The sequence below is a fragment of the Aeromonas sp. sif2433 genome, assembly GCF_019218705.1.
GTDB lineage: Bacteria > Pseudomonadota > Gammaproteobacteria > Enterobacterales > Aeromonadaceae > Aeromonas > Aeromonas encheleia.
The window spans coordinates 278,415-391,609 of sequence record NZ_JAHUXD010000003.1 but is presented as its reverse complement, the minus strand read 5'-3'; the positions used below and the strand labels follow the sequence as shown (position 1 = coordinate 391,609).

The 113,195-nt window shown below is 63.7% G+C and carries 106 protein-coding genes, 1 pseudogene and 1 riboswitch (2 of these 108 cut by a window edge); of the genes and pseudogenes, 73 read left to right on the top strand and 34 right to left on the bottom strand.

The window, feature by feature from the left end; translation table 11 throughout:
- Positions 1 to 489 carry the 3' portion of a TRAP transporter permease gene (locus tag KW825_RS07250; RefSeq protein ID WP_218328772.1) on the top strand. The gene continues 2,061 nt to the left of window position 1, outside the view, so only the last 489 of its 2,550 coding nucleotides appear in the window; its start codon lies beyond the left edge, outside the window; its stop codon occupies positions 487 to 489.
- A 57-nt stretch (positions 490 to 546) separates the two neighbouring features.
- On the opposite strand, the gene KW825_RS07245 is transcribed toward KW825_RS07250, so the two are convergent.
- The gene (locus KW825_RS07245; protein ID WP_157433652.1) at positions 547 to 696 is read right to left on the bottom strand and encodes a hypothetical protein; all 150 of its coding nucleotides are present in this window, start codon (positions 694 to 696) and stop codon (positions 547 to 549) included.
- Positions 697 to 870: 174 nt separating this feature from the next.
- Here KW825_RS07245 and KW825_RS07240 point away from each other — a divergent pair, with 174 nt between their 5' ends.
- The gene (locus KW825_RS07240; protein ID WP_042651840.1) at positions 871 to 1,497 is read left to right on the top strand and encodes a lysoplasmalogenase; all 627 of its coding nucleotides are present in this window, start codon (positions 871 to 873) and stop codon (positions 1,495 to 1,497) included.
- Between the two features lie 99 nt (positions 1,498 to 1,596).
- On the opposite strand, the gene KW825_RS07235 is transcribed toward KW825_RS07240, so the two are convergent.
- Both KW825_RS07235 and KW825_RS07230 read right to left on the bottom strand, forming a co-directional pair.
- Positions 1,597 to 3,150, bottom strand: coding sequence for a DHA2 family efflux MFS transporter permease subunit (locus KW825_RS07235; protein WP_042651841.1), 1,554 nt, complete (start codon positions 3,148 to 3,150; stop codon positions 1,597 to 1,599).
- Between the two features lie 89 nt (positions 3,151 to 3,239).
- Positions 3,240 to 4,274 (bottom strand): annotated as a pseudogene (locus KW825_RS07230) (HlyD family secretion protein); the annotation flags it as partial.
- 97 nt (positions 4,275 to 4,371) lie between these two features.
- Here KW825_RS07230 and KW825_RS07225 point away from each other — a divergent pair.
- Positions 4,372 to 5,274, top strand: a complete 903-nt coding sequence (locus KW825_RS07225; RefSeq protein WP_042651842.1) for a LysR family transcriptional regulator — start codon at positions 4,372 to 4,374, stop codon at positions 5,272 to 5,274.
- Between the two features lie 316 nt (positions 5,275 to 5,590).
- Positions 5,591 to 5,905: a DUF2007 domain-containing protein gene (locus KW825_RS07220; RefSeq protein ID WP_042651843.1), complete on the top strand. Its 315-nt coding sequence runs from the start codon at positions 5,591 to 5,593 to the stop codon at positions 5,903 to 5,905.
- 53 nt (positions 5,906 to 5,958) lie between these two features.
- On the opposite strand, the gene KW825_RS07215 is transcribed toward KW825_RS07220, so the two are convergent.
- Positions 5,959 to 7,242: a dicarboxylate/amino acid:cation symporter gene (locus KW825_RS07215; protein WP_042651844.1), complete on the bottom strand. Its 1,284-nt coding sequence runs from the start codon at positions 7,240 to 7,242 to the stop codon at positions 5,959 to 5,961.
- A gap of 208 nt (positions 7,243 to 7,450) precedes the next feature.
- Here KW825_RS07215 and KW825_RS07210 point away from each other — a divergent pair, with 208 nt between their 5' ends.
- Together KW825_RS07210 and KW825_RS07205 are read left to right on the top strand one after the other, a co-directional pair.
- A complete protein-coding gene (locus tag KW825_RS07210) occupies positions 7,451 to 7,696 on the top strand; it encodes a YecH family metal-binding protein (RefSeq protein ID WP_042651845.1) in 246 nt (81 codons plus the stop codon).
- A 99-nt stretch (positions 7,697 to 7,795) separates the two neighbouring features.
- On the top strand, positions 7,796 to 8,395 hold the full coding sequence (locus KW825_RS07205; protein WP_042651846.1) for a YhgN family NAAT transporter: 600 nt from the start codon (positions 7,796 to 7,798) through the stop codon (positions 8,393 to 8,395).
- 14 nt (positions 8,396 to 8,409) lie between these two features.
- Here the strand turns inward: KW825_RS07205 and KW825_RS07200 are convergent, their stop codons facing one another.
- Positions 8,410 to 9,378: a LysR substrate-binding domain-containing protein gene (locus KW825_RS07200; protein WP_218292643.1), complete on the bottom strand. Its 969-nt coding sequence runs from the start codon at positions 9,376 to 9,378 to the stop codon at positions 8,410 to 8,412.
- Between the two features lie 274 nt (positions 9,379 to 9,652).
- Between KW825_RS07200 and tatA the strand changes: the two genes are divergently transcribed.
- The 3 genes from tatA (at position 9,653) to KW825_RS07185 (ending at position 11,988) form a co-directional block, all read left to right on the top strand.
- Positions 9,653 to 9,814 carry a twin-arginine translocase TatA/TatE family subunit gene (gene tatA / locus KW825_RS07195; RefSeq protein WP_042651848.1) on the top strand — a complete coding sequence of 54 codons (162 nt, stop codon included), beginning with the start codon at positions 9,653 to 9,655 and terminating at the stop codon, positions 9,812 to 9,814.
- A gap of 14 nt (positions 9,815 to 9,828) precedes the next feature.
- Positions 9,829 to 10,131, top strand: coding sequence for a YfcZ/YiiS family protein (locus KW825_RS07190; protein ID WP_042651849.1), 303 nt, complete (start codon positions 9,829 to 9,831; stop codon positions 10,129 to 10,131).
- A gap of 435 nt (positions 10,132 to 10,566) precedes the next feature.
- Positions 10,567 to 11,988, top strand: a complete 1,422-nt coding sequence (locus KW825_RS07185; RefSeq protein WP_218328783.1) for a lytic transglycosylase F — start codon at positions 10,567 to 10,569, stop codon at positions 11,986 to 11,988.
- Between the two features lie 4 nt (positions 11,989 to 11,992).
- Here KW825_RS07185 and KW825_RS07180 read toward each other — a convergent pair whose 3' ends face one another.
- Positions 11,993 to 12,148: a hypothetical protein gene (locus KW825_RS07180; protein WP_218328771.1), complete on the bottom strand. Its 156-nt coding sequence runs from the start codon at positions 12,146 to 12,148 to the stop codon at positions 11,993 to 11,995.
- Positions 12,149 to 12,222: 74 nt separating this feature from the next.
- Here KW825_RS07180 and KW825_RS07175 point away from each other — a divergent pair, with 74 nt between their 5' ends.
- Positions 12,223 to 13,476, top strand: coding sequence for a phospholipase D family protein (locus KW825_RS07175; protein WP_218328782.1), 1,254 nt, complete (start codon positions 12,223 to 12,225; stop codon positions 13,474 to 13,476).
- A gap of 479 nt (positions 13,477 to 13,955) precedes the next feature.
- Here the strand turns inward: KW825_RS07175 and KW825_RS07170 are convergent, their stop codons facing one another.
- The gene (locus KW825_RS07170; RefSeq protein ID WP_218328770.1) at positions 13,956 to 15,074 is read right to left on the bottom strand and encodes a fatty acid desaturase; all 1,119 of its coding nucleotides are present in this window, start codon (positions 15,072 to 15,074) and stop codon (positions 13,956 to 13,958) included.
- 149 nt (positions 15,075 to 15,223) lie between these two features.
- Between KW825_RS07170 and fabR the strand changes: the two genes are divergently transcribed.
- The gene (fabR, locus tag KW825_RS07165; RefSeq protein ID WP_042651851.1) at positions 15,224 to 15,844 is read left to right on the top strand and encodes an HTH-type transcriptional repressor FabR; all 621 of its coding nucleotides are present in this window, start codon (positions 15,224 to 15,226) and stop codon (positions 15,842 to 15,844) included.
- Positions 15,845 to 15,863: 19 nt separating this feature from the next.
- Positions 15,864 to 16,229 (top strand): YijD family membrane protein, encoded by a 366-nt coding sequence (locus tag KW825_RS07160; protein WP_218328769.1) that lies wholly within the window; start codon positions 15,864 to 15,866, stop codon positions 16,227 to 16,229.
- Between the two features lie 37 nt (positions 16,230 to 16,266).
- Here the strand turns inward: KW825_RS07160 and KW825_RS07155 are convergent, their stop codons facing one another.
- Entirely contained in the window at positions 16,267 to 16,581 is a 315-nt protein-coding gene (locus KW825_RS07155) for a DUF1145 domain-containing protein (RefSeq protein WP_218328768.1), read from the bottom strand.
- Positions 16,565 to 17,194 (bottom strand): 16S rRNA (guanine(966)-N(2))-methyltransferase RsmD, encoded by a 630-nt coding sequence (gene rsmD, locus KW825_RS07150; protein ID WP_218328767.1) that lies wholly within the window; start codon positions 17,192 to 17,194, stop codon positions 16,565 to 16,567. Before rsmD ends, KW825_RS07155 begins: the two co-directional genes overlap by 17 nt.
- A gap of 111 nt (positions 17,195 to 17,305) precedes the next feature.
- Between rsmD and ftsY the strand changes: the two genes are divergently transcribed.
- The 10 genes from ftsY to hutH all read left to right on the top strand — a co-directional run bounded on the left by ftsY (position 17,306) and on the right by hutH (position 29,127).
- Positions 17,306 to 19,003 (top strand): signal recognition particle-docking protein FtsY, encoded by a 1,698-nt coding sequence (ftsY, locus tag KW825_RS07145; RefSeq protein ID WP_218328766.1) that lies wholly within the window; start codon positions 17,306 to 17,308, stop codon positions 19,001 to 19,003.
- A 51-nt stretch (positions 19,004 to 19,054) separates the two neighbouring features.
- On the top strand, positions 19,055 to 19,726 hold the full coding sequence (gene ftsE / locus KW825_RS07140) for a cell division ATP-binding protein FtsE (RefSeq protein ID WP_042651856.1): 672 nt from the start codon (positions 19,055 to 19,057) through the stop codon (positions 19,724 to 19,726).
- A complete protein-coding gene (gene ftsX, locus KW825_RS07135; protein WP_042651857.1) occupies positions 19,726 to 20,679 on the top strand; it encodes a permease-like cell division protein FtsX in 954 nt (317 codons plus the stop codon). Before ftsE ends, ftsX begins: the two co-directional genes overlap by 1 nt.
- Positions 20,680 to 21,139: 460 nt before the next feature.
- A complete protein-coding gene (gene rpoH, locus KW825_RS07130) occupies positions 21,140 to 21,994 on the top strand; it encodes an RNA polymerase sigma factor RpoH (RefSeq protein WP_042651858.1) in 855 nt (284 codons plus the stop codon).
- A gap of 130 nt (positions 21,995 to 22,124) precedes the next feature.
- Positions 22,125 to 22,784, top strand: coding sequence for a carbonate dehydratase (can, locus tag KW825_RS07125; protein WP_042651859.1), 660 nt, complete (start codon positions 22,125 to 22,127; stop codon positions 22,782 to 22,784).
- Between the two features lie 11 nt (positions 22,785 to 22,795).
- Positions 22,796 to 23,500: a histidine utilization repressor gene (hutC, locus tag KW825_RS07120; RefSeq protein WP_042651860.1), complete on the top strand. Its 705-nt coding sequence runs from the start codon at positions 22,796 to 22,798 to the stop codon at positions 23,498 to 23,500.
- Positions 23,501 to 23,655: 155 nt separating this feature from the next.
- Complete coding sequence (hutI, locus tag KW825_RS07115) at positions 23,656 to 24,891, top strand: imidazolonepropionase (RefSeq protein ID WP_218328765.1); 1,236 nt, start codon at positions 23,656 to 23,658, stop codon at positions 24,889 to 24,891.
- Positions 24,884 to 25,822 carry a formimidoylglutamase gene (gene hutG / locus KW825_RS07110; RefSeq protein ID WP_218328764.1) on the top strand — a complete coding sequence of 313 codons (939 nt, stop codon included), beginning with the start codon at positions 24,884 to 24,886 and terminating at the stop codon, positions 25,820 to 25,822. The genes hutI and hutG overlap by 8 nt, the downstream gene beginning before the upstream one ends.
- Before the next feature lie 67 nt (positions 25,823 to 25,889).
- Positions 25,890 to 27,593 (top strand): urocanate hydratase, encoded by a 1,704-nt coding sequence (gene hutU, locus KW825_RS07105; protein WP_218328763.1) that lies wholly within the window; start codon positions 25,890 to 25,892, stop codon positions 27,591 to 27,593.
- Position 27,594: 1 nt separating this feature from the next.
- Complete coding sequence (gene hutH, locus KW825_RS07100; protein WP_218328761.1) at positions 27,595 to 29,127, top strand: histidine ammonia-lyase; 1,533 nt, start codon at positions 27,595 to 27,597, stop codon at positions 29,125 to 29,127.
- A gap of 280 nt (positions 29,128 to 29,407) precedes the next feature.
- On the opposite strand, the gene KW825_RS07095 is transcribed toward hutH, so the two are convergent.
- Together KW825_RS07095 and KW825_RS07090 are read right to left on the bottom strand one after the other, a co-directional pair.
- Positions 29,408 to 30,505 carry a calcium:proton antiporter gene (locus KW825_RS07095; RefSeq protein WP_218292631.1) on the bottom strand — a complete coding sequence of 366 codons (1,098 nt, stop codon included), beginning with the start codon at positions 30,503 to 30,505 and terminating at the stop codon, positions 29,408 to 29,410.
- Between the two features lie 212 nt (positions 30,506 to 30,717).
- On the bottom strand, positions 30,718 to 32,262 hold the full coding sequence (locus KW825_RS07090) for an EAL domain-containing protein (protein ID WP_218292656.1): 1,545 nt from the start codon (positions 32,260 to 32,262) through the stop codon (positions 30,718 to 30,720).
- A 483-nt stretch (positions 32,263 to 32,745) separates the two neighbouring features.
- Here KW825_RS07090 and KW825_RS07085 point away from each other — a divergent pair, with 483 nt between their 5' ends.
- On the top strand, positions 32,746 to 34,674 hold the full coding sequence (locus KW825_RS07085; RefSeq protein WP_042651867.1) for an EAL domain-containing protein: 1,929 nt from the start codon (positions 32,746 to 32,748) through the stop codon (positions 34,672 to 34,674).
- 22 nt (positions 34,675 to 34,696) lie between these two features.
- On the opposite strand, the gene KW825_RS07080 is transcribed toward KW825_RS07085, so the two are convergent.
- Positions 34,697 to 35,644, bottom strand: coding sequence for a 1-aminocyclopropane-1-carboxylate deaminase/D-cysteine desulfhydrase (locus tag KW825_RS07080; RefSeq protein ID WP_218328760.1), 948 nt, complete (start codon positions 35,642 to 35,644; stop codon positions 34,697 to 34,699).
- A 69-nt stretch (positions 35,645 to 35,713) separates the two neighbouring features.
- Here KW825_RS07080 and KW825_RS07075 point away from each other — a divergent pair, with 69 nt between their 5' ends.
- From KW825_RS07075 to tldD, 25 genes are all read left to right on the top strand, one after another.
- On the top strand, positions 35,714 to 36,577 hold the full coding sequence (locus KW825_RS07075; RefSeq protein ID WP_218328758.1) for an MSHA biogenesis protein MshI: 864 nt from the start codon (positions 35,714 to 35,716) through the stop codon (positions 36,575 to 36,577).
- A gap of 97 nt (positions 36,578 to 36,674) precedes the next feature.
- Positions 36,675 to 37,268: a PilN domain-containing protein gene (locus KW825_RS07070; protein WP_218328757.1), complete on the top strand. Its 594-nt coding sequence runs from the start codon at positions 36,675 to 36,677 to the stop codon at positions 37,266 to 37,268.
- Positions 37,268 to 37,915 carry a type 4a pilus biogenesis protein PilO gene (locus KW825_RS07065; protein WP_218328755.1) on the top strand — a complete coding sequence of 216 codons (648 nt, stop codon included), beginning with the start codon at positions 37,268 to 37,270 and terminating at the stop codon, positions 37,913 to 37,915. Before KW825_RS07070 ends, KW825_RS07065 begins: the two co-directional genes overlap by 1 nt.
- Positions 37,908 to 38,252: an MSHA biogenesis protein MshK gene (locus KW825_RS07060; RefSeq protein ID WP_269471666.1), complete on the top strand. Its 345-nt coding sequence runs from the start codon at positions 37,908 to 37,910 to the stop codon at positions 38,250 to 38,252. The genes KW825_RS07065 and KW825_RS07060 overlap by 8 nt, the downstream gene beginning before the upstream one ends.
- Before the next feature lie 70 nt (positions 38,253 to 38,322).
- A complete protein-coding gene (gene mshL, locus KW825_RS07055; RefSeq protein WP_218328754.1) occupies positions 38,323 to 40,011 on the top strand; it encodes a pilus (MSHA type) biogenesis protein MshL in 1,689 nt (562 codons plus the stop codon).
- An 82-nt stretch (positions 40,012 to 40,093) separates the two neighbouring features.
- Positions 40,094 to 40,984, top strand: a complete 891-nt coding sequence (locus KW825_RS07050) for an ExeA family protein (protein WP_218328752.1) — start codon at positions 40,094 to 40,096, stop codon at positions 40,982 to 40,984.
- Positions 40,981 to 42,075, top strand: coding sequence for a tetratricopeptide repeat protein (locus KW825_RS07045; protein ID WP_218292625.1), 1,095 nt, complete (start codon positions 40,981 to 40,983; stop codon positions 42,073 to 42,075). The genes KW825_RS07050 and KW825_RS07045 overlap by 4 nt, the downstream gene beginning before the upstream one ends.
- Before the next feature lie 92 nt (positions 42,076 to 42,167).
- Positions 42,168 to 43,880, top strand: coding sequence for an MSHA fimbrial ATPase MshE (gene mshE, locus KW825_RS07040; RefSeq protein WP_042651874.1), 1,713 nt, complete (start codon positions 42,168 to 42,170; stop codon positions 43,878 to 43,880).
- Between the two features lie 3 nt (positions 43,881 to 43,883).
- Entirely contained in the window at positions 43,884 to 45,104 is a 1,221-nt protein-coding gene (locus tag KW825_RS07035) for a type II secretion system F family protein (protein ID WP_218328750.1), read from the top strand.
- Positions 45,105 to 45,236: 132 nt separating this feature from the next.
- Positions 45,237 to 45,698 (top strand): hypothetical protein, encoded by a 462-nt coding sequence (locus KW825_RS07030; RefSeq protein WP_218292622.1) that lies wholly within the window; start codon positions 45,237 to 45,239, stop codon positions 45,696 to 45,698.
- 88 nt (positions 45,699 to 45,786) lie between these two features.
- Positions 45,787 to 46,437 (top strand): type II secretion system protein, encoded by a 651-nt coding sequence (locus KW825_RS07025; protein WP_218292621.1) that lies wholly within the window; start codon positions 45,787 to 45,789, stop codon positions 46,435 to 46,437.
- A 19-nt stretch (positions 46,438 to 46,456) separates the two neighbouring features.
- Positions 46,457 to 46,891, top strand: a complete 435-nt coding sequence (locus tag KW825_RS20665) for a prepilin-type N-terminal cleavage/methylation domain-containing protein (RefSeq protein WP_218292620.1) — start codon at positions 46,457 to 46,459, stop codon at positions 46,889 to 46,891.
- A gap of 52 nt (positions 46,892 to 46,943) precedes the next feature.
- A complete protein-coding gene (locus KW825_RS07015) occupies positions 46,944 to 47,414 on the top strand; it encodes a Tfp pilus assembly protein FimT/FimU (protein ID WP_218292619.1) in 471 nt (156 codons plus the stop codon).
- Entirely contained in the window at positions 47,401 to 47,970 is a 570-nt protein-coding gene (locus tag KW825_RS07010) for a type II secretion system protein (protein WP_218328749.1), read from the top strand. Before KW825_RS07015 ends, KW825_RS07010 begins: the two co-directional genes overlap by 14 nt.
- On the top strand, positions 47,970 to 48,746 hold the full coding sequence (locus KW825_RS07005; protein ID WP_218328748.1) for a PilW family protein: 777 nt from the start codon (positions 47,970 to 47,972) through the stop codon (positions 48,744 to 48,746). Before KW825_RS07010 ends, KW825_RS07005 begins: the two co-directional genes overlap by 1 nt.
- Before the next feature lie 43 nt (positions 48,747 to 48,789).
- Positions 48,790 to 49,200, top strand: a complete 411-nt coding sequence (locus KW825_RS07000; RefSeq protein WP_218292655.1) for an MSHA biogenesis protein MshP — start codon at positions 48,790 to 48,792, stop codon at positions 49,198 to 49,200.
- 56 nt (positions 49,201 to 49,256) lie between these two features.
- Positions 49,257 to 52,670, top strand: a complete 3,414-nt coding sequence (locus KW825_RS06995) for a DUF6701 domain-containing protein (RefSeq protein ID WP_218328747.1) — start codon at positions 49,257 to 49,259, stop codon at positions 52,668 to 52,670.
- Between the two features lie 216 nt (positions 52,671 to 52,886).
- Entirely contained in the window at positions 52,887 to 53,927 is a 1,041-nt protein-coding gene (locus KW825_RS06990; protein WP_042651882.1) for a rod shape-determining protein, read from the top strand.
- A 42-nt stretch (positions 53,928 to 53,969) separates the two neighbouring features.
- Positions 53,970 to 54,890: a rod shape-determining protein MreC gene (mreC, locus tag KW825_RS06985; protein ID WP_218328746.1), complete on the top strand. Its 921-nt coding sequence runs from the start codon at positions 53,970 to 53,972 to the stop codon at positions 54,888 to 54,890.
- Positions 54,890 to 55,375, top strand: a complete 486-nt coding sequence (gene mreD / locus KW825_RS06980) for a rod shape-determining protein MreD (protein ID WP_033131672.1) — start codon at positions 54,890 to 54,892, stop codon at positions 55,373 to 55,375. Before mreC ends, mreD begins: the two co-directional genes overlap by 1 nt.
- A 55-nt stretch (positions 55,376 to 55,430) precedes the next feature.
- Positions 55,431 to 56,018 carry a nucleoside triphosphate pyrophosphatase gene (locus KW825_RS06975; RefSeq protein WP_218328745.1) on the top strand — a complete coding sequence of 196 codons (588 nt, stop codon included), beginning with the start codon at positions 55,431 to 55,433 and terminating at the stop codon, positions 56,016 to 56,018.
- Between the two features lie 96 nt (positions 56,019 to 56,114).
- Entirely contained in the window at positions 56,115 to 57,584 is a 1,470-nt protein-coding gene (gene rng, locus KW825_RS06970; protein WP_042651885.1) for a ribonuclease G, read from the top strand.
- Positions 57,585 to 61,481 carry a YhdP family protein gene (locus KW825_RS06965; protein WP_218328744.1) on the top strand — a complete coding sequence of 1,299 codons (3,897 nt, stop codon included), beginning with the start codon at positions 57,585 to 57,587 and terminating at the stop codon, positions 61,479 to 61,481.
- 133 nt (positions 61,482 to 61,614) lie between these two features.
- Positions 61,615 to 62,421, top strand: a complete 807-nt coding sequence (locus KW825_RS06960) for a carbon-nitrogen hydrolase family protein (RefSeq protein WP_218328742.1) — start codon at positions 61,615 to 61,617, stop codon at positions 62,419 to 62,421.
- Positions 62,422 to 62,617: 196 nt separating this feature from the next.
- Complete coding sequence (gene tldD, locus KW825_RS06955; protein WP_218328740.1) at positions 62,618 to 64,066, top strand: metalloprotease TldD; 1,449 nt, start codon at positions 62,618 to 62,620, stop codon at positions 64,064 to 64,066.
- Between the two features lie 125 nt (positions 64,067 to 64,191).
- Here the strand turns inward: tldD and KW825_RS06950 are convergent, their stop codons facing one another.
- The 3 genes from KW825_RS06950 to KW825_RS06940 all read right to left on the bottom strand — a co-directional run bounded on the left by KW825_RS06950 (position 64,192) and on the right by KW825_RS06940 (position 66,680).
- Entirely contained in the window at positions 64,192 to 64,395 is a 204-nt protein-coding gene (locus KW825_RS06950; protein ID WP_042651891.1) for a hypothetical protein, read from the bottom strand.
- A gap of 117 nt (positions 64,396 to 64,512) precedes the next feature.
- Entirely contained in the window at positions 64,513 to 65,232 is a 720-nt protein-coding gene (locus tag KW825_RS06945; protein ID WP_218292611.1) for a MarC family NAAT transporter, read from the bottom strand.
- A 131-nt stretch (positions 65,233 to 65,363) separates the two neighbouring features.
- Positions 65,364 to 66,680: an MFS transporter gene (locus KW825_RS06940; protein WP_218328738.1), complete on the bottom strand. Its 1,317-nt coding sequence runs from the start codon at positions 66,678 to 66,680 to the stop codon at positions 65,364 to 65,366.
- A 250-nt stretch (positions 66,681 to 66,930) separates the two neighbouring features.
- On the opposite strand from KW825_RS06940, the gene KW825_RS06935 reads away from it, so the two are divergent.
- Entirely contained in the window at positions 66,931 to 67,608 is a 678-nt protein-coding gene (locus KW825_RS06935) for an adenine nucleotide alpha hydrolase (protein ID WP_218328737.1), read from the top strand.
- Between the two features lie 78 nt (positions 67,609 to 67,686).
- Here KW825_RS06935 and KW825_RS06930 read toward each other — a convergent pair whose 3' ends face one another.
- Both KW825_RS06930 and KW825_RS06925 read right to left on the bottom strand, forming a co-directional pair.
- Positions 67,687 to 68,541, bottom strand: a complete 855-nt coding sequence (locus KW825_RS06930; protein ID WP_218328736.1) for a neutral zinc metallopeptidase — start codon at positions 68,539 to 68,541, stop codon at positions 67,687 to 67,689.
- A gap of 72 nt (positions 68,542 to 68,613) precedes the next feature.
- Positions 68,614 to 68,877, bottom strand: coding sequence for a hypothetical protein (locus tag KW825_RS06925; RefSeq protein ID WP_218292608.1), 264 nt, complete (start codon positions 68,875 to 68,877; stop codon positions 68,614 to 68,616).
- A 192-nt stretch (positions 68,878 to 69,069) separates the two neighbouring features.
- Here KW825_RS06925 and KW825_RS06920 point away from each other — a divergent pair, with 192 nt between their 5' ends.
- Positions 69,070 to 69,591, top strand: coding sequence for a GNAT family N-acetyltransferase (locus KW825_RS06920; RefSeq protein ID WP_042651896.1), 522 nt, complete (start codon positions 69,070 to 69,072; stop codon positions 69,589 to 69,591).
- Positions 69,592 to 69,658: 67 nt separating this feature from the next.
- Here KW825_RS06920 and KW825_RS06915 read toward each other — a convergent pair whose 3' ends face one another.
- Together KW825_RS06915 and KW825_RS06910 are read right to left on the bottom strand one after the other, a co-directional pair.
- A complete protein-coding gene (locus KW825_RS06915) occupies positions 69,659 to 69,832 on the bottom strand; it encodes a hypothetical protein (RefSeq protein ID WP_218328784.1) in 174 nt (57 codons plus the stop codon).
- A 787-nt stretch (positions 69,833 to 70,619) separates the two neighbouring features.
- Positions 70,620 to 71,897, bottom strand: coding sequence for a sodium:proton antiporter (locus KW825_RS06910; protein ID WP_218291006.1), 1,278 nt, complete (start codon positions 71,895 to 71,897; stop codon positions 70,620 to 70,622).
- 204 nt (positions 71,898 to 72,101) lie between these two features.
- Here KW825_RS06910 and metH point away from each other — a divergent pair, with 204 nt between their 5' ends.
- The 3 genes from metH to rimK all read left to right on the top strand — a co-directional run bounded on the left by metH (position 72,102) and on the right by rimK (position 77,933).
- Complete coding sequence (gene metH, locus KW825_RS06905) at positions 72,102 to 75,785, top strand: methionine synthase (protein ID WP_218328735.1); 3,684 nt, start codon at positions 72,102 to 72,104, stop codon at positions 75,783 to 75,785.
- Positions 75,786 to 75,857: 72 nt separating this feature from the next.
- Entirely contained in the window at positions 75,858 to 76,922 is a 1,065-nt protein-coding gene (locus KW825_RS06900; protein ID WP_218328734.1) for a Gfo/Idh/MocA family oxidoreductase, read from the top strand.
- A gap of 114 nt (positions 76,923 to 77,036) precedes the next feature.
- Positions 77,037 to 77,933, top strand: a complete 897-nt coding sequence (gene rimK / locus KW825_RS06895) for a 30S ribosomal protein S6--L-glutamate ligase (RefSeq protein WP_033131517.1) — start codon at positions 77,037 to 77,039, stop codon at positions 77,931 to 77,933.
- Between the two features lie 63 nt (positions 77,934 to 77,996).
- Here the strand turns inward: rimK and KW825_RS06890 are convergent, their stop codons facing one another.
- Both KW825_RS06890 and KW825_RS06885 read right to left on the bottom strand, forming a co-directional pair.
- Positions 77,997 to 79,247, bottom strand: a complete 1,251-nt coding sequence (locus KW825_RS06890; protein WP_218328733.1) for a HAMP domain-containing sensor histidine kinase — start codon at positions 79,245 to 79,247, stop codon at positions 77,997 to 77,999.
- A 15-nt stretch (positions 79,248 to 79,262) separates the two neighbouring features.
- Positions 79,263 to 79,955: a response regulator transcription factor gene (locus tag KW825_RS06885; protein WP_218328732.1), complete on the bottom strand. Its 693-nt coding sequence runs from the start codon at positions 79,953 to 79,955 to the stop codon at positions 79,263 to 79,265.
- 90 nt (positions 79,956 to 80,045) lie between these two features.
- On the opposite strand from KW825_RS06885, the gene KW825_RS06880 reads away from it, so the two are divergent.
- From KW825_RS06880 to thiH, 9 genes are all read left to right on the top strand, one after another.
- Positions 80,046 to 80,462 (top strand): hypothetical protein, encoded by a 417-nt coding sequence (locus KW825_RS06880; RefSeq protein ID WP_218328731.1) that lies wholly within the window; start codon positions 80,046 to 80,048, stop codon positions 80,460 to 80,462.
- An 87-nt stretch (positions 80,463 to 80,549) separates the two neighbouring features.
- The gene (locus tag KW825_RS06875; RefSeq protein ID WP_218328730.1) at positions 80,550 to 81,029 is read left to right on the top strand and encodes a hypothetical protein; all 480 of its coding nucleotides are present in this window, start codon (positions 80,550 to 80,552) and stop codon (positions 81,027 to 81,029) included.
- A 304-nt stretch (positions 81,030 to 81,333) separates the two neighbouring features.
- A complete protein-coding gene (locus KW825_RS06870; protein ID WP_218328729.1) occupies positions 81,334 to 82,815 on the top strand; it encodes an aerolysin family beta-barrel pore-forming toxin in 1,482 nt (493 codons plus the stop codon).
- 291 nt (positions 82,816 to 83,106) lie between these two features.
- A riboswitch (TPP riboswitch) is annotated at positions 83,107 to 83,220 on the top strand.
- A gap of 279 nt (positions 83,221 to 83,499) precedes the next feature.
- On the top strand, positions 83,500 to 85,554 hold the full coding sequence (gene thiC, locus KW825_RS06865; protein WP_305730738.1) for a phosphomethylpyrimidine synthase ThiC: 2,055 nt from the start codon (positions 83,500 to 83,502) through the stop codon (positions 85,552 to 85,554).
- A complete protein-coding gene (thiE, locus tag KW825_RS06860; protein WP_218328728.1) occupies positions 85,551 to 87,137 on the top strand; it encodes a thiamine phosphate synthase in 1,587 nt (528 codons plus the stop codon). The genes thiC and thiE overlap by 4 nt, the downstream gene beginning before the upstream one ends.
- On the top strand, positions 87,127 to 87,906 hold the full coding sequence (locus KW825_RS06855; RefSeq protein WP_218328727.1) for a HesA/MoeB/ThiF family protein: 780 nt from the start codon (positions 87,127 to 87,129) through the stop codon (positions 87,904 to 87,906). The genes thiE and KW825_RS06855 overlap by 11 nt, the downstream gene beginning before the upstream one ends.
- A 2-nt stretch (positions 87,907 to 87,908) precedes the next feature.
- Complete coding sequence (gene thiS / locus KW825_RS06850; RefSeq protein ID WP_218328726.1) at positions 87,909 to 88,109, top strand: sulfur carrier protein ThiS; 201 nt, start codon at positions 87,909 to 87,911, stop codon at positions 88,107 to 88,109.
- 1 nt (position 88,110) lies between these two features.
- Entirely contained in the window at positions 88,111 to 88,878 is a 768-nt protein-coding gene (locus tag KW825_RS06845; RefSeq protein ID WP_218291018.1) for a thiazole synthase, read from the top strand.
- Entirely contained in the window at positions 88,875 to 90,143 is a 1,269-nt protein-coding gene (gene thiH / locus KW825_RS06840; protein ID WP_371315786.1) for a 2-iminoacetate synthase ThiH, read from the top strand. The genes KW825_RS06845 and thiH overlap by 4 nt, the downstream gene beginning before the upstream one ends.
- A gap of 148 nt (positions 90,144 to 90,291) precedes the next feature.
- On the opposite strand, the gene KW825_RS06835 is transcribed toward thiH, so the two are convergent.
- Positions 90,292 to 91,203: a LysR family transcriptional regulator gene (locus KW825_RS06835; RefSeq protein ID WP_218328724.1), complete on the bottom strand. Its 912-nt coding sequence runs from the start codon at positions 91,201 to 91,203 to the stop codon at positions 90,292 to 90,294.
- A gap of 218 nt (positions 91,204 to 91,421) precedes the next feature.
- Here KW825_RS06835 and KW825_RS06830 point away from each other — a divergent pair, with 218 nt between their 5' ends.
- Together KW825_RS06830 and KW825_RS06825 are read left to right on the top strand one after the other, a co-directional pair.
- Complete coding sequence (locus tag KW825_RS06830) at positions 91,422 to 92,039, top strand: LysE family transporter (protein ID WP_218328723.1); 618 nt, start codon at positions 91,422 to 91,424, stop codon at positions 92,037 to 92,039.
- A 293-nt stretch (positions 92,040 to 92,332) separates the two neighbouring features.
- A complete protein-coding gene (locus KW825_RS06825) occupies positions 92,333 to 92,920 on the top strand; it encodes a penicillin-binding protein activator LpoB (RefSeq protein WP_218328722.1) in 588 nt (195 codons plus the stop codon).
- Between the two features lie 30 nt (positions 92,921 to 92,950).
- Here KW825_RS06825 and KW825_RS06820 read toward each other — a convergent pair whose 3' ends face one another.
- Positions 92,951 to 93,364 (bottom strand): N-acetyltransferase, encoded by a 414-nt coding sequence (locus KW825_RS06820; RefSeq protein ID WP_218328721.1) that lies wholly within the window; start codon positions 93,362 to 93,364, stop codon positions 92,951 to 92,953.
- A gap of 293 nt (positions 93,365 to 93,657) precedes the next feature.
- Between KW825_RS06820 and KW825_RS06815 the strand changes: the two genes are divergently transcribed.
- On the top strand, positions 93,658 to 94,548 hold the full coding sequence (locus KW825_RS06815; protein WP_042651914.1) for a sensor domain-containing diguanylate cyclase: 891 nt from the start codon (positions 93,658 to 93,660) through the stop codon (positions 94,546 to 94,548).
- 81 nt (positions 94,549 to 94,629) lie between these two features.
- On the opposite strand, the gene KW825_RS06810 is transcribed toward KW825_RS06815, so the two are convergent.
- Positions 94,630 to 95,268, bottom strand: coding sequence for an exopolysaccharide biosynthesis protein (locus KW825_RS06810; RefSeq protein WP_042651915.1), 639 nt, complete (start codon positions 95,266 to 95,268; stop codon positions 94,630 to 94,632).
- Between the two features lie 247 nt (positions 95,269 to 95,515).
- On the opposite strand from KW825_RS06810, the gene KW825_RS06805 reads away from it, so the two are divergent.
- Both KW825_RS06805 and KW825_RS06800 read left to right on the top strand, forming a co-directional pair.
- A complete protein-coding gene (locus KW825_RS06805) occupies positions 95,516 to 96,118 on the top strand; it encodes an outer membrane beta-barrel protein (protein WP_042652180.1) in 603 nt (200 codons plus the stop codon).
- Positions 96,119 to 96,167: 49 nt separating this feature from the next.
- Complete coding sequence (locus tag KW825_RS06800) at positions 96,168 to 96,689, top strand: GNAT family N-acetyltransferase (RefSeq protein ID WP_218328780.1); 522 nt, start codon at positions 96,168 to 96,170, stop codon at positions 96,687 to 96,689.
- Here the strand turns inward: KW825_RS06800 and KW825_RS06795 are convergent.
- Complete coding sequence (locus tag KW825_RS06795) at positions 96,670 to 96,975, bottom strand: monooxygenase (RefSeq protein ID WP_218328720.1); 306 nt, start codon at positions 96,973 to 96,975, stop codon at positions 96,670 to 96,672. The genes KW825_RS06800 and KW825_RS06795 overlap by 20 nt on opposite strands.
- 122 nt (positions 96,976 to 97,097) lie before the next feature.
- Here KW825_RS06795 and KW825_RS06790 point away from each other — a divergent pair, with 122 nt between their 5' ends.
- Entirely contained in the window at positions 97,098 to 97,451 is a 354-nt protein-coding gene (locus tag KW825_RS06790; protein ID WP_218328719.1) for a helix-turn-helix domain-containing protein, read from the top strand.
- 20 nt (positions 97,452 to 97,471) lie between these two features.
- Here KW825_RS06790 and KW825_RS06785 read toward each other — a convergent pair whose 3' ends face one another.
- The 3 genes from KW825_RS06785 to KW825_RS06775 all read right to left on the bottom strand — a co-directional run bounded on the left by KW825_RS06785 (position 97,472) and on the right by KW825_RS06775 (position 101,409).
- Positions 97,472 to 98,506 carry an acyltransferase gene (locus KW825_RS06785; RefSeq protein ID WP_218328718.1) on the bottom strand — a complete coding sequence of 345 codons (1,035 nt, stop codon included), beginning with the start codon at positions 98,504 to 98,506 and terminating at the stop codon, positions 97,472 to 97,474.
- Between the two features lie 173 nt (positions 98,507 to 98,679).
- On the bottom strand, positions 98,680 to 99,348 hold the full coding sequence (locus KW825_RS06780) for a PepSY-associated TM helix domain-containing protein (RefSeq protein WP_371315785.1): 669 nt from the start codon (positions 99,346 to 99,348) through the stop codon (positions 98,680 to 98,682).
- An 18-nt stretch (positions 99,349 to 99,366) separates the two neighbouring features.
- Positions 99,367 to 101,409, bottom strand: coding sequence for a TonB-dependent siderophore receptor (locus KW825_RS06775; protein WP_218328715.1), 2,043 nt, complete (start codon positions 101,407 to 101,409; stop codon positions 99,367 to 99,369).
- A 282-nt stretch (positions 101,410 to 101,691) separates the two neighbouring features.
- On the opposite strand from KW825_RS06775, the gene KW825_RS06770 reads away from it, so the two are divergent.
- Positions 101,692 to 102,171: an N-acetyltransferase gene (locus KW825_RS06770; protein WP_218291027.1), complete on the top strand. Its 480-nt coding sequence runs from the start codon at positions 101,692 to 101,694 to the stop codon at positions 102,169 to 102,171.
- Between the two features lie 473 nt (positions 102,172 to 102,644).
- Positions 102,645 to 103,382, top strand: coding sequence for a bifunctional 2-polyprenyl-6-hydroxyphenol methylase/3-demethylubiquinol 3-O-methyltransferase UbiG (locus KW825_RS06765; RefSeq protein ID WP_218328714.1), 738 nt, complete (start codon positions 102,645 to 102,647; stop codon positions 103,380 to 103,382).
- Positions 103,383 to 103,460: 78 nt separating this feature from the next.
- Here the strand turns inward: KW825_RS06765 and KW825_RS06760 are convergent, their stop codons facing one another.
- Positions 103,461 to 104,519: a porin gene (locus tag KW825_RS06760; protein WP_218328712.1), complete on the bottom strand. Its 1,059-nt coding sequence runs from the start codon at positions 104,517 to 104,519 to the stop codon at positions 103,461 to 103,463.
- 217 nt (positions 104,520 to 104,736) lie between these two features.
- On the opposite strand from KW825_RS06760, the gene glpX reads away from it, so the two are divergent.
- Complete coding sequence (gene glpX, locus KW825_RS06755; protein ID WP_042651924.1) at positions 104,737 to 105,747, top strand: class II fructose-bisphosphatase; 1,011 nt, start codon at positions 104,737 to 104,739, stop codon at positions 105,745 to 105,747.
- 168 nt (positions 105,748 to 105,915) lie between these two features.
- On the top strand, positions 105,916 to 106,167 hold the full coding sequence (locus KW825_RS06750; protein ID WP_218328711.1) for a YkgJ family cysteine cluster protein: 252 nt from the start codon (positions 105,916 to 105,918) through the stop codon (positions 106,165 to 106,167).
- An 81-nt stretch (positions 106,168 to 106,248) separates the two neighbouring features.
- On the opposite strand, the gene KW825_RS06745 is transcribed toward KW825_RS06750, so the two are convergent.
- The 4 genes from KW825_RS06745 to hemC are packed head-to-tail and all read right to left on the bottom strand — an operon-like array spanning position 106,249 to position 110,185.
- Positions 106,249 to 107,412, bottom strand: coding sequence for a heme biosynthesis HemY N-terminal domain-containing protein (locus KW825_RS06745; protein ID WP_218328710.1), 1,164 nt, complete (start codon positions 107,410 to 107,412; stop codon positions 106,249 to 106,251).
- Positions 107,413 to 107,422: 10 nt separating this feature from the next.
- Entirely contained in the window at positions 107,423 to 108,484 is a 1,062-nt protein-coding gene (locus KW825_RS06740) for a uroporphyrinogen-III C-methyltransferase (RefSeq protein WP_218328709.1), read from the bottom strand.
- Positions 108,481 to 109,215: a uroporphyrinogen-III synthase gene (locus KW825_RS06735; protein WP_218328708.1), complete on the bottom strand. Its 735-nt coding sequence runs from the start codon at positions 109,213 to 109,215 to the stop codon at positions 108,481 to 108,483. Before KW825_RS06735 ends, KW825_RS06740 begins: the two co-directional genes overlap by 4 nt.
- Before the next feature lie 40 nt (positions 109,216 to 109,255).
- Positions 109,256 to 110,185, bottom strand: coding sequence for a hydroxymethylbilane synthase (hemC, locus tag KW825_RS06730; RefSeq protein ID WP_218328707.1), 930 nt, complete (start codon positions 110,183 to 110,185; stop codon positions 109,256 to 109,258).
- Positions 110,186 to 110,509: 324 nt separating this feature from the next.
- Between hemC and KW825_RS06725 the strand changes: the two genes are divergently transcribed.
- Positions 110,510 to 113,029 carry a class I adenylate cyclase gene (locus KW825_RS06725; protein WP_218291035.1) on the top strand — a complete coding sequence of 840 codons (2,520 nt, stop codon included), beginning with the start codon at positions 110,510 to 110,512 and terminating at the stop codon, positions 113,027 to 113,029.
- A gap of 82 nt (positions 113,030 to 113,111) precedes the next feature.
- Here KW825_RS06725 and KW825_RS06720 read toward each other — a convergent pair whose 3' ends face one another.
- Positions 113,112 to 113,195, bottom strand: the end of a protein-coding gene (locus tag KW825_RS06720) for an alpha/beta hydrolase (protein ID WP_218328705.1). It continues 570 nt past the right edge of the window; only the last 84 of its 654 coding nucleotides appear in the window; its start codon lies beyond the right edge, outside the window; the stop codon is at positions 113,112 to 113,114.

The following is a 113,195-nucleotide window of genomic DNA, read 5'->3' as shown; positions in this document are numbered from 1 at the left end:
CAGGGCTGGTTCCTGGCGCGCAGCCGCTGGTACGAGAGCGTGCTGCTGTTGCTGGTGGCCTTCACCCTGTTCCGCCCCGGCTTCTGGATGGACATGGTGCACGATCCCTACAGCGACACGGTGCCGGCCCAGTTCGCCCAGACCCTGGGGGAGGTGGAGGCGGATAGCACCCTGCGGCTGCGGATCCAGGGGGAGGATGCGGTGGGCAAGCTGCGCCAATCCACTGTGCTGCTGGCGGTGCCGGCCGGTGCGGATGGGGAGGCCCGTCTGGCCAGCCTGGGGCTGGCCCTGTATGAGCAGGACGGCAAGACGCTGATCGACAGCGTCACCTTCGGCAGCCCGGCGGCGGCGGCCGGCATGGAGTTCGATCAGGAGATCCTCTCCGTCAAGGCGCCTACCGAACGCTGGCACAAGGAGCTGATGTGGTTGCCTGGCTTCTTGCTGTTTGCGCTGGTGGTCTGGCTACAGCGACGACGGACCTTGCGTTAATCAGCACCCACAATAAAAACGGCGCCGCGAAGGCGCCGTTTTCAATCTTGGGGGGCGTTACTCTGGCTGCTGTTCTTGCAGCAGACTCAGGTTCTGCTGTTCCAGCGGGCTCAGGCCCAGCTGTTCGCAGGCTTGCTCGAAGCTGATCCCCAGATGACACATCATGATATCGATAGCGGGCAGATAGTTGGTCATAGTTTGTTCCATGGTGATCCTTCAGACCCGTTTCTTATGCCCGAGCCACGAGGGCGGGGCAATTAGACTTTAGGCGTAGACTGCTCATCTGCTGCGCACCCCTGCCACTCGGCGGGGGAATTTGTTACTCTTGCGAGCACTAAAGAGGTTGCCGTATGACAGCGAGCAACCGGTGAGGAGCAGGGCATGTTATTGAGTTTCTTGATCATCGCATCGGGCTGGTGGCATATCCGCGCAGCCTACGGCTCAGACTCCCGTCAGTTCTATATCAGCAAGCCGCTGACCATGCTGTTTATCATCGCCTTGGCGTTTGGGTACCAGAGTGACGACCATAACGGCTCCCATGCCTGGCTCCTGCTCGGCCTCTGCCTGTCGCTCGCCGGTGACGTGCTGCTGATGCTGCCAAGGGATCGCTTCATCCAGGGACTGGCGGCATTTCTTGTCGCGCACCTCTGCTACATCGTCGGCTTCGCCCAGGGGCCGCTGGTGCTGAAGCTGGTGGATGGCCTGATGTTGCTGCTGGTGGCCGGCCTGGTGTTCGGCCTGCTGTGGGGCCAGCTGGGGGAGATGAAGATCCCGGTGTTCTGCTACATGCTGGTGATCATCGGCATGGCCTGGGTGGCGGCAGGCGCCTGGCATGCCTCCCTGACGGCGGGCAGCGCCGCCGCACTGGTGGGGGCCCTGATGTTCCTGTTCTCCGACAGCATGCTGGCGCTGGACAGATTCCGCCGGCCCTTCCCCCACGCCAAGGCCTGGATCATGAGCAGCTACTTCGCCGCCCAGTTCCTGATCGCCGCCTCGCTGGCGGGATAGGGCGGGACTTCATCCCTCGCCTGCGAGCGCCCATCCGGCGGATGGGGTGAGGCATCTCCAGCCAGAAAAAAACGGGCCAGTCGGCCCGTTTTTTTATTGTCATGACTCCAGCGGCTCCCCATTGGCCGGCTTGGGGGCTGGCTGCTTGAGCAGCAGCATCAGGGCGCTGGCGATGAGCAGGAAGATCCCCATCACGTAGAACACCTGGTTGTAGGCCATGATGGCTGCCTCCCGCGAGATGGTGTTGGATAGCATGGCCTGGGCCTGCTGCTGCGCCAGCTCGGGGCCCGAGCCCTGCGCCATCATGCTCTGGGTCAGCTGCAGCAGATAGCTCTGTCCCTCGATGCTGGTGGCGGCCAGGGTGCTGCTGATCTGGCTGAAATGGATGCGGGTATCGTTGTCGATCAGGGTGGCGATGATGGCGATGCCGAAGGCGCCCCCCAGGTTGCGCAGCACGTTGAGCAGGGTCGAGGAGGAGGGGATCTCCTCCGGGCTCAGGCTGGCGGTGGCCACCAGGGAGAGCGGCACCATGACGAAGGGCTGGCCCAGCGCCCGCACGATCAGCGACTGGATCAGCTGGGGTCCGGCGTAGTCGGCGCTCATGTTCACGTTCATAAAGCAGCTCACCCCGAAGATCAGGAAGCCGAAGCTCACCAGATAGCGCGGGTCTATCCTGGTGACCAGCTTGGGCACCAGCGGCAGCACCAGCAGCTGTGGCAGCCCCATCCACATCAGCACCTCACCTATCTCCAGCGCGTTGTAGTTGTGGATCTGGGTCATGTAGAGCGGCAACACATAGATGGATCCCATCAACCCCATGCCGAGCACCAGATAGGCGAAGCAGGCCAGCGCGAACCGCGGGCTGTGCAGCAGCCGCAGGTTGACCAGCGGATGGCGCCGCAGCAACTGGCTGATGACGAAGAACACCAGCGCCACCACGGAGATGACGGTGAGCCGTACTATGAAACTGGAACCGAACCAGTCCTCTCTGTTGCCCTCCTCCAGCACCACCTCCAGCAGGCCGAGGCCCACCGCCATGGTGACGATGCCGATGAGGTCCACCCGCTTGATCACCTCCCAGTCCACCGGCTTCCGATCCAGGCCATGGGCCAGCATGGCCATCACCAGCAGGCCGGGCGGCACGTTCAGATAGAAGATGTAGTGCCAGGAGAACTGCTCCGTCAGCCAGCCGCCGAGGGTCGGCCCTATGGTGGGCGCGAAGGTGGCGCACAGGCCGAACAGCGCCATGCCGGTAGCGCGCTTGTGCAGTGGCAGCAGGCTGATGATCAGGGAGAAGGCCATGGGGATGAGGGCGCCGCCGGTGAAGCCCTGCAGGGCCCGGAAGACGATCATGCTGGTGAGGTTCCAGCTGAACGAGCAGAGCACGGAGGCGACGATGAAGGCGCCTGTGCTCCACAGCATGTAGCGGCGCACGCTCAGGCCACGGCTCAGCCAGCCGCTGAGTGGGATGGCGATCATCTCGGCCACCAGATAGGAGGTGGAGATCCAGGAGCTCTCGCTCAGGGTGGCCGACAGGGCCCCCTGAATGTCCTTCAGGGAGGCGTTGGTGATCTGGATGTCGAGGATGGCCATGAAGGCGCCGATGAGCCCCCCCATGACCGCGATCCAGTTGCGACGCGGGATGGGTTCCATCAGTGGGCGGCCACCACGGCTTTAGAGGCCTGGCTGTCCAGGTTCACCCCGCTGGCCGGGGCGGCGGGCTCAGTGCTCGCCAGCCGGTCCGGTGCGGCGGTGCGGGTATCCACTATCACCTCGGTGGAGAGGCCCGGCCGCAACTTGCCCGCCAGCGGGCCCGGCTCGGGGATGCGGATCTTGACCGGGATCCGCTGCACTATCTTGGTGAAGTTGCCGGTGGCATTTTCGGGAGGCAGCAGGGCGAACTTGGCGCCGGTGGCAGGGGCCAGGCTGTCGATGATGCCCTCGACCGGTTGATCCGGGTAGGCATCCAGGATCACCTCCACCCTCTGGCCCGGCTGCATGTGTTGCAACTGGGTCTCTTTGAAGTTCGCCTCGACCCAGACCTGCTGCAGCGGCACCAGGCTGGCGACCTGCATGCCGGACTGCACGTAGAGCCCTTCCCGCAGGCTGCGCTTGCCGATGATGCCGTCGGCCGGGGCCCGCAGCTCGGTGTAACCGAGTTCCAGTCTGGCCTGTTCCAGCTGAGCTTCACTCAGGGCCAGTCTGGCCAGATTCTGCTTGGCCTCCGCATCCAGCACCAGCAGGCGCTCACGGGCCGCCTGCAGGGCCGCCTTGGCCTCCTGCAGCAGGGCCTGGTTGACGCGCAGGCCGGCCTGCACCTCGTCCAGGTTATCCTGGGAGCTGTAGTGGCGCTGATTGAGCTGGCCGACACGATGCACCTGCTGCTGGGAGCGCACCTGCTCGGCCTCGGCCGAGGCGACCTTGGCCTCGGCCTGACGGATCAGGCTCTGCTGCTGGGTGCGGGTGGCGGCCAGGTTCTCCGCCGTCGCCTGGTTGAGGTGCAGGTCGGCCTCGGCCTCGATCACCTTGGCTTTGTATTCCCGATCGTCCAGCCGGGCGATCAGCTGACCCGCCTTCACCTCCTGGTTGTCGGTCACCAGCACCTGGCTGATGTAGCCGGGCAGCTTGGAGCCGATGCCGGTCACCTCGCTCTGCAGATAGGCGTTGTCGGTGCTCTCGAAGTAACGGGCGTGCAGATACCAGTAGCCGGCAAACAGCATGCCGAACAGGGCCAGCAGCAGGGCGGCCAGCAGGGGGATCTTCTTGTGTTGACTCATTGTGTGGGGTTTCCTGAACTGAGGCGCGCAGGCTAACATCGGCAGACTGTTTCGATTAGTATCGCTTTATGAGATATACAGTTGCACTGGTGAGACAATGGACCTAAATGCTGCCTTAATACTGGTGCGCATCGTCGACAAGGGCTCCTTCACGGCGGCGGCCCGGGAGCTGGGCATGACCAAGGCGACGGTCAGCCGCCGCATCGCCGAGCTGGAGCAGCGGCTCGGCGTGCGCCTGCTCTATCGCTCCACCCGGCAGCTCACCCTGACCGAGGCGGGGGAGCAATACTACCTGCGCTGCAGCAAGGCGGTGGAGGAGCTGACCCAGGCCGAGCTGATGCTGAGCGCCAGCCAGCAGGAGGTGACCGGCACCCTCAAGCTGGCCGTGCCCATCGAGACGGGGCAGCTGGTGGTGGGCCGGCTGGTGGCCAACTTCCTGCAGGCCTATCCTGGCCTGCGGGTGGATCTGGAGTTGACCAACAGAGTCGTGGATCCCATCAACGAAGGGCTGGATGCCATAGTGCGGATAGGTGACATGAGCGACTCCAACCTGGCGGCGCGGCGGCTGTGGAGCTCGGATCGCGTGCTCTGCGCCAGCCCGGCCTACCTGGCCAACAACCCGCCGATCACGCGGCCGGAGGATCTGCTGCTGCACGAGCGGGTGGCGGTCAGCAGCGGTTTTCTCTCCTCCCACTGGTGCTTCGAGGCAGAGGGGCGGGAGGTGTTGGTGGATCCGCGCTCCCGCTTCCAGGTCAACAACATCACCTGTGCCAGGGAGGCGGCCAAGGCCGGGCTGGGGATAGCCGCGCTGCCCGTCATGATCTGCCACGAGGAGCTGGCCAGCGGAGCCCTGGTGGCCCTGTTGCCGGGCTGGCAACAGCCCAGGGTGCCCATCTATCTGCTGTTCCCGGAGCGGCGGCTGATGCCGAGCAAGTTGCGGGTCTTCATCGACTTTCTGGTCGAGAATGGGGCCGAGTATGGCATCGACAGCCTGCGGTGAAGGCACAGGAATGCACGGCCTCCCGCTGGCGGGGTTGGTGCGTGACGACAATGATATGAAGACGAGCCGTTGTGAGGACGAGACATGGAGCAGTGGATTGACTTGTATCGGGCCTCCCATTCGCTGGAGGCCCGCGCCCTGAAATGATGGTGGCGCTGGCGCCGTCGGTGCATCGACAAGCGGTTGCGAGGAGAGGATATATGGAGCAGTGGATTAACTTGTATCGGGCCTCCCATTCGCTGGAGGCCCACGCCCTGAAATGATGGTGGCGCTGGCGCCGTCGGTGCATCGACAAGCGGTTGCGAGGAGAGGATATATGGAGCAGTGGATTAACTTGTATCGGGCCTCCCATTCGCTGGAGGCCCACGCCCTGAAAGGGGCGCTGGAGGTGGAAGGCGTGCGGGTGCGGCTCAGTGGGGAGGGTTTGTCGGGCGCGCTGGGGGAGCTGCCGGTGGATCTGCTGCAGGTCACCCTGCTGGTGCCTGCCGAGGATCGCAGCCGGGCGGGTAAGGTCATCGAGCGTTACCAGCAGCGCCAGGGCAATGGCTGGCTCTGCGGCCAGTGCGGGGAGGAGAACGGCGCCAACTTCGACATCTGCTGGCGTTGCCGCCATGATCCGCACGATCACTGATCATTCGTATTCATCAGGGCCCGCCAGCGGGCCCTGATCCTCTCTTGCCTGCCTCAGCGCAGGGTGAAGTCGATATCCTCGCCGGCATTGGGATCGTGGTAGGTCGCCAGATCCAGCTCCCCTTCGCTGCGGGCGATCAGCACGGACACCAGAATATCCCCCGAGACGTTGACCGTGGTGCGGGCCATGTCGAGCAGCCGATCGATGCCGGCGATGAGCGCCACCCCTTCCAGCGGCAAGCCCACCGCGGTCAGGGTCAGGGTCAGCAACATGAGCCCGGTGCCCGGGGTGCCCGCTGTGCCTATGCTGGCCAGGGTCGCGATGCTGATGATGGTCAGGTAATCCACCAGGTGCAGATCCACGCCAAACGCCTGCGCCACGAACAGCGCCGTCACCCCCTGATAGAGCGCGGTGCCGTCCATGTTGATGGTGGCACCTATGGGCAGCACCTTGGCGGTGATGGCGGGGGAGACCCCGAGCCGGCGCTCGGCGCAGGCCAGGCTGACGGGCAGGGTCGTGCTGCTGGAGCTGCTGGTGAAGGCGATCGCCTGGGCATCGAGGATGCTTCTGAAGTAGTGCAGCGGATTGAGGCGGGCCAGCAGGATCAGCAGGCTGCTGTAGACGCCGAGCACGTGCAGCAGGCAGCCGAGGTAGACGGCTCCGATCACCTTGAGCAGCGGCAGCAGCAGATCCAGCCCGTACTTGCCGGTCATCCAGGCCATCAGGGCGCAGACGCCGTAAGGGGCCAGGGCCATCACCATCTGGGTCAGCTTGAACATGCCCTCCGCCAGGGCGGTGAAGAAGCGGATGGCGGGACGACCACGGCGGCCGGTGGCGTTGAGGGCGAGGGCGAGGGCCACCGCGAACACTATCACCTGCAGGATCTTGCCATCCACCATGGCCTGGATCGGGTTGCGTGGCACCAGATGGCTGAGCACGCTGGCCAGGGTCGGTTGCACCACCACACCGGTCCGCTCGTAAGGCCCCATATTGGCGCCCATGCCGGGCTCCAGCAGCCAGCCCATCATCAGTCCGATGCAGATGGCGATGGCGGTCGAGCACAGGTAGAGGCCAATGGCCTTGCTGCCGATCCGATCCAGGGTCTTGCCCTTGAGCAGGGAGGTGAGGCCGGCGATGACGGAGCAGAAGATGAGGGGCACCATCAGCATCTGTATGGTGTTGACGAACAGGACGCCGATGGGCTTGAGCAGCAACGCCTGCTCGCTGAAGCCGAGCCCGAGCCCAATCCCGGTCAACATGCCGATCAGGGTCTTCAACCAGAGCGGGCGGCGGGTCCAGATCCGCCAGGGCTTGAGGGCCAATCCATGGAACAGCATGACGCCAATGTCCTTATTTTTTAACTGCGACGGCAAAAAGGGGCGCCAGTGTAGCCATCCCCTGTTCAGGTTGCCACTTTATCGACAAAGTGGCGCTCACGGCCAGCCCGGAGGTCGGGAAATCGGCACTTTATTGGCTTACATCAAGATAGGGGTGCCCGACTCGGGCTTTAATTGGCATCCTATATGATGATTACTGAGGTTTGAGATGTCTCAATCGATACACGGTCACGAAGTGATGGAGATGATGCTGGCGCAGGACGGCCAATTTACCCGGGCCAGCCTCAAGCAGGCGATCGACAGCCGCTTCGGCGCCGATGCCCGCTTTCACACCTGCAGCGCCAGCGAGATGGATGCCGAGGCGCTGATCGACTTTCTGGCCAAGCGCGGCAAGTTCATCGAATCCGGGCAGGGTTTCCAGACCCGGGCCGACAAGATCTGCCAGCACGGCTGATCCCCGCGGCGGGCACCGCCCTGGTGCTCGCCGAATCCCCTGCCCTTTGTTATATTTCGCCCTCTCTCCCCCCTGTTGAAGGCTTAGCCTGGGCGTTGTATGGATACTTTCTCCGCTGCCGTCATGTTGTTTCTGATCATGGATCCGCTGGGCAACCTGCCGGTCTTCCTCTCCATCCTGCGTCATGTCGATCCCAAGCGGCGACGCAAGGTGATGATCCGTGAGCTGCTGTTCTCCTTGGCCATCATGCTGGGCTTCCTGTTCGCCGGTCAGCAGATCCTGAGCTTCCTCAATCTGCGCCAGGAGGCGGTGAGCATAGCGGGGGGCATCATACTGTTCCTCATCGCCATCAAGATGATCTTCCCGACCCCGGGCGGGGTGACCGGGCTGGCGGCCGGGGAGGAGCCCTTCCTGGTGCCCATGGCCATCCCGATGATCGCGGGTCCCTCCATCCTGGCCTCCCTGCTGCTGCTGGCGAATCAGGAGCCGACCCGGATGGCGGACTGGTCCCTCGCCCTGTTGCTGGCCTGGGGTGCCAGCGCCGTGATCCTGATGTTCTACGAGGTGTTCAACAAGCTGCTGGGTGAGCGAGGACTCACCGCCGTGGAGCGGCTGATGGGCATGCTGCTGGTGATGATCTCGGTGCAGATGCTGCTCGACGGTGTGCACCATTATCTGGACGTGACCGGCCAGGGCTAAGCCGGAGTCTTGCCTCAGGGCTGACCAACGGCCGAGGTCTCCAGCTTGCTCAGGATGAGGGCGAGCAGGGTCTCCCGCAGCCAGCGGTGGCCCGGATCTTCCTCGTGCCGCTGATGCCAGATCAGCAGGTGGGAGATGCTGTCCAGCGCGATGGGCAGCGCCAGCGGCACCAGCGGGTAGACCTGGGTCGCATGGCGGGCATAGAGCTTGGAGAGGGTCACTATCATGTCGGAGTGCATCCCCATCCGCAGCGCCGCTTCGAACGAGGGCACGGTCGCCTCTATCCGGCGATAGAGATCCTGCTCTGCCAGCTTGTGATCCAGCATCCAGCGATCCCGCCCCTCGCAATAGGTCTGCACATGGGGATAGGCCAGGTAGCGGGCGAGATCCCATTCGCGCTCGTGCAGCGCCGGATGATCCTGCTGCACCAGGCAGGTGAGGCCATCGATGGCGAGCAGCCGCTGGCAGATGCTGCCGGGCAGGGTATCCAGCCGGTAGTCCGAGGTGATGCAGTTCTCCCGCACCGTGAAGGCGATGTCCACCTGGCCCTGGCTCATCGCGGTCAGGCTGTGCTCCGTCCACTCCTCGTAGCGCAAGCGGATGCCCGGCGCCTGGCGCTTGAGCTCGCTCAGGTAGAGGGGGGCGAACAGGGTGAAGGCGCTGTCCATGCTGGCGATGACGAACTCCCGCTCGGTGCTGGCCGGATCGAACGCCGGTGGCTGGATCAGGTTGTCCAGCGACAGCAGTATGGGTTGCAGCTGTTGTTGCAGGCCGAGGGCGCGCGGGGTGGGTTCCAGCCCATGGGCCGCACGCACGAACAGGGGGTCGTCGAAGGTTTCCCGCAGGCGGCCGAGGGCCTTGCTGACGGCCGACTGACTCAGGTGCAGTCGGCGGGCTGCCCGGCTGCCATTGCGCTCTTCCAGCAATACTTGCAGGATAATCAACAGATTAAGGTCTATGCGCCCGAGCTGTTCCAGCAGCATGATATGAATCCTCTTCAATTCTAAGATGAATTTATACCATTTGTTTTCATATCTTGGCGACCCTATGCTCGAGTCGTCTCTCGCCTTAGAGGGTGGCTGGTACAGGATGTAGCGGTTGAGGGGACAAGTAGCACAGACTCATACGGCGGCCAATGGCCGCCGTATTTTTTTGCGTGATTTATTTGCCAACTTGCACCTGCCTTGATTTTGCCCAACAATCGTTGCGCTTTCTTTTGATACAAACAATGGGTATCTATCAGTCAGGAGTATCCCGATGGGACTCGGTGGAATTCATATCTGGCATTTGTTGATCCTGCTGGTGGTCGTGGTCGTGGTGTTTGGCAGCAAACGCCTGGCCGGCGCCGGTGAGGATCTGGGCACCGCCATCAAGGACTTTCGTAAAGCCTTGCGTGACGATGAAGTAAAGCCGAAATAAGTGGGAGTTGAGTGATGTCTGTAGACGAGAAAGTCGAATTGAATGAAACCTGCGACAGCTGCGGCTGTTTCGCCGAGATTGGCACCATCATAGGTGAAGGCGACGATGTGATGGAGCTGGTGATCGAGGCCGCGGCCGAAGCCGATGCCCGCGCCAAGCTGGCGGCCTATGAGGCGCTGGCCAAGCAGGTCACCGCCGAGGCCGAGATCAGCAGCGAGCTGAGCCAGGGCGCCGATGGCGTGATCCTGAAAGCCCGCCTGCAATTCACCTGCACCGCCGAGAAGCTGATTTTCGAGATGCGTGCCCGCTCAATCTGAGCCCTCTGAGGATACGGCAGGCCTGCCTGCCGTATTGAGCCTCCAGCCACAGTTCCCCGTTCTATAGTGAGTTATCTCCAGATGACTCAGCCCGATACGAGTCGGCCAATGGCAGGCGACGGCATGATGCAGTGGCGAGGGCGCTCTGCCCTGTCCCTCCTATCCCATAACGAAGCATCCTGCCGACGAACCGCCGGGCGCGAGCCGGTCAACCTGCAGGCGACAACATGCTGACGCAGCGATGGCGCCCTGCGCTGAGCCCCGGGTTCCGGTGCGAGTTATCCTGCCAAGGCACAGCCTGCCGTGGACTGACCAACGGCAGGCGATGGCGTGATGATGCGACGATGGACCCAGCCCTGAGCCCCGGGTTTTATTGTTAATCATCCTGCCAAGAAACAGTCCGGCGCGAGTCGGCCAACGGAAGGCGACGACATGATGACGCGGCGATGGATCTGGGGCCTGCTGGCCCTCTGGTGTCTTCCCCTGCTGGCGGCCGATCTCAAGCCGCAGCTCTTGCCCCAACCCGGGGATCTCAAACACATACTGCAAAAGAAAGAACTCAGGGCCCTGGTGGTCTATGAGCGGGGCTTCTTCTTCTTCGACAAGGGCGCCCAGTACGGCATCCTGGTCAATCAGCTGCAGGGCTTCGAGCGCTGGCTGAACCAGCGTTATCTCGCCAAGGATAAGCTCAAGCTCAAGATCATCTACATCCCGGTGCGCCAGGACAAGCTGCTGGATTACCTCGCCGAGGGGCGCGGCGATCTGGTGGCGGCCACCATGACGGTGACGCCGACCCGGCGCGAGCAGGTGACCTTCTCCCGCCCGCTCATCTCGCCCATCGAGGAGTGGGTGGTGAGCCAGCGCGATCTGCCTGGCTTCAACCGCATCACCCAGCTGTCGGGCCGGCGGATCTGGGTACGTGCCAGCTCCAGCTACTATGAGAGCCTGCACCAGCTCAACTGGCTGTTCCGCGAGCTGGGGCTGCCCCCCGTCTACATAGAGACGGTGCCGGAATACCTGCAGGATGGGGATCTGCTGGAGATGGTGGCGGCCGGCATCATACCGCTGACCGTCACCGACAGCTTCAAGGGACGGATCTGGCTCGACATGATAGGGGGCCTCAAGGCCCACAAGCTGATCCCGTTGCGAGACAAGGGGCGCAGCGCCTGGGCCCTGCGCAACAACAGCCCCGAGCTGCTCAAGGCGGTGAATGCCTATATCTCGGAGTCGAGCAAACGCACCCTCTTCAGCGACATGACCCTGCGCCGCCTGCTGGCGCAGAGCGACCAGATGAGCAACATTTTGGCGCCGGATCCCATGGGCCGGCTGTCGACCATCCGCAAGGTGCTGGAGACGCAGGCGGACAAATACCAGCTGGACTGGCTGATGCTGGCGGCGCTGGCGTACAAGGAGTCGGGGCTCAATCCCAATGTCCGCTCCAATCGGGGGGCGGTCGGCATCATGCAGTTGCTGCAGAGCACCGGTGGCGAGGTGGGGATCCGCGGTGCCCGGCTCACCAGCCTGGAGGGCAACGTGGAGGCGGCCTGCCGTTACATGCGGCTGATCCTCGACACCTACTTCAACGATCCCGGAATGGATCGGCTCAACCGCCACCTGTTCGCGCTGGCGGCCTACAACGCGGGCCCCAACCGGGTGCAGGCGCTGCAGGCCAAGGCCAGGGCCAGGGGGCTGGATCCGAATGTCTGGTTCGGCAACGTGGAGCAGCTGGTGGCCAACGAGGTCGGCCAGGGGCCCATCAACTACGTCGGCACCATCTACAAATATTACGTGGCCTATCGCTTCAGCCTGCCCCAGCTGGAGGGCAAGTCCGACGCCATAGAGGCGGCCCAGCCCTGAGCGCTCAGCACCGCTCGGGGGCGTGCTCCTGGACGCAGGCGGCCTCCCAGCCCTGGTCCCGGTGCAGCATGTACCAGGGAGATGGTTGTCCGGCGGGGGTGGGATCCGGCTGGCTGGCTTGCGGCCTATGGCCGAGGGAGGGGCGGTCACAGAGTTCCATGCGCGACTCCTTGATTCGTTGCGATCAGGGCGGTTGCCTGGGTTATGCCATGGCCAGATGACAAGGAGATGACCCTGATCCCCGCCGAATTCGCCCTGCTCGACGATCCTGGTGCGGCCCTGAAGGCGCGCTGCCAGCTGATCCGCGCGGCCCGCAGCAGGATCCAGGCCCAGTACTACAGCTGGGAGGAGGACGGCAGCGGCAAGCTGTTGCTGTCCGAGTTGTTGCACGCGGCCCGGCGCGGGGTCCGGGTCCAGCTGCTCATCGACGATCTCTATGCCGGCGACAACCGCTTCCTGGAGATGGTGGCGCATCAGCCCGGCATCGAGGTGCGGCTGTTCAACCCATTCTGGCTCAGGGGCTGGCGCCGGCTGACCCTGCTGCTGGAGGGGCTGCTCAGCTTCAGACGCATCAACCACCGCATGCACAACAAGCTGCTGCTGGTGGATGGCTGCCAGATGGTGATAGGTGGCCGCAACATCGGTGATCGCTACTTCGGGCTGGGGGCGTCGCCTCACTTCGTCGATCTGGATCTGCTCTGTCGGGGCCCCCTCTGCCGGCAGGCCGCGCAGGGCTTCGGGCTGTTCTGGCACAGTCGCTGGAGCCATCCGATCCGGCGCCTGTTGCGCCGCGCCCTGCTGCCCGCCGAGATAGAGGCGGTGAACGACTTCCTGCTCACCCTGACCGATCCGGCGGTGGCCGCCGTCTACGATCTGCCCGCCAGCCTGTTTGATGAAGAGCCTGTCCCCCTGCGCTGGCATCCGGGGCAGGGGGAGTGCTGGTTCGATCGGCCCGGCAAGGGGCTGGTCTCCCGGCCGACCACGGCGCCCCTGCTGGGGCGCAAGCTGGCCGGCAACCTGGGCACCCTGCGGTTGGTGAGCCCTTACCTGATCCTGACGCGCGGGCTGCGTCGTCAGCTCAAGCGGCAACGCCAGGCGGGGATGGCGATAGAGATACTGACCAACTCCCTGGCCAGCACCGATGTGCCGCTGGTGTACGGCGCCTACCTACGCCACCGCCCCTGGCTGGTGCGGCAGGGGATAGCGCTGGCCGAGCTGGAGAGCGAGGCGCTCAGCCTGCATGCCAAGCTGATCCTGATGGGCGACGAAGAGGCGCTGCTCGGCAGCTTCAATCTGGATCCCCGCTCCCTGCTGCTCAACACCGAGCTGATGCTACATCTGCGCTGCCCCGCGCTCTGCGCCGAGCTGCAGCAGTGGCTGGCGAGGTGGCAACAGGCAGCGGTCCAGCCGGTGTCGACGCCCCCCTCGGCGCTGCGGCGCCTGCTGGCCCGGCTGAGCGACTGGCTGCCGCTGCACCCCTGGCTGTGACGGGGCCCGTTTGTGCGAGATCTCGCAAAGCCTTGTGCGCCTTCGAGGATAGCCTTTGCCATCCAACGCCGGATTTCGATTTTATCGTATTGTTTTTAATCACTTTCTATCTTGATATGAATCGAGCTGGCCCCATGCTGTTTGCATACAAGTCCGTATAAAACGGTTTTTTATTTTATTTAACTGCGTAGTATTTCAGTTGCAAGGACAAACACGGCGGCTGGTCCGTCGTGCGGGAGAGGGTGATGAGGGAATTGGTCGGCCGGATTGCTCTGGCAGACAACCACTTCGGATCGGGAGCGGAAACCCGTGAAGTGGAATCAGTACCCGTTATTGCCGGATCCCAATATGGAACATGCTATTTGCGAGGGGGTGACATGCGAATGTCGCCCCATTTTTTATGTCGAAAGGTCACCTGGCGCTCATGAAAAGACCGCCAGCGGGCGGTCTTGGGCAATCAGGTCTATTGGTCTGCCGCCTCAGGCGATGCCGGCCAGCAGGCGACTCCAGTTGCGTTTGCCGGCGAGGAAGCCATCCCGCAGGTTGCGATACTCCAGCTGCAGCTTGAATCTATCGTAGCGGGCCAGCGCCTTGCGCTTGCGCTGCTCCAGCAGCAGCTTGCGGCTGGCGTAGTAGTGCTGGAGCTGCAGGCTCAGCTTGTCGTACTCCTCTTGCAGCAGTGCCTGCCACAGCTCCCTATCCTCTTCCTTGCGCAGCTTCGCCTGGGCGCGCTTGAGCTGCATCTCCAGCCTGGCCTGTTCGATCCGCTCCTCCGGACAGGCGCGCAGATCCCTGGCCAGCCCGCACCAGGCGGCGCAGCGGATCAGCCACTTGGTCGGATCGAACTGCCACCAGTGGATGCCGTTGCGATAGTCGTTCTCGAACAGGTGATGGAAGTTGTGGTAGCCCTCGCCGAAGGTGAAGAAGGCCAGGATGCCGTTGTCCCGCGCGCTGTTGCGATCGGTGAAGGGCTGGCTGCCCCAGATGTGGGCAAGGGAGTTGATGAAGAAGGTGGTGTGGTGAGTCATCACCATGCGCAGCGCCCCCGCCAGCAGCAGCATGCCGAGCAGATCGCCGTGGATGAGGCCGAGCAGCAGCGGGATGCCGATGTTGGTACCGAGCGTCAGCGCCAGATAATGCTTGTGCTGGAAGGCGACCACAGGGTTGTTCTGCAGATCCCGCACATTGCTGTAGTCGTGGTAGGTCTCGCGCTGGTATTCCCGCAGCATCCAGCCGATGTGGGAGTACCAGAAGCCGCGGCCCGCGCTGTAGGGATCCTTCTGGTTGTCATCCACGTGGCGATGGTGGCGGCGGTGATCGGACGACCAGTGCAGCGCCGAGTTTTGCAGGGCGAGGGCGCCGCCGATGGCGAAGATCCATTGCAGGATAGGGTGTGCCTTGTAGGCCTTGTGTGACCAGAGCCGGTGATAGCCGGCGGTGATGGAGATGCCGCAATAGCAGAACAGCAGCAGGAAGCAGAGCCACTGCCAGAGGTCGTAGCCGTGGCTCAGTCCGTACCAGGGTACCGCAATCAGTGCGGTCAGCCCGGAGAGGGCGAACAGCAGGGTGTTGGTCATGATGATCGGGGGGCGGTCCATTTCACTCGGCTCCTTTCAGCGAACAGCTGTTCACTATTCTCCACTGGGCCGGAATGGGGGTCAATGGTAAAAAAGTCGGCAACAAACCTGATCCAGCCCCCGCCTTCGGGTTATCATCTGGCCTCGCTAATCTCAAGGTGACGGTTTTCGTGGGTATTCGCGCGCAACAGAAAGAAAAAACCCGGCGTACGCTGATCGAGGCGGCGTTCAGTCAACTCTGTGCCAACCGCAGCTTCTCCAACCTCAGCCTGCGGGAAGTGGCACGGGAGGCGGGCATAGCGCCGACCTCCTTCTACCGTCATTTCCGTGACATGGAGGAGCTGGGGCTGACCCTGGTGGACGAGGGTGGCCTGACTCTGCGCCAGCTGATGCGCCAGGCGCGCCAGCGCATCGCCGGTGGCGGCAGCGTCATCAGCACCTCGGTGCAGACTTTCATGGAATTCGTCGAAAACAACCCGAATATCTTCCGTCTGCTGTTGCGTGAGCGCTCCGGTACCTCGGCGGCTTTCCGCCAGGCGGTGGCGCGCGAGATCCAGCATTTCATCGCCGAGCTGACCGATTATCTGGAGGCGACCACGGAGGCGCCACGGGAGGAGGCCTACATTCAGGCCGAGGCCATGGTGACCATCGTCTTCAGCGCCGGTGCCGACGCCCTCGACATGACCACGGAAGAGTGCCGGGCGCTGTCCGATCGCACCATCAGCCAGCTGCGGATGATCGCCATGGGCGCCGAGGTCCAGAATCGCAAGCGCCGCGAACCCCTCTCTTAAGTTAAGGATGGACAGTCTCATGCGTGAACCGAACGCGATCCCGAAGCAACCCCTGCTGCTGGCCCTGCTCATCGGCATCTGCGGGGATGCCTTCCTGTCGGTGCTGACCGCATCGGCCGTGCCCTTCTCCTTCTTCCCCCTGATCGCCCTGCTGCTGGCGGCCTATCAGCTCTATCAGCTCTATCGCCACCAGCCCATGGTCGGCAACACCCCCAGCTGCATCCTGCTCTGCTTCTTCATCGGGGTGTTCGGCCACTCGGCGCTGATCAAGGTGCAGTACCCTGAGCTGGGCAGCAATTTCTTCTCGCTCATCGCCATGCTGCTGTTGCTCGCCGTGCTTTCCATCAGGCTCGGGATCAGCGTGGGGAAAAAAGTGAAGGAGTGACGAGTCACTCCTTCAGGGTCGGTTGCGGGGGGAGAGGCTAGTCTTCCCGAGGCGGCGTCCCGCCCTTCTGCCTGGCGTCTATGATGGCCTGCAGCTTGGCGCGGATCTCCATCATGCCAAACACGCCGAAGATCAACACCTGGGTGAATTCGAGGCGGCTGACCGCGAAGTAGGGCTTGCAGGCGGCCTTGATCAGGCTGGCCTGCACCCAGTGCATCAGGATCACGATCACACCGCAGACCGGCAGAAAACCATTCAGCTTGCCCGGCAGGGTGCCAAACAGGGCGAGCACTACCCCCAGCCAGAAGAACAGCAACACTCCCATCGCCAACAGATTAAACACGCGCTTCATCGCTTACCTCCCTTACATAGAGCTGATAGCAGACCTGACCGGCCTGCTTGTCCTTGAGTAGTTGCCAGTTGGCAGGCAGAGCCAGGTCGCCCATCTCCTTTTCCCGTTCAAGATAGATGAGCGCATCCGCTGCCAGCCAGCCGCGCTGCTCCAGTAGCTCGCACACCTGCGGCAGCAGTTCGCGCCGAAACGGCGGATCGAGGAACACCAGATCGAAGGGGGTCACCGGGCCTTGCAGCCAGCTGACCGCATCGGCCTGGATCACCTTGCCCTGCTGACTGCCCAGGGCGGCCAGGTTCTTCCTGAGCTGCTCGGCCGCGCCCTTGTCCATCTCGATCAGCGTCACCTGCTCGGCATAGCGCGACAGCGCCTCCAGTCCCAGGCCGCCGCTGCCGGCAAACAGATCGAGACAACGGGTGCCACGGACATGGGGCGCCAGCCAGTTGAAGATGGTCTCCTTGACGCGATCCGTGGTGGGTCTGAGTCCTTCCACATCCCTGACCGGCAATTTTCGACCCTTCCACTGGCCGCTGATGATTCTTACAAAGCCCGCTTTTCCCTGCGGAACCGGGCTTTTATGGGGGCTGCTAGGGCTGGATTTCACTCTGGGCATCGCGTTTCGTCGTCAGAAAATAAAGTGTTAGTATAAGGCGGTTCATTTTTATGCCGACCCACCGAGGGACGGCTATCTTAGCAGTCAGCCAACGAAGTGAGTATTTTTTAGATGGCAAAAGGTTTGTTTTCCTGGCTGGGTTTCGGCCGCAAGAAAGAAGAGGCTGAGGCCGTCCAATCACAGGCCCCCGCAGCCACCCCGGCTGTCGCCGAGCCCGAGGCCACTGCTGCCCCCGCTCCCGCCGCTGATATCCCCCTGACCGAGGCCCCTGCTGCACAGCACGAGGCGCTTCTGGCAACGCCCGACGAAGGCCCGCTGGTGGTGGAGGAGCCTGCCTCCGAACTCGAGCCTGTCATCGTCAATGAGGCGCTGATCGCCGAGGCTCAGGCCGAGGAAGCCGCTCGTGTTGCCGCCGAGGCTCAGGCCGCGGGAGCCGCGCGTGTTGTCGCCGAGGCGCAGGCCGCAGAAGCCGCTCGCGTTGCCGCCCAGGCTCAGGCCGCGGAAGCCGCTCGTGTTGCTGCCGAGGCGCAGGCCGCAGAAGCCGCGCGCGTTGCCGCCGAGGCTCAGGCCGCGGAAGCCGCACGTATCGCTGCCGAGGCTCAGGCCGCGGAAGTCGCTCGCATCGCCGCCGAGGCGCAGGCCGCAGAAGCCGCGCGCGTTGCCGCCGAGGCTCAGGCCGCAGAAGAGGCTCGTATCGCTGCCGAGGCTCAGGCCGCGGAAGCCGCTCGTATTGCCGCCGAGGTACAGGCTGCCGAAGCCGCCCGCGTTGCCGCCGAGGCTCAGGCCGCAGAAGCCGCGCGCATCGTTGCGGAGGCCGATGCCGCCGCCCTGGCCAGCTTGCCGCTGGCCGCCAAGGTTGACGACGACACCCAGGACAAGCCGCAGCGGGAGGGCTTCTTCGCTCGCCTCAAGCGCAGCCTGGTGCGCACCAGAGAGAACATAGGGTCCGGCTTCTTCGGCCTGTTCCGTGGCAAGAAAATCGATGATGAGCTGTTCGAGGAGCTGGAGACCCAGCTGCTGACGGCGGATCTCGGCGTAGATACCACCAGCCGCATCATCGAGGGGCTGATCCAGCACGCGGATCGCAAGCAGCTCAAGGATGCCGAGGCACTCTATGGCCTGCTCAAGCAGGACATGGGCGCCATGCTGGCCCAGGTCGAGAAGCCGCTGGTGATCGACACCAGCAAGAAGCCCTATGTGATCCTGATGATCGGCGTCAACGGGGTGGGCAAGACCACCACCATCGGCAAGCTGGCCAAGCAGTTCCAGGCCGAGGGCAAGAGCGTCATGCTGGCCGCCGGTGACACCTTCCGCGCTGCCGCGGTCGAGCAGCTGCAGGTGTGGGGCCAGCGCAACAAGATCCCGGTGATCGCCCAGCATACCGGCGCCGACTCCGCCTCCGTCATCTATGATGCCATCGAGGCCGCCCGTTCACGGGGCGCCGATGTGCTGATCGCCGATACCGCCGGCCGCCTGCAGAACAAGAGCAACCTGATGGAAGAGCTCAAGAAGGTGGTGCGGGTGATGAAGAAGCTGGATGAAGAGGCACCTCACGAGATCATGCTGACCCTGGATGCGGGCACCGGCCAGAACGCCCTGAGCCAGGCCAGGCTGTTCAGCGAGGCGGTGGGCCTGACCGGCATCACCCTGACCAAGCTCGATGGCACCGCCAAGGGCGGCGTCATCTTCGCGGTGGCCGACAAGTTCCAGATCCCGATCCGTTACATCGGGGTGGGCGAGGGGATAGACGATCTGCGTCCCTTCGTCGCCAACGACTTTATCGAGGCACTGTTCAGTCGCGATGAATAAGCGCCACTCGCCCCGACCCAGGTCGGGGCTTGTCAATGTCAGGGATCCGTTATGATTCGTTTCGATAAGGTCAGCAAGGTATACAGCGGTGGCCACCAGGCGCTGCAGAAGGTCAGCTTCCACCTGCGCAAGGGGGAGATGGCCTTCCTGACCGGCCACTCGGGGGCGGGCAAGAGTACCCTTTTGAAGCTCATCAGCGTGATGGAGCGGCCGACCGACGGCCGCGTCTTCTTCCACGGTGACGACGTCAGCCAGATCAAGCGGGGCCAGATCCCCTATGTGCGCCGCCAGATCGGCATGATCTTCCAGGATCACCGGCTGCTGATGGACAGAACCGTGTTCGACAACGTGGCGCTGCCGCTGGTGATCGATGGCTACAGCCACGGTGACATCAACAAGCGGGTCGCGGCGGCGCTGGACAAGGTGGGGCTGCTCGGCAAGGAGCGCTACCAGCCACGCATGCTGTCCGGTGGTGAACAGCAGCGGGTCGGCATCGCCCGCGCCATCGTCAACAAGCCGCCGCTGCTGCTGGCGGATGAGCCGACCGGCAACCTGGATCCCCAGCTCTCCATGGACATCATGCGGCTGTTCGAGGAGTTCAACCGCTTCGGGGTCTCGGTGCTGATCGCAACCCACGATCTCGGGCTCATCGCCCGCATGCGTTACCGCACCCTGACCCTCAAGGCGGGTCGCATGTATTCGCAAGAGCAGGAGGAGAGCTGATGGCCATCGTTCGTCATAAACAACCTTTGCTCCGGCGGCTGGGCATGTACTGGGTGGATCACGCCCGCCAGGCCTTCTCCAGCATGGGCGAGCTGTGGCGCAATCCGCTCGCCTCTCTGATGACGCTGGCGGTGCTTGGCGTCAGTCTGGCGCTGCCCTCCTGCTTCCACGTGCTGCTGAAGAACGCCGAGGTGGTGGAAGGCAGCTGGCAGACCAGCTCCCAGATCTCCCTCTATCTGCGCAAGGATCTGCCCGAGCAGAGCATCCTCGACATGAAGCAGCGGATCCTGCTCTATCCCGAGGTGGAGTCCGTCACTTATATGAGTAGGGACGAGGCGCTGAAGGAGTTTCGCGAGATCTCCGGCTTCGGCGACGCGCTCGACTACCTCGACAGCAACCCGCTGCCGCCGGTGCTGAGCGTGATCCCGGATCCCCGCTGGCAGAACCCGGAAGGGGCCGCCGAGCTGCTCGCCAAGCTGGAGAATGAGCCCGGCGTCGAGCAGGGCAAGCTGGATCTGCAGTGGTTGACCCGGCTGCAGGGCATCATGAACCTGCTGCGCCACACCATCACGGGCATAGCTGTGTTGCTGCTCTCCGCGGTGCTGCTGATCGTCGGCAACACCCTGCGCCTGAACATCCTCAACCAGCGCTCCGAAATCGAGGTGCTCAAGCTGGTGGGGGCGACAGATGCGTTTATCCATCGTCCCTTCCTGTACACCGGCATCTGGTTCGGGGTCATCGGCGGCATGCTGGCCTGGTGGCTGACCGAGGTGATGGTGATCTGGAGCGAGGGGGTGGTGAAGGAGCTGGCCGGGCTCTACAACAGCAACTTCCGGCTGGTGGGGATGGGGGCGGTCGATGGCTTCAATCTGATACTGCTCGGCGCCTTGCTGGGGCTGATTGCGTCCTGGTTTTCGGTGCACAGACACATTCGCGACATAGAACCGTCCTGATTAATTTGCCGTCACCGCAAAGCACTGGATTTTGAGAACTGGATCAAGTAAAAGAATGGCCCGTTTCTGGCACAGCTCCAGTTCAGGGAGTAATCTGAACGATACTGCTCCGCAGGCGTCGCTGGATCCTGGGAAGGATCTTGGGAACCTTCTGATTTATAAGCAGTCTATTTAATGCGACAGAATGTATACGGGTGTGGCCCCTCTGCCTTGCTCGTCTGACTTGGCAAGCATGTGAAGGTTGCGAGCTCCGCAACAATGGACTTAGCATGCTACTTTTCAGGGGTCCTTCACTGTGACCCCTTTTTTTTGACTGTTCATTTATGATTCATCCAGTCGACTTAAGATAAGCCGGGTTCACGCCGGGGTTGTTTGATGCGGCCCGCAGAACGGCATCCGGTCAGTAGACAGACCCTCTCAGGGTGTTAGACTGATTCGATTGAAAAGTAAGAGGTAGAACATGGGAACTTCATTGCAGCGCACTATGGCCCTGATTCCGCAAGGTAGTCTGGAAGGCTATATCCAGGCAGTAAACTCTATTCCGGTGCTGAGCGCAGAGGAAGAGCGTGAGCTGGCGACGCGTTTGCAGCAGGATGGCGATCTCGAGGCTGCCCGTCAGCTGGTCATGTCTCACCTGCGTTTTGTCGTTCACGTGGCCAAGAGCTACGCCGGCTATGGCCTGCCCCAGGCCGATCTGGTCCAGGAGGGCAACATCGGCCTGATGAAGGCGGTCAAGCGCTTTGACCCGAGTGTCGGGGTGCGACTGGTCTCCTTCGCCGTGCACTGGATCAAGGCCGAGATCCACGAATATGTCCTGCGCAACTGGCGCATGGTCAAGGTGGCGACCACCAAGGCGCAGCGCAAGCTGTTCTTCAACCTGCGTAAATCCAAGAAGCGTCTTGGCTGGTTCAGCCATGACGAGGTGCAGGCCGTCGCCGCCGATCTGGGGGTCTCCCCGACCGATGTGACCGAGATGGAAGCACGGATGAGCAACTACGATCAGGCCTTCGATCTGGTCGGTGATGATGAAGACGAGGGTGGCTTCGCCCCGGTGCACTATCTGGAAGACAAGTCTTCCGATCTGGCCGCCACCATCGAGAACGACAACTGGGACAGTCATGCCTCTCGCCGTCTGAGTGCGGCCCTGGCCACCCTGGACGAGCGCAGCCAGCACATCATCCGCGCCCGCTGGCTGGATGAGGAGAGCAAGACCACCCTGCAGGAGCTGGCCGATACCTATGGTGTCTCCGCCGAGCGGGTGCGTCAGCTCGAGAAGAACGCGCTCAAGAAGCTGAAAGACGCCATGGATGCCTGAGGGCATACTCCAGTAACAAGCAGGGCCTGATGGCCCTGTTTTTGTTTCGCGACGATCTGGCGTTACCCCTTGCCTCCGATACCATCGAATATGGTATGTTGCCGCCACTCACATCTAGGGAGAGCAGATAGTGAAACTGTTGAACGACCTGTTTACCAAAAACCGCGAGTGGGCGGAACGGCTCAAGGCCGAAGATCCCGAGTTCTTCGCCACCCTCTCCGCCCAGCAGGCGCCCGAATATCTCTGGATCGGCTGCTCCGACAGCCGGGTGCCCGCCAACCAGCTGATGGGCCTGCTGCCGGGGGACGTCTTCGTCCACCGCAACGTCGCCAACCTGGTGGTGCACACCGATTTCAACTGCCTCTCGGTGCTGCAATACGCGGTCGAGGTGCTCAAGGTGAAGCACATCATCGTCTGTGGCCACTATGGCTGTGGTGGCGTGCGTGCGGCCATGAAGAACGAGGAGCTGGGGCTCATCGACAACTGGCTGCGCAACATCAAGGATGTCTACTTCAAGTATCGTGACGAGCTCGATGCCATCGAAGATGAGCACGAGCGCCACGACTACCTGTGCGAGCTGAACGTGGCCGAGCAGGTAGCCAACGTCTGCCACACCACCATCATCCAGAACGCCTGGCGCAAGGGTCAGGAGCTGGCGGTGCATGGCTGGATCTACGGCATCAAGGACGGCTTGCTGCACGATCTGGATCTCTGCGTCAGCGGTCCCGAGCAGATCCCGGATGTCTACCGCGCCTGGCCGGACATGCGTCCGCCCCACCGCCGCCGCTGAGGAGCCTGCCATTGGCCCCCGCCCTCTACCTCCAGATCAAGCAGCACATCCTCGACGGGATCCGCGAACGCCATTATCAGGCGGGGGATCGGATCCCGACCGAGGCGGCCCTGTGCGACCAGTTTGCCGTGAGCCGGATGACGGTCAACAAGGCGCTGCGGGAGCTGGTGGCCGAAGGCTGGCTGGTGCGCACCGCGGGCTCCGGCAGCTTCGTGGCGGACCGGCGGGCCGAGTCGCCGCTGCTGGCGATCCGCAACATCGCCGACGAGATCCGCGAGCGCGGCAGCCAGTACAGCGCCAGGGTCATCCGCCTGCAGCGGCAGGCCGCCGACGAGAAGGTGGCGGTGCGGCTCGGGCTGCGGGTGGGGGCGCCCACCTTCCACAGCCTCATCGTCCACGAGGCCGATGGGGAGCCGCTGCAGCTGGAGGAGCGCTTCGTCGATGCCGAGCGCCTGCCGGGCTATGGCGAGCAGGACTTCACCCAACAGACGCCGAACAGCTATCTGATGGAGGTCTGCCCCCTCTCCGAGATGGAACACGTGGTGGAGGCCGTGCTGCCGAGCGCCGGTGAGGCCGGGCTGCTGCAGGTGCGGGTCGATACCCCCTGCCTGCTGCTGCATCGCCGCACCTGGTCGGACGGCTATCTGGTGTCCTACGCCAGACTGCTCTCGCCCGGCTCCCGCTACAAGCTGAGCTCCAAGACCCGCCTCATCTGATTGTATATACATATCTTGTTTGCAGAGCCCACCCTTAGGTGGGCTTTTTTGTGCCTAAACTCTAATGAAATAGCTGTTATCAAGATGTGAATTAGATCCTATCTTTCTCGCCAGAGATCGGATATAAATTATTGTATATACATTTTGAGGTCGGTATGAACAAGGAACTGTTGAACTGCGAGCGGGTCTGGCTCAACGTGACACCCGCCACCCTGCGCCCCGATCTGGCCGACTACGGTCTGCTGGAACCCCACGCCCTCGGTGTCCACGAAGGCAAGATCCACGCCCTGGTGCCCATGCAGGATCTCAAGGGGCCGCACCCCGCCCACTGGCGCGACATGAAGGGCCGGCTGGTGACACCCGGCCTCATCGATTGCCACACCCACCTCATCTTTGCCGGCAGCCGCGCCGAGGAGTTCGAACTGCGCCAGCGGGGCGTGCCTTACGCCGAGATCGCCCGCAAGGGCGGTGGCATCCTCAGTACTGTGCGCGCCACCCGCGCCACCAGCGAGGATCAGCTCTATGAACTGGCGGTGCCGAGGATCAAGTCCCTGATCCGGGAAGGGGTCACCACGGTCGAGATCAAGTCCGGCTACGGCCTCACCCTGGTGGACGAGCTCAAGATGCTGCGGGTCGCCCGCCGACTGGGGGAGGCGCTGCCTATCCGGGTCAAGACCACCCTGCTGGCCGCCCATGCGGTGCCGCCCGAATACCGGGACGATCCTGACTCCTGGGTCGAGACCATCTGCCAGGAGATCATCCCGGCCGCCGCCGAGGCGGGCCTGGCGGATGCGGTTGACGTCTTCTGCGAACACATCGGCTTCTCGCTGGCCCAGACCGAGCAGGTCTATCTGGCGGCGGATCAATACGGCCTGGCGGTGAAGGGCCACATGGATCAGCTCTCCAACCTGGGGGGCAGCACCCTGGCTGCCCATTTCGGCGCGCTCTCGGTGGATCACCTTGAGCACCTGGACGCCGCCGGGATCCAGGCCCTGGCCCACCGCGGCGTGGTTGCCACCCTGCTGCCCACCGCCTTCTACTTCCTGAAAGAGACCAAGCTGCCGCCGGTCGAGGCGTTGCGCCGCGCCGGGGTGCCCATGGCGGTCTCCTCCGACATCAATCCGGGCACGGCCCCCATCGTCTCCCTGCGCATGGCCATGAACATGGCCTGCACCCTGTTCGGCCTGACGCCGGTGGAGGCCATGGCCGGGGTGACCCGCCACGCCGCCCGCGCCCTGGGCGAGCAGGAGCGATTGGGACAACTGCGAGTGGGCATGCAGGCCGACTTCCTGATCTGGAACTGTGCCCACCCGGCCGAGCTCAGCTACCTCATCGGCGTCGATCAGCTGGTGAGCCGGGTACTGAATGGCGAGGAGACGCTCCATGGCTGAGTTGAATGGCATTGACATGACGGTCTGGCAGGGGCGCCGGGATCCGGAAGATGGCGAGCTGGCCCTGCGCTGGCACGACCGCGTCCAGCCTTGGCAAACGGATGCCGCGCCCGGCGTGGCCCTGGTGGGCTTCGCCTGCGACGAGGGGGTGCGCCGCAACAAGGGGCGAGTGGGGGCCGCGAGCGCGCCGCACGCCATTCGCAAGCTGTTGGCCAACACCGCCTGGCATCTGGGGCGGCCTGTTTATGACGGCGGTGATGTGAGCTGTGATGACGGCGATCTCGATGCCGCCCACGGCCGCCTGGCCGAGCGAGTCGCGTGCCTGCTGGCCGAGGGGCACTTCCCGCTGGTGCTCGGTGGGGGTCACGAGGTGGCCTTCGGCAGTTGGAGCGGCCTCAACCGTCATCTGGCGGGCAAGGGCCGGGTCGGCATCATCAACCTGGATGCTCACTTCGACCTGCGGATGAAGCAGGAGCAGGCGAGCTCCGGCACCCCCTTCTTCCAGATCGCCGAGCAGTGCGCCGCTCAGGGTAGCGCCTTCCACTACGCCTGCCTCGGGGTGGCCGAGACCGCCAACACCCAGGCCCTGTTCGCCCGCGCCGATGGGCTGGGGGTCTGGTACGAGCTGGACGAGGCCATGACCCAGCGCGAGCTGCCCGAGCTGCTGAACGGCCTGGATGCCTTTATCGCCCGCTGCGATCACCTCTATCTGACCATAGATCTGGACGTGCTGCCCGGCGCTGTCATGCCGGGGGTGAGCGCCCCCGCCGCCCGCGGCGTCGAGCTGGCGGTCATCGAACCCCTGATCGCCCATATCCGGGCCAGCGGCAAGCTCAGGCTCGCCGATCTGGCCGAGTACAACCCGACTCTGGATCAGGATCAGCGCAGTGCCCGCGTGGCCGCCCGCCTGATCCATCAACTCACCAAGTAGCCAGCCGACTCGCCGGGTGCCAGCAGCGCCCATGATGGCGGCGACATTGATAAAACAAGGAGTGTGTATGTCTGAGCAACACCAGGATCCCCGTCACGACCCGAGCAGGATCATCCGTGCCCCCCGTGGCACGACGCTGACCGCCAAGAGCTGGCTCACCGAGGCGCCGCTGCGGATGCTGATGAACAACCTGGATCCGGAAGTAGCCGAGCATCCCCAGTCCCTGGTGGTGTACGGCGGTATCGGCCGCGCCGCCCGCAACTGGGCCTGCTACGACAAGATCGTCGAGGTGCTGACCCGGCTCGAGGAAGACGAGACATTGCTGGTGCAATCCGGCAAGCCGGTCGGGGTGTTCCAGACCCACAAGGATGCGCCGCGGGTGCTGATCGCCAACTCCAACCTGGTGCCGCACTGGGCCAACTGGGAGCACTTCAACGAGCTCGATAAGAAGGGGCTGATGATGTACGGCCAGATGACGGCCGGCTCCTGGATCTACATCGGCACCCAGGGGATAGTGCAGGGCACCTACGAGACCTTCTTCGCGGTGGCGAACCAGCACTTCAACGGCGAGCCCAAGGGCCGCTGGATCCTGACCGGTGGTCTGGGGGGCATGGGCGGCGCCCAGCCGCTGGCCGCCACCATGGCCGGCTTCTCCATGATCGCCGTCGAGTGCGACGAGACCCGCATCGATTTCCGCCTCAAGACCCGCTACGTCGACAAGAAAGCCCACAGCCTGGATGAGGCGCTGGCCATGGTCGAGGAAGCCAAACGCAGCGGTACCGCCGTCTCCGTCGGCCTGCTCGGCAACGCCGCCGACGTGTTCGCCGAGCTGGTGGCCCGTGGCATCACCCCGGACGTGGTGACCGACCAGACCTCGGCCCACGACCCGATCCACGGCTACCTGCCCCAGGGCTGGAGCGTCGCCCAGTGGCGCGCGCTGCAAAAATCCGCCCCCCAGGAGGTGAACCAGGCGGCCCGCCACTCCATGGCCCGCCAGGTGGAGGCCATGCTGACCCTGCAGTCCCGTGGCGCCGCCACCCTGGATTACGGGAATAACATCCGCCAAGTGGCGCTGGATGAAGGGGTCAAGAACGCCTTCGACTTCCCCGGCTTCGTGCCCGCCTACATCCGTCCGCTGTTCTGCGAGGGCATTGGCCCCTTCCGCTGGGTGGCGCTGTCCGGCGACCCGGAAGACATCTACAAGACGGATCAGAAGGTGAAGGAGCTGATCCCGGACGATCCTCACCTGCACAACTGGCTCGACATGGCCCGCGAGCGCATCGCCTTCCAGGGCCTGCCGGCGCGGATCTGCTGGGTCGGGGTCAAGGATCGAGTGCGGCTCGGTCTCGCCTTCAACGAGATGGTGAAGAATGGCGAGCTCAAGGCCCCCGTGGTCATAGGCCGCGATCATCTGGATTCCGGCTCGGTGGCGAGTCCGAACCGGGAGACCGAATCCATGCTGGATGGCTCGGACGCCGTCTCCGACTGGCCGCTGCTCAACGCCCTGCTCAACACCGCCGGCGGCGCGACCTGGGTCTCCCTGCACCACGGTGGCGGGGTCGGCATGGGCTTCTCCCAGCACTCGGGGGTGGTGATCGTCTGCGACGGCAGCGATGACGCCGCCAGGCGCGTCGGCCGGGTGCTGCGCAACGATCCTGCCACCGGCGTGATGCGCCATGCGGACGCTGGCTACCCGATTGCCATCGACTGTGCCCATGAGGCGAAACTGGACTTGCCCATGCTGGCTGCTGCCGGCAAAGGAGAGAAATAAGATGTTTGAACTCAATCTGTTACCGGGCAAGCTCAGCCTTGCCACTCTGCGCCGCGTCAGCCGCGAGCAGTTGCATATCCGGCTGGATGAGTCCGCCCTGCCGGGGATCCACGCCTCCGCCGCCGTCGTCACCAAGGTGATCGAGCAGAACCGGGTGGTGTATGGCATCAACACCGGCTTCGGCCTCTTGGCCAACACCCGCATCCCGGTGGAGCAGCTCGACGAACTGCAGCGCTCCATCGTGCTCTCCCACGCCGCCGGCATTGGCACCTACATGGATGACGCCACGGTGCGGCTGATGATGGTGCTCAAGGTCAACTCCCTGGCCCGCGGCTTCTCCGGCATCCGGCTGGAGGTGCTGGAGGCGCTGATGACGCTTATCAACGCCGAAGTCTATCCGGTGGTGCCGAAGAAGGGCTCCGTCGGCGCCTCCGGCGATCTGGCGCCGCTGGCTCACATGAGCTGTCTGCTGATCGGGGAGGGCAAGGCCCGTCACAAGGGCGAGCTGATGGACGCCGCCACTGCGCTCAAGATAGCCGGTCTGGCGCCCATCTCCCTGGCACCCAAGGAGGGGCTGGCGCTGCTCAACGGCACCCAGGCCAGCACGGCCTTCGCGCTGGAAGGGCTGTTCCATGCCGAGGATCTGTTCGCCGGCGCCATCACCATAGGCGCCATGAGTGTGGAGGCGGCGCTCGGCAGCCGTCGCCCGTTCGATGCTCGCATCCATGAGGTGCGCGGCCAGCGCGGTCAGATCGACGCGGCCGCCTGCTACCGCCAGCTGCTGGTGGACGGCAGCGAGATCGGCATGTCCCATCACAACTGCGAGAAGGTGCAGGATCCTTATTCCCTGCGCTGCCAGCCCCAGGTGATGGGGGCCTGCCTGGCCCAGATCCGCCACGCCGCCGAGGTGCTGGTGTGCGAGGCCAATGCGGTCTCCGACAACCCGCTGGTGTTCGCCGAGGATGAGGAGATCCTCTCCGGCGGCAACTTCCACGCAGAACCCGTGGCCTTCGCCGCCGACAACCTGGCGCTGGCCATCGCCGAGATCGGCTCGCTGTCGGAGCGCCGGATGGCGCTGCTGATCGATTCGCGGATGTCGGGCCTGCCCGCCTTCCTGGTCAACAACGGCGGCGTCAACTCCGGCTTCATGATCGCCCAGGTCACCTCGGCGGCGCTCGCCTCCGAGAACAAGAGCCTGGCTCACCCGGCCTCGGTGGACAGCTTGCCCACCTCCGCCAACCAGGAGGATCACGTCTCCATGGCCACCTTCGCCGCGCGCCGGCTGACGGACATGGCGGAGAACACCCGCGGCATACTGGCGGTAGAGCTGCTGGCCGCCGCCCAGGGGCTGGATTTTCGGGCCCCCCTGCGCAGCACCGAGCTGATCGAACTGGCCAAGGGGCGGCTGCGCGCGCAGGTCAGCTTCTACGACAAGGACAGGTACTTCTCGCCGGACATCGAGGCCGCCGCCGCCCTGCTGGGCGCCGCCAGCTACAACGATCTGATCCCGGCCGGGGTGCTGCCCAGCCTCTAAGCCTTGGCGGTGCATCCGCGACGGCTCATAACAAAAGACCGCCCCTGTGGGCGGTCTTTGCGTTTCTGGCGTTGGCTGGATGCGGTTATTCGTGTTCGAACATCAGGAACAGATGGGCCATGAACAGCATCGGATGAGAGCTGGCGCCGTTCATTCGTGCTCAAACATCAGGAACAGATGGGCCATGAACAGCATCGGATGAGAGCTGGCGCCGTTCATTCGTGCTCGAACATCAGGAACAGATGGGCCATGAACAGCATCGGATGAGAGCTGGCGCCGTTCATTCGTGCTCGAACATCAGGAACAGATAGACCACGAACAGCACCAGGTGGGTGGCACCGTGCAGCACATTGGTGCGACCGCTGCTGAAGGTGACCTTGCACACCATCAGGGTGGTGATGAGCAGCACCATGTCGGCGGTGGAGAGGCCGAGGCGCACCTCCTGCCCCAGCAGGGCGCCGATGAACAGCACCGAGGGCACCGTCAGGGCTATGGTCGCCAGCACAGAGCCGAAGTAGAGATTCATGGCGCGCTGCAGCTGGTTGTTGAAGGCCGCCTTGATGGCGCCGACCGCTTCGGGGGCCAGCACGATACAGGCCACGATGAAGCCGCCGAGGGCGGGGGGGGCCGACATGACCTGGACACCATGGTTGATGGGGATGGCCAGCGTCTTGGCCAGCAGGATCACCACCAGCAGGAAGGCGAGCAGCAGCAGGGTGTGGTAGACGTTGCTGCGCAGTATGCCGTGGTGCTCCTCGTGATCCTCATGGTCGCCGTCGACGAAGAAGTGGCTGTGGCTGCGGGTCTGGATCAGCAGGAAGACGCCGTAGAGCAGGACCGAGATGATGATCAGCATCCAGGACATGGCGCTGGACATGCTGCCCAGGGTGCCACCCCGGGTGAAGTTCGGCAACACCAGGCAGAGCAGGGCCAGCGGTATGATGGCGACCAGATAGGATTTCACACCATCCAGATTGAAATTCTGGGTGTGATAACGCCAGCCGCCAAACAGCAGGGTAAAGCCCACCAGGCCGTTGGTCACCAGCATCACCACGGCAAACATGGTATCGCGGGCCATCACCGGATTGGGCTCGCCGGTCAGCATGACGGAGGAGATCATCACCACCTCGAGGGAGATGACCGACAGGGTCAGGATCAGGGTACCGAAGGGCTCACCCAGCTTGATGGCCAGGGCATCCGAGTGACGCACCACGGAGAAGATGGCCCAGGTGACGATGGCGAGCAGGGCCAGTGACACCGGCAGGTAGATCGCGAGCGGAGTCGCCTCTGTCAGCAGGTCGTTGCCCAGCGTCTTGAAAAACAGCAGGGTCAGCAGGCCAACGGGCAGGGCAATCTCTTGCCGGATAAATGACTTCATAGGCAGTGGTTCTCATCTCAGGGCGGCATGAGCCGACGGGGGACAGGGATCTGTGCGCATGGATCGCGACAGATGGACACATGATAAAGGCTGTTGTCCGGTTCGGGAAAAATCATTTTCAGGGCGGGGCACCGGCCGGCGGCGGGGTTGCCGCCCGGGGAGGGGCCGCAGGCGCCATGCCGCACCTGCGGGAAAAGGTCAGTAGGGTATGGCTAGCGGTGACCCTGCTGCCACTCCAGCAACTCGTGCAGTGGCATGGGGCGGGCGAACAGGTACCCCTGAATGAGGTAAACGCCATGCTGGCCGAGGTAGTCGACCTGCTCCTGGGTCTCGACCCCTTCGGCGATCATCTCCATGTCGGACTTCAGGCCGAAGGCGATGATGGCGTCCAGCAGGTTGCGCTTGGGGTCGTCGGTGCCGATGGAGTCGACGAACATCTTGTCGATCTTGATCTGGCGGATGCCGAGCTGCTGCAGGTAGGCGAAGCCGCCATAGCCGGTACCGAAATCGTCCAGCTTGAAGTGATAGCCCTTCTCCTGCAGCAGGGTGATCTCGTGGGTGGCCGCCGCTATGTCCACTATGGGCTCACGCTCGGTGAGCTCGAAGGTGAGCCGGGTCGGGGAGGGCCAGTCGTAGCGCTGCAGCTGATCGCGCAGGAGCGAGTGCTCGATGTGGGCGGCGACCAGATTGACGCTGACCCACTGCTCAGGCGCCAGTTGCGGCAGATCGGCGATCACCCTGTCCAGCAGCTGCTCCGTCATCGGCAGGATCAGCCCCTGCTCCTCCGCATAGGCGATGAAGGCGCCGGGGGAGGTGAACTCGCCCCCCCTGCGCCAGCGCAGCAGCGCCTCGAAGCCGACCACCCGCCGGGTGCGGCTGTCGACGATGGGCTGGTAGAAGGGGACGAACTCCTGGCGTGCCAGCCCGGTGTGCAGCAACCCCTTGAGGGAGCGCCGGTAGTTGCGCAGCAACCAGTAGCAGACGAGCAGCAGCCCCCCCAGCGCGGTGCCTGCCCAGAGGCCGCCCTTGAAGGCCAGGGCCAGGGCATAGTCCCGCAACGCCTGACCGGCCCACAGGGTCTGCTGCATCTTGCTGGAGGTGGGAGTAAAGCTCAGGCTCTGGCTGTCGGGCTCGTCCCTGATGGCCTGATCGCCGCGGGGGAACAGCTTGTGGCGGGAGATGCCGGGCACCAGCGGGGTGAACTCGAGGTAGAAGCAGCCGGCACAGGGTTGCTGCAGTATGGTGTGGCTCCAGCTGTTGCTCAGTACCCAGTAGGCGAGGTTACCCTGGCGCTTGAAGAACACCACCAGCTCCTGCTCGGTATCATACTCGGGCGCCGTGGCGGTCAGCCCGAAGGTGCTGTCGGCGGTCTCGGAGAGGGAGTCCGCATCGATGAGCGGCAGGTCCGGCCCCAGGCTGGAGCACCCCTTCCCCGAGGCCAGCCGCAGCCCCTGCAGGCGGATATGTCGGTTGTAGTGCTTGGGATCCCGCAGCAGGGCCATGTCCTGCTCGCCGCAGTCGAAGGCAAATTGCACCAGCTGATCGTCGATCCCCTCTTCCAGCGCCTGCTGGCGCTCCGCCATGGTGGTCTCTATCTCGGCGCGCTTCTGCTGCAGCAGGTAGTGGGCCAGCATGTCTCCCGTCAAACGACTCAGTGACAGGCAGAGCAGGATCGGGAGGACGAGCAGCAAGGGGCTGATCCAGAAGGGAGAAATCCGTTTCAAGGGGTACCTGCTCGACGAAGGTGGGTGGAGCATCCAGAGTATGTGATCGGCGCGTGTCAGCATAGTGGATTAGCTGCATCGATTTGACAGCAGCAGAAACTGCGATGCATCCCTTGGCTAACTAGATGATTAATATTGTTTTCGCAACCTGAGTGGTGAAAAATCAATCGCCGACCTGTCATATCTAACAATTGTCCAGCTTATCTGAACTGGTTTAGAGTAGCCCTGCGGTTTGACTCACCGTGTGTTCAATACTCCTGTATCTATTTTTGTCAGTAGCACAGAGTGTTAGTTTTGATATTGAGTGTTTCTTTTGGTCCCCACTGTGGGACCATTTTTCTGTCCGCGAGTCAGCCTTTCCCGCCTGTTTGCCCATCACCAGCCCCTGGCGCCCACCCGGGAGAGGCCTGCGCGCGCGTCGCTTAATTACAAAAGCGGGATCTTCATCCGTAGGCGGGTTTTGACCAAGGCTGATACCATGAGGCCATATGGATGCTGTCGGCTACGGAAAGGCACATGAAACTGACTACTCAGCTCGTCTCGTTTATTACTCTGTGCGTGATCGCGGCCATGACCATGGTGTTGCTCGGCGGGGTGTTCAGTTTTCGTCAGATGGGCATGGAGCTGCAGCAGAACCGGGTCGACTCCCTGGTGGAAATCATCGACAAGCAGCTGGGCGCGGCCGACGATCCGCAGGATCTTGCCCGCTGGCTGCCGTCGCTGCTGCGCTCTGCCCACGTGGTCGAGCTGGAGATCCGCCAGGACAAGCAGCGGGTCTACTGGTTTCGCGATGTGCAGCAGCAGACCGACGAGAGCCTGCTGATCCCCTATAGCCAAACCATTCCCCATCAGCTCGGCATGCAGGCCGATTTCAAGCTGGACCGGCCGTTCAAGGAGTTCGAGTACTCCATGCAGGCCATGTCCGGCATCTCCTTCGGGGTCTTCATCGTGGTGTTCGGGCTCTGGTACTCCATCCGCTGGCTGCGGCTGCAGCTGCGCGGCGCCGAGTTGCTGGCCGAGCGGGCCCAGCTGATCCTGGATGGCAAGCTCACCAAGCTGGCCCATGATCCGGCCGACGAGTGGCCCGCCTCCGCCAGCCAGGCGATCGATCACCTGCTGGCGGAGCTGGCCGACGCCCGCAAGGAGCGCAGCCGGTTCGACAACTTCATCCGCAGCAACGCCTTCGTCGACAAGGCGACCGGCATCGGCAACCGTCTGTTCTTCGATAACCGGCTGGAGAGCGCCATCATGGAGGCGAGCGTGATCAGCGGCGGTGTGCTGCTGATCGAGCTGGCCGGCCTGGAAGAGCTGGATCCCGAGCTGACCGGGCGCCAGAGCCAGGAGCTGCTGATGGAGGCGAGCGCTTCTATCGGCACCTTCGTGCGCAAGCACAACGGCGCCCTGCAGGCCCGCTACGCCGGCCAGGTGTTTGCCGTGCTGCTGCCCAACATGTCCGAGAGCGAGATGGTGGACGGCGCCAGCCAGCTGCTCAAGAGCCTGCAACGGCTGCACTGGCCCGAGTCGGTCAATGCCGAGACCGCCGTCTACCTCGGTGCCGTCTGCTATCAGGGGCGGGACTCGCTGCTCAAGGTGCAGGAGGAGGCCGAGCTGGCGCTCAAGAGTGCGCGGCTGCAGGGCCACACCGGCTGGTTCCTCTACGAGAAGCTGCTGGATGAGGAGCCGAGCAGCAAGGGCACGGTGCGCTGGCGCACCCTCATCAACCGCCGCATCGAGGAGCAGGGCATCTATTTCTATCTGCAGCCGGTGCAGCAGGAGCGGGATCAGGTGGTGTTGCAGCAGGAGCTGTCGATCCGGATCCGCGACGAGCAGGATCGGGAGCTGCAGGCCGGGGTCTTCATGCCGATGGCGGAGAAGGCCGGGCTGCTGCTGCCGCTGGACAAGCTGGTGGTGGCCCAGACCCTGCGCCTGCTGCGCCAGCGCCAGGAACCGAGTTGCCCCATCAGCCTGTCGCTCTGCGCCCAGAGCCTGCTCAATCGGGAGTTCCAGCGCACCCTCTTCTTCGATCTGTTCCAGCTGCCGCGCAGTATCAATGAGAATCTGGTGCTGCAGCTGTCGGAGGCCCAGGTGACCCGTCACTACGAGGCCCTCAAGCGGCCGCTGCGGGCGCTGCGCATGCTGGGTTGCCAGCTGGCCATCGATCACGCCGGGCAGGATGTGGTGAGTACCCAATACATCAAGGAGTTCGAGATCAACTTCCTCAAGCTCCATCCCAGCCTGGTGCGAGAGATCCACAGCCGTCAGGTCAATCAGATGGCGGTGCGCAGCCTGGTCGGCGGCTGCGCCAACACCCAGACCCGGGTGATCGCCGTGGGGGTGGAGAGCGGTGACGAGTGGAAGATGCTGCGCCACCTCGGGGTGCACGCCGGTCAGGGGCCCTGGTTTGCCGAGCCAACCTGGCTGGTGATGGACACGGCCGAGGCCTGATCCCGCTGTGGCAGGGCCGCCCTCAGAGGCGGCCCTGCTCTCTCAGGCCCGCCAGCCCTTGCAGGCCACCGGTATGGATGAAGACGATCTCGCTGCCACGGGGGATGTGACCGGCGGCCAGCTCCCGGAACAGGCCCCACATCGCCTTGCCGCTGTAGATGGGCTCGAGGGGCAGACCGGTCTGCGCGCTGAACGCCTGTACCCACTGCCACAGGGCCGGGCTGAACTTGGCATAGCCGCCGTCGTGGTGATCCAGCGCGATCCGCCAGCCGGCGGTGCCGGCCGCCGCGGGATGGAGACGGCAGACCTCGTCATGGATGAAGCCCCCGCCCTTCAGGACGGCGATGGCGAGGATCTGCTCTTGCGCCCGCTTGCCCGCGACCAGACCGGCCAGGGTGCCGCCGCTGGCACAGGGCAGCACCCAGAGATCCGGCGAGAAGGGCACCTCGGCCAGCAGCTCGGCGACCCCGGGAATGGCCAGCGGGCCGCTGCCGCCCTCGGGCACGAGCAGGCTGTCCGGGGCCATGAACTGGGCCAGCCAGTCGGGATCCTGGCGCCGTCTGTAGCTCTGCCGGTCCACAAACACGAGCTCCATGCCCCAGCCCCTGGCCGCGCTCAGAGTTGCGTTGCTGACGGCCTCGGGTTCACCGCGTATGATGCCGGTGGTGCGCAGCCCCGTCAGATGGCCCGCCGCCGCCAGGGCGTGGATGTGGTTGGAGTAGGCCCCCCCGAACGAGACCAGCCGGGTCTTGCCCAGCGCGTCGGCCTGTTGCAGCTGGTACTTGAGCTTGCGCCACTTGTTGCCGGAGAGGAGCGGGTGGATCAGGTCGTCCCGCTTGCACCAGAGTCGCACCCCCTGGGCGTCCAGCAGGGGATGCTGGAGCTGGTGCAGTGGCGAGGGGAGCCGGCCGGCGACCCCTTGATCGCCCTCCCGGGGCAAAGCGTTGGCCGATATGGTGTCATTTTTCATAAATATGGAGGCTAATAGCCTGTTTATGTTAAGGTTTAACCCGTTTCATGCAGTCAGGTACAGGTCTCAATGAAGTCACTGTTTCGACGTTCGCCACCCGCTCACCAGGTCGGACTCCTGCTGGCCAGCGACCGCATCCTGCTGGCGTGCGTGGGACAGCCTCCCGTCTTTACCAGCCGTGCCATCAATGGCCCCCACGAGTGGCCGCAGGCCATGGGCGAGCTGTTCAACCAGCACGGCCTGGCCAAGTCTAAGGTGCGGGTCGCCCTCGCCGCCAGCCTTTATCAACAGATCCAGATCGACAAGCCCGCCGTGCCCGACGCCGAGATGGCCGGGGCCCTGCCCTGGGCCATCAAGGATTTCGTCAACGAACCCGTGCTGCAGCTCGCCATGGACTATGTGGACCTGCCCACGCCGCCGGCCGGCCGGCCGCGCATCAACGTGATCTGCGTGCCCAAGAGCCGGGTGCAGCAGCTGGTGGAGGCGGTCAACGGGGTGGCGAGCCTGGAGGCCATCGTCAGCGACGAGCTGGCCATGACGGCCCTCTACGAGGCGGATCAGACGGTGCGCCTGCTGCTGTGGCAGCCCAGGGGACAGGATCTGCAACTGCTGGTGTTCCATCAGGGCGGGCTCTGCTTCTCGCGCCAGTTGCGTGGCTTCGGTGCCCTGACCGGCGCCCAGGAGCCCGATCGCGATCTGCTCGATGGGCTGACCCTGGAGATCCAGCGCTCCCTCGACTACCTGGCGGGCCAGCTCAAGCTGCCGGAGCCGGGCCAGATGCAGCTCGCCATCGGCTCCCCCTTCATCGGCACCCTGGTGCGTCACCTGGAGCAGGCATTCGGCTTCCCGGTGTCGGCCATGGCCAACAAGGCGATACTGGCTGGCGTTGAGTATCTCAGTGCCTATGGCGCTGCGCTGGGGGCTGAGTCATGACCCCTGCTACCAATTTCCTCCCCATGGCCAACGAGAGCGCATGGCTGGCCGGTATTGAATACCTCTGTGCCTACGGCGCCGCACTGGGGGCTGAACGATGAAGCGTCATATCAACCTCTACGGCCTCGAATTTCGTCCCCGGCGCCAGTGGGCCAGCCTCAATCAGATGGCGCTGGTCTGGGGGATCGGCCTGGTGCTGATGCTGATCGTCGGCCTCGGTTACGCCTGGCAGCAACAGGGCGTCAGCCGTGAGCTGGCTCAGGTGCGGGCGGCGCTCGATGTGCGGCGCGGCGAGGCCAAGCGGCTCGATGCCGAGCTGGCCCGTCATCAGGCCGACGGCCTGCTGCAACAGCAGCTCATCGCCAGGCAAGAGGAGCTGAGCGCCATGCAGGGGTTGATGCGCCAGCTGGGCAGCCTCTCCCTGCAAAAATCCCAGGGCTACGCCGGCGTGATGGCGGATCTGGCCCGCCTGCGCGACCCCCGCCTCTCCCTGCAGCGGATCGAGATCAGCGGCGGCCACATCAATCTCTCCGGGTTTGCCGAGCGCAGCCAGGATGTCCCCGCCTGGGTCAATCGTTTCAAGCAGACGCCCTCCCTGGCGGGCAAGCAGTTTGGCGAGCTGACCCTGAGCCGCGACAAGGAGGGCCGGCTGGCCTTCCAGCTCAGCGGCATAGCGCAGGAGAAGCCCTGATGGACATGAAAGCACAATGGCAGGCCTGGGCGCAGCAGGTCGCCGCCCTCAGCCTGCGGGAAAGGGCCATGATACTGCTGACCGGGCTGATCCTGCTCGGCGCCGCAGGCATCTACGGCTGGCTGGATGCCGCCGATACCCGCCTGAGCCAGGATCGACTGGCATTGACGGCGGCGCAGCGGGATCTGGAGATCCTGGATCTTGAGAATCAGGGCAAGCAGGCCCGCCTGGCGCGGGATCCCGACGCGCAGGTGCGGGAACAGCTTGGCCAGGTGGAAACCAGCCTCGGCAGGCTGGACGCCGAGCTCAAGGCCCAGACGGTGGATCTGATCCCGGCCCACGAGATGCCGGCCGTGCTGGAGGCGCTGCTGTCCCGCTCCGCCAACCTGCACATGCTGGCGCTCAGCTCCCTCAAGCCTGAGCCCTTGATGGCGGGGGAGCAGTCGGTCAATCTGTTCAAGCACGGCATCCGGCTCGAGCTGGAGGGCGGCTACTTCGATGTCTACCAGTACCTGAAAGCGCTGGAGTCACTGCCTCGCCACTTCTACTGGCAGGGCTTCGACTACCGGGTGATCGCCCATCCCAAGGCGGCGGTGGCGATGGAAATTTACACCCTCAGCACCAGCAAGGAGTTTATCCGTGGCTAAGTGGCTGACAACATACGGGGCCGGATTTATCTGGCTGGCGCTGTGGGCCTGCCTGCTGAGCCCGCAGGCCCGGGCCGAGGTGCTGCAGGATCCCACGGCGCCGCTGGCCGGCATGAGCACGGGCGCCGCCCCGGACAAGGGGGCCGGCCTGCCCCGATTGCAGAGCATCATCTTGGGCAATGGGCCGGCGCTGGCGGTGCTCAATGGTCAGAGTTATCGGGTCGGTCAACTGATCGAGGGCTATCGGCTGCTCTCCATCAGCGCCGATGCCGTGGTGCTGGAGAAGGCGGGCAAACGCCAGGCGCTGACCCTGTTCGGCAGCAAGATCAGGATGTGAAGTCGGTGCCGTGCAGAAGGTCACGGGCCGGTTTTGTCGAGTTTAATTGCGAGTCAGGTGCACTAACTACATGAAAAAACACCATTTATGCCTGCTTCCCCTCGCGTTGGCGGTGGCGGGTTGTACTACCTACAAGCATCCGGATCCGGTGCAGGCCAAGGATGCCCTCAAGCAGGCCATGACCGAGCAGAACCAGACTTCGCCCCTGACCACCCTGCCCCCCTCGGTGCAAAGCGAACTGCTGCAGCTGGATCGGATCCCGCAGCCGGTGGCGGTGCCGGAGAAGCGGCTGCGCATCGCGGCCCATGATGTCGATGCGGTCGAGTTCTTCGGCTCCCTGTTCAAGGGCTCCCGCTACAGCGTGGCGGTGCACCCCGGGGTGGCGGGTTCCGTCTCGGTGGAGTTGAAGGATGTGACCCTGCAGGAAGCGCTGGCGGTGGTGGGCGACATGTATGGCTTCGACGTGCAGCGCAAGGGCAACGTCTTCCATGTCTACCCGGCCGGCCTGCGTACCGAGACCATACCGGTCAACTACCTGATGATGTCCCGTCGCGGCCTCTCCCGCACCTCGGTCAGCACCGGCGGCGTCACCGCCAATGACAGCAACGATAACGGCAATAACAACAACTTCGACAGCGGCAACAATAACAGCAGCAGCAACAACAATAACAACGGCAGCAACAACGGCTCCTCCTCCAACGGCAACAGCGACAACAGCAATGGCACCCGCATCGAGACGGACAGCAACAACGACTACTGGACCGATCTGCGCGAGGCCTTGCAGACGCTGATCGGCACGGGTGAGGGACGGGCCGTCATCACCAGCCCGCAGGCGGGCCTGGTCACAGTGCGCGCCTATCCCGGCGAGCTCAAGGCGGTGCGCGACTTCCTGGAGCAGTCCGGCGAACACCTCAAGCGCCAGGTGGTGCTGGAGGCGCGGATCCTGGAGGTCGCCCTCAACGAAGGCTATGAGCAGGGGGTGGACTGGAATGGCCTCTCCGCCACCTGGGACGGCAACAAGGGGATCATCGGCGGTGGCAGCCTGGGCGGTAGCCAGGTCGGTGCCAGCAATCCCATCTTCAATACCATAGGGGGCGGTGCCGGCTTCAAGATCACGGATGGTAACTTCGTGGTGGCCGTTGACCTGCTCAAGACCCAGGGCGACGTGAACACCCTCTCCAGCCCGAGAGTCACCGCGACCAACAACCAGAAGGCGGTGATCAAGGTGGGCACGGACGAGTATTTCGTCACCAATGCCTCGACCACCACCACCACCTCGGGCAACTCGGCGCCCATCGTCACCCCCAACGTGGAGCTGACCCCCTTCTTCTCCGGCATAGCGCTGGACGTGACGCCACAAATCGATGAGGCAGGCCGGGTGCTGCTGCACATTCACCCCTCCGTCATCGACACCGAGGAGCAGAGCAAGACCATCAACGTCGGCACGGCGGATCCCCTGGTGCTGCCGCTCGCCAAGAGCTCCATCCGCGAGTCGGATACCGTGGTGCAGGCCAACAATGGCGACATCATCGTCATCGGCGGCCTCATGAAGACCGACAAGCAGGAGATCGTCAGCAAGGTGCCGCTGCTGGGTGACATCCCCTGGGTCGGTGAGGCCTTCACCAACCGCAGCGAGAGCACCAAGAAGGTCGAGCTGGTGATCCTGCTCAAGCCGACCGTGGTGGAGAAGGATACCTGGCAGAAGGAGCTGCAACGCTCCTCCGAGCTGCTCGACAAATGGTATCCGCCCGAGGACTAAGCATGACTCGCGCCCCGCTCGTACCCGCTCGTCGGCTCTCGGCCGCCGCTCACCTGCCCGCTGACGCGCCGGGGGAGAGCCCATGTATTTGAGCCACTTCGGCCTGCGGGAGGCGCCGTTCGGCCTGACCCCGAATACCGGCTTCTACTACGGCCTGCCGCCCCATGAGGAGGCGCTGCAGGTGCTGAACTGGGCGCTGGCGCAGGGGGAGGGCTTCATCAAGGTGACCGGCGAGGTGGGCACCGGCAAGACCCTGCTCTGCCGCAAGCTGCTGGGGGAACTCGGCTCGGAGGCGCGCCCGGTGCGCCTGGCCTGGCTGCCCAATCCCCATCTCACGCCGGGCGAGCTGCGTGCCGCCCTGGCGCTGGAGCTGGGCCTGTCGATGCGGGATCAGGGCGAGCTGGATCTGACCGATCGCATCCATCGCCACCTGATCGCCCTGCATCAGCAGGGTCAGCGGGTGGTGGTGCTGATCGACGAGGCGCAGGCCCTGCCGGATGAGACGCTCGAGGCGATCCGGCTGTTCGGCAACCTGGAGACGGAGTCGAGCAAGCTGCTGCAGATAGTGCTGTTCGGTCAACCCGAGCTGGATGCGCGGCTGGCCAGGCCCCACCTGCGCCAGCTGCGCCAGCGCATCGGCTTCTCCTACTGCCTGCGCGCCCTGCGCATCGATGAGACCCGCGCCTATGTGGATCATCGGCTGCAGGTCTCCGGCTATCGCGGTGCACCGCTGTTTGAGGGCCGTGCCCTGCGCCTGCTGTGGCGGGCGTCCCGCGGGGTGCCGCGGCTCATCAACGTGCTGGCCCAGAAGTGCCTGATGCTGGCCTACGGCCGTGGGATGCGCCGGATCGGCCCCCGTCTGGTGCGCCTCGCCATCCGCGATACCGAGGACGCCAGCCGCGGCTCCTTAGTGCGCTGGTGGCCGCTGCTGTTGCTGCTGGGCGCTGCCCTGGCCTACGGAGTCTGGCCATGAGCGTGATCAATCAGATGCTCAAGGATCTGGAGCAGCGCCAGCAGGGCGAGGGCACCGCCATCTATGTGGCACCGGTGCGCCAGCAAGGCTGGTGGATGCTGGTGCTGACCCTGCTGTGCGGGCTGGCCCTCGGCATCCTGGGCTGGCGTTCCTGGATCTACTGGCAGCAGAGCCAACGGGTCGATCCCCCGGTCACCCAGCTCGATGCACCGCTCGCGCCTGATGCCATAGTCCAGGCCGCGTCTGTGGCATCGATGACGCAGGAGCCGGCGGCGGTCGCTGTGGCCTTGCCGGTCCCGCAGGGGATGCCGGACGAGCCGGTGCAGTCGACCTCTGCGCCAATCGCCGAGGCCCCGGCGCCGCAGGAACTACCGGATCAGGAGGGCGATTACCTTATCCCGAGCGACGAGGAGCTGCAGCCGGATCTGCAGGCCGAGCTGGCGGCGGAGCAGGAGGCAGTCATGGCCCCGCCGCCGCGCAAGCCCGGGATATTGAAGATCGAGACGGTGGAGCTCTCCGCGCCCGAGCTGGCGGCCCTGGCCGAGCGCAAGGCCACCACCGCCATGGCCAAGGGCCAGCTGCGGGAGGCGCAGGACAATTACTACCAGGTGCTGGCCCATGATCCCCACAATCAGGGGGCGCGCGAGCAACTGGCGGCCCTGCTCTATGGCGAGGGTCGGCTGACCGAGGCCGGGCAGGTGCTGGAAGAGGGGCTCAGTCTGGCGCCTCAGCAGGCCGATTTCCGGCTGCTGCTGGCGCGGGTGGCCATAGGCGCGGGGGACAGGCCCAAGGCCCTCGGCTGGTTGAGTGGCCTCCAGCCGGAGATCGCCAACAACCTGGATTATTACGCCACCTGGGCCGGGCTGGCCCAGGAGCTGGGTCAGAATGCCGAGGCGGCAGACCTCTACGTCAAGCTGCTGCGCCAGCAGCCGGACCAGGGCCGCTGGTGGCTCGGGCTCGGCGTGGCCGAGGATGGCCAGGGTCACGGCCAGCGCGCTCTGGATGCCTATCGCAACGCCCAGCTGCACGGCAACCTCGGCGAGGCATCGGCCCGCTGGCTGGAACAACGCATCGCCCAGTTGGCCCCATAGGTACCGGTTCGTAGGTTCGATTCGGGTCGCGTAATCGGACGCGGTGTCATCACGGTAATCGGCGTAATCAGAATTAGGAATTTGGAGTAGCAATGGCACAACCCAGACTGAAAATGCGGCTCGGCGATCTGCTGGTGCAGGAGCAGATCATCTCCGATGATCAGCTGCAGCTCGCCCTGCAGCAGCAGCGTCAGACCGGCCGCAAGCTGGGGACCACCCTGATCGATCTCGGCTTCATCAGCGAGGTGCAGCTGCTGCAGTTCCTCGCCCGTCAGCTGGACGTGCCCTTCTTCGATCTCAACAACCTCACCATAGACGCCGCGGCCGTGGCGTTGTTGCCGGAGGTGCAGGCCCGTCGCTATCGTGCGCTGGCGGTCAACCTCAGCGACGACAAGGTGACGGTGGCCATGTCGGATCCCGCCGATCTGAGCGCCCTGGATGCCATCGCCGCCCTGCTCAGCCCGCGCGAGCTGGTGCTGGCGGTGGCACGGGAAGGCCAACTGCTTGAGTATTTCGACAGGCTCTATCGCCGCACCCGCGAGATCGAGAGCTTCGCCGTGCAACTGCACGAGGAGCATCAGGAGACCGGGTTCGAGCTCGGCAGCAGCAACCTCAATACCGGGGCCGACGAGGGGGAGGCGACGGTGGCCAAGCTGCTGCGCTCCCTGTTCGAGGACGCGGTGCAGGTGGGGGCCTCGGATATCCACATCGAGCCGGACGAGAAGGTGCTGCGCATCCGCCAGCGCATCGACGGCGTGCTGCACGAGAACATCCTCAGCGAGGTGCGCATCGCCCAGGCGCTGGTGCTGCGCCTCAAGCTGGTGGCCGGGCTCGACATCTCCGAGAAGCGGTTGCCTCAGGATGGCCGCTTCGCCATGAAGGTGCGCGGTCGCGACGTGGACGTGCGGATGTCGACCATGCCGGTGCAGTATGGGGAATCCGTGGTGATGCGACTGCTGGATCAATCCTCCGGCATCTTGTCGCTGGCCGAGACCGGCATGCCGCCGGCGATCCTGGCGCGTTTTCGCCGCCAGCTCAAACGCCCCCACGGCATGATCCTGGTGACCGGACCGACCGGTAGCGGCAAGACCACCACCCTCTACGGCGCGCTCTCCGAGCTCAACCAGGCCAGCCACAAGATCATCACGGTGGAAGATCCGGTGGAGTACCGGCTGCCGCGGGTCAACCAGGTGCAGGTCAATCCCAAGATCGGCCTCACCTTCTCCCAGGTGCTGCGCTCCACCCTGCGCCAGGATCCGGACATCCTGCTGGTGGGGGAGATGCGGGACAACGAGACGGTGGAGATAGGCCTGCGTGGCGCCATCACCGGCCACCTGGTGCTGACCACCCTGCACACCAACGATGCGGTGACCAGCGCCCTGCGCCTGATCGACATGGGCGCCCCCGGCTACCTGGTGGCGAGCGCGCTGCGGGCCGTGGTGGCCCAGCGCCTGGTGCGGCGGGTATGCGAGCACTGCGTCGAGGAGCAGGCGCCGGACGAGGGCCAGGCCACCTGGCTCGGCGTGCTCTCCGGCGAGGTGCCGGGTCAGCATGCCTACCACAAGGGGCGCGGCTGCCAGAGCTGCAACTTCACCGGCTATAGCGGCCGGATCGGGGTCTACGAGCTGCTGGAGCTGGATCAGCCCATGATGGATGCCCTGCGCCGCAATGATGCGGAAGGTTTCGCCCGGGCGGCGCGCGATCATGAACACTACAGACCCCTGGCCCTGACCGCGCTGGACTACGCCCGCCAGGGCATCACCTCGGTGGACGAGGTGCTCAGGCTGGCCGAGGATCTGGGCTAAGCCATGGGCAGCTTCAACTACAAGGGCCGCGACAGTCAGGGCAATGCCGTCAGCGGGGTGGTGGATGCCGCCAGCGAGATGGCGGCCGCCGAGCAGCTGATGCGGCGCGGCGTGTTGCCGACCGAGCTCAAACCGGGCAAGGCGAAAGCGGCCAGCATCGACTGGTCGCTGCTGCTGGAAGGGGGCGTCAAGCTGGACGAGCTGGTGGTGTTCAGCCGCCAGATGTATGCCCTGACCCGGGCGGGCATCCCCATACTGCGCGCCATCGCCGGGCTGGAGGAGAGCGCCCACAGCAAGCCGCTCAAGCGGGCGCTGCATGCGCTGGGGGAGGATCTCGGCAACGGTCGTCCCCTGTCCAGCGCCATGCAGTCCCATCCCAGGGTGTTCAGCAACCTGTTCGTCGCCATCATCCATGTCGGCGAGAACACCGGTCAGCTGGAGGAAGCCTTCCTGCAGCTCGCCAACTATTTCGATCTGGAGCTGGAGACCCGCAAGCGGATCAAGACCGCCATGCGCTATCCCAGCTTCGTGATGATTGCCATCGGCATCGCCATGGTGATCCTCAACATCATGGTGATCCCGGTGTTCGCCGGCATGTTTGCCAAGTTCGGGGTCGAGTTGCCGCTGGCGACCCGGATCCTGCTCGCCACCTCCCACTTCTTCGTCCACTACTGGTGGCTGCTGCTCGCCATCCTGGTGGGCGCCGTCGTCGGTTGGCGGCGCTGGGTCGCGACCCCCGGGGGCAAGCTGGCATGGCACAGATGGCAGCTCAGGCTGCCCATCGTCGGCACCATCATAGAACGTTCCCTGCTGGCGCGCTTCGCCCGCAGCTTCTCAATGATGCTCAAGGCCGGGGTGCCCCTCAACCAGGCGCTGACCCTGGTGGCCGATGCGGTGGACAACGCTTATATGGCCGGCCAGATCCGCGACATGCGAGCGGGCATAGAGCGCGGCGAGAGCCTGCTGCGCACCGCCGGTGGCAGCGGCCTGTTTACCCCGCTGGTGATGCAGATGATCGCTGTGGGAGAGGAGACCGGCCAGGTGGATGAGCTGCTGCATGAGGCGGCCGAATACTACGAGCGGGAGGTGGACTATGACCTCAAGAGCCTCACCGCCCGCATCGAGCCCATCCTGATCGGCATAGTGGCGGTCATGGTGCTGATCCTGGCGCTGGGCATCTTCACACCCATGTGGGACATGATGCGCGCGGTCAGAGGAAAATAAGACGGCATCTTCACCCTCCTGATGGGGGGCATGGTGTGTGCCGTGCGCGGCAAGTGATGAGGCATCTTCAGGTTCCTGACGGGGAACATGATGTGTGCCGTACGGGACAACTAGGCGCCGGGAGGGCAATGGGTGAGCAGACAGTCCGAGCAGGATGATCGCTGGCTGGGGGGATACAGGCGTTTGCTGGCCGTTATCTTGCTGCTGGTCATAGTCGCCAGTCTGGCCCTGGGCTATCGCAGCCAGCGGGAGCAGGCACTGGCGGTCAGCCTGGAGCTACTCGGGGGCCAGTTTGCCGAGCGCGCGCAGCGCTTGCACGGGCTCTGGCTCGATCAGCGCAGGCCCGAGGTGCTGCATGGGCAAGGAGTGGCCTGGCAGTTCGATGAACGGGGCTGGCCGCTGGCCGTGCTGCCGTTGCGGTCGCCCTCCGACAACTGCCGCCAGCTGTGGCAGCAACTGATCGGCCCGCAGGCGCAGGAGCTGCCGTCACTGCAGGTGCTGGCCAGCCGGGATGGCGGAGGCTGTGAATTTGGCTGGGAGGCTAACTGGCTGATTTATCGCTTCTCTGATGGCCGGGTGGTGTTCAGATCCTGAATGGCGATTGAACGGATCCAGTCTGGACTCTGGGTTACATGATTTTTTTCTATCTGCATGAAATAATGCGGGTTACTACGGAGGCAGCATGGCAGCAAAGAGAGTGACACCCGGCCGCACTATGGGCGGTTTTTCCCTGATCGAGCTGGTGATCGTCATCGTGATTCTGGGGATACTGGCGGTCACCGCCTTGCCCCGTTTTCTCGACGTGACCGACGAGGCGAAGAAGGCCAGTGTGGAAGGGGTATCGGGCGGCTTTGCCACCGCGGTCTCTCTGGTGCGGGCCCAGTGGGAGGCGGAGGGGCGTGCCAAGCAGGACAGCCTCAACACAGTGCTGTATGACGGCTCGCGCTTCTATCTCACCACGCCGACCGAGAGCCAGGTCAACAATGGCGAGCTCTCCCCCGGTTATCCCATGGATACTTCGGCGAGCGGCTCTCCCGATGTGGATCCGGCCAATCTGACGGCCACGCGCTGTCTCAATATTTGGGAGGGGTTGTTGCAAAATCCTCCCAAGGCTACTGCCAACTTTGACGAGGTAAGCGGTAGCGGCAATGACCTGAAGTTCTATGCCACGGTGAGCAACAATGGACTGGATTCGGTCTGCCGTTACTATCTGGTCAACAGCCTGAGCAAGGGAAGTGATGGACGGTATCAGGACCCGCAAGGGAGCACGGATGCCTATATGAGTTTCAGTTACCGCCCGGCCTCCGGCCAGGTCACCACCAATATCAATTGATAAACAGAGGAATAATGTAATGAAAAAGCAGGCGGGTTTTACCCTGATCGAACTGGTGATCGTGATCATCATCCTGGGCATTCTGGCGGTCACCGCCGCGCCCAAGTTCCTGAATCTGCAGGATGATGCCAATAAGGCTGCTGCACAGGGCGTTGCCGCCGCCGTGCAGAGTGGGGCTCAACTGGTCTATAGCCGTTCGGCTATCGATGGCACAGAGAAGCTGGACTCCTCTTCTGTTGCCGTAGGCACCAGCTCAGCCACTACAACCTGGGGTTATCCGACAGCGGATCAGGCTGGGATTGGCCAGGTAGTCACTCTGGATGGCGGCTGGGCCGTGGATAACAGCGGTGTATTTACCTCGGATCAAGCCAATAGCTGTGAGGTGATTTACAACGCACCGGCGGATGAAGGTGAGACCTTCTCTGTGCAACTGAGCGGCGCCAACTGCTCGTAATGCTGTGTTAGGCGAGGCGTATGCCTCGCCTTTTCTATTTGGAATCAACAGAATGCGAAAGGGGTTCACCCTGGTTGAACTAGTAATCGTGATCCTGTTACTCGGGATTCTGGCCGCCTTTGCCGTGCCCAAGTGGCTGGGCAAAGGCGGCTTTGAAACCCATACCCTGCGCGATGAGCTGGTGGCCCGGCTGCGACTGGTGCAGACCATGAATATGAACGAGGGGGGGGATCGCTGCACCCAGCTGGTGCTGGAGGCTAACCGCTTCGGTCACCTGACGCAGACGGGTAGCTGCAGTGCCAAACCCATCTCGAGCTGGAGTGCGGACGAGCAGAGCCGTGGTCGGGTGGTGAGCACCTCTGGCGACGTTGTCCTGTCCCCCCCGGCGAGGTTCTCCTTCGATAAACACAGTGGCCGCCCCCTGGGCTCTTGCGCCGCTGGTTGCGATCTGGCTGTCACTGAGGGCGCCGAACGTACCCGGTTACGTATCGAGTCCGAAGGCTATATCTATGCCCTCCCTTAACGCCTCCCGCGGTTTTACCCTGGTCGAGCTTGTCGTCGGCATAGTGCTGCTGACCATAGCGCTGACCGGGATCCTGGGCTTGCTTGTCAATCAGGCACCCCAGGCTGTGGATCCGGTGCAGCAGGTGCGCGCCGCCCAACTGGCTCAACGCATCTTGAACGAGGTGCTGCAAAAATCCTTCGACGAACATTCGGACCATAACGGCGGTCGCTATCGCTGCGGCGAGACGGCCGGTACGCCTCCTGTGACCTATCCCACCTGCACTGCCAGCACCGACTACGGCCCTGATGGTGAGCCCGCCTCTTATGCCTTTAACGATGTTGATGACTTCGATACCGCAGGCAACTGGGTGGACGCCAATCGCTTTACCCAGACGTCGGTTGGCGTCAACAACGAGGAGTATCGCAACTATCAGGTCAGGATCAGCGTCACGCCTGACTCCCTGTTTGGGAGCCCGGGCAAGAGCGCAGAGTCCGTTGGCAAGCGCATCGATCTGCAGGTGCGGCTGCCGGATAGCAGTGAAGTCGATTTTGCTGTCTACCGGGGTAACTACTGATGGCTCGTCGTCTGGCTCGGGGTTTTACGCTGGTCGAGCTGGTGATGGTGATCCTGCTGCTCGGCATCATGGCCACCTTCTCCAGCCAGTTTATCGGCATCGGCACCCAGATCTATGGCGATGCGAGTAGCCGCGAGCAGTTGATGAGCGATGCCCGCTTCGCGCTGGAGCGGCTCAATCGCGATCTGCGCGATGCGGTGCCGGGCTCGGTACGGGTGGAGGACAGCCTTGGAAATGTGGTGGAGCAGGGCAACTGCCTGCGCTTCTGGCCCATTGCCACCGCCAGCCGCTATCTGAGCCCCAATGGGAGCGGCGGGCTGACTATCATCACCCCGGTTCGCCTCCCCGAGGTGGGTGAGCTGGCCATCGTCTACCCCCTTGCCAGCCCGGATCTCACCTTGGACCAGGGTTGTCTCTATGGCAACTGCGTCGCCAGGGTGACCTCAGTGGGTAGCCCCGTCTCGGGGGCGCTGCCGCTGGTGGTCGACAATGTCTTCACCAAGGATTCTCCGAGCTGGCGCATCTATTTCGCCAACCAGCAGGTGCGCTACTGCGTGACTGATTCAGTGTTGAACCGGAGCAGTGCCGCCATAGGCGTGAATATTGGCACTAGCACTCCCGCCCCGATGGCCGAGCATATCCGCCCGATCTCCTCTTACTTCTACCGGGATCCGGCGGCCTTCAGCCCGAGCGAGGTCGGGCTGAGGCTGATACTCGAGCAGCGCGGCGAGAGCGTCACCTTCAACCATCGGCTGGAGCCATTCAATGTCCCCTAGCGCCTGCCCCCCCGCCATGACGGCCCAACGGGGCAGCGCCATCATGATCGCGCTTTTTGTCATCGTCATCATGGCCCTGCTGGCGGCGGCCATGGGCCGTTTTCTGGTGGATAGCGGCGAGAAGAACACGGTGGAGGTGCGGGGTGTGCGGGCCCTGATGGCGGCCCAGAGCGGGTTGGAAATAGCCCTCTATCGGCTCTACCCCAACGATCACTGGACCGCCCAGCGGTGTGATGCTCTGACCAGGACCTCCTTCTCTATCCCCGGGTTGGTGGATTGTCAGGTCAGCGTGACCTGTCAGCCCATCACCGCGAGTACGAACGGGATGACCCAGACCAGCTACCGGTTTCGCAGCGAAGGGCGCTGTGGTAACACGGATCTGAATAGCCCCAACCCCGATTTTGCCGTCAGTCGGACCTTGGTGGCGGAAGCCTTCGATGGAGATGCACCATGACAGACAACCTAAGCTCCTGGGGCTGGCTCTGCGCTTTTCCTCGTCGATGCGGGTTCATGTTGTGCCTGGTCGCTTGGTCGCTGTTGAGCCTGGTCAGTTCGGGTGCGGATGCGTTTGGCGTCATTGATACCGGCCGCTATTTTCCGGCCGTGGTACAAGGGCACCATGGGGAGCAAGCCAGCGCCTGTGCCGGGACACTCATCCCCCAGCTGAGTGAGGTCAACAATCCCAGGATCAACGGCACTGGCGGGAACAAACTGTCCTTCTGCTCCATTACTGCCAACCAGAACAACACCAGGAACTGTGACGATGGCCTGGGGGGCTACAAGGTTTGCGCCATCACGGGACAGGATATTGGCGGCCTCAGCCTGACGGGGGGTAACGCTTTCCCCACGAATGGCTCCACCACAGATCTAAACTGCAACAACAATGGCAGTGCGGTGCTGGATCAGAAGGCTTACCGCAACGTAGGTAGCAGCGGCTGCCAACTGGTGTTGACCGCCCAGCCGGGCTATCAGATAGCCAGCTTGAATATGAGCAATGGTGGCACCCTGATCCTGGGGCCGGGCGATCATTTCTTCGAGACACTTTCCCTGGATAGCACCATCGTCAAGTTACAGAGTAAGGATCAGGCGCTGACCCGGATCTTCGTCAAGAACACACCGACGTTGCGTAACAATCCATTGATCAATGCCGGTGGCAAGCAGAACCTGGTCTGGGTCAGTTATAACGACTTCAATATCAGTGATAGCGCCAGGTTTGTCGGCTATCTCTATGCCGGTGGCACTGTGATTATGGGCAACCAGGCGACCCTGACCGGTCGGATCACGGCGCGTACCCTGGTGGTGAAAGACAATAGCGTTATCAACAAGGGGGACGCAGTGGTGCCGCCCCCGTTGCCCAACTGCAGTGATATCTTCACTGACCCACCGACGGAAGGTGCCATCATGGAGCCACCCGCGGGTATGCTTGAACCGCCCTTGACGGATCTGTCATGCAGCAGCCACAAGGGAGTGACTACCTGCAGCGGTCACGCCGGGAACAGCTTCGCGCCAGGGGATCATGATTTCAACAACGGTTCCATCGGCAATGACGCCGAGATCGTCGCCAGTGGGGTGACGGCGCGGCTGTACTTCAACAACCTCGATCTGAACAACGCCAAGCTCAACCTAACCAACCCACCAGAGAACCTCTTCATTTATGTAAAGGGCGATCTCTCGATTAAGGGTCAGAACCAGATCAACGGCATCGTCTATGTCATGGGAGACGTCAATATGTCTGGCAATGCCAGCATTGATGGGGCGCTGGCGGCGGGTGGGAGCATCGATATGGGTGGCAACGGCGAGGTCGATTTTTCTCAGGACGCGGTCGACAATGCTGATCTGGGTGGTCTGTGCCAGCAAGGCGGTGGCGGCGGTAGTCAGGTTGACCATTTCGAGCTGGATCACAGCGGCCAGGCGTTGACCTGCAACCCTGAGCCCATCACCATTCGCGCCTGTGCCAATGCCGCCTGCAGCAGTCTGATTACAACCACGGTCTCTCTTACCCTGGCTCCGGCGACGGGCTGGGAAGGTGGCAACCAGCTCAGCCTGACGGGAGGAAGTGCCGTCAAACAACTTCGCCATACCACTGCGGGCGCTGTGACCCTGGGGGTTAGTGCATCGAATCCGGTCGCGAGCACTGCCACCCTGTGCCGGGCCGGGGGCGGTGCACTCAGCGCCGCCGCCTGTACCCTCAGCTTTGCCGACAGCGGTTTCCTGTTCGATGTGCTGGACACTTACGCCAACAGGCCGCAACAGGTGCAGCTGAAGGCGGTGAGGAAAGACAGCGCGAGCCAGAAGTGCGTGCCCGGCTTTGCCGGCGTCAGCAAGCCGGTCAGCTTCTGGAGCGATTATGTCAGTCCGAACGGCAACGGCTTTGGCAGCAAGGTGACGGTCAATGGCAACGCCATCGCGACGACCCAGGGGGCGGCCACCGCCAGCAACCTGAGCTTCGACGCCCAGGGGGAGGCGACCCTGACGGTCAATTATCCGGATGCGGGTCAGATGCAGCTCAATGCCCGCCACCAGGGCAGCGGCGACAGCGCCGGTCTGGTGATGACGGGGGGCGATCAGTTTGTCAGTCGCCCGGTCGGGCTCTGCATCACGGCCCCGCAAGGGGTCTGCGTGGCAGGGGATATCAGCTGCCCGGTATTCAAGAAGACCGGGGAAGCCTTCCCGCTCAACCTTGGGGCCGTGGCCTGGCAGTCCGATAACGACACCGATCTCTGCCGCGGCAATCTGGCGACCCCCAACTTTGCGCTGACCGGGATAGCGCTCGCTAGCCAGCTGGTGGCCCCCCAACCCGGGGTGGAGGCGGTCGTCGGTACGGCTAGCTACGACCATGCCATCACGACCGCCAGCAACCTCAACGTGGTCGGGCAGTCGGTCAACGAGGTCGGGGTGTTCCGGATGCTGGCGACCCCGCCAGCTGGCGGCTACTTCGGCTATACCATAACCCCCGCGCTCAGCGCGCCGCTGGGGCGCTTTATCCCGCTGGACTTCAACCTGGTCAGCGGCGACATAGCGCCGGCCTGTGGCGCCTTCAGCTATATGGGGCAGCCCTTCCTGGCGGAGTTGAATATCCAGGCCCGCAACCAGCTCGGACGGGTCACTCAGAACTATAGAGAGAGCTTCGCCAAGGGCGATGCCTACTTGAGCACGGCCAACAACAGAGATGGGATAGCACTCTCTGCCCGGCTGCGCAGCCTGGGACCGCTGCCATGGGTGGCGGGGGCGGCTGATTTCAGCGGGCCGACCGAGTTTGCCCGCCTCTCCGATAGCCAGCCTGACGGCCCCTACCGCGAGCTGCTGTTTGGTCTCTATATGCAGGACAACGATGGCGGGCAGACGCTGATCGCGGATCCCGATTTCAATGCCCAACAGGTTGGGACATGCAGCGGCTCGGGTTGCAACGCCAAGCAGATCGATGCCAGCCCCATGGAGGCCTATTTCGGGCGGGTGCTGGCCGGCACGGCGCAGGGGGTGGCGTCGGCGCCGCTGACGGTGCCGCTGCAACTGCAATATCACGAGGCAGGCAGCTGGCACCGGCAGTGGGCGGACCAATGTACCCGGCTCTCCCTGCTGGATGGAGGGTTCGAGTTTACCGATAGCAGTCAGAGCTTCGATGCAGGGAGCGGCGAGCTGACTCTGGACGAGAACACCAAGATCCGGCTCGGGCTTGGTCCGGTCGCGCCCGGCGCCATGACGGCGACGGTGCAGGATGGGATCATCGCCTTGCAGCTGGCGGCCCCGGACCAGACGGTGCGCATCCCCTTCCGGATCGATCTGAGCAAGCAACCCGAGTCGGCGCTGCAACCAGGAAGGCGGCCGTTCTGGCTTTCGGACCCCCAGAGTCTGGATGGCATGGCGATTTTTGGCATCGGTCGCGGCAATGACAGAATTATTTATCGGCGTGAGGTGATGCCCTGAAATTGATCTGTCGATGAGGATCGGGACCGTTTGGCTTGAGCTTGAGACTTATCTCCTTGTTTCGTAGAGTTTGTCTGCCTGAGCGGGTGAGTGATGACTCGCATTTTTGTCGCGCTTGATTGATTGGCGACAGTTTGAGCGCTTGCCCATTGAGGTGGGCATTGGTAAAGTTAGCCGGTTTTATGCACCTCCAAATTCTTAGGATTTCCCGTAGCCATGTTCAAAAAGCTCAGAGGCGTCTTTTCCAACGATCTGTCGATCGACTTGGGAACTGCCAACACCCTGATCTACGTAAAAGATCAAGGGATCGTCCTTAACGAACCCTCAGTTGTCGCCATTCGCCAAGAGCGCGGGAACGCCAAATCGGTCGCTGCCGTCGGTCATGCCGCCAAGCAGATGCTGGGTCGTACCCCAGGCAACATCTCCGCCATCCGTCCGATGAAAGACGGCGTCATCGCCGACTTCTACGTGACCGAGAAGATGCTGCAGCACTTCATCAAGCAGGTTCACGACAACAACTATTTCCGCCCCAGCCCCCGTGTGCTGGTGTGCGTGCCGTGCGGCTCCACCCAGGTCGAGCGCCGTGCCATCAAGGAATCCGCGCTGGGCGCCGGTGCCCGTGAGGTCTACCTGATCGATGAACCCATGGCTGCCGCCATCGGTGCCGGCCTGCCGGTCTCTGAAGCGACCGGCTCCATGGTGGTGGACATCGGTGGTGGTACCACCGAGGTGGCCATCATCTCCCTGAACGGCGTGGTCTACTCCCAGTCCGTGCGCATCGGTGGCGACAAGTTTGACGAAGCCATCATCAGCTACGTGCGTCGCAACTATGGCAGCCTGATCGGGGAAGCCACCGCCGAGCGCATCAAGCACTCGATCGGCTCCGCCTATCCGGGCGAAGAGGTACGCGAGATCGAGGTGCGTGGTCGCAACCTGGCCGAAGGGGTGCCGCGCAGCTTCACCCTGAACTCCAACGAGATCCTGGAAGCGCTGCAAGAGCCGCTGTCCGGTATCGTCGCCGCCGTCATGGTCGCCCTGGAACAGTCCCCGCCCGAGCTGGCGTCCGACATCTCCGAGCGCGGCATGGTGCTGACCGGTGGTGGTGCCCTGCTCAAGGACATCGACCGCCTGCTGATGGAAGAGACCGGCATCCCGGTCGTCGTGGCCGAAGATCCGCTCACCTGTGTCGCCCGCGGTGGCGGCAAGGCGCTGGAGCTGATCGATATGCACGGTGGCGATCTGTTCCACTACGAATAAGACCCAAAGCCGGCCAGCGTGCCGGCTCTTTTTTGACGACTCATGAAACCCATTTTTGGTAGAGGCCCTTCGCTTCAGTTACGGTTGTTTCTCGCCGTCATCATCTCTGTTGCTGCCATCGTCGCGGACTCCCGCTTCGGTGTGTTTACCCATGTCCGCGTTTATCTGAGCTCGCTGGTCAGCCCGCTGCAATACATCGCCAACGCACCCGGCACCCTGCTCGATACCATGTCGACCCAGGTGCAGACCCGCTCCAGCCTCATCGAACAGACCAAGCAGCAGGAACAACAGCTGTTCACCCTGCGCTCGCGCCTGCTCAAGCTGGATCAGCTGGAGCACGAGAACCAGCGGCTGCGTGAGCTGCTCGGTTCGCCGGTGCACAAGGAGTCCCGCAAGATGGTGGCCGAGCTGCTGTCGGTGGATTCCGACCCCTTCAGCCATCAGGTGCTGATCAACAAGGGGGCGCTGGACGGCGTCTATAACGGCCAGCCGGTGATCAACGATCAGGGGGTGATAGGTCAGGTGCTGCACGTGGGTTCCACCACCAGCCGGGTCCTGCTGGTCACCGACTCCAGCCACGGCATCCCGGTACGGGTGCTGCGCAACGATCTGCGCGCCATCGCCTCCGGCAGTGGTGAACTCGACAAGCTCGAGCTGCGCAACCTGCCGCGCAACACCGATGTGCAGGTCGGCGATCTGCTGGTGACCTCGGGTCTCGGCGGTCGTTTCCCGGAAGGCTACCCGGTGGCGACCGTGACCCGCTCCGACTATGTGGAGGGCAAACCCTTCGCCCAGGTCGAAGCCAAGCCGCTGGTGGAGCTGGACCGATTGCGCTACCTGCTGCTGCTGTGGACCGACAAGAAGCCGGAAGTGCACGACAATGATGCCCTGGCGCCGGCACCGGCCCCAGCTCCGGCGGCGTCTGCGGCGACGGCCACCTCGGCGGCGGGGGCGACGCGCTGATGCTGCAACCCGCCAGTGGCAGGATCTGGATCTGGGTCTCGATCCTGCTGGCTCTGTGCCTGTCGATCCTGCCGCTCCCCTTTCAATTCGAACCCTTCCGGCCGGACTGGCTCGCCATGGTGCTCATCTACTGGGCGCTGGCGTTGCCGCACCGGGCCAACGTCGGCACCGCCTGGGTGGCGGGCCTGCTGCTGGACGTGCTGCTCGGCAGCACGCTCGGGGTGCGGGCCATGGCCATGGCCATCACCACCTATCTGGCGGCCTTCCAGTTCCAGAAGATCCGCAACTTCTCCCTCTGGCAGCAGGCACTGATCATCGGCCTGCTCTCGCTGGTGGGCAAGATCACCGTATTCTGGGCCGAGCACCTGTTCAGCCGTGCCAGCCTCAATTTCGCCTATTTTTGGTCGACCCTGACGACGATGCTAATATGGCCCTGGATCTTTATGGTCTTGCGCAAGGTGCGCCGTCACTTCAATATTAAGTAAGTGAACATGAGCAAAAACAACGGATTGTAACTGCGTCTCATCTCATTGAGTGAATATGAACAAGCACAACGAACTGCAACTCTATCTCGCCTCGGGCTCCCCCCGCCGGCACGAATTATTGACCCGCCTGGGCTACCGCTTCGAGGTGCTCAGGCTGGATGTTCCCGAGCAACGGGAAACGGGCGAGAAGCCCCAGGATTATGTCTGCCGGCTCGCCCGTGACAAGGCGATGGCCGGGGTGGCTGCCGCCCCGACCGCGCTGCCGGTGCTGGGCGCCGACACCATAGTGGTGTTGGGGGATCGGGTGCTGGAGAAGCCCTCCGATCTGCTCGACGCCAAAGACATGCTGGAGGCGCTCTCCGGCAAGGTACATCAGGTGATGACGGCGGTGGCGTTGGCCACCCCGGATCGCTGCGACGTGCGGCTGGTTACCACCAACGTGGCGTTTCGCAAGCTGGACGAGGCCGAGATCGAGGCCTACTGGCGCACCGGTGAGCCCTGCGACAAGGCCGGCGCCTATGCCATTCAGGGCCTCGCCGGCAAGTTTGTCAGCCGGCTCGAGGGGAGCTACAGCGCCGTGGTCGGCCTGCCCCTGCTGGAAACGGATCTGCTGATCCGCCAGCAGCTCGAACAGAGCCGATAACCCGCCCCAGCGGTCTCCTGCTGCGTTACCACCTGCGTTGCGCGTGCCCTGCCGGACTGGCAGTCAGAATTCAAAACTAGAAAGGCAAGGTAACTTATGTCAGTCGAACTGCTGGTGAACGTCACCCCCTCCGAAACCCGGGTCGCCCTGGTCGAGAACGGCCTGCTGCAGGAAGTGCATGTAGAGCGTCAGGCCAAGCGCGGCATAGTGGGCAACATCTACAAGGGCAAGATCAGCCGGGTGCTGCCCGGTATGCAGGCCGCCTTCGTCGACATCGGCATGGACAAGGCTGCCTTCCTGCACGCCTCCGACATAGTGCCGCACACCGAGTGCGTGGCGGTGAAGGAGAAGGAGCAGTTCCAGGCCGGCAACATCGCCGAGCTGGTGCGCCAGGGCCAGGACATCATGGTGCAGGTGGTCAAGGATCCGCTGGGTACCAAGGGTGCCCGCCTCACCACCGACATCACACTGCCCTCCCGCTATCTGGTGTTTATGCCGGGCAGCGCTCACGTCGGCGTCTCCCAACGCATCGAGTCGGAAGCGGAGCGCGAGCGCCTCAAGCGTACCGTAGCGGGCTACGTGGATGATCTCGGTGGTTACATCATCCGCACCGCCGCCGAAGGGGTGGGGGAGCAGGAGCTGGAGCAGGATGCCGCCTTCCTCAAGCGACTGTGGCGCAAGATCCTGGAGCGCAAGCAGAAGTACCCGCCCTGCAAGATCCTCTACGAGGATCCCAGCCTGGCCTTCCGGGTGGTGCGTGACTTCGTCGGCGCCGAGCTCGACAAGATCCGGGTCGACTCGCGCCAGAGCTTCGAGCTGCTCTCGCATTTCACCGGGGAGTATGTGCCCGAGCTCGCGAACAAGCTGGAGTACTACTCCGGCGAGTCGCCCATCTTCGATCTCTACGACGTGGAGAACGAGATCCAGCGCGCCCTTGAGCGCAAGGTGGAGCTGAAATCCGGCGGCTACCTCATCATCGACCAGACCGAAGCCATGACCACGGTGGACATCAACACCGGCGCCTTCGTCGGCCATCGCAATCTGGAAGAGACCATCTTCAACACCAACGTCGAGGCGACCGCCGCCATCGCCCGCCACCTGCGGCTGCGCAACCTCGGTGGCATCATCATCATCGACTTCATCGACATGCAGTCGGAGGATCACCGCCGCCGGGTGCTGCACAGCCTGGAGCTGGCGCTGGCCAAGGACAGGGCCAAGACCAACGTCAACGGCTTCTCCCAGCTCGGGCTGGTGGAGATGACCCGCAAGCGCACCCGCGAGAGCCTGGAGCATGTGCTCTGCTCCGAGTGCCCGGAGTGCAAGGGCCGTGGCCGGGTCAAGACGGTGGAGTCGGTCTGCTTCGAGATCCTGCGGGAGATCATCCGGGTCAACCGTGCCTACGATGCGGATCAGTTCACCGTCTACGCGGCCCCCTCGGTGGCCGACTACCTGCGGGGCGAGGAGTCACACAGTCTGGCCGAGCTGGAAGTCTTCATCGGCAAACAGGTCAGGGTGGTGACTGAACCGCTCTGTGGGCAGGAACAATTCGATGTGGTGATGATGTAATTGGTCTACCGCTGGCTGAGTCGGGGCTGGTTAGCCCTCGGGGTCTTCTTCGTGCTGCTGGCCATCCTGGTCAGCCTGGTACGCCTTGGCGGCCCCCTGCTCAACCAGCACCGCCAGGCGCTGATCGCCAGCCTGCTCGGCGACAGCCAGCTGGAGGTCAGCGTCGAGCACATCGGCCTGGACTGGACCCAGCGCGGACCGGCCCTCGAGCTGCAAGGACTCGCCATCGCACCCGATTCGGGGCGTTTCTCCCTGCGCCTCGGCAAGGTGTGGGCCCACCTCGACTTCTGGCGCTCCCTCAACGAGTGGAAGCCGGTGTTCGGCCAACTGCTGCTGAGCGACGGCGACATAGCGCTGGATCTGGCCCAGCCGGCAGAGCCGGCGGGCGAGAAGAATCCGAACCAGCAGGCAGCCCTGCTGCGCTTCCTGCTGACCCAGCTCTCCACCTTCGACATTCATGACACCCGCCTGAGCGTGACCACGGCGCTGGGTGAGGTGCGCGCCCTCAACATCGCCCAGCTGCGCTGGCAGAACCGCGGCCAGCGTCACCAGGGCGTGGGCAAGGCCTATCTCATCAACGGGGTGGGCGAGAGCGCCATCGATCTCATCCTGGACGTAGACGCCCCCGCGACGCGGTTCGGCAGCCTCAGTGGCCAGCTCTATCTGGGGGCCAGCGAGCTCGACATCAGCCCCATGCTGGCCAGGATCCACAGCGGCGAGCCCAAGGTGACGGGCCAGCTCGACTTCCAGCTGTGGAGCAACTTTGCCAACGGTCAGCTGGGGGACTCGCTGCTGGCCTTTGGCAACAACCATCTGATCTGGAAGGACGAGGTCAAGGGAGAGCCGCACCGGCTCGATCTGCGCGGCGGCAAGATCCAGCTGCGGCGGTCGGGGGAGGAGTGGCAGCTCGCCAGCCATGATGTGATCTTCAAGCTCGATGGGGCGACCTGGCTGCACAGCCGGCTGCAGCTCGAGCGGGTGGGCGAACGCATCCAGGGCTATGTGCCCGCCATCGACATCAGCCAGATCGCCAGCCTGAGCCAGCTGGTCTCGGGTCTCTATCCCCGCCTGACCGAGACCCTCAAGCGCACCCAGCCCAAGGGCAAGTTGCAGGATCTGATCCTGCAGGCGGATGCGAACTGGCAGGGGCTCTCCCTCGCCGGACGGCTCGCGGGCTTCGAGATGAAGGCCTGGCGGGATGTGCCTGGCCTGCAGAACCTGGACGGCGAATTCTGGCTGACCCCGGCGGGCGGCGGCGCCCGCCTGGGCCTCGGCAAGGGCAAGGTGGATCCGGCGCGCCACTTCAAGGAGCCGATCCCGGTCGACAGCCTGACGGCGCGGCTGGATTGGTGGCAGACGCCGGCAGGCTGGGTGCTCTATGGTCAGGACATCGCCCTGGACAACCCGGATCTGCGCCTCGCCAGCCGCTTCCGGCTCGATCTGTTCGAGCACCCCTTCCTCGCCCTGACCGGCCGCATCGACGTCAAGAACGCGGGCCATGCCTATCGCTATTACCCGCTGGCCGTGATGAGTGACGGCCTGGTGAACTACCTGAGCGGGGCCATCAAGGGGGGCCAGGCCAAGGGCGCCGACCTGCTCTGGTACGGCGAGTTCAGGGACTTCCCCTACGATCAGGGCGCCGGCGTCTTCCAGGTGGCGGTGCCGCTCGAGAAGGCGACCTTCCAGTTCTTCCCCGGTTGGCAACCGCTCACCGACCTGCAGATCGATCTGCTGTTCCAGAACGCCAGCCTCGACATGAACAGCCGCTCCACCCGGCTCGGCAAAGCCGGCTCCGACTCGGTGCATGCCTGGATCCCGACGCTGGCCCCGGGCGCCCATCTCTACGTGGACGCCAGGGTCGCCGGCGAGGGCAAGGCCATCAGCGACTATCTGCAGGATTCGCCGATGGGCAACTCCGTCGGCCAGGCGCTGCGGGAGATCGAGATCCGCGGGCCCATGAAGGGCACGGTCAAGCTGGATATTCCGCTCGGCGGCAAGGGCGAGGTCAAGGCCAGCGGAGATGCCTTGTTCCACAACAACAAGGTCAGGATCGCCGCCCTCGACATGCCGCTGGAGCGGGTCGATGGCCGACTGCTGTATGACAACGAACACACCCGCTTCAGCAATCTCAAGGCCAGCCTGTGGGATCAGCCGCTGACCCTGGATTACCAGGGCAAGCAGTTGCCGAACCGCTACCAGGTCGATCTCAAGTTCAAGGGGCAGTGGGACAGCAGTCGCCAACGCCGCGACATCCCCGCCCTCGAGCTGCTCAAGGGGCGCAGCAACTGGACTGGCGCCCTGGGGCTGACGCTGCCCAATGACAAGCCGTTCAGCTTCCAGCTGGCGCTGGACTCCAACCTGCAGGGGATGGGGCTGGATCTGCCGTTCCCCCTCGCCAAGACGGCCGACAGCCAGCTCCCGCTCAAGGTCACGGTGCGAGGCCGCGACGGCGCCGCCGATATTCGCGGCGTGCTGGGGAACGATGTGGACATGCAGAGCCGGCTGGTTTACGGCGAGGGCACGCCCTACCTCAGCCGGGTGCGGGTCGACGTCGGCCAGCCGGGGGCCAGGGTGTTGCAGGACAAGCCCATGCTGCTGGTCATCAACCAGCCGCATGCGGACGTGGGTGGCTGGCTGGCGCGGCTCAAGCGGTGGCTGCCGAGCCAGGCCGAGAGCGGCAATGCGGTGGTCGGCCCCTCCTTCCTGCCCCAGGAGTGGTGGGTGGATGGCCAGCTGGCCAGGGCCGATATCGGCAGCGCCAACATCAAGGCGGTGCGCTTCACCGTGGGCCCGGTCCGCCAGGCCACCGAGGTGATGATCGACAGCCCGGATGTGATGGGGGTGGTGCGCATCCCCGTCGCCGGCCAACAGCCCATCGACGCCAAATTCGCCAGGATCTACTGGTCCGGCAAGGGATCGGATCTCAGCCCGGAGCCGGATGCCCGGCAGGACAAGGCCATCATGGACGCCATCCCCTGGCTCAACTTCAGCTGTGTGGACTGCCGCTTCGGCACCCTGCCGCTGGGGGAGCTGAAAGGCGAACTGGTGCCCGGCGTCAACCAGCTGGCCCTCAAGGGGCTGGAGATGAAGCTCGCCGGCAGCACCCTGAGCGGGAACGCCGAATGGCTGGCGCTACCCGGCCAGATGCAGACCCGGGCCCGGCTCAAGCTCAACACCCAGAACAGCGAACTGCTGCTGCAGCGACTCGGCTTCACCTCGCCCATCGGCGATGCGCCGGGCAAGCTGGCGCTGGACCTGAACTGGCGTGACGTTCCCTACCGGCTGGATCTGCCGACCCTGGGAGGCACCGCCGACTATCAGCTGGAAGGCGGCACCCTGCGGGAGGTCAACGACAAGGGGGCCCGCCTGCTCTCCCTGCTCAGCCTGGATTCGTTGCTGCGCAAGTTGCGGCTCGATTTCCGCGATGTGTTCGACAAGGGCTTCTACTTCGAATCCATGTCCGCCTCCGCCAAGATCAAGCAGGGGGTGGTGGACAACAACGACTTCTACATGAAGGGGGCGGCGGGCAACCTGCGCGGTGAGGGCATCGCCGATCTGGTGCGCTGGCGACTCGATTACGATCTGAGCTTCTCCCCGAACCTGGGGGGCACCCTGCCGGTGGTGGCCGCCTTCTCGCTGACCCCGATCACCGGGCTCTATGTGCTGGCGCTCTCCAAGCTGCTGGAGCCGGTGGTGGACGTGGTGACCCGCATCGACTTCCGGGTCTCGGGCCCGCTGGATGATCCCAAGCTGATCGAGGCGGGGCGGGACAAGGCGCGCATCAAGCTCAACCAGCAGCAGAAGCAGGCGGTGGATGCGGTGGCTCCCAGTCTGCCCGCCGAGGAGGTCACCCCCTTCCTGCTGACCCCCAAGCATACCGGACCCGGTCAGCGCTAAAGGGGCTCATCTGCGGGGTGTGCGGTGCAAGAGCCCTTTCGCCCGGCGCCGGAACCTAGCATAGTGCTGGTTACCCCCCGCAAGCCGGGATGCTATCCGCATCGAACGGCTTGCCCACGACAAGGAGTGAGTCATGTGGTTAGCCGCAATACAGCTGGTGTCCGGTCGGCACTGGCAGGATAACCGGGAGCAGATCGCCGCCGAGCTGGCGGCCCTGCCCAAAGCGCGCCCCTTGCTGGTGCTGCTGCCGGAAAACTTCGCCCTGTTTGGCGAACGCCAGGGCTATCTGGACAACGCCGAAGCGATCGGTGAGGGGCCCATCCAGCAACAGCTGGCCCTGTGGGCCCGGGACCACGGGATCTGGCTGGTGGCTGGCGCCATGCCCACCCGCATTCCCGGCTCCAGCCATATCCACACCAGCTCGCTGGTGTTCGATCCCAGCGGGGATCTCAAGGGCCACTACCACAAAATCCATCTATTCGACGTGGACGTGGCCGACAACCAGGGCCGCTACCGGGAATCGGAGACCTTCAGCCCCGGCCAGGATCCCGTGCTGGTAGACTCCCCCTTTGGTCCCCTCGGCCTCTCTATCTGTTATGATCTGCGCTTCCCCGAGCTCTATCGTCGGCTGAGCCGCGCCGGTGCCCGGGTACTGCTGGTGCCGGCGGCCTTCACCGCCGTGACCGGCGAGGCGCACTGGGAGCCGCTGCTGCGGGCCCGCGCCATCGAGAACCAGTGCTATGTGGTGGCCGCCAATCAGGGCGGCAGCCACGAGACGGGGCGCCAGACCTGGGGCCACAGCATGGTGATCGATCCCTGGGGCCGGGTGCTGGCCTGTCAGCCATCGGGCCGTGCGACCGTGCTGGCGAAGATGGATCCCGCCCTCGGCGAGGAACTGGCGCGGACCATGCCGGTGCTGCAACACGCCCGATTGCTGTAGGTCTGCATGGGTTCGATTAGCCGCATGGCGGCGCAATCGGACTAGCGCGAAACGGCATCATCGAGAGTTCGTGAATACCCTTGCATATGGCACACATGACGTTCGATTGCGCGTCGCGAATCGAACCTACTTTGCCCTTTCTCGTTGAGACAGGGGATTTTATTACGACATCTCCCAGCGAGAATGGAGAACAAGATTGAGTCTATTGAGCCAGGTTAGTGCCTCATTGTTGGCCCCGAACGACCTCGATGAAGGACGGCTGCAGCAGCTGCTCGGCAGCCTGATGAGCCATCAGGTGGAGTTTGGCGACCTCTATTTCCAGCGCAGCTGGCACGAGTCCTGGATGCTGGAAGATGGCATCGTCAAGGATGGCAGCTACAACATCGACCAGGGGGTCGGGGTGCGCGCCGTCAGCGGCGAGAAGACCGGCTTCGCCTACTCCGACGAGCTGAGCCTGCTGGCGCTGCAACAGTCGGTCACCGCCGCCCGTGGTATCGCCGCTGCCGGCGCCCAGGGCAAGGTGAAGGCCTGGGCTCGCACCGAAGCGAACCTGCTCTATCCGGCGATGGATCCGCTGCAGACCCTCGACAAGTACCAGAAGATCGCGCTGCTTGAGCAGATGGACAAGTTTGCCCGCAGCCTGGATCCCGCCATCAATCAGGTGATGGCCTCCATCAGCGGTGTCTATGAAGAGATACTGGTGGCCGCCACCGATGGCACGCTCGCCGCCGACGTGCGCCCGCTGGTGCGGCTGTCGGTGACCGTCATCGCCGAGAAGGGGGATCGCCGTGAGCGCGGCAGCGCCGGCGGCGGTGGCCGCTGCGGTTATGACCATTTCCTGGAGCTGGACGGGCTGGAGAGCCGGGCCTTCGGCTATGTGCGCGAGGCGGTGCGTCAGGCGCTGGTCAACCTCGAGGCCATAGATGCCCCGGCCGGCACCATGCCGGTGGTGCTCGGCGCCGGCTGGCCCGGTGTGCTGCTGCACGAGGCGGTGGGGCACGGCCTGGAGGGGGACTTCAACCGCAAGGGCTCGTCCGCCTTCGCCGGCCGCATCGGCGAGCAGGTTGCCTCCCAGCACTGCACCATAGTCGATGACGGTACCCTGGTGGGCCGACGCGGCTCCGTCAGCATCGATGACGAGGGCACGCCGGGCGGTTACAACGTGCTGATCGAGAACGGTATTCTCAAGGGCTACCTGCAGGACAAGCAGAACGCCCGGCTGATGGGGGTACCGCTCACCGGCAACGGTCGTCGCGAATCCTATGCCGCCCTGCCGATGCCGCGGATGACCAACACCTACATGCTGGCGGGTCAGTACGATCCGGCGGAGATCATCGCCTCGGTGAAGAAGGGCATCTATGCCCCCAACTTCGGCGGCGGTCAGGTGGACATCACCTCCGGCAAGTTCGTCTTCTCCGCCTCCGAGGCCTACCTCATCGAGGACGGCAAGATCACCGCCCCCATCAAGGGCGCCACGCTCATCGGCAACGGCCCAGAGGCCATGAGCCAGGTCTCCATGGTGGGCCACGATCTGGCATTGGATCGCGGGGTCGGGGTCTGTGGCAAGGAGGGCCAGAGCGTCCCGGTCGGGGTCGGCCAGCCGACCCTCAAGCTGGATCAGCTGACCGTGGGCGGTACCCAGTAACGGGTCACCCAGTCCATATCCGATCAAAAAAGACCCCGGCCAGTGCCGGGGTTTTTTATTGGCGCTGGCGGCCGGGCGCAACAAAAAGCCCCGGACAGGGCCGGGGCTGGGGGAGGCAGGGCGGGTCAGTTGACCGAGATGGCCCTGGCGTCGATGTAGTAGTGCGGCCTGCCCTGGGGATCGATCCGGATCTGGGCCACCAGGCGGTTGGACTCCCGGTGTTCCCATCCCTTGGCCTGCCGGCTGGGGGACGGGCTGGTGACACCGACCACGGTCAGGTACTCATGAAACAGGCTGTAACTGCGGATCTCGGTCAGCATCTTTTCCATTGCATCTCTCCTGAGGGGGTGGATAGGGTGGTATCACCTTAGTCCTCATTAGCTGAATGCTGGCTGTACAAAAAATGACCACAACGGACCGTTCCGCTGACCCTTATTCCAATCCGCTCAGGATCCGCGTGCCTCCAGTGTCAGCTTGACGGCCTCCTCACCCGGCCCCGCGGTCTTGTGCTGTACCTGGGCGGCGGGCGCGCCGTGGAACACGGGATCCTGCGCCACTTCCTTGATGCCGTTGATGCAGAACTGCATGCCCATGCACACCAGCAGGAAGCCCATGATGCGGGTCATTGCGTCGATGCCGGTGGCCCCCAGGATCTTGCAGACCGGATCCGCCAGCTTGAGCACGCCCCAGCTGAGCAGGCTCATCAGGGCGAAGGCGGTGACCACGGCGGCATAGATGACGAAGCGGTTGTAGTCGGTCGGCAGCTCGGCTATCTGGGCGGCGCCGCTGATCACCAGCGCCATGGTGCCTGGCCCGCACATGCTGGGCATGGTGAGCGGCACGAAGGCGATGCTCTGGTTGATGTCGACCCCGGCGGCCTGGCTGGGGGCGGGGAACAGCATGCGAAAGCCGATGAAGGCGATGATCAGGCCACCGGCCAGTCGCAAGCCGGGAATGGAGATCCCGAAAAGATCCAGGATGGAGGATCCGATGAAGAAGCTGACGCAGAGGGTGGCGAACAGATAGATGGCGGCCAGATTGATCTGGCGGCGCACGTGTTCACGGGACATGCCCTTACTCAGTCCGAGCAGCAGGGTGGCCGTGGTGGGGGGATTGACCATGGGCAGCAAGGCCAGCAAGGCAATGAATACGACCTGGAAAAACATCTTTCACCTCGGGGTGGTTGGCAAACAACAGGGCCAGACGGTGGTCTGGCCTTAAGGGGGGGCTACTCTACGGGAGCCTGGCTGAATATAGCCGGAACAAAGGGGCCCCGAAAGTCTGGGGCCCGCACCGGTCATGCCGCCTGTGGCGCGACCTGACGCTGACCGCGCTGCCGCAGCCAGAACAGCAGGCCGAGGACGAAGCCCAGCCCGGCCAGGCTGACCACATAGTGGGAGGGGGCCAGCACGTCGTTCTTCATCCAGAGGGTGACCAGCATAGGGGTCAGACCGCCGAAGATGGCGTAGGCCACGTTGTAGGAGAACGACAGCCCGGAGAAACGCACCACGGCCGGGAAGGCGTTGACCATGACGTAGGGCACGGCCCCGACGATGCCGACGGAGAAGCCCGCCAGCATGTAGAGCGGGATCAGCTGATCCATGCCGGCCGCCAGGCCGTGGTAGAAGGCATAGCAGGAGCCGGCCAGCAGCAGGGAGCCAAACACGAAGGTGGGGCCGCTGCCGAGGCTGTCGATCAGGCGGCCATAGAAGATGCAGCCCAGGGTGAGCGCGACTATGGCCAGAGAGTTGGCGGTCAGCGCATCGGCCGGGCTGATGCCGTGCACCTTCTGCAGATAGGTCGGGGTCATCAGGATCACCACCACTATGCCGGCGGAGAGCAGCCAGGTCAGCAGCATGGAGACGATGACGCTGCCCTTGTGCTCACGCAGCACCGTCTTGAGCGGCAGCTCCTCGGCCAGCGTCTTGTTGGCCTGCATCTCGGCAAACACCGGGGTCTCGTGCAGCCAGCGGCGCAGGTACATGGCGACTATGCCGAAGATGCCGCCGAGGATGAAGGCCAGACGCCAGCCCCACTCGCTCACCTCGACCGGGCTCATGCCGCGGTTGATAGCGGTGGCGACCAGGGAGCCAAGCAGGATGCCGGCCGTCAGACCTGCCGTGAGAGTGCCGCAGGCGAGCCCGATCCGGCGGGCGGGCACATGCTCCGCCACGAACACCCAGGCGCCGGGGACTTCACCGCCGATGGCGGCCCCTTGCAGGATCCGCAACAGCAGCAACAGCAGCGGGGCGGCGATGCCGAGGGCGGCATAGGTGGGCAGCAGGCCGATCAGCAGGGTGGGCAGCGCCATCATGAGGATGCTGAGGGTGAACATGCGCTTGCGGCCGATGAGATCGCCGAAGTGCGCCATGATGATACCCCCGAGCGGGCGGGCCAGGTAACCGGCGGCGAAGATGCCGAAGGTCTGGAACTGGCGCAGCCATTCGGGAATGTCGGCCGGGAAGAACAGCTCGCCGATCACCACGGCGAAGAAGACGAAGATGATAAAGTCGTAGAATTCGAGGGCGCCGCCGAGGGCGGCCAGACTCAGGGTCTTGTAATCCTGCCGGTTGAGGGGGCGGCCGTGATCATTACGTTGCGTGACTGTGGTCATATCCTTATGTTTCCCATCGTTTTTTTAGTTATTGTTCCCCATCCTTTGCGGGGACACGCTCACCAACGAGGGTATGCTTTTGTATCCCGGAATGTAAATCGCACAATTCGCAACACAGTCTTGCAGCTTCTTGGTGCAAGCGGAGTGGAGACATGATGATGAAGAAGAAGGTACTGCTCTCCTGGGCCAATGACAAAGACGGCGCCAGGGCTTGGTTTAATCTCTTTGGCACGGCAGGGTTGGACAGACGATGACGAAGAAGAAGGTACTGCTCTCCTGGAGCAGCGGTAAAGACAGTGCCTGGGCACTGCATCAGTTGCAGCAGGATCCGGCCATCGAGGTGGTGGGGTTGTTCAGCACCCTGAACCAGGAATTTGAGCGGGTCGCCATCCACGGGGTGCGCAAGCAACTGCTGATGCAGCAGGCCGAGTGCCTTGGCCTGCCGCTGCGCACCCTGGATCTGCCCTGGCCCTGCAGCAACGAGGATTACGCCCGCATCATGGCCGATTTCGTGGCCGAGGTGGTGGCCAGCGGGATCTGGCATATGGCGTTTGGAGATCTGTTCCTCGAGGATGTGCGGGCCTACCGCGAGCGGCAACTGGAGGGCACCGGCATAGAGCCGTTGTTCCCGCTCTGGGGCAGCGACACGACCGAGCTGGCACAGAGGATGATCGCCGCCGGCTTGAAGGCGCACATCAGCACCCTGGACCCCAGCAAACTGGCCGCCAGCCTGGGGGGCCATGCATTCGATCAGGCCCTGCTGGCTGCCCTGCCCGCCGGGGTGGATCCCTGCGGTGAAAACGGCGAGTTCCACACCCTGGCCGTGGACGGCCCCATGTTCTTGCGGCCCCTGGCCATCGAAGCGGGGGAGACGATAGTGCGCGATGGCTTCGTCTACACGGATCTGCTGCCGAAAACGTCGGCCTGATCTGGCCGGCTCTTCACGCGGTCGCTGAATGCAACAAGGCCGGATCCCCAGGGATCCGGCCTTGTTGTCGGGCCCGCTTCAGCGGGCGGCGAAGGTGTCGCAACTGGCTGGCTTGCCGCTGTCGAAGCCGCGCTTGAACCAGGCGAGGCGCTGGGCCGAGCTGCCGTGGGTGAAGCTGTCCGGCACGACCCGGCCCTGGCCCCGCTGCTGCAGGCGGTCGTCGCCGATGGCCTGGGCGGCGTTGAGTGCCTCCTCCAGATCGCCGTGCTCCAGCACCTGCTCCCGCTCCATGTAATTGCCCCAGACGCCGGCGAAGCAGTCGGCCTGCAGCTCCAGCTTGACCGACAGCTTGTTCTGCGCGGCCTGACTCAGCCCCTGCTGTTGCTGGCGCACCTTGGCCGAGATGCCGAGCAGGGTCTGCACGTGATGGCCCACCTCGTGGGCGACCACGTAGCCTTGGGCGAAGTCGCCATCGGCCCCCAGCTTGTCGCGCATGTCCTGATAGAAGGAGAGATCGATGTAGACGGAGCTGTCCGTCGGGCAGTAGAAGGGGCCCATCACCGCCTGACCCTGGCCGCAGCCGGTGCGGGTGGCGCCGCGATAGAGCACCAGCTTGGGCGGTTGGTAACGGCTGCCGCTTTGGGAGAAGATCTCGCCCCAGGCATCCTCGGTGGAGGCGAGCATCACGGAGGTAAACTTGGCCAGGGGATCGCTGGCCGGCTGAGACGGGTTCTGACGCTGAGCCTGGCTCTGCTGGGCCGGCGCGTCGAGCAGAGGGCTCAGATCTACACCGTAGTAGCCGGCCACCAGCACCACGACTACCAGGATGAGGCGCCCCTTGCCGCCGATGGGCAAGCCACCGCCCCCGTTGCCACCGCCCTGTTGGCGCCTGTCTTCCACATTGCTGCTCTCACGGCGATCTTGCCAGCGCATACCCGCACACTCCCCTTCTTGGCTGTGGCAGTAATGATAATGGCTGGCGCTGCGCCCTGCCTAATGAGGGCGTTACTCGGCCCAGGGCATCTCGGGCAGGCTGTCGAGGAACTCGGCGTAGCGGGTCAGGTTGAAGGGACCCTGCTCGGCCTCCATCGCCATCAGTTCGGCGCCGAGGGCGCAGGCGATGTATTGCAGCGCCTCTTCCCGCGGGGTGCCCTTCATCACCAGCCGCATCAGGGTGGCCTTCACCTGCGGGGGGTGACCGTCGGTGAGCTGGTTATCGACCATCTCCAGCAGTGCCTGTTCGTCGAAGAATTCGGTGTCGTCCGTCATGGTGTCTGTCCTGCTTGTTTGAAGAGGGGGCATTATAGCCGGAACCGGTCCGCGGCTCGCGCCTGAGGGGGATAAATAGCTGGTGGGGGGCGGCCAGTATCGGCACATGCTCGCTTTTGCACGCGAGATCTTGCCAAGGCGGCGACGCGGGGGCAGTCTTGATGGCCTGTTTTTCCGACAAGAGTCTTGATCATGATCCTCTCCGAGCGCCTCGTCTTGCGCGAACTGACCGCTGTGGACGCCCCCTTCATCCTCGAGCTGCTCAACGACGGCGACTTCCATCGCTACATCGGCGATCGCGGCGTGCGCACCTTAGGCGATGCCGAAGACTATATCCAGCAGGGGCCGGCGGTCAGCTACGCCCGCCACGGGCATGGCCTCTATCTGGTGATGCGACGGGAGGATGAGGCCAGGCTCGGCATCTGCGGCCTGATCAAGCGTGACACCCTGCCGTGCGAAGACATCGGCTATGCCTTCCTGCCCGCCTATCGTGGCCAGGGTTACGGCATAGAGGCGGCGCGGGCGGCGCTGCAGGACGGGCGGGAGCGGCTCGGCATCGAGCGGGTGATCGCCATCGTCACGCCGGGCAATGAGCGCTCGGTCGGGCTCTTGGCCAAACTGGGGCTGAGTCAGGGTCGGCTGGTCAAGCTGGGTGAGAGCGAAGAAGAGTGTCTGCTGCTGGAGGTGCCGGGGCGAGAGAGCTGTCCGGTCTAGGGCTTGCTGGCAAAGGGGCCGCCGTGAGTTGCGGCCGGTCTGCGTCGGTGCTGCCGTTGGGCAGGGATCAGTTGAGATCTTCGATGGAGAACTCGCCAGCGGTGCCATCACAGGAGATGGCGAAGCCACCGCTGAAACGGGTACTGAACTGGATCAGGAAGGAATCGTCATCCTGCTCTTGCGGGGGCAGGTTGATGGGTTTGCTACGACGCAGGGGTTTGTGTGTTTGTATGGTTTTCATCATGGTATTTCTCTATATAAATTAAGTAATTGCTCCTTGTTTTGGCAAATGTAGGTCGATGGGCGCGGTCAGCTCATGTGGCAAACAAGCACGCAGGAATACCCAGCCCGGTCAAGGGCGTCTGCACTATCAAGGAATATGCGGATGCATAGTTCAAATTGGGTGGGCAGATCGGGTCTGCACCGTGAGAGCCGGGCAACGCAGGCAGACAGCCTGACGGTTCTCAAGGCGAGTAAATCAGAGGGAGGTTATGCGGGTACTGGCTGGATTCATCCGAAGGTGAAGCATTGCAGGGGTAACATAAACAGGGCTGATCAACTAGCCGGGGCGCATTCTCGCCTCACGATGGATAAAAAGCAACCTGTATTTGGCAGAAATTTAGCCACAGGCCCTGATGTTCTGGCCAGCGCAAGAAAAAAGGGCTCCCGGTGGGAGCCCTTTTCGTTGATACATGGGATGTACTGCAGTGGATCAGTAGCTGCCGCTGGCCTGCTTGGCCGCGGTGATCCACTGGCGTGATGGTCATGTTCCTGCCATGACTTTGCCGCTTGGCCTCGCGGGCATTCGATATGAAAAAGGGCTCCTGTTAGGAGCCCTTTTCGTTGATACATGGGATGTATCGCCGTGGATCAGTAGCTGCCGCCGGCCTGCTTGGCCGCGGTGATCCACTGGCGTGATGGTCATGTTCCTGCCATGACTTTGCCGCTTGGCCTCGCGGGCATTTGATATGAAAAAGGGCTCCTGTTAGGAGCCCTTTTCGTTGATGCATGGGATGTATCGCCGTGGATCAGTAGCTACCGCTGGCCTTCTTGGCCGCGGTGATCATCGGGGTGATGGTCATGCCCTGTACCACGATGGAGAACATCACCACCGAGTAGGTCATCACCAGGATCACCTCCCGCAGATCGACACCCTGCTCCGGCAGCACCATGACGCCGGAGGGCAGCGCCAGCGCCATGGCCATGGCCAGGCCACCGCGCAGGCCGCCCCAGGTCAGGATACGGATGGAGAAGGTGTTGTAGCTGCGGAAACGGCGGAAGGCGACGTAGGGCAGGGACACGCTGATGAAGCGGGCGGCCAGGCAGAGCGGCACCGCGATGACCAGCAGGATCCAGTCTTGCCAGGCGAGATCCAGCAGCACCAGTGCCAGGCCGATCAGCAGGAACAGCAGGGCGTTGAGGAACTGATCCATCAACTCCCAGAAGTGATCCAGATGGTGGCGGCTCTGCTCGGAGAAGCCGGACTGGCGGGTCCAGTTGCCGATCATGATGCCGGTGACCACCATGGCCAGGGCGCCGGAGACGCCGATCATGTTGGCGAAGGCGAAGCCCGCGGTCGGGATGCAGAGGGTCAGCAGCAGCTCGAGGGAGCCGTCGTCGGTGGCACTGATCATCACGTGGGCGATGAGGCCCAGCACGGCGCCGAACAGGATGCCGCCGAGGGCCTCATGCAGGAACAGACCGGCCACGCTGCTGAAGGTCGGCTCGACCCCGCCAAAGGCCACGGCAAACACGGTGGCGAAGATCACCAGGCCGACGCCGTCGTTGAACAGGGATTCCCCCTCGATCTGGATGGCGATCTGGGGTGGCGCCTTCATCTTCTTGACGATGGCCAGCACGGCGATGGGGTCGGTGGGGGAGATCAAGGCACCGAACAGCATGCAGTAGACCAGCGGCAGCTCCCAGCCCAGCAGCTTGGCGATGAACCAGAAGCCATAGCCGATGATGAAGGTGGAGAGCAGGGTCGCCACTATGGAGAGAATGGTGATCTCCCACTTCTGGCTACGCAATGCCTTCAGATTGATGCCGAGGCCGCCGGCGAACAGCAGGAAGCCCAGGATCCCCTTCAGCAGGAAATTCTGGAAATCGATGCTCTCCATGGTCTCGATGGCCAGAGGTTCCAGATTGAACCAACCCAACTTACCAAACAGCACCATCAGCGCGGAGATCAGCATGGATCCTGCGGTAATGGCGATGGTGGTCTGGATCTTCACAACATACTGGTTGGCAAAGGCGATGAAGATCGCCAGCGCTGCCAAGAAACAGAGTGTGTAGTAGACGCTCATAGTTATTTTTCTCTTTAGTAAACAGCAAGCACGTGTCCGAATTAAGGACGGGCATAGGGTACTCCCGGCTCAGGGTGCACTCATTACCTATTTATGGTTATATTTAATCATCGCTACGGACAGATAGACGGCTAGATTTCCATTTAATTTGTTTGCTGCTAGGATGGGCAACGCGCAGTTGCATGGATGTAAGAGGATCGAGCGGTGTCGAGCATAAAGTCGGACATAAAGAAGAAACTGGAAGCCTGTCTCAGGGAGCGGATCCTGATCATCGACGGTGCCATGGGCACCATGATCCAGGGCTACAAGCTGGGTGAGGCGGACTATCGCGGTGCGCGTTTTGCCGATTGGCATACCGACATCAAGGGCAACAACGATCTGCTGGTGCTGACCCGACCCGGGGTGATCCGCGAGATCCACGATCAATATTGCGCCGCCGGGGCCGACATCCTCGAGACCAACACCTTCAACGCCACCCGTATCGCCATGGCCGATTACGAGATGGAAGCCTTCTCCGCCGAGATCAACCGCGAGGCCGCCCGTCTCGCCCGCGCCGTCGCCGACGACTGGACCGCCAAAGAGCCCCACAAGCCGCGCTTCGTGGCCGGGGTGCTGGGCCCCACCAACCGCACCGCCTCCATCTCGCCGGACGTCAACGATCCGGGCAAGCGCAACGTCACCTATGACCAGCTGGTGGCCGCCTACACGGAATCGACCCATGCCCTGATCGAGGGCGGCGCCGACCTCATACTGATCGAGACCATCTTCGATACCCTCAACGCCAAGGCCGCCGCCTTCGCGGTGGAAGGGGTGTTCGAAGAGCTGGGTTATGCGCTGCCGGTGATGATCTCCGGCACCATCACCGATGCCTCGGGTCGCACCCTCTCCGGCCAGACCACGGAAGCCTTCTACCATTCCCTGCGCCACGTCAAACCGCTGTCGTTCGGCCTCAACTGTGCGCTCGGCCCGGATGAGCTGCGCCAGTACGTGGAGGAGCTGTCGCGCATCAGCGAGAGCCATGTCAGCGCCCACCCCAACGCCGGTCTGCCCAACGCCTTCGGCGAGTACGATCTGGATGCGGGAGAGATGGCGGAGCACATCCGCGAGTGGGCCCAGAGTGGCTTCCTGAACCTGGTGGGGGGCTGCTGCGGCACCACCCCGACCCACATTCGCGCCATGAGCGATGCCGTGGCGGGTATCCGACCGCGCGCCCTGCCCGAGCTGCCGGTGGCCTGCCGGCTGTCAGGGTTGGAACCGCTGATCATCACCGCGGAGTCCATGTTCGTGAACGTGGGGGAGCGCACCAACGTCACCGGCTCGGCCAAGTTCAAGCGGCTGATCAAGGAGGGGCTCTACGACGAGGCCCTGGACGTGGCCAAGCAGCAGGTCGAGAGCGGCGCCCAGATCATCGACATCAACATGGACGAGGGGATGCTGGACGCCGAGGCGGCCATGGTGCGCTTCCTCAACCTGATCGCCGGCGAGCCGGACATCGCCCGGGTGCCTGTGATGATCGACTCCTCCAAGTGGGAGGTGCTGGAGGCGGGCCTCAAGTGCGTGCAGGGCAAGCCGGTGGTCAACTCCATCTCCATGAAGGAGGGGGAGGAGAAGTTCATCCAGCAGGCCAAACTGCTGCGTCGCTACGGCGCCGCAGTCATCGTGATGGCGTTCGACGAGGTGGGCCAGGCCGATACCCGCGCCCGCAAGTTCGAGATCTGCCAGCGCGCCTACCGCATCCTGGTGGACAGGGTGGGCTTCCCGCCGGAAGACATCATCTTCGATCCCAACATCTTCGCCGTCGCCACCGGCATCGACGAGCACAACAACTACGCGGTGGACTTCATCGAGGCGGTGAAGGACATCAAGGACAACCTGCCCCACGCCATGATCTCCGGCGGCGTCTCCAACGTCTCCTTTTCCTTCCGTGGCAACGAGCCGGTGCGCGAGGCCATTCACGCCGTCTTCCTCTACCACGCCATCCAGAACGGCATGGACATGGGCATAGTCAACGCCGGTCAGCTCGCCATCTATGAAGACATCCCGGCGGAGTTGAAAGAGAAAGTCATCGCCGTGGTGCTCAACCTCAACGACAACGCCACCGAGGATCTGCTGGCCATCGCCGAGAAGTATCGCGGCGCCGGTGCCCAGGCCGAGGATCCGCGGGATCAGGAGTGGCGCAGTTGGCCGGTGGGCAAGCGGCTGGAGCATGCCCTGGTCAAGGGCATCACCGACTTCATCGAAGAGGATACCGAAGAGGCGCGGGCCGGGGCCGAGAAGCCGCTGCACGTCATCGAGGGGCCGCTGATGGACGGCATGAACGTGGTCGGCGATCTGTTCGGCGCGGGCAAGATGTTCCTGCCCCAGGTGGTGAAGTCGGCGCGGGTGATGAAGCGCGCGGTGGCCTACCTGCAGCCCTATATCGAGCAGGAGAAGGAGGGGGGCTCCAGCAACGGCAAGATAGTGATGGCCACGGTGAAGGGAGACGTGCACGACATCGGCAAGAACATCGTCGGCGTGGTGTTGCAGTGCAACAACTACGAAATCGTCGATCTCGGGGTCATGGTCTCCTGCGAGAAGATCCTCAAGACCGCCCGTGAGGTGAATGCCGACATGATCGGATTGTCCGGCCTGATCACCCCTTCCCTCGACGAGATGGTGCACGTGGCCAAGGAGATGGAGCGTCAGGGGTTTACACTGCCGCTGCTGATCGGTGGTGCTACCACCTCCAAGGCGCACACCGCGGTCAAGATAGAGCAGAACTACCGTGAACCCGTGGTCTATGTGTCGAACGCATCGCGGGCGGTCGGGGTGGCCCAGAGCCTGCTCAATCCCGAGCTCAAGCCCGCCTTCGTGGCCCGCATCGACAAGGAGTACGAGATAGCCCGGGAGCAGCATGCCCGCAAGCAACCGAGATCCAAGCCGGTCAGCCTGGCCCATGCCCGCGCCAACCGCCAGCAGTTGGACTGGGTCGGCTATCAGCCGCCAGCCCCCCGCGAGCCGGGCGTGCAGACCTTCGAAAACGTGCCCATCTCGGTGTTGCGCCCCTACATCGACTGGACGCCCTTCTTCCTGAGCTGGGAGCTGGCGGGCAAGTATCCGCGCATCCTGGAGGACGACGTCGTCGGTGAGGAGGCGACCAAGCTGTTTGCCGATGCCAACGCCATGCTGGATCAGCTCGAGCGGGATGGCAGCGTGCGCTGCGCCGGTATCATAGGCCTGTTCCCGGCCAACGGCGTCGGCGACAGCATCGAGGTCTATACCGACGAATCGCGCACCGAGGTGCGCAAGGTGTTGCACCACCTGCGCCAACAGAGCGAGAAGCAGGGCTTCCCCAACTACTGCCTGGCGGACTATGTGGCGCCGAAAGAGAGCGGCAAGCCGGACTGGATCGGCGCCTTCGCCGTGACCGGCGGCATCGGCGAAGAGACCATCGCCAACGCCTACAAGGCCCAGCATGATGATTTCAATGCCATTCTGGTGCAGGCGGTGTGCGACCGCCTGGCGGAAGCCTTCGCCGAGTACCTGCACGAGCAGGTGCGAAAGCGGCACTGGGGTTATGCCCAGGATGAGGCCCTCAGCAACGAGGAGCTCATTCGCGAGAACTATCAGGGCATACGCCCGGCCCCCGGCTACCCGGCCTGCCCTGAGCATACCGAGAAGGGCAGCATCTGGGAGCTGCTGGGGGTGGAGGACGCCATCGGCATGCAGCTGACCGAATCCTACGCCATGTGGCCGGGGGCGGCGGTGTCCGGCTGGTACTTCTCCCACCCCGACAGCAAGTACTTTGCGGTGGCGCAGATCCAGCAGGATCAGGTCGAAGACTACGCCCAGCGCAAGGGCATGAGCCTGGCCGAGGCCGAGCGCTGGCTGGGGCCTAACCTGAGTTGAACAGGGTGCGCCCTGGTGGCGCACCTCCTGCAGAGCAGGATTGGCCGAGGCCAAACCTGAATTGAGGTCGTTATGAAGATTGGATTTGTCGGCCTGGGGGCCGTGGTGGAGACCGCCTATCTGCCGGCGCTGCATACCCTGGCGCCCGATGTCGCCTTGTGGGGATTCGATCCCGCACGCTCCCTGCCCGGGGTGACCCCGGTACCTAGCCTGGAGGCGCTGCTGGCGCTGCCGCTCGATCGACTGGTCATCGCCACCCCCTCCCTGCTGCATCTACCCGTGCTGGAGCTGGCGCTGACTAGTGAAGTGCCGATCATCCTGGTGGAGAAGCCCGTGGTGGCCAGCCTGAGCCAGCACGACAGCCTGCAGGCGCGGCTGGCCGATCCCGCGCAGGCGAGCCGGGTGCTGGCGCTGGATCACTGGATGGCCCGCGCCGCGGTGCAACGGCTGCTGAGCGGCACGCTGGGGGCCGATTGGCAGTTGCTGACGGGGGACGAGGCCAGAATCACCCCGGCGACCATAGATGATGTCAGCGCGGTGGAAGGCTTTCTGCTGGAACCCTGCGGGATCGATGCGCAGGGGCGGCCCTTCGCCCTCAACTTCGCGACGGGGGAGCCGGATCAGCGGGAGTTTCGCCATCCGGACGGGGTCATCCTCGACATAGGCACCCATGTGCTGGCCATGATCCGCGAGCTGCTGGTGGCCCTCGGCGGGGACGACAGCCTGCAACTGGTCGCCTCCGAGGTCTGCGATCGGCTGGGTCAGCCCATCCTGCGGGGGGATCTGCACAGCGCCGAAGGGCGCGCCTGTCTGCGGGGGGAGGCGGCGGGGGTGCCGCTGACGCTCTGGCTCGACAAGTACGCCGGCCCCGGCATAGAGCGCAAGGGGCTCTGCCTGCATCTCAAGGATGGCTGCCGCATCGAACTGTTTCGCAGCGGTAACCAGGAGTGGCTGCACCATCACGACCAGGGCATGGTGCATCGCTGGCAGCACTTGGGGCCGCTCTATCGCGACTGCATCGCCGAGACCCTGCTGGCGCCTCTTCCTGCCAATGGATGGCAGGGGACCACGGCCCGCCGCCTGCAGGAGGTGGGCTTGCTGCTCGAGCTGCAACAGCTGCTGCGCGGTCCGCATTGAATCTGTTTTAGGGCGATCTTGCAGAAAGACACATGGTGAGGGGAAAGGATTGGCGTTGCCAGACGTTCATGGCACCTTATACTCTCCAGTCCGATTATCAGGTCTGCCATTTCCATGAATATTGCCATTTTATCCCGCGAGCCCAACAACTACTCCACCCGCCGCCTGGTCGAGGTGGCACGGGCCCGTGGTCATCAGGTCGAGGTGCTCGACACCCTGCGCTGCTACATGAATATCGCCTCCCATAGCCCCTCCATTCATTACGAAGGACGGGAGCTGGAGAGCTATGACGCCGTGATCCCGCGCATCGGCGCCAGCATCACCTTCTACGGCACCGCCGTGCTGCGTCAGTTCGAGATGATGAACACCATGGCCCTCAACAGCTCGGTGGCCATCTCCCGCTCCCGCGACAAGCTGCGCGCCATGCAACTGCTCTCCCGCCACGGCATAGGCCTGCCCATCACCGGCTATGCCCACAGCACCCACGATGTGCCGGATCTCATCACCATGGTGGGCGGGGCGCCGCTGGTGGTGAAGCTGCTGGAGGGGACCCAGGGAATAGGGGTGGTACTGTGCGAGACCCAGAAGGCCGCCGAGAGCGTGATCGAGGCCTTCATCCAGACCAACAACAACATCCTGGTGCAGGAGTATATCCGCGAGGCGAACGGTGCCGACATCCGCTGCCTGGTGGTTAACGGCAAGGTGGTCGCGGCCATGCGTCGTCAGGCCCAGCCGGGGGAGTTTCGCTCCAACCTGCACCGTGGCGGCACCGCCGAGGCGATCAAGATAAGCCCCGAAGAGCGGGCGACTGCGGTGCAGGCCGCCAAGATCATGGGACTGGATGTGGCCGGGGTGGACATTCTGCGCAGCGCCCGCGGCCCGCTGGTGCTGGAGGTGAACTCCTCGCCGGGCCTGCAGGGGGTGGAGGCGGCCTCCGGCAAGGACGTGGCGGGCAAGATCATCGACTTCCTGGAGCTCAAGGCGAGTCGCAAGCACAAGCCGGCCGAGTGACGACGGTGACCAGGGATGATTGGAACAGACAAGGCGCCTTCGGGCGCCTTGTCGTTTCTAGCCTTAGCCGCCCGGGGAGGAGGGGTTGGGGAGCGGGGATGGGGTGGCCAGCATCTCCAGCCTGGCGCTGAAGAGGCCCCCCTCCAGCCGGGTGGCGATCCGCCAGCCCAGCTTCTCGCAGATGCGCTGGATGATGGTCAGGCCGCAGCCGTAGCCGAGGATCTGATCCGGCGCCGCCGCGGTGGGATTGCTGATGGTGATGATCTGCCCTGCCAGCACTATCTCGATGTGGCCGTCGGCGTAGCTGAGGGCATTCTTGAGCAGGTTGCCGAGGGCGATGGCCAGCAGGGAGAGCGGGGCCTGCACCTCGCTCTGCTCGTCGAGGCTGAGGTGGATGTCCAGGTTCTCGCGCTGCAACAGGGGGGCGAGCCGCGCCAGCTCCCGCCGGATCAGCGGCGCCACCCGTTGCGGGGGACGCTCGACCGCCTCCTTGCGCCCCAGCAGCAGGAAGGTCTCGGTGAGCAGCGCCATCTCGTCGCTGGCGGCGCGGATGCGGCTGGCCGCCCGAGCGGCGGGGGCGGGCAAGTCCGTCACCTTGCCGAGCAGGGCGGCGGAACCCTGGATCACCATGTTGGGGGTTCGCAGCTCGTGGCTGGCGAAGCGGCTGAACTCCTGCTCGCGGGCGAACACCGCAGCCACCTCCTGCTTGCCTGCCAGCAGCGCCAGCTCGATCTCCCGCAGCTCCTGCCAGGGGGCATCCGGCACGAAGTCCGCCTGATCCGGGGTGAGGTGGGCGACCCGTTGGCGCAGCCGCTCCAGTGGCCGGGTGATGTGGCGCACCAGCCAGATGCCGAACGCGATGCAGCCCAGCAGCAGGGCCAGGCCGATCAAGCGGGTGACCAGATGCAGCTTGTCTTCGTAAGGGTCCAGATAGTCGTCGGCGTCATCGTTGAACACCAGATAGAGCAGGCCCTGGCCCGAGGGGTGGGGCCGCACCAGGAAGTGCTTGTCCTCCTTGCCGAGCTGGTGCTCGAAGAAGCCCGGGCTCTGGTAGGCCTTGAGCCAGGCGGGCAGGCGGCCGTGCTCGGTCCAGTAGCTGGAGAATTGACGCGGGCTGGGTGCCGGGGCCGCGGTGCCGAGCCGCAGCCAGTCGTCGTTGTAGCGGGTCACCTCCGCCTCCAGCCAGTGGCGCAGGCTCAGCTCCTCCATCTTGTCCTCGGCCACCACCATCAGCAGGCTGAGGATCACCAGCAGCAGCAGCCCGGCCCCGCCCAGCGCCAGGATCAGGCGGCGACGCAGACTGGGCAGGCTCATGGCGCCACCTGCGCGTCAGCTGTCATTGGCATGCTCGCTCCCAGGCTTCACCAGTCGGTAACCCTGACCGTGCAGGGTCTCCAGCATGGGGGTGGGGAAGGGCTTGTCCAGCGTGTTGCGCAGGGCATAGATGTGACTGCGCAGGGCATCGGAGTCGGGCTCCTCATCCCCCCAGACGGTGTCCAGCACCTCCTGGCGGCTGACCAGGGCCGGGGCCCGGCGGGTGAGCAGGGTCAGGATCCGGAACGGGATCTTGCCGAGTTTCAACTCGACGCCGGAGCGGCTGGCGCGGCCACTGGCGGGATCCACCTCCAGCTCGCCGAAGCGAAGCGCCCCCAGATCGGTGCGGGGGCCGCGCAGGGCCAGCGCCTGCAGCCTGACCTCCAGCTCCTCCATGGCGAACGGCTTGACCAGATAGTCATCGCCGCCGGCGCGAAAGCCGGCCAGCTTGTCGTCCAGCCCGTCGCGGGCGGTGAGAAACAGCACGGGGGTCGCAATGCCATCGGCCCGCAGCCGCTCGACGGTGCGCAGGCCATCGAGGCGCGGCATCATCACATCCATGATGATGACGTCGAAGCGCTGCTCCGCCAGCAACTGCAGGGCGGCCTGGCCGTGATAGGCGCAGTCCAGTCGGTGCCCTGCCAGCTCCAGATAATCCATGATGGTTTCCGCGACCTGGGGATTGTCTTCCACCACCAGTATTTTCATGTTCTGATCTCCTGGTCTCGACCGATATTTCACGGTTATTTCACAGCGGATACGCCATCCTGTGTGCCAGTGTAACCCCGAGGATCCCCGATGAAGAAGCCTCTCTGTGCTCTCCTGCTGCTCATCTTGCTGCCATTTGGCACTGTGCAGTCGGCCGAGTTCAAGCTGACCGGCCGCACCAGCTGGCAACTGGGCCAGCTGATGGTCAACGGCATCCCCTTCGCGATCGACGGCCAGACCCGCTTCAAGGATGGGCTGAGTGAAGACGATCTCGGGGGCAGCTGGGTCGATCTGGAAGGGGTGGTGCAGGGGGAGCAGCGGCTGATCCGCGAGGTGGAGACGCTGGAAGAAAAAGACCAGATGGAGCTGGAAGGACCTGTGGCCCAGGGGCGGATCTGGGGCTATGTCACCTCGGACGACAGCCTGGCGCCGTTCGAAGGGCGCTGGCTGGAGCTGGAGTGCCGATTCGATGGCATGCGTCTGAGCCGCTGCCGTGAAGATGATTGAGGCGCCCACAGCAGCGCCGACCGGAAAAAGTGCCCATCCAGGCCCATAGTTAAACCTCATCGCCGGTTGACCATGGGCCTGTTTGCTATGACCAGAACCGCATTGCTGCTGTGGGTGTTACCGTTTTGCACCCTGGCCACCGAGGCCGAACTCTGGCTGGTGGAGCTGGAGCACAACGACGGCATCCATCTGCAGTTTCAGGGTGCCGAACTGGAGCTGGGCAGTGCCGCGTTGACCGGGGTGAGCCAACCCGACGATCTCAGGCCCGGCATGCGGCTCGCCATCCTGAGCCGGTACGGCGTTGCCCAGCAGATCCGGGTACTCGCCACGGCGCCGGATCTGGCGCAGAGCAGCCAGTGGCTGCGGGCAGAGGACAGTCTGGTCGCCACCGCAGGGGAGACCTTGCTGTTGCAGGAGCTGGGAGTGCTGGTGTTCGATGCCGGCACCCGCTGGCTCAACGGCAGCCCCGCCGACCTGCAACCGGGCCTCAGGCTGGTGCTGAGCCGCGATGAGGATGGACGCTTGACCGAGGTGCTGATCCCCAATCCGGAAGAGGATCCCGAATAAATAGCCAGAATATGGCTCAGTCACTTGGCGGATATGTAATCTGGCCGAGTATCGCTGACGTTTACATTCAATAATTAAAAACTTTAACACCACAAAAGTTATAAATTTAATAATAAAGCAATGACTCTGATATTTGTTTTATCATTAATTAATAACCTGCCTGTTAATTGTGTTTACACCATTCATGAATAATTAAAGTGTGGATCCGATCGCATTCGTAGGCTTGTGTGGCTGATATTGTCCCCCTGGCATGCAGCAAGATAAATAGCATTTGCATGTCTATGCCTACAATATTGGGGGAGCTATGGATAAACTAAAAATAACGGGTTTGGCGTTGACCATTTCGACGCTGTTGATGAGCCAGGCCCATGGGGCCGAGCCCGTCTATCCTGACCAACTGCGTCTCTTCTCGCTCGGGAAAGAGGTCTGTGGTACCAACTATCGTCCGATCAATCGGGAAGAAGCGCAGAGTGTCCGCAATAATATTGTGGGCATGATGGGCCAGTGGCAAATAAGTGGTTTGGCCAATAACTGGGTGATCATGGGATCGGGTTACAACGGTGAAATAAAACCCGGATCGGCCTCGGATACCTGGTGTTATCCGACCAATCCGGTCACCAGTGAAATACCCGTATTGCCTGCGCTGAATATTCCAGATGGGGATGAAGTGGACGTGCAATGGCGGCTGGTGCATGACAGTGCCAATTTCATCAAGCCGGCCAGCTACCTTGCCCATTATCTCGGCTATGCCTGGGTCGGTGGCGACCACAGCCCCTACGTGGGTGAGGACATGGACGTGACTCAGGACGGCGGAGGCTGGCTGATCCGTGGCAACAACGGCGGCGGCTGCGACGGCTATCGCTGCGGCGAGAAGAGCAGCATCCGGGTCAGCAACTTCGCCTACACCCTGGATCCCGAGAGCTTCAGTCACGGTGAGGTGACCCAGTCCGATCGCGTCCTGATCAAGACGGTGGTGGGCTGGGCCGTCAACGACAGCGACACGCCCCAGTCCGGCTATGACGTGACCCTGCGCTACGACACGGCCACCAACTGGTCCAAGACCAACACCTATGGCCTGAGCGAGAAGGTCTCCACCAAGAACAAGTTCAAGTGGCCGCTGGTGGGTGAGACCGAACTCTCCATCGAGATCGCCGCGAGCCAGTCCTGGGCTCAGCAGAACGGTGGGGCGACTACCACCTCGCTCTCCCAGTCGGCGCGCCCGACCGTGCCCGCCCACTCGAAGATCCCGGTGAAGATCGAGCTCTACAAGGCAAACATCTCCTACCCCTACGAGTTCAAGGCGGACGTCAGCTACGATCTCGCCCTGAACGGTTTCCTGCGCTGGGGCGGCAACGCCTGGCACACCCATCCGGACAACCGGCCGACCTGGAACCACAGTTTCACCATAGGCCCGTTCAAGGACAAGGCGAGCAGCATCCGTTACCAGTGGGACAAGCGTTACATCCCGGGTGAGGTGAAGTGGTGGGACTGGAACTGGACCATACAACAGAACGGTGCCGACACCATGAAGAACGCCCTGGCCAGGGTGTTGCGCCCGGTGCGCGCCAGCATCACGGGGGACTTCCACGCCGAGAGCCAGTTCGCCGGCAACATCGAGATAGGTGCGCCCGTGCCCATCGGCGGCGACAGCAAGGCGCGTCGTGCTCGCAGCGTCGACGGCCCGGCGACGGGCCTGCGCCTGGAGATCCCGCTCGATGCCAGCGAACTCTCCGGACTGGGCTTTGACAACGTCCAGATCACGCTGGAACCCGCTACCGACAAGTAACTCTGTGGCAGTGAAACCATGATGTGAAACCGGGCTTTGTCCCGGTTTTTATTTGCTGGCATTCATATTTTTAGTGCCTTGTGCTGGCATGCCGTCTGTCCTGCGCAAGGGTCGCTGACTAGGCGAGGGTGAGCGGGTTGACCCTCAGTGCCCGCCATAGAGGGCGCCCTATGCTGACTGACGATCGTCCCCATGATCCGCACTCGGGTTCCGAGCCACAGCAGCTTGCCCAATCCCCACTGGTCTGCGGTGTTAATGCCTTGTACTTTGTAAAACCCCATTTATACTGGCGCCATCTTGTCGGAGTGCCGACCGTCGAACGACGCGAAGCTGAGACCGTTAATTCGGGATCCGTGGAACCTGATCAGGCTAGAACCTGCGAAGGGAAACAAGGGTAACCAGTGGGTTGCCGCGCGGGGAGAGGGACAAGCCTCTCCCGCTCATCGAAGGGGTCAATCCCGCGATGAGTCAGGGCGCACGAGAGGGAGTCTGTCCCGTCCGGTCTGTCCATAGAGGCGCCGCACGGCCCGCCCGAACAGGGGGGATCCAGACAGCAGAGCAGGGAAGCACAGATCCTGGGCTCGCTCCCTCTTGAAGCACATCTCACCCACAGGTTCATCACTTCTCCTCGAACTCCAGACAAGCAAACACCCATAACTTCAACCAGTTAATGTGAGTTTTGCTATGTCTACCCCAGTACAGTCCGCTCCAGAAGCACAGTCCGTTTCAGAAAACGCCGTATCTGAACAGATCAAGCCAGCCGTCGCCAGCCGTCGCCAGCAGCGTGCCAGCGCCCAGCGCTTTATCGATAACCTCAAGGGCATGGCCCATCCCAACTCCAGACGCATCTTCATCCAGGGCTCGCGCCCCGACATCCGGGTCGGGCTGCGGGAGATCTCCCTGGCCGACACCTTCGTCGGTGGCAGCGAGGAGCACCCCAAGTTCGAGGCCAATGAGTCGGTGCCGGTCTACGACACCTCGGGCGCCTACGGCGACGAGCAGGCCGAGATCGACGTGCGCCGCGGCCTGCCGCGCCTGCGGGAAGCCTGGGTGCTGGAGCGGGGCGACACCGAGTCCCTCGATGGCCTGAGCTCCGCCTTCACCCAGGAGCGTCTCGCCGACGAGGGGCTGGATCACCTGCGCTTCGATAACTTGCCCAAGCCGCTGCGTGCCAAGCCGGGTCGCCGGGTGACCCAGCTGCACTATGCCCGCCAGGGTATCGTCACCCCCGAGATGGAGTTCATCGCCATTCGCGAGAACATGGGCCGCGAGCGGGTGCGCTCCGAACTGCTGCTGCGCCAACATCCGGGTCAGGGCTTCGGCGCCCGCCTGCCGGGCAACATCACCCCCGAATTCGTGCGCGATGAGGTGGCCGCCGGCCGTGCCATCATCCCCAGCAACATCAACCACCCGGAAGCCGAGCCGATGATCATCGGCCGCAACTTCCTGGTGAAGATCAACGCCAACATCGGCAACTCGGCGGTGACCTCCAGCATCGAGGAGGAGGTCGAGAAGCTGGTCTGGTCCACCCGCTGGGGCGCCGACACCGTCATGGATCTCTCCACCGGCCGCTACATCCACGAGACCCGTGAGTGGATCCTGCGCAACAGCCCTGTGCCCATCGGCACCGTGCCCATCTATCAGGCGCTGGAGAAGACCAACGGCATCGCCGAGGATCTGACCTGGGAGCTGTTCCGCGACACCCTGCTGGAGCAGGCCGAGCAGGGGGTGGACTACTTCACCATCCACGCCGGCGTCCTGCTGCGCTACGTGCCCATGACAGCCAAGCGCCTCACCGGCATCGTCTCCCGTGGCGGCAGCATCATGGCCAAATGGTGCCTCTCCCACCACCAGGAGAATTTCCTCTACCAGCATTTTCGCGAGATCTGCGAGATCTGCGCCGCCTATGACGTGGCGCTCTCTCTGGGGGATGGCCTGCGTCCCGGCTCCGTCTATGACGCCAACGACGAGGCCCAGTTCGCCGAGCTGCACACCCTGGGCGAGCTCACCAAGATCGCCTGGGAGTACGACGTCCAGGTGATGATCGAGGGGCCGGGTCATGTGCCCATGCACATGATTGAGCGCAACATGACGGAGCAGCTGGAGCATTGCCACGAGGCGCCCTTCTACACCCTGGGCCCGCTCACCACCGACATAGCCCCCGGCTACGATCACTTCACCTCCGGCATAGGTGCCGCCATGATCGGCTGGTACGGCTGCGCCATGCTCTGCTACGTCACCCCCAAGGAGCACCTGGGGCTGCCGAACAAGGAAGACGTCAAGCAGGGGCTCATCACCTACAAGATCGCCGCCCACGCCGCCGATCTCGCCAAGGGTCACCCCGGCGCCCAGATCCGCGACAACGCCATGTCCAAGGCGCGCTTCGAGTTCCGCTGGGAGGATCAGTTCAACCTGGCGCTGGATCCCGAGACAGCCCGTGCCTACCACGACGAGACCCTGCCCCAGGAGTCCGGCAAGGTGGCCCACTTCTGCTCCATGTGCGGCCCCAAGTTCTGCTCCATGAAGATCACCCAGGACGTACGTGACTACGCCGCCAAGCTCGATGCCGCCAAGCTGGAGACCATAGAGGTGAAGCTGGTGGGCATGGATGGCCAGCAACAGCGGGTGCAGGCCGAGGTGGAGAGCGGCATGGCCAAGATGGCGGAAACTTTCAAGGAGAAGGGGGGCGAGCTCTACCATCAGGCGGCGGCCCTCAAGCAGGAGCGGGAAGAATCATGACTCCAATGGTTTCGCCGCAGGCGCCCAAACCCATCGTCTGGACCATAGCCGGTTCCGACTCGGGGGGCGGCGCCGGCATTCAGGCCGATCTGCACAGCATGCACAGCCTCGGCGTGCACGGCTGCTCCGTCATCTCCGCCATCACCGCCCAGAACTCGGTGGCGGTGAAGATGGTGGATCCCGTGCTGATGCAGAGCTTCTGCGCCCAGATCGACGCCCTCGGCGTCGATCTGCCGCCGGCCGCCATCAAGATAGGCCTGCTGCCGACCCGGCTCCATGTGGAGGTGCTGGCACGCCGGTTGGAGGTGATCGCCGCCCCCTTCGTGGTCTATGACCCGGTGGCCATCGCCAGCAGCGGCACCCCCATGGCCGAGCCGAACATGCTGGCGGCGGTGCGCGAGCACCTGCTGCCAAGGCTGTCTCTCATCACCCCCAACGGCCCCGAGCTGGAGGCACTGACCGGCATCCCGGCGACCAGCCCTGCGCTGGTGCGGGCGGGGGCCGCCCGGCTGCGCGAACTCGGCGCCCGCGCCGTGCTGGTCAAGGGGGGGCATCTGGCGTGGAGTGGCGAGCTCTGCCTCGACTACTACCAGGATGAGCACAGGGAGTTCTGGTTGGCGGCGCCACGGCTCGATACCCGCCACGGCCACGGCACCGGCTGCTGTTACGCCAGCGCCATCGCCGCGGTCCAGGCGCTGGATTACCCGGTGGAAGACGCCATCACCCTGGCGCGCGCCTACCTGCAGCAAGGGTTGGCGGCCGCGCAGGGGGTAGGGGCCGGCCCCGGCCCCATCGCCCACCTCGGCTGGCCCGGGGATCTCGCTCACTTCCCCCGCGCCCTGCTGGCGGGCTCTGCGCTGGATCACCGCTTCGGCCTCTATCCCGCCAGCGAGGCCCGTCTACCGGAGGGACCCTTTGCCCCGACCGAACACGATCTCGGCCTCTATCCGGTGGTGGATTCGGTGCCGTGGCTCGAGCGGCTGTTGAAAGCCGGGGTCAAGACACTGCAACTGCGCATCAAGGACTTGCCCGCCGACGCCGTGATGCCCGCCATCGCCGAGGCGGTGGCGCTGGGCCGCCGCTTCGGGGCCCGGCTCTTTATCAACGATTACTGGCAGCAAGCCATCGAGGCTGGCGCCTACGGTGTGCACCTGGGCCAGGAGGACATGGAGACGGCGGATCTCGCCGCCATCCAGGCCGCCGGCCTGCGCCTCGGCATCTCCACTCACGGCTACTTCGAGCTGATGCGGGCCCGGGAACTGGCACCTTCTTACATCGCCCTCGGCCATATCTTCCCCACCAACACCAAGCAGATGCCGTCCCGTCCCCAGGGGCTGGTGCGGCTGCACCACTATCGCGCCCTGATGCGTGATTGGCCCACCGTCGCCATAGGTGGCATCAGTGAAGAGCGGGTGGCGGCGGTCAAGGCGAGCGGGATCGGCAGTATTGCGCTGGTCTCGGCCATCACCGCCAGCGATGACTGGCAGGGGGCCACCGCCCGTCTGCTGGCCGCCGTCGGAGCCGGGGACGAGCCACTGTCGGCCCTGCCGAACCAGGAAAAGGAGGCCAGCCATGCTCTCTGACGAGGCATCTCTAAGTGACGAAGAGTATCTGCGCTATGGCCGCCAGCTGATGCTCGCCGAGATCGGGGAGGAGGGGCAGGCGCGGCTCAAGGGCAAGTCGGTACTGATCGTCGGTCTCGGTGGCCTCGGCTCGCCGCTGGCGCTCTATCTCGCCGGGGCCGGAGTCGGCACCCTCTGGCTCGCCGATGGCGACATCCTGGATTCCAGCAATCTGCCGCGCCAGATCCTGTTCGATGGCGAGGGCCTGCGCCGCTCCAAGGCCGAGCTGGCCCGGGAGCGACTGGCGGCCCACAACCCGCTGGTGGAGCTGATCGCCATCAACCAGCGCCTCGATGAACAGAGCCTGCCGGCCTTTGTGGCCGAGGTGGATCTGGTGATCGACTGCTGTGACAACCTGGCGACCCGCCACGCCATCAACGCCGCCTGCGTAGCCCAGGGCAAACCCTGGATCTCCGCCGCCGCCGTCGGCTGGCAGGGCCAGCTGATGGTGCGAAGCGCGTCGGAGCACGCCTGCTACGCCTGCCTCTACCCGGCGGACACCGAGATTAAAGAGAGTTGCCAGCGCAGCGGCGTCACAGGCCCCCTGGTCGGCGTGATGGGCTCCTTGCAGGCCCTAGAGGCACTCAGGCTGCTACTCGGGCGGCCCAGCCCGGTGGCGGGCACCCTGCGCCGCTTCGATGCCTTGCGCCACGAGTGGCAGTGCCTGCAGCTGCCCGCCGATCCTGCCTGCCCGATCTGCGGCAGCGCCAACCCGGCCCTGAAGGATTAACCATGAAGATCCGATTGAACGATATCGAGCTGACTCTGCCCACCGGCCAGAGCCTGACTGAACTGCTGGCGATGCAGGAGATTGCCCCTCAGGGGGTGGCGGTGGCCCTCAACGGCGCCGTGTTGCCCCGCGGCCGCTGGCCCGAGACCCGACTCGGTGACGGGGACGAGATCCACCTCTTTACCGCCATTGCGGGAGGCTGACATGCTGACCATTGCGAACCACAGTTTTTCATCGCGCCTCTTCACCGGCACCGGCAAGTTCGCCCGTCCGGAGCTGATGGCCGCCGCCATCGAGGCGAGCGGCTCCCAACTGGTGACCATGGCCATCAAGCGCCTCGAGCCGGGCAAGCGCCACGACGATATCCTGAGCCCCTTGCTCAGGCTCGGGGTCAAGCTGCTGCCCAACACCTCGGGCGCCAAGACCGCCGCCGAGGCGGTATTTGCCGCCCGGCTCGCCCGCGAGGCGCTCGGCACTAATTGGCTCAAGCTCGAGATCCACCCCGACCCCAAGTACCTGCTGCCCGATCCCATAGAGACGCTCAAGGCTGCGGAGCAGCTGGTGAAAGAAGGCTTCGTGGTGCTGCCCTATTGCGGTGCCGATCCCGTGCTGTGCAAGCGGCTCGAGGAGGTGGGCTGCGCCGCCGTCATGCCGCTCGGCGCCCCCATCGGCTCCAATCAGGGGCTGGTGACCCGGGAGTTTCTGTCGATCATCGTCGAGCAGGCCCGGGTGCCGGTGGTGGTGGATGCGGGCATAGGGGCCCCCAGCCACGCGGCGGCGGCCTTCGAGCTCGGCGCCGACGCCGTGCTGGTCAACACCGCCATCGCGGTGAGCCGGGATCCGGTCGCCATGGGTCGCGCCTTCGCGCTGGCCTGCGAGGCGGGTCGCGGCGCCTATCTGGCCGGATTGGGGACGCGCGGTAGCCAGGCCCAAGCCTCCAGCCCGCTCACCGATTTTCTGGAGGCGCTATGAGCCAGAGCATGGGGCAAGATGTGGTGTCTGCATGCTCCCCTCTCCCATTGGGAGAGGGGCCGGGGGTGAGGGAACCGGCTGAAGCGGCACTTGAATTGGTCGAGCCCTGCGCTCCTCCCCCTCCCAAGGGGGAGGCCGGGAGGGGGTTGGATTTTGCCGACCGCTGGCGCGAGCTGGACTGGGATCATGTGGGCATGAGCATCCGCGCCAAGACGGCGCGGGACGTGGAGCTGGCGCTGGCCAACCCACGGCGCGGCCTGGATGACTTCATGGCGCTGATCTCCCCGGCCGCCGAGCCCTTCCTGCCGCAGATGGCGGAGCTGGCGGAGCGCCTCACCCGCCAGCGTTTCGGCAACACGGTCGGCTTCTACGTGCCGCTCTATCTGTCGAACCTCTGCGCCAACGACTGCTCCTACTGTGGCTTCTCCATGAGCAACCGCCTCAAGCGCAAGACCCTGAATGCCGAGGAAATCGAGCGTGAATGCCTGGCCCTCAAGGCGCGCGGCTTCGACAGCGTGCTGCTGGTGACCGGCGAGCACGAGACCAAGGTGGGCATGGCCTATTTTCGCCAGCACCTGCCACAGATCCGCCGCCACTTCAGCACCCTGGCGATGGAGGTGCAGCCGCTGTCGCAGGCCGAGTATGCCGAGCTCAAGACCTTGGGCCTCGATGCGGTCATGGTCTATCAGGAGACCTACCATGCCCCGGCCTACGCCCGCCACCACCTGCGCGGCAACAAGCAGGATATCGAGTGGCGCCTCGCCACCCCGGACAGGCTGGGCCGCGCCGGCATCGACAAGATTGGCCTCGGCGCCCTGATCGGCCTGTCGCCGGACTGGCGCGCCGACAGCTATTTCGTGGCCGAGCACCTGAGCTGGCTGGAGCGCCACCACTGGCAGAGCCGCTATTCCTTGTCGTTCCCGCGGCTGCGGCCCTGCACCGGCGGTTTGCAGCCCGAGGTGACCATGACGGATCGCCAGCTGGTGCAGCTCATCTGCGCCTGGCGGCTGCTCTCGCCGACCCTGGACTTGTCTCTCTCCACCCGGGAGTCGCCGGCCTTCCGCAACGGTGCCCTGCGCCTCGGCATCACCCAGATGTCGGCGGAGTCGCGCACCCAGCCGGGCGGCTACGCGGAAGGGGATGAGGAGGAGCTGGAGCAGTTCGCCATCCACGATGATCGTTCTGTGGGGGATGTGGCCAATGCCGTGCGGCAGGCCGGATTGCAGCCGGTGTTCAAGGATTGGGAACCGTTTTTGGGGAGGTAATAAAGCCAGTTAGCTGGACCACAGCGTATATAGGTTTCTGGCTGGCTATAACAGGATGCATTTAACTGTGTTCATTGCATCCTGTTATTTTTTTGTCTGCTAGGGGTTTTAAAATAGTTGGTGCTGCCACTCATTTTAGAGTTTGTGATTAAAGTGTCTCTTTGAGTCTGTCTTTGGCGAATTCCAGAAATCTACTGATTTTATGGGAGCGGGCACTCTCACCTGTGGCCATAAGTGCGACAATGTCAACTTGTGGTAAAGCATATTCTGGGAGGAGCTCTACCAAAGTGCCAGTGTTGAGCTCAGTAATAAGATCCCATTCCGAACGATTGATTATACCCAATCCATCTAGAGCCCACTGCTTCACCACGTCGGCAATATTGCTGGTAAGTGAAGGCGTCACCCTGAGACGACATTCTCTGCCTGATTCGATATGCTGGAAACGCCAGAGGGAAACATCTTCATTATTTTCCCTCAATACGATGCAATCATGCTGATTAGTCATCAGTTGTTCTGGTGTTGTCAGGTCTGGCATGGTGGAAATATAGTCTGGTGATGCACAGAGGACACGACGAGTGGGCGAGATGACCATTCTATAGAGATGTGCCTGGGTTAATTCACCAATATAAAACATGATGTCAGGTTGGAGAGGGGAGTCTGACCAAGAAGGGCGATCAGACAGGGTAAGATCGATGGATACTGCCGGGTATTGCTGCTTGAATTGGCCAATAATGGGAGACAGTTTTTTCTCACCGAAACCAATAGGTGCAATTATATTGATATGGCCGCACAGGTCATCCTTGGCCGCTCTTAGCGATTCTTCAATTGAGGCCATTTGTCTGATAATTCCTGACCCCATGTCGATCAATATCTGGCCATGCTCGGTGACTTTTAGCTGGCGACCCTGTCGTTCAATCAGAGTAAGTCCAAGCTTTTCCTCGAGGGACCTGAGCTTCTGAGTAACATAAGGTGCCGAAACATTGAGTTGTTTTGCTGCGGTGGAGAAGTTTTTGCAGGCAGCAATGGTAATAAAAAATTTTATATCATTTATAGCCAGCATTAACATCGCCATTAAGTGAGAATTAACAAAATGCTAAATATGAGAAACATGCTACCACATGCTATGTTCTTACCGCAATGTAATAGCATTATCTGTTAATCGACGGTTTGGATTCGGCTCCGCAGATATGCTGACCATCTAAACTAGCCTTAATGGGTTAAATCGATGTGCTATTTGTCGGAGTGGCAGTCGATAAATAGCCCTTAAAAGGAAGTATTATGACATCTAGCATCATGCTGGCATTTGTTTTTAGCTGTGTCGCCTTTAGTTTTTCTCCAGGGGCGGGGGCAATTGCGACTATGTCAAGATCGATAGAAGGCGGCATAGTTCAAGCCAGGTACAATATTATTGGTTTACAACTGGCATTGCTGGTTCACCTCACCATTGTAAGTGTCGGACTGGGATCCTTTGTGGCATCATCAGACGTTGCGTTTGACTTCATAAAATATATAGGTGGAGGCTACCTCATCTATTTGGGTGTGATGAAAATAAAAAACTCAGGGAATACCGTGTTGCGTAATACTGAGACGCAAGGCGGTAAGTTAAAGAGCTTGGTTAATGGTTTTGTTGTCAATATAACAAATCCAAAATCCATTGTGTTTTTGGTCGCGTTTCTTCCGCAGTTTGTCGACGGTTCAGATAGTGGTTATCAATATATTAAACTTGGTTTTTTCATTGTTTTGGTGGACTGTATCGCAATGTTGTCATATGCATCTTTCTCTCATGTATTATTGCGATATCTCTCTGAGCCATCTCATTTAAAGCGTTTGAATTTAATATTTGGTGCAGTATTTATCATGCTAGCCGTGATGTTGTTAATGTCTGGCAGACATTGAGAGGACGATTCAATAGGTGACATCATGGCCATAGGGGAAGATGGCTTGTGAGGGATGTGGCCATGGCCCGGTAGCCAACACGTTGGCGGCGTGCTTGATATTGATGCGCAAGGGATTGGCCGTTTACCTGCCAGGCTATTCTCCTTCTCCCGGATACCGGTGCGGGTTCCCTGGGCCAACCCTTGTCGTCTGACGGCGGGTGGGGCATCGACCCGGGGCGGGTTTTTCTCTAGCATGGACCGATAGCGGGGCAGGGGCTCCGCCACCACGGTTATTCTGGCGGAGAGAACAAGATGAAGACGCGTCACCTGCTCATGCTGAGCGCCCTGTTGCTGGGCGGCTGTACCATCAATCCCTACGGCGGCACGCCGGCGCCCGTGACCGAGCCGGACCAGCCGGTGAGCCAGCCGGGCAAGGCCGTGACCGGGCCCGACGCGGCCGAGCCGGTGCCCGCCCCCAAACCCGTTGCCCCGACCGGCCTGGCGCTGGCCATGGCGGATGCCTTCCTCAAGGCCCCCGAGGTGCAGGCGTTGACCCAGGGCGGCAGCCCTGTGCTGCTGCTGATGCCGCCCCAGAACGGCACAGGGGAAGAGTTCAACACTCAACCCATGGCCATCGCCATGAGCAAGCGGATCCAGGCCAACAGCGGTTTTCGCTTCGCCGATCCGGGCCAGGTCGCGGCCATCACCGGCCAGCTCGAGTATCAGCAGGGGGGCATGAACCCGGCCTCCCTGGTGCGGCTGGGTCGTCAGACCGGGGCCGGCTACATGCTGTACGGGGATCTCGTCTCCGAGGGGAGCCGTTACCGGCTCGCCATGAGCCTGATGGATCTGAAAAGCGGCGAGCTGCTCTGGAACGGTAGCCGTAGCGCCAGCCGCTGAGCCCTGGCGAGGGGTGAGGTCATCCTCGCCTCACCCCTGCTTTTTCAAAAAGTAACTGGTATGCCCTGGGGGCATATCGGGCAGCTCACCGAAGACGGCATAGCCCTGCTTCCGATAGAAGGGCAGCGCCTGGAAGCTGGTGGTCTCGAGGTGGATGCGGGTGATGCCGCGGGCTTGGGCTGCTTGCTCCAGGGTGGCCAGCAGGCGGGCGCCCCAGCCATCCTGGCGGATGGGCTCGTCGACCCAGAGCCCCTCGATATGCAGCCAGCCCCACTTGATCTCGCCGAGGATGCCACCTCGCACTCTCCCCTCCTCATCCTTCACAAAGCTGGCGATCCGCTCCCGGGGCAGGGGGCCGGTGACGCTCTCATTGAACTGGTTCAGCCCCGTCCGCAAGGCGTCGAAGTCGGTTGACTGGGGGGATTGGGGGGCGGTCAGTTGCATAACCAGCTCCGTATGAAGAGCCTCTACCATTAACCCGGCGGCCTGCCGGTGGTCAAGCCGGATGGCATCTGTCGGCTGCCGATCCCACACTATGGAGGTGATGGCCTGGCCAGAATGGCCAGCATGCCTGCCTTGGCTCAGGTTGTCCGAGCGGGCGCGATGCCCGACGGGAGAGGGGCCTGGCGGGTCATGGCGGTCCTGACAAGGCCGTATTAAGGTCTCTTCCTGTACGATAATCGCAGGTAGGGCATAGGTGAAATGCCCATTCTGACGGCGCAGCAGACGAGGTACCTATGACGCTCTCGGTCACGCAACTCTATGAAGTCATGACCCAGTTGCCGGATCCCGTGTTTATCCTGAGCGAGGATGGTTACTACGTCGAATACATAGGTGGCATCGAGCAGCTCTCCTATCAGGACGGCAATCCGCTGGCGGGCAAGCAGCTGGCCGACGTCTTGCCCGCCGCGATGGCGCAGTGGGTGATGGCGCAGGTCGCGCTGGCCTTGAGCAGCGGGCAGGTGCAGGTGGTGGAGTATGAGCTGGCCGCCACCGAGGTGGAGGGGATAGATGCCGCCGCCGGGCCGCAGGGGACGCAACGCTTCGAGGGCAAGATAGCGCCGCTGCCCTCGCGCTATGAGGGCAAGCGGGCGGTGGCCTGGGTGACCCGCAACATCACCCGCCAGCACGAGCTGCAGCAGCGGCTCAAGCGGCTCGGCGAGACGGATCAGCTGACCGGCCTCTACAACCGCCATTTCTTCTTCGAGCACTACAGACACAAGCTGCAGGGCCAGGGGCGTACCGGCCTCATCATGCTGGATATCGATCACTTCAAGCAGATCAACGACAACTTCGGCCATCAGACCGGGGACAGGGTGCTGTGTCGCTTCTGCGAGTGCGTGGCCGCCCAGCTGCGGGTGGAGGATCTGTTCGTGCGCAGCGGTGGCGAGGAGTTTCTGATCCTGTTGCCGCAGATAGACGAGGCCATACTGCCGAAGGTGGCGGAGCGGATCCGCGCCGCGGTGGCGGCCATGGCGCCGGATCCTGTGCCCATCACCGTGAGTCTGGGCAGCACCCTGATCCAGCCGGGAGAGGAGGTCAACGCCGTGCTGGCCCGCGCCGACGAGTGGCTCTATCGGGCCAAGCGGAGCGGGCGCAACCGGGTGGCCCATGATCCGGACTCCTGACTTTGGCTCCTCTGAGCCTCAAAGCACAAGGGCGACCAGCTGGTCGCCCTTGTTCGTTTATGCGGCCTTGGCCAAGGCGCTCTAACCCAACAGGGTCGAGACGTTCTGGCCCGCCATCAGCAACCCTATGGCCAGTACTCCGAACCAGACCAGGGTCGCGCTCACCAGCGCGTAGCCGCCGGCGACGAACAGGCCGTCGCGCTGCAACATGCCGATGGCCAGCAGCAGTATGGCCCAGGCGGGCATGGCGTTGGTGAACGGGATGGCGCCGAGCGGCAGCATCAGCAGCAGGGCGGCCAGCATGATCAGCAGGCCGTTGCAGCGGTTGACGGCGGTGCTGCCGGTCAGCAGCAGCAGGCGTGGCCGGATGAAGCGATCGATGCGGGCCAGCAGATCCGCCCCCTTGTGCAGGGTCGGCTTGAGCTGCTCGGCGGCGAAGCGGCGCTCCATCAGGATGGCGGGCAGCCAGGGCACCCGGTTGAGGGTGATGCCGATGCCGATGAACAGGATCAGCAGGCCGAACGGGGTGCTGACGCCGGGGATGGAGACCGGCAACAGGAAGGGCACTGTGAGCAGCACGCAGAACAGCAGCATGCCCTGCTCGCCGACCAGGGCGAGCATGTCCCGCAGGCTGATATGGCTCTCCTCGATGGCGTGGGCGGTCGCCCGCAGCGTGTCGGAGAGTCGATGTTGTGGGTCGTTGAGTTGCGCGGCAACCATTCCTGAGATCCTCGTCCTGTTGAAGGCCACCCCTGTGGCCGCCGCTAGCTTACGTGGCAAGGGTTAATCCCAGATGAATGGGCCTGGCCGGCGTACATCTTGGGGGGCAGGCGAGGGCCGGATCCGCCAGATGGGTCGAAATTGTCTGGTACAGCCCCTATTTAGGCGCGGCCTCGAGGGGCTCTGATATGCTTCTGGCACGATCAATGCCAATCAGGGGAAGGCCGTGAGAAAAAGAGCAGGAATGATGGTGATGGGACTGTTGCTGCCGCTGGGTCAGAGCTGGGGGGCCGAACCGGCCGCCGATCTGGGCTGGCAGGTGACGCCTTTCCTCGGTTACAGCTCCTCCCTCGACTTCGAGGCGATGGATGAACCCGAGCCCACGCCGCACTCGAGCGACATCGACTCCCTGCAGGGGGAGAGTTCGGGCAACTGGGGCCTGTTCATCAGCAAGGAGGTCAACGACCCCGGCATGATAGAGCTGCTCTACAGCCACCAGTCGACCCCCATCTCCCCCGACCAGCCGGATCGGCTGACGGTGGATACCCTGCACTTCGCCGGTGCCCTGACCCTCTCCGACAACGTCATGGCCCCCTATATCGGCGCCGGGATCGGGTTGACGCGCTTCGATGCCTACGACAGCGAGGTGGCGCCCTCCATGTCGCTGGCCCTGGGGGTGCAACCGCGCCTGACCGACAGGCTGGCGCTGCGGGCCGAGGTGCGCGGCTACGGCTCCCTGGTCAACGAAGACAGCCAGTTCCTCTGCAACCCCGAGATCTGTGCCTTCCGGGTGCGGGGGGAGCTGATCACCCAGTGGCAGGCCAATGTCGGCTTGACCCTGAGGTTCTGAGTCCCATCATGGTGAGACTCTCTCCGCAGGATCAGGAGCCTTGAATCCGTTGCGACCACTGCCCCGCGAGCTGCCCGTCCTGCTGACCCCACGGCTGCAACTGCGCCCGTTCGGGGTGCAAGACAGTGAGGATCTGTTCGCCATCTACGGGGATCCCGCCGTGATGCGCTTCGTCGGGGAGGAGCCCTTCCCTGCACTCGCGACGGTGGCGCAGATGTTGGCGAGCGTCGAGCGTCTGCTGGCCAGGGGGGAATCCCTGGAGTGGGGGCTGGTCGAGCGGGGTGGCCGTCTCATCGGCACCTGCGGCCTGCACGGCTTCGAGCCTGCGCTCCGTCAGGCCGAGCTGGGCTGCATGCTGGCCCGCAGCCATTGGGGTCAGGGCCTGATGGGCGAGGCGCTGGGCGCCTTGATGGGGTTCGCGCGGGAGCTGGGTATCGCGACTCTGCTGGCCGATATCGAGCCGGAGAATCTGCCCAGCCAGGAGTTGTTCCGGCGGCTGGGCTTCGTCTGGCAGCGAGATACCTATTACCAACTGAGGCTGGATGAAGGGATCAGGGGATGCCGCGAGTGAGGCGACTCAAGGGCTCGTTGACGTCGAACAGCCGGTATTGCACCTCGCTCGCCCCCATGGCGAGCAGCCGCTGCTCGTGCATCTTCACGTAGTCCAAGGCACTGCCCTCATCCTCGAACAGATAGATGCCGCCGGCCTCGCCGGTGCGTGGATTTTCGGTCCAGATCTTGGAGATGAAGCCGGGCTCCCGGGTGATGGACTCCGCCAGCGGCACCGCCGCCTCGGTGAGGGCCGGCCCCATCATGGCGGCGGGGAAGTTGAAATGGATTTGCAGCAAACTGGGCATGGCGGGCTCTCTCTTCGGGTAGACAAGGGACTGGCCGCATCATAAGAAGCCGGCATCCTGGCTGCAAGAAGGCACATTTTGGTGGCATAGTTACCCCAAAGTAACCACTCACGAGGCACCCCGTGCACCCACCCCCTTGCCCCGCTTACGAGGTACTGCGACTGCTGACCGGTAAATGGAAGCCGGCCATCCTGTTTCATCTGCGTGAGCAGACCCTGCGTTTTGGCGATCTGCGCCGTTGCCTGCCGGCGGTCAGCCAGAAGGTGCTCACCGCCCAGCTCAAGGAGCTGGAGGCGGATGGGGTCATCGCTCGCACCCTGCACCCCGAGGTGCCGCCCAGGGTGGAATACGCCCTGAGTCCGCTCGGCACCGCCCTGCTCCCCTTGTTGCAACAGATGCACGACTTCGCCCTGAGCCATGCCGAGCAGTTGACGGGGGACGCGAAGCGGGTCGAGGCGCCTATGATGACGCCCTGACCCGACCGATGAGCCTGTGGTCAGCGGGCCCGCAGTAGCCAGCGGCTGGCCGGTGTCGCCGCCAGCAGCCGATAGGCGAGCAGGGAGAGGGCGATCAGCGCCGGCACCTTCATCAGCTCCCACCACACCAGCTTGCCTTGCGGGCCAAACACCATCAGCCACACCACCAGCATCATGTGCAGGCAGTAGAGCCCGAGCACCTTGGGGGCCTGGCGCTCCAGCCAGCTGCCCTTGCCCCAGTCGGGGCGCGCCAGCAGCAGCCCGAACAGGCCGAGGGCCCAGGGCACGGATCCCAGCAGGAAGTCATGGCGGTTGAGCGCCACCCCTGCCAGCCACAGCCCCCAGACCTCCAGCCCGTAGAGTGCGAGCCCCGCCCCCAGTAGCCAGCCACTCAGGCGGGCCGTCGGTCGCCAGCGACTGGCCCTCAGGTAGGCGCCGAGCGTCACGAACAGCAGCGAGAAGAAGGGCCCGTTGCGGGTCAGCAGCGGCCACTCGCCGCCCAGCAGCGGCTTGCCGTAGGAGCCGCCGAGCAGCGCCAGCAGATAGAGCAGCACGCCCGCCACCAGCGCCAGCTGGGGCAAGCCGACGCGCTGACAGAGCGCCAGGATCAGCACCGCCAGCATCAGGGCGGGCAGGAACCAGAGGTGGATCATGCCGCCGACCCACCAGGCATTGAGCGGATCCCCAATCTGCATCTGCCACTGGCCCGCCATGCTGGCCAGATAGCCCTGCTGCACGGCGGCGATCGGGTTGAAGGGCACCAGCAGGTAGATGAGGCTCCAGCCCAGCCAGAGTCCCAGCAGGGGGCGACAGTAGCGCAGCGCCACCGCCATGGGATCGCCCGCGGCCAGCCTGGGTTGCAGGAAATAGCCGGAGCAGAGGAAGAACAGCGGCACCGCGAAGCGGCACAGCTGATTGATGCTGCCCCCCAGCCAGAGAGAGAAGGGATCGCCCCACAGGCTGGGATCGAACGGATTGCTGAAGGGGGAGATGTGAATGGTCATCACGGCCACTATGGCCAGGACCCGCCCGCACTCGATGCTGGAGATGCGCATGATACCTCTTGGCGTCTGGGATTCTGGCCGCACCCTAACAGCCACGGTTGACCCCCGCCAGCCAAGGGGGTGACAACTGTGACCCCGTCGCTGGCCGGTTACCCTTTGTTACCTAGATCACGGCGCCGTTACCCCGGCGCCGACCCGGATCCTGCCTGGCCTAAGGCCGAGCCTCAGAGCAGGGCGATCAGCAGGGTGACGATGGCCCCGCTCACCAGCAGCGCCATGCCGCGCCCGGGCGGGCCGTGCAGCTTGTTCCACATCAGCAGGCTGGTGAGGGCGAGCAGCAGCAGCGCCAGGGCGGCGAGATCCCCCAGCAGTTGCCAGGGCAGACCCGTGCCCATGCCGCGATGCAGCCGGTTGAGGCTGGCGGCGGCGTTGGCCTGCTGCCGCTCGATGCGCACCAGCAGGGTGCCTTCCACGTAGCCGGCGGTCAGGCTCTGGCTCAGGGTCACGCCTTTGAGCTCCCAGCGCGCCGGCAGGGTGAGGGGACCGTTCGGGGTGGGCAGAGTCTGGGGCGGGGTGAGGGCGACCCTGGCCTCCTCGACGGCGTCTGGATAGCGAAGGCGCAGCAGCGCCGTCAGCGCCTCGGGATTCGCCAGCGGCGCCGTCAGCACAAGCTCTTCGCTGGTCTTGTCGGTATGGGGCCCGGGCAGGGGCAGCACGGCCCTGTGTTGCAGCCAGAGGCCGGTGAGGCCGTAGAGCAGCATCAGGGCCAGGGTGGCAAAGCCGGCCCAGGCGTGGATGCGGCGTACCCACTTGTTGTTATGCAGGGGGAGTCTTCTCTGTTTCATGTTTTGCGCGTCATAAAAATCTGGCCAGCGCGGGCTGGCCAGGGTCATCTGTGATGACGGAGGGATTCAGAAGCGGTAGGCGGCGGTCAGATGCAGCTCACGGGGGCTGCCCGGCATGATCTGGGCCGCGCTGGTGGCGCTGAGGTAGTACTGGTGGTCGGTCAGGTTCTCCACGCTGAGCTGGGCATCCCACTGTTGCCAGCGGTAGCCGGCCCTGGCATCGAAGCGAGCGTAGCCGGGCAGCACAGTGGTGTTGGCGTTGTCGGCGAAGCGATCCCCCACCGCCGTCACCCCGGTCTCGCCAAACCAGCCCTGCTGGCCGCTCTGGTAACCGGCGAACAGCTGGCCATTCTGGCGGGAGACGTTGCTCGGCCGCTTGCCCTGCAGATCCGCGTCCGCCTTGACCTGTTCGGCGTCCTGGAGGGCGACGCCGCCGTGCAGGTAGAGTTCGTCGGTCAGCTGGGCGCGGGCGCTCAGCTCTATGCCCTCGGTGCGCTGCAGGCCGGTGAGGATCACTTTGGTAGGATCCAGCGGATCCTTGCTGCGCTTGTTGTACATCTCCAGCCGGTAGATAGAGAGGGTGGTGGCCAGCCGGCCGCCCAGCCAGTCGCTCTTCACGCCCCCCTCGTACAGCCGGGAGTGCTGGGGATCCAGCTGGTTGTTCTTGTCCCCCGGGGTGATGCCGATCAGCTCCCCGCCCACCGGGGTGAAGGTCTTGCTGTAGGAGGTGTAGAAGGCGTGCTCCTCGATGGGGTTCCACACCAGGCCGAGGCGCGGGCTCAGGCTGGTGACCGAGAGGGTCTCCTCCTTGTCGAGGTCGTTACGGCGGCTGGTGACGGTGAATGCGTCCCGGCGCAGGCCGCCGAGCAGGTGCCAGTCACCCAGGCTGAGCTGATCCTGCAGATAGAGGCCGACCCCGCGCACCTTGTGGCTGGCGTCGCTGGCGAGCTTCATGGTGCCATCGTAGCTTGGCAGGGAACCCGGATCGTACAGGTTGCCCGGCGGGATAGGGCTGGCGTTCTGATACAGCTTGGGAGTGCGCTCCTGCCAGTTCTGCTCCAGCCCGAGCAGCAGGCGATGCTCGACGGGGCCGGTCTGCAGCTGGCCCTCGGCCTCGGTGTTGCTGGTCAGGCTGTTGGCCTTGAGATCCTGCTGCCAGCGGGCGCGGGTCACCTGATCCCCCTTCACGCCGGTGACATAGGTGTTGTCGAACCGGCTGTCGAGGCTGGTGTAGCCAAGCTGCTGGCGCAGTTGCCACTGTTCGTTGAGATCCCAGGTCAGGCGGGAGCGGGTGGACTGGGCCAGATCGTCGATGAAGTCCCGGCTGGTGTCGCTGTAGACGCTCTCGATGGGCACCTCGGCCGGACGGCCATTGACCCCGGGAATGCCGCGATCCGGGGTGCGATCGCTGCCGTTGCGCTCGTACTGCAGCAGCCAGTTCAGGCTGTCGTTGATCTCCCAGTTGAGGGCCGGGGCCAACAGGGTGCGCTGGCTGGTCACGCCGTCGCGAAAGCTGTCGGCGTCCTCCTGGGCCAGGTTGAGGCGCAGTTGCACCCGCTCACCGGCCTCGGCGTTGAGATCGGCGGCCAGCCGCTGGCTGTCGAAGCTGCCGACCCTGGCGGTGACGCTGGACGCCTGCCCTCTCTGCGGCGTCTTGCTGACCCTGTTGATGATGCCGCCCGTGCTGCCACGGCCGTAGAGCACGGCGGCCGGCCCCTTGAGCACCTCGACCCGCTCTATGTTGCCGAGATCCCGGGTGTACTGCATGTCATCGCGCAGACCGTCGAGATAGAAGTCGTTGCTGGCGTTGAAGCCACGGATGTTGACGCTGTCGAAGCGGGTGTCGCCGCTGGCGTTGACGCCGGGGATGCTGGTCAGGGCCTCGCTCAGGCTGGGTTGACCGTAGGCGGTCAACTCGCTGGCGGAGACGCTGTCTATGGTCTGGGGCACCAGCTTGGCGGGGGTGGCGGTGCGGGTCGCGGTGGCGACTTCCGCGTGTTGGCTGCGTTTGCCGACGACCGTCATGGTCTCATCTTCGGCGCGGGTGCCGGCACTGAGGGCCAGCAAGGCGACGCCCAGCAGGGCGCGCGGGGGAGTGGGGTTAAGCATCTGCGTGTGACTCTTCTAATCGGCCTGACGGCCTGAACTTATTGATTTATTTGTAATTATTATGTTCTCTCATGCCGAGAGGGCGCTAATGATATTGATTTTCATTTCCCTGGCAAGGGAAAGATATAAATAATCCCTATCTATCGCCGCCGGCACAGCCAGACGGCACCCGCTCTGGCCTATCCCGTGGAGAGGGCGACTCTTGGTGTCGGCAAAGGGCTGGTTTACCATCGGGGTTCGGCGCCTTGGGCGCAGCATCCAGCGGGAACAGGGAATCGAGACATGGAAGAGATCATCAGGGCAGACCTCGGCAACCGGCAGCATGGCCAGGCCCTGGTCTGGCTGCTCAACGAATATGCCAGGGACGAGATGGGCGGTGGCCGTGCGCTCTCTGCCGAGGTGCAGGCCGGGCTGGCCCAGGCGCTGGCCGCCAGGGACAATGCCCATGTGCTGCTGGCCTGGGTGGATGGCCAACCGGCCGGGGTGGCGACCTGTTTCGAGGGCTTCTCGACCTTCGCCTGCCGGCCGCTGCTCAATCTGCACGATCTGGCGGTGCACCCGGACCATCGTGGGCGCGGCCTCGGCAAGCGACTGCTGGCCGAGGTGGAGCGGCTCGCCCGCGAGCTCGGCTGCTGCAAGCTGACCCTGGAGGTGCTGGAGGGCAACCAGGTGGCGCAGGCCGCCTACCGGGCCAGCGGTTTCGCCGGTTACGAGCTCAGCCCGCAAGTGGGGCGGGCCCTGTTCTGGCAGAAGACGCTCTAGGGTGTCGGCGCTGGCCGACCTCGGCCGCCGTGCTTGTCATCGGGGCGGGCAAGTCTTAGAGTAACGCCTGATTTTTCGATCCTTTTTCAATGGGCCGACCTGGCCGGGTGATCAAGATGACGCTTTATGCCTCGGATCAACGTGTGACCCGAGTGAACTCCGAACAGATGCGCACGATGAGGCATTGTCCGGAGCCTGGGGAGGCCTGAGCCTCCCACCCATTCATCGTGCCAGCCGCATCGGATCCTGATTGAGTCAGGACCCGAGCCTGGCTGGCACGAGCGAAACAGCAGGCCATAGACAATGTCTATGGCCTTTTTTGTTGGCCCCGCCCCATGGCGCGGGCTCGCAACAGAGCAGAGGCCCGCCCGGGTGCTCTGCTTTTTTTTGGCCTGTGCTGGCGGGGGCGAGGATATGCTCATGGACATCCGCTCCGCTAGCAGGCTGATACGATTCGAATGAGGAAGTGTGAAATGTCACAAAATATCTATGACGATCAAGGGTTTTTCGAGGGTTACGCCCAGTTGCCACGCTCCCGGCAGGGGCTGGCGGGAGCGCCAGAGTGGCCGGCGCTGCAGGCCATGTTGCCGCCGCTGGCGGGCAAACGGGTGCTGGATCTGGGCTGCGGCTATGGTTGGTTCTGCCGGGTGGCCCGGGAGCAGGGGGCCGCCGGGGTGCTCGGGATCGATCTCTCCGCCAGGATGCTGGCCCGCGCCGCCGAGCTGACCCGGGATGAGGCCATCTGCTACCGGCAGGGGGATCTGAACGGACTCGAGCTGTCTGGCGAACCCTTCGATCTGATCTACAGCTCCCTGGCGCTGCACTACCTGCCCGAGGTGGCGCCGCTATTTGCCGAGATCCATCGCGCGCTGGTGGCGGGGGGCCGGCTGGTGTTCTCGGTGGAGCATCCCATCTTTACCTGCCCGCAGCCGCAGGGCTGGCTGGTGGATGGCGAGGGGCGTCGCTCCTGGCCCGTCAACGGCTACCAGGCCGAGGGCAAGCGGATCAGCAACTGGCTGGCGGACGGGGTGATCAAGTATCACCGCACTCTGGGCAGCTATCTCAACGCCCTGATCGGCGCGGGCTTCCAGATTGCTCATGTCGAGGAGTGGGGACCGAGCGCCGCCCAGATCGCCGCCAACCCGGCCCTGGCGGAGGAGGCCGAGCGCCCCATGCTGCTGCTGGTGTCGGTGCAAAAGCCGCTCGGCTGAGGCAATCGCGCCCGGCAGTCATGGGCCAAATAAAAACGGCGCGCAGGAGTCTGCGCGCCGTTTTTATTGAGGTATCGCTTAGAAGTCGTAACGGGCTGCCAGCTGGAAGTCATCCTTGGTGTTCAGCTTGCCGCTGTCATCGCTGTCCAGGTTGTTGATCCGGTACTCGCCGATGACCCGCAGGTTCTTGTTGAACTTGTACTGGGCGCCCAGGGTGTAGTAGTCGATGGAGTCGTAGTCGTCCCGACCTGCCTCTTCCACCTTCTGCTTGTTCCACAGCGCCATCAGGCCGATGCCGTTCTCGAAGTTGTAGCCGAGCGCCGCTTCCCAACCGGTGTGATCCTTGTCGGTCGCCAGGAAGTCGCTGCCGTCGGCGTAGCTCAGGGCGGCGTAGACGGCCTTGTTGTCGTACTTGGCTGAGAGCAGCCACAGCTTGGCATCCTCTTCGCCGCTCTTGTCACGGATACCGACGTTGTAGGCGGTACCCAGCGCCAGGTTGAACGGGAAGGTGTAGGCCACGGCGGCGCCGTAGGCGGCGTCGCTGTCCTTGCTGCTGGTCTCCTCGGTGTCACCGCCATCGAACTTGTAGCTGGTATCCACCTGGAAGCCGTTGAACAGGCCGGAGTATTTCAGCACAGAGCCGGCGCGGTTGGTGGCGAAGGTGTCGGTCTTGGCACCGAGGGCGTCGTTGCCGTAGCCGTCGGAGAGGGAGACGTCGGTCCAGTCGGCCAGCAGGCCGGGGGCGCCCTTCTGGCGGCCGAAGGTGACGTTGCCCCAGTCGGCGCCGACCCCGGCGAAGGCCAGGCGGGTGCGCAGGTTGTCGGAGTTCTCGCTGACCGTCTTCTCGCTGTCATTGATGTAGATCTGCAGCTCATACTGGGCCAGCGCCTTGAGACCCGGGTTGATCTCGCTCTCGACCTTGGCACCGAGGCGGACGAACTGGTTGGCGCCCTGCTTGTCGCTGTATTCGTTCTTGATGTCGCCATTGGCATCCAGCTCTTTCTTCTCGCCGAAGAACTGGCCGGCGTAGATGCGGCCATAGAGATCGAGCAGGGTGGAGTCATTCTTATAGACTTCGACGGCTTGAGCCTGGAAGGCCGCGGTGAGTGCCAATGCTACTACTGTCAGCTTTTTCATCATCATCCCTTGTTTGTAAGCTTCTGTTTTCAAAGACGGGGCCATGCTAGACAGGGGAAATGACAGCGGGGTGACCGTAACATGAACAACCGATGGCGGTTTGGTGTCAGTCCGGTGAACGCCGGGATTTATGTGGCGATCCGCCACTTTTGCGCGCAAAGGTTTGCCCTTGTGGTAGAATGCCGCCCGTTTTCGAGCTCCTAAGGTTGGATATGCGATGAGACGTGAACTGGCAATCGAGTTTTCCCGAGTGACGGAAGCGGCTGCACTGGCTGGCTACAAGTGGCTCGGACGTGGTGACAAGAATATCGCCGATGGTGCGGCCGTTGCGGCCATGCGCCATATCCTCAATCAGATCCAGATCGATGGTGAGATTGTGATCGGCGAGGGCGAGATCGACGAAGCCCCCATGCTCTACATCGGCGAGAAGGTCGGGACTGGTCTGGGGGATGCCGTGGATATCGCGGTCGATCCGATCGAGGGTACCCGCATGACTGCCATGGGGCAGTCCAATGCCCTGGCCGTGCTGGCCGTCGGCGACAAGGGTTCCTTCCTCAAGGCGCCCGACATGTACATGGAGAAGCTGATCGTGGGTCCGGGTGCCAAGGGCGCCATCGACCTGGATCAGGCTCTCGAGCTGAACCTCAAGGCCGTGGCCAGGGCGCTCGGCAAGCCGCTCTCCCGCCTGACCGTGATCACCCTGGCCAAGCCGCGCCACGACAAGGCGATCAAGGAGATGCAGGGACTGGGTGTGCGGGTGTTCGCCATCCCCGACGGCGACGTGGCCGCGTCCATCCTCACCTGTCTGCCGGACAGCGAAGTCGACATGCTGTATGGCATCGGCGGCGCCCCGGAAGGGGTCATCTCGGCGGCGGTGATCCGCGCGCTGGATGGTGACATGCAGGCGCGCCTGGTGCCCCGTCACAAGGTCAAGGGCGACAGCCCCGAGGTGCGTGCCCTGGGCGAGCAGGAGATTGCTCGCTGCGAGGCGCTCGGTATCGACGTGAACAAGGTACTCAAGCTGGAAGATCTCGCCAAGAATGACAACGTCATCTTCTCGGCGACCGGCATCACCAAGGGTGATCTGCTGGAAGGCATCACCAGCAACGGCGTCATGGCGACCACCGAGACCCTGCTGATCCGCGGCAAATCACGCACCATCCGCCGCATCAAGTCGATCCACTTCCTGGATCGCAAAGACAGCGTGGTGCGCGACATCATCCTGTGATGAGGGTGCGCTGAGCCTCTGTCATTGAAAAGCCCGACCGCTTCTGCCGTCGGGCTTTTTGTTGCCCGCTCGGCGGGCCGGCCACTATTTCAGGGGGGCGAAGGGATAAGGCTAAGGGGAATCCCGGCCCTTTGATAGACTGCTTCGCCATGCACAGGAAAGCATCACATGGAATGTCGTCAAGGTTGTGGCGCCTGCTGCATCGCCCCCAGCATCAGCAGTGCCATCCCCGGCATGCCGACGGGCAAACCGGCCGGGGTCGCCTGTATCCAGCTCGATGCAAGGCTGGGCTGCAAGATCTTCGGCCAGCCCGAGCGCCCGGCGGTGTGCAGCGGTTTCAGGCCCATGCAGGACGTGTGCGGCTCGCACCGGGAAGAGGCCGTCTGGCTCATCGGTGAGCTGGAGCGACTGACGTCCTGAGTGCTGGTTTGGTACTGGTTTGTCAGCAAAGAAAGAGGCCGCAATATGCGGCCTCTTTTCGTTGGTGCTGGGGGCAGGGGATCAGATCCCGGCCAGCGCCAGCGCCTGACGATAGTATTCGTTGGCCTTGTTGGTGAGGCGGCGCTTGTCCATCAGCTGGCCGAGGGCGTGGCAGACGGCGGCGTTGGGGGCGCGTTTGACCTCCTGCTCCAGCAGACGCTGGGCCTCATCCAGCTGGCCGGCCAGCAGATAGACCTGGGCCAGCGCCGCTTCGGCGCCCGGCTGATCCTGCAGCTTCTGCAGCAGAGTCAGCATGGGTTGATAGTCATCCAGCTTGAGTCTGGGCAGGCGGGCGAACAGCTCGGGGGCCGGCTGCTTGCGCAGCGCCTCCAGCCAGAGTTCGGCCGCCTCGCCGTCGGCCCCGAGCTGGCGCAGGCGATCGCCGTAGCTGGCCAGCAGCACGGGATCCTGGCGCAGCTTGCGCGGCAGCTCCTGCCAGACCGGGCGCAGGGTCTCGAGCGCCTCGCCGGCGGCCTCGAGCCGACCGGTCCAAGCCTGATGCAGCAGATCTTCTTCCTGCTGGGGGGTCAGCTTGCCCACCTTGCGCAGGGCCGGGGCGAGATCGATCAGGGCCGCCCAGTCCTGGCGGGCCAGATACACCTGGCGCAGCTGATCCAGCACCATGGGGTGGCGCGGATTGAGGGCGTAGACGGACTCGAGCCGACCGAGGGCGCTGTCGTATTGGCCCTGCTCTATCTGCAGCTGGGTCTGGATCAGGGTCAGTGCCAGCTCGGCCTTGGGGTTCTCCTCCTGCGCCTTCTGCAGGTAGTGATCCCGGCGCACGTCATCGCCCCGGGCCTGGGCCACCCTGGCGGCACTCAGGTAGTTGAGCAGCGGGGTGTCGCTGTTGTCGGCCCCCTTGATCAGCAGCTTCTCGGCCTGGTGGTAGTGACCCTCGGCCATGGCCAGGGTCGCATTCACTGTCTGCAGGTTGGCCTTGCGGCGGCGACGGGAACCAAACCAGCCTTGCGTCTTGCGGCGCAGGCCGAACACCCGACTCAGCAGCCACTCCAGCACGAGCAGGGCGCCGTAGAACAGCACCGCCAGGATCACGGCACTGGTGACCGAGGACTCCACCGTGTAGTTGCCGAGGGAGATGAGCACGTAGCCCTTGTTGCCGGAGGCTTCGGGGCCGAACATCAGGCCCGCCACCATCACGGCCACCACTAGGATCAGACGAATCATGGGCGTCTCCTCAGTTGCCGGCCAGGATGCGTTGCAGGCGCTCGTTCAGCACCTGCTCCAGCATGGCCTGGGTCTTGAACTGATCCGGATAGTCGAACTGGATCTGCTCGCCTTTGAGCTTGTCGAGCTCGGACTGCATGTATTGGGTGGCGCTGTTGTCGACGTCGAAGTACTGGGTCAGCCAGCGCTGGGCCTTGTCCAGGCTGTCTTCATACAGCGCCTGCTGCTCGCGGTAGACCGCCAGCTGGGCTTGCAGCAGCTTGGTCTTGAGGTTCTCGCGCAGGAAGATCTCCTGCTGCGGGGAGAGCAGCGCCTCCACGGCACCATCGCGGCGACGGATGGTGATGAAGTTCTCGGTGAACTTGACCCAGTTCTTCTTCAGGTTGCTCTGCCATTCGTCCGGGCTGGTGCTGACCGCCTGATCCGGCTCGGCCTTGGCTTCCGGCATGCTGACGGTGGAGAGGGGCAGCAGCTCGATCTGATCCGAGAGGGCGGCCAGTTTCAGGGTCAGCCCCTCGCGGTCGACCCGCGGCATGCCCTTGAGTTGGGCGATGTCTTCCGCCAGCGCCTTGCGGATCGGCATCAGGCTGGGATCGTTGAGCGCCTTGATCCGCTCGTCGGCGTTGCCGAGCAGGGTGATGGCGGAGATGAGGTCATGCTCGAGCCACAGCTTGCGGCCCGCCATGCGTACCAGGTATTCGGATTCGGCCAGCATCCAGTCGTTGGGCCGCTTGTCGTTGAGATCCAGCACCCTATGCTGCAGCCCGTCCAGCGCCTCCTGCAGCTGTTGCTGGCTCTTGCCGAGCACGGCCAGCTGCTGCGCATCCTTGCTGTTGCTCTGATCCAGCTTGCCCATGACCTCGGCCAGCTGCTGCTTGAGCGCACTCAGCTCGGCCTGCTGGGCGACGGCATTTTGGTGCCCGTGCAGATAGAGGCCACCGGCCAGCCCGAGGGCCAGCAGGATGGCGACGCCGCCGAGGAGTGCACCGGAGCGGTGCTTGCCGTTCTTGGGCTCGAGCGCCGGTGCGGCAGGGGCCGCGGCATTCGGCTGGACTTCTTGCTGTTCAGTCATTCCATCTTCCTCAGTTCCAGGGCGGCCGTCAGGGCCTGGTTGGATGCACCTTGGGCAATCACGATACGGGTAAAACCAGCCGCCTCGGCCTGTTCGGCTACGCGGGGGCTGGGCACCACCAACAGGCGGTCATGAAGCCAGGGCTGCTGCTGGCTTGGCACCAGTTCCAGCAGCCGTTGCAGCAGTTCACCACTGGTGATGAGCAGGCTGTCGAGCCCGGCCGCCTGCCAGTGGCGAGTCAATTCGTTTCCGTCGAGCTCGGGGTAGTGGCGCTCGTAGGTGGCACAATAGTGCACCAGTGCGCCGCGTGAGGCCAGCTCCCGGGCGATGAGATCCCGGCCACCGTTGCCGCGCAGGATCAGCACCCGTTTGCCGGTCATCGCTTGCAGGGCCGGCAGCAGCAGCAGTCCCTCACTGCGAGGATCCTGCGGACTCTGCGCCTTGACCCCCACCTCGGCGAAGGCGTCGGCGCTGGCCTGACCGACCGCAAAGTACTCAATATGTGGCCAGGTCAGACCAGTTTGCAACAGAAAATGATGAGCAAAATGAATTGCATGGGCGCTGACGGCGATGATGATGTCCGCCGTCGGCAGCAAGGCGGGCAGGCGGGACAGCTCGTCGCCCGGCCGGGTCTCCAGCAGCGGGCAACAGAGCGGGCTGTGGCCGTGCCGGCGCAGCAACTGCACCAGCTCGTCGGCCTGCCTGGCAGGGCGCACCACCAGCGGGATCATCAGGTCGCGCTCAACGGTTGTGGCCTGACCCGGCCCGCGCTCATGGGCGGTAGACCTCGGCCAGGATGGCGTCGGCACCGGCGGCCAGCAGGCGCTGGGCCAGGGCGTCGCCGAGCGCCTCGCCGTCGGCAAGGGGGCCGCGGATCTCGTCCCGGATCACCTGACGGCCATCCGGGCTGCCCACCAGGCCGCGCAACCAGACTTCATCGCCCTGCACCAGGGCATAGGCACCGATGGGGACCTGACAGCCCCCTTGCAGGGCACGGTTCATGGCGCGCTCGGTCAGCACCCGGATCCGGGTCTCGGCATGCTCCAGCGGGGCCAGCAGGGCGTGCAGCTCGTGATCGTCCTGGCGGCACTCGATGCCGACCGCACCCTGACCGTTGGCGGGCAGGCTCTGCTCCGGCTCGATGAAGGCGGTGATGCGGTCTGCCATCTCCAGCCGTATCAGGCCGGCGGCGGCGAGGATGATGGCGTCGTATTCACCGGCATCCAGCTTGGCGAGGCGGGTGTTGACGTTGCCGCGCAGGTCGCGGATCACTAAGTCCGGGCGGGCGGCCCGCAGCTGGCACTGACGGCGCAGGCTGGAGGTGCCGACCACGGCGCCCTGCGGCAGCGCGTCGAGCTGCTTGAAGCGGTTGGAGACGAAGGCATCGCGCGGATCTTCCCGCTCGCAGATGGTGTGCAGGCCGAGCCCTTCCGGGAACTCCACCGGCACGTCTTTCATGGAGTGGACCGCGATGTCGGCACGCCCCTCCAGCATGGCAGTCTCCAGCTCCTTGACGAACAGCCCCTTGCCGCCGACCTTGGCGAGGGGGGTATCCAGGATCTTGTCACCCTGGGTGCTCATGGGCACCAGTTCGACCTGCAGATCGGGATAGAGGGCTTCCAGCCGATCTTTCACAAAGTTGGCCTGCCACAGGGCCAGTGGGCTCTTGCGAGTGGCAATTCTCAGGGTTCGGGCTGCCATATCAATCAGTTGTTTCATCTTTAGAAGGAAAACGATCTTACCACCCTTTGCAGGGGCTTTCATGGCGCAGCCGGCAAAAGCGGGGCCAGGCTCAAAAAAGGTGGCTGGAAATGATTTTCATTAAGTCAGGGTGACATGTTAACTGCATGAAATTATTAACTTTTATTGCTTTCCGTTGATACCGTTATGGAGCCCGCCAGAAATAATCCGGTGATTCCGTGCGGGCTTGTTTACCACGGCAGTTTGCATTGTTAACATGATCACACTTTTTTGACGTCTCCCCGTTTTGGTGCGTCATTTGTCTCCCCCATCATAGGTAGGGCATTGCTGGTAAAACTCGACACGCTGGTGGTGCGCTACGACGAACTCAATCGTCTCAAGACGCAACGGGCGTTGGATCTCATGAGTCGCTATGGGCAGCAGGTCTTCCAATTGCTGCCGGTCATGCTGCACTTCAATCATCCTCTCTTGCCCGGCTATGTGGCAGGGGATGTGCCTCATGGTATCTGGAGTTTTGTCGCCAACGAGGCCCAGCAGGCCTTCATCCAGGATCTGTGCCAGAACGCCAACTGTCAGGGCGGCCTCAGCACTCATGACAAGTCGATCCAGGGCCTCTACTCCATGGGCAGCACCTCGTCCATCGGCCAGTGCTGCCACTCGGATCTCGACATCTGGGTCTGCCATGTGGCGGGGCTGTCGCAGGAGCGGCTCGCCCTGCTGGATCTCAAGTGCCAGCAACTCTCCAAGTGGGCCGAGCAGCGCGGGGTCGATCTCAACTTCTTCCTGATCCCGGAAGACAAGTTCCGTCAGCGCAACGATGCCCAGATGCAGGGGGAGAGCTGTGGCAGCGCCCAGCACCTGCTGCTGCTGGACGAGTTCTACCGCAGCGCCATGCACATCGCCGGCAAGCGCCTGCTCTGGTATCTGGTGCCCGCCGAGTATGACGATCACTACGACGAGTATGTGAATGGCCTGTTTGCCCACGGCAAGCTGAGCCAGGATGACTGGCTCGATCTCGGTGGTTTCGATCGCATTCCGGCCGAGGAGTACTTCGGCTCTGCCCTGTGGCAGCTCTACAAGGGCATCGACTCCCCCTACAAGGCGGTGCTCAAGTCGGTGCTGATGGAGGCTTACTCCCACGAGTATCCCGATACCCGTTTGCTGTCGGTGACCAGTCGCGACTGGTTCCAGCACAACGAGGGCATGCACTACCGGCTCGACAACTACTGCCTGATGCTGGACAAGGTGACCAACTACCTCAAGTCCATCGGCGACATGCAGCGCCTGGACCTGGTGCGCCGCTGCTTCTATCTCAAGGTGTGTGACGGTCTCAGTCACCCGAAGGAGGAGCACTCCCCGAGCTGGCGCCGCGAGCAGATGGCCCAGCTGGTGGCCTACTGGGGCTGGAGCCCGGAGCGGCTGCACCATCTGGATCACCGCCAGGAGTGGAAGGTCGAGGACGTCAAGGTGGCCTACGCCGAGTTGCTGGAAGCCCTGATGCAGAGCTATCGCAACCTGATCCAGTTCGCCCGCCGCAACAACATCAGCGAGTCCATCAACCCGGAAGACATCGGCATACTGTCTCGCAAGCTCTATGCCGCGTTCGAGAGCCTGCCGGGCAAGGTGCAGCGCATCAACCTCAAGATAGCGCCGGATCTGAGCGAGCCGGATCTCAGCCTGGTGCAGGTGCCCCACGGCCGCCTCAACCGCGCCGGTTGGTATCTCTACAAGCACTCTCTCGAGCCGGCGGACATCATAGGCCGGGCGCCGCTCGAATATAACGGTTACATCAGCAAGCTGATGGCCTGGGCCTACTTCAACGGCCTGCTGACGCCCGAGTCCCGGGTGCACCTGTTCAATCAGGGCTCGGATCTGCACATCGACAACCTGCACCAGTTCTGTCGCGATCTGTCCGGCACCTTCCCGGTCAAGTATCCGCGCGCCACCAACCTGGCCCTGAGCCGCCCCTGCGAGATCCATCAGCTCTCCATCTTCCTCAACCTGGAGACGGATCCCACCAGCCACTGGGTGGGGCAGGTGATCGAGTTCGACGCCAACGCCGCCGATGTGTTCTCGTTCGGCCGCAATCAGGAGTGCCTGGTGGGCTCGGTGGATCTGGTCTATCGCAACTCCTGGAGCGAGATCCGTACCTTGCACTTCCAGGGGGAGGAGGCGGTGGTGGACGCCCTCACCACCATACTCGGCAAGATGCACCAGGATGCCGCCGCCCCTGAGATGATCGAGGTGTTCTGCTACAGCCAGCACTTCCGCTCCCTGGTGCGTTCCCGCTTCCAGCTGCTGCTGGCCGAGTGCATCGAGCTGCGGCTCGCCCGCGACAAGCAGCAACTGGTCAAGACCCTGGCGCTCGGCAAAGAGAAGTACGGCATCTTCTTCGAACGGCGCGGGGTCTCGGTCAAGAAGCTGGAAAACGCCATCGACTTCTACCGCCACATCTCCCACAACAAGCTGGATCACCTGCCGCTGCGGCTCGACAAGACCCACAGCCAGCACCTGCCCGGCATCGTCGATGCCTATGCCAGCGAGGGGCTGGTGCAGTTCTTCTTCGACACCAGAGACGCGGGCACCAACATCTATATCCTGGACGAGGCGAACCGGGTGGAGATCTACCAGCACTTCGCCGGCAACAAGGATGAGCTGGTGCAGGGGGTGAACCGTTTCTATACCTCGGGTCACGAGCGCTTCAGCAATGCGGGCCAGTTCAGCAACTTCAACCTGCCCCAGTACTATGAGATCGTGCTGATGGGAGACGCGCTGGAGGTGATCCCCTACCGCAGCCAGAGCCCGCAGCGGGACCATCCGGGCCCGGCCCGCGAGGTGGGCTGAGTACCCACTCGCCCAATCCACTCCGCCGAGACGCAAACGGCCTGCAGATGCAGGCCGTTGTCTTATTCGTGGTCGAGCGGTTTCAGGCGTCGAGGCGGGCCAGCAGCCAGCTGCGAATGTCGCCGAGCTGAGGGCGGCAGATCTCGTGGCGCATGGGGTACTCGTG

Bases quoted from the DNA above. Each gene is read 5' to 3' on its own strand.
- KW825_RS06940 (WP_218328738.1), bottom strand. From the start codon at position 66,680: ATGACCACAGTCACGCAACGTAATGATCACGGCCGCCCCCTCAACCGG.
- tatA (WP_042651848.1), top strand. From the start codon at position 9,653: ATGGGACTCGGTGGAATTCATATCTGGCATTTGTTGATCCTGCTGGTG.
- KW825_RS06745 (WP_218328710.1), bottom strand. From the start codon at position 107,412: ATGATTCGTCTGATCCTAGTGGTGGCCGTGATGGTGGCGGGCCTGATG.
- KW825_RS07160 (WP_218328769.1), top strand. From the start codon at position 15,864: ATGCGTGAACCGAACGCGATCCCGAAGCAACCCCTGCTGCTGGCCCTG.
- KW825_RS07240 (WP_042651840.1), top strand. From the start codon at position 871: ATGTTATTGAGTTTCTTGATCATCGCATCGGGCTGGTGGCATATCCGC.
- KW825_RS07235 (WP_042651841.1), bottom strand. From the start codon at position 3,150: ATGGAACCCATCCCGCGTCGCAACTGGATCGCGGTCATGGGGGGGCTC.
- KW825_RS06845 (WP_218291018.1), top strand. From the start codon at position 88,111: ATGCTGACCATTGCGAACCACAGTTTTTCATCGCGCCTCTTCACCGGC.
- KW825_RS07185 (WP_218328783.1), top strand. From the start codon at position 10,567: ATGACGCGGCGATGGATCTGGGGCCTGCTGGCCCTCTGGTGTCTTCCC.
- KW825_RS06935 (WP_218328737.1), top strand. From the start codon at position 66,931: ATGACGAAGAAGAAGGTACTGCTCTCCTGGAGCAGCGGTAAAGACAGT.
- glpX (WP_042651924.1), top strand. From the start codon at position 104,737: ATGAGACGTGAACTGGCAATCGAGTTTTCCCGAGTGACGGAAGCGGCT.
- KW825_RS06810 (WP_042651915.1), bottom strand. From the start codon at position 95,268: ATGGTTGCCGCGCAACTCAACGACCCACAACATCGACTCTCCGACACG.
- ftsY (WP_218328766.1), top strand. From the start codon at position 17,306: ATGGCAAAAGGTTTGTTTTCCTGGCTGGGTTTCGGCCGCAAGAAAGAA.
- hutH (WP_218328761.1), top strand. From the start codon at position 27,595: ATGTTTGAACTCAATCTGTTACCGGGCAAGCTCAGCCTTGCCACTCTG.
- KW825_RS06795 (WP_218328720.1), bottom strand. From the start codon at position 96,975: ATGCCCAGTTTGCTGCAAATCCATTTCAACTTCCCCGCCGCCATGATG.
- KW825_RS07070 (WP_218328757.1), top strand. From the start codon at position 36,675: ATGAAGCGTCATATCAACCTCTACGGCCTCGAATTTCGTCCCCGGCGC.
- KW825_RS06735 (WP_218328708.1), bottom strand. From the start codon at position 109,215: ATGATCCCGCTGGTGGTGCGCCCTGCCAGGCAGGCCGACGAGCTGGTG.
- KW825_RS06870 (WP_218328729.1), top strand. From the start codon at position 81,334: ATGGATAAACTAAAAATAACGGGTTTGGCGTTGACCATTTCGACGCTG.
- KW825_RS07035 (WP_218328750.1), top strand. From the start codon at position 43,884: ATGGGCAGCTTCAACTACAAGGGCCGCGACAGTCAGGGCAATGCCGTC.
- KW825_RS07200 (WP_218292643.1), bottom strand. From the start codon at position 9,378: ATGCTGCTGGAACAGCTCGGGCGCATAGACCTTAATCTGTTGATTATC.
- KW825_RS07180 (WP_218328771.1), bottom strand. From the start codon at position 12,148: ATGGAACTCTGTGACCGCCCCTCCCTCGGCCATAGGCCGCAAGCCAGC.
- KW825_RS07095 (WP_218292631.1), bottom strand. From the start codon at position 30,505: ATGAAGTCATTTATCCGGCAAGAGATTGCCCTGCCCGTTGGCCTGCTG.
- KW825_RS07065 (WP_218328755.1), top strand. From the start codon at position 37,268: ATGGACATGAAAGCACAATGGCAGGCCTGGGCGCAGCAGGTCGCCGCC.
- KW825_RS06750 (WP_218328711.1), top strand. From the start codon at position 105,916: ATGGAATGTCGTCAAGGTTGTGGCGCCTGCTGCATCGCCCCCAGCATC.
- KW825_RS07215 (WP_042651844.1), bottom strand. From the start codon at position 7,242: ATGCTGTTCCATGGATTGGCCCTCAAGCCCTGGCGGATCTGGACCCGC.
- KW825_RS06875 (WP_218328730.1), top strand. From the start codon at position 80,550: ATGACCAGAACCGCATTGCTGCTGTGGGTGTTACCGTTTTGCACCCTG.
- thiS (WP_218328726.1), top strand. From the start codon at position 87,909: ATGAAGATCCGATTGAACGATATCGAGCTGACTCTGCCCACCGGCCAG.
- KW825_RS06900 (WP_218328734.1), top strand. From the start codon at position 75,858: ATGAAGATTGGATTTGTCGGCCTGGGGGCCGTGGTGGAGACCGCCTAT.
- KW825_RS07015 (WP_218292619.1), top strand. From the start codon at position 46,944: ATGCGAAAGGGGTTCACCCTGGTTGAACTAGTAATCGTGATCCTGTTA.
- KW825_RS06770 (WP_218291027.1), top strand. From the start codon at position 101,692: ATGGAAGAGATCATCAGGGCAGACCTCGGCAACCGGCAGCATGGCCAG.
- KW825_RS06785 (WP_218328718.1), bottom strand. From the start codon at position 98,506: ATGCGCATCTCCAGCATCGAGTGCGGGCGGGTCCTGGCCATAGTGGCC.
- KW825_RS06915 (WP_218328784.1), bottom strand. From the start codon at position 69,832: ATGAAAACCATACAAACACACAAACCCCTGCGTCGTAGCAAACCCATC.
- KW825_RS06990 (WP_042651882.1), top strand. From the start codon at position 52,887: ATGTTCAAAAAGCTCAGAGGCGTCTTTTCCAACGATCTGTCGATCGAC.
- KW825_RS06910 (WP_218291006.1), bottom strand. From the start codon at position 71,897: ATGAGCGTCTACTACACACTCTGTTTCTTGGCAGCGCTGGCGATCTTC.
- hutU (WP_218328763.1), top strand. From the start codon at position 25,890: ATGTCTGAGCAACACCAGGATCCCCGTCACGACCCGAGCAGGATCATC.
- KW825_RS07080 (WP_218328760.1), bottom strand. From the start codon at position 35,644: ATGAAAAATGACACCATATCGGCCAACGCTTTGCCCCGGGAGGGCGAT.
- KW825_RS07170 (WP_218328770.1), bottom strand. From the start codon at position 15,074: ATGGACCGCCCCCCGATCATCATGACCAACACCCTGCTGTTCGCCCTC.
- thiH (WP_371315786.1), top strand. From the start codon at position 88,875: ATGAGCCAGAGCATGGGGCAAGATGTGGTGTCTGCATGCTCCCCTCTC.
- KW825_RS07245 (WP_157433652.1), bottom strand. From the start codon at position 696: ATGGAACAAACTATGACCAACTATCTGCCCGCTATCGATATCATGATG.
- KW825_RS06885 (WP_218328732.1), bottom strand. From the start codon at position 79,955: ATGAAAATACTGGTGGTGGAAGACAATCCCCAGGTCGCGGAAACCATC.
- KW825_RS07085 (WP_042651867.1), top strand. From the start codon at position 32,746: ATGAAACTGACTACTCAGCTCGTCTCGTTTATTACTCTGTGCGTGATC.
- hutI (WP_218328765.1), top strand. From the start codon at position 23,656: ATGAACAAGGAACTGTTGAACTGCGAGCGGGTCTGGCTCAACGTGACA.
- KW825_RS07205 (WP_042651846.1), top strand. From the start codon at position 7,796: ATGGATACTTTCTCCGCTGCCGTCATGTTGTTTCTGATCATGGATCCG.
- KW825_RS06890 (WP_218328733.1), bottom strand. From the start codon at position 79,247: ATGAGCCTGCCCAGTCTGCGTCGCCGCCTGATCCTGGCGCTGGGCGGG.
- KW825_RS20665 (WP_218292620.1), top strand. From the start codon at position 46,457: ATGAAAAAGCAGGCGGGTTTTACCCTGATCGAACTGGTGATCGTGATC.
- KW825_RS06855 (WP_218328727.1), top strand. From the start codon at position 87,127: ATGCTCTCTGACGAGGCATCTCTAAGTGACGAAGAGTATCTGCGCTAT.
- thiE (WP_218328728.1), top strand. From the start codon at position 85,551: ATGACTCCAATGGTTTCGCCGCAGGCGCCCAAACCCATCGTCTGGACC.
- KW825_RS06830 (WP_218328723.1), top strand. From the start codon at position 91,422: ATGACATCTAGCATCATGCTGGCATTTGTTTTTAGCTGTGTCGCCTTT.
- KW825_RS07000 (WP_218292655.1), top strand. From the start codon at position 48,790: ATGATCGCGCTTTTTGTCATCGTCATCATGGCCCTGCTGGCGGCGGCC.
- mreD (WP_033131672.1), top strand. From the start codon at position 54,890: ATGCTGCAACCCGCCAGTGGCAGGATCTGGATCTGGGTCTCGATCCTG.
- KW825_RS06880 (WP_218328731.1), top strand. From the start codon at position 80,046: ATGAAGAAGCCTCTCTGTGCTCTCCTGCTGCTCATCTTGCTGCCATTT.
- ftsX (WP_042651857.1), top strand. From the start codon at position 19,726: ATGGCCATCGTTCGTCATAAACAACCTTTGCTCCGGCGGCTGGGCATG.
- KW825_RS07220 (WP_042651843.1), top strand. From the start codon at position 5,591: ATGGAGCAGTGGATTAACTTGTATCGGGCCTCCCATTCGCTGGAGGCC.
- KW825_RS06780 (WP_371315785.1), bottom strand. From the start codon at position 99,348: ATGACCCTGGCCAGCCCGCGCTGGCCAGATTTTTATGACGCGCAAAAC.
- KW825_RS06995 (WP_218328747.1), top strand. From the start codon at position 49,257: ATGTTGTGCCTGGTCGCTTGGTCGCTGTTGAGCCTGGTCAGTTCGGGT.
- KW825_RS07090 (WP_218292656.1), bottom strand. From the start codon at position 32,262: ATGCTCCACCCACCTTCGTCGAGCAGGTACCCCTTGAAACGGATTTCT.
- rsmD (WP_218328767.1), bottom strand. From the start codon at position 17,194: ATGCCCAGAGTGAAATCCAGCCCTAGCAGCCCCCATAAAAGCCCGGTT.
- KW825_RS06975 (WP_218328745.1), top strand. From the start codon at position 55,431: ATGAACAAGCACAACGAACTGCAACTCTATCTCGCCTCGGGCTCCCCC.
- mshE (WP_042651874.1), top strand. From the start codon at position 42,168: ATGGCACAACCCAGACTGAAAATGCGGCTCGGCGATCTGCTGGTGCAG.
- KW825_RS06920 (WP_042651896.1), top strand. From the start codon at position 69,070: ATGATCCTCTCCGAGCGCCTCGTCTTGCGCGAACTGACCGCTGTGGAC.
- KW825_RS06760 (WP_218328712.1), bottom strand. From the start codon at position 104,519: ATGAAAAAGCTGACAGTAGTAGCATTGGCACTCACCGCGGCCTTCCAG.
- KW825_RS07050 (WP_218328752.1), top strand. From the start codon at position 40,094: ATGTATTTGAGCCACTTCGGCCTGCGGGAGGCGCCGTTCGGCCTGACC.
- KW825_RS06945 (WP_218292611.1), bottom strand. From the start codon at position 65,232: ATGTTTTTCCAGGTCGTATTCATTGCCTTGCTGGCCTTGCTGCCCATG.
- KW825_RS06930 (WP_218328736.1), bottom strand. From the start codon at position 68,541: ATGCGCTGGCAAGATCGCCGTGAGAGCAGCAATGTGGAAGACAGGCGC.
- KW825_RS06960 (WP_218328742.1), top strand. From the start codon at position 61,615: ATGTGGTTAGCCGCAATACAGCTGGTGTCCGGTCGGCACTGGCAGGAT.
- KW825_RS06740 (WP_218328709.1), bottom strand. From the start codon at position 108,484: ATGACTGAACAGCAAGAAGTCCAGCCGAATGCCGCGGCCCCTGCCGCA.
- KW825_RS06775 (WP_218328715.1), bottom strand. From the start codon at position 101,409: ATGCTTAACCCCACTCCCCCGCGCGCCCTGCTGGGCGTCGCCTTGCTG.
- KW825_RS06950 (WP_042651891.1), bottom strand. From the start codon at position 64,395: ATGGAAAAGATGCTGACCGAGATCCGCAGTTACAGCCTGTTTCATGAG.
- KW825_RS06825 (WP_218328722.1), top strand. From the start codon at position 92,333: ATGAAGACGCGTCACCTGCTCATGCTGAGCGCCCTGTTGCTGGGCGGC.
- KW825_RS06805 (WP_042652180.1), top strand. From the start codon at position 95,516: ATGGTGATGGGACTGTTGCTGCCGCTGGGTCAGAGCTGGGGGGCCGAA.
- KW825_RS07005 (WP_218328748.1), top strand. From the start codon at position 47,970: ATGGCTCGTCGTCTGGCTCGGGGTTTTACGCTGGTCGAGCTGGTGATG.
- mshL (WP_218328754.1), top strand. From the start codon at position 38,323: ATGAAAAAACACCATTTATGCCTGCTTCCCCTCGCGTTGGCGGTGGCG.
- hutG (WP_218328764.1), top strand. From the start codon at position 24,884: ATGGCTGAGTTGAATGGCATTGACATGACGGTCTGGCAGGGGCGCCGG.
- mreC (WP_218328746.1), top strand. From the start codon at position 53,970: ATGAAACCCATTTTTGGTAGAGGCCCTTCGCTTCAGTTACGGTTGTTT.
- KW825_RS07210 (WP_042651845.1), top strand. From the start codon at position 7,451: ATGTCTCAATCGATACACGGTCACGAAGTGATGGAGATGATGCTGGCG.
- KW825_RS07225 (WP_042651842.1), top strand. From the start codon at position 4,372: ATGGACCTAAATGCTGCCTTAATACTGGTGCGCATCGTCGACAAGGGC.
- KW825_RS07025 (WP_218292621.1), top strand. From the start codon at position 45,787: ATGGCAGCAAAGAGAGTGACACCCGGCCGCACTATGGGCGGTTTTTCC.
- rng (WP_042651885.1), top strand. From the start codon at position 56,115: ATGTCAGTCGAACTGCTGGTGAACGTCACCCCCTCCGAAACCCGGGTC.
- KW825_RS06815 (WP_042651914.1), top strand. From the start codon at position 93,658: ATGACGCTCTCGGTCACGCAACTCTATGAAGTCATGACCCAGTTGCCG.
- KW825_RS07010 (WP_218328749.1), top strand. From the start codon at position 47,401: ATGCCCTCCCTTAACGCCTCCCGCGGTTTTACCCTGGTCGAGCTTGTC.
- hemC (WP_218328707.1), bottom strand. From the start codon at position 110,185: ATGGCAGCCCGAACCCTGAGAATTGCCACTCGCAAGAGCCCACTGGCC.
- KW825_RS06835 (WP_218328724.1), bottom strand. From the start codon at position 91,203: ATGCTGGCTATAAATGATATAAAATTTTTTATTACCATTGCTGCCTGC.
- KW825_RS07045 (WP_218292625.1), top strand. From the start codon at position 40,981: ATGAGCGTGATCAATCAGATGCTCAAGGATCTGGAGCAGCGCCAGCAG.
- KW825_RS06925 (WP_218292608.1), bottom strand. From the start codon at position 68,877: ATGACGGACGACACCGAATTCTTCGACGAACAGGCACTGCTGGAGATG.
- thiC (WP_305730738.1), top strand. From the start codon at position 83,500: ATGTCTACCCCAGTACAGTCCGCTCCAGAAGCACAGTCCGTTTCAGAA.
- rimK (WP_033131517.1), top strand. From the start codon at position 77,037: ATGAATATTGCCATTTTATCCCGCGAGCCCAACAACTACTCCACCCGC.
- KW825_RS07190 (WP_042651849.1), top strand. From the start codon at position 9,829: ATGTCTGTAGACGAGAAAGTCGAATTGAATGAAACCTGCGACAGCTGC.
- KW825_RS07075 (WP_218328758.1), top strand. From the start codon at position 35,714: ATGAAGTCACTGTTTCGACGTTCGCCACCCGCTCACCAGGTCGGACTC.
- KW825_RS06765 (WP_218328714.1), top strand. From the start codon at position 102,645: ATGTCACAAAATATCTATGACGATCAAGGGTTTTTCGAGGGTTACGCC.
- ftsE (WP_042651856.1), top strand. From the start codon at position 19,055: ATGATTCGTTTCGATAAGGTCAGCAAGGTATACAGCGGTGGCCACCAG.
- rpoH (WP_042651858.1), top strand. From the start codon at position 21,140: ATGGGAACTTCATTGCAGCGCACTATGGCCCTGATTCCGCAAGGTAGT.
- KW825_RS06820 (WP_218328721.1), bottom strand. From the start codon at position 93,364: ATGCAACTGACCGCCCCCCAATCCCCCCAGTCAACCGACTTCGACGCC.
- KW825_RS07155 (WP_218328768.1), bottom strand. From the start codon at position 16,581: ATGAAGCGCGTGTTTAATCTGTTGGCGATGGGAGTGTTGCTGTTCTTC.